This window comes from Kitasatospora sp. NPDC004615, assembly GCF_042873545.1.
Classification (GTDB): domain Bacteria; phylum Actinomycetota; class Actinomycetes; order Streptomycetales; family Streptomycetaceae; genus Kitasatospora.
The window spans coordinates 446,002-559,797 of sequence record NZ_JBIALQ010000004.1; the positions used below are offsets into that span (position 1 = coordinate 446,002).

General features: G+C 72.9%; 101 protein-coding genes (1 of these 101 only partly in view). 56 read left to right on the plus strand and 45 right to left on the minus strand.

Annotation, left to right across the window (positions count from 1 at the left end; genetic code table 11):
- Positions 1–140: 140 nt before the first annotated feature.
- Together ACFYS8_RS16730 and ACFYS8_RS16735 are read right to left on the minus strand one after the other, a co-directional pair.
- The gene (locus ACFYS8_RS16730) at positions 141–803 is read right to left on the minus strand and encodes a class I SAM-dependent methyltransferase (RefSeq protein WP_387641617.1); all 663 of its coding nucleotides are present in this window, start codon (positions 801–803) and stop codon (positions 141–143) included.
- A 131-nt stretch (positions 804–934) separates the two neighbouring features.
- The gene (locus ACFYS8_RS16735) at positions 935–2,767 is read right to left on the minus strand and encodes a BTAD domain-containing putative transcriptional regulator (RefSeq protein ID WP_387642166.1); all 1,833 of its coding nucleotides are present in this window, start codon (positions 2,765–2,767) and stop codon (positions 935–937) included.
- 464 nt (positions 2,768–3,231) lie between these two features.
- On the opposite strand from ACFYS8_RS16735, the gene ACFYS8_RS16740 reads away from it, so the two are divergent.
- From ACFYS8_RS16740 to ACFYS8_RS16750, 3 genes are all read left to right on the plus strand, one after another.
- On the plus strand, positions 3,232–3,993 hold the full coding sequence (locus ACFYS8_RS16740; protein ID WP_387641619.1) for a thioesterase II family protein: 762 nt from the start codon (positions 3,232–3,234) through the stop codon (positions 3,991–3,993).
- A 369-nt stretch (positions 3,994–4,362) separates the two neighbouring features.
- Positions 4,363–5,325: an ACP S-malonyltransferase gene (locus ACFYS8_RS16745; RefSeq protein WP_387641622.1), complete on the plus strand. Its 963-nt coding sequence runs from the start codon at positions 4,363–4,365 to the stop codon at positions 5,323–5,325.
- Entirely contained in the window at positions 5,322–6,401 is a 1,080-nt protein-coding gene (locus ACFYS8_RS16750; protein WP_387641624.1) for an arylcarboxylate reductase, read from the plus strand. The genes ACFYS8_RS16745 and ACFYS8_RS16750 overlap by 4 nt, the downstream gene beginning before the upstream one ends.
- 104 nt (positions 6,402–6,505) lie before the next feature.
- On the opposite strand, the gene uppS is transcribed toward ACFYS8_RS16750, so the two are convergent.
- Complete coding sequence (gene uppS, locus ACFYS8_RS16755) at positions 6,506–7,282, minus strand: polyprenyl diphosphate synthase (protein ID WP_387641626.1); 777 nt, start codon at positions 7,280–7,282, stop codon at positions 6,506–6,508.
- Between the two features lie 108 nt (positions 7,283–7,390).
- Between uppS and ACFYS8_RS16760 the strand changes: the two genes are divergently transcribed.
- Entirely contained in the window at positions 7,391–8,413 is a 1,023-nt protein-coding gene (locus ACFYS8_RS16760) for a methyltransferase domain-containing protein (protein WP_387641628.1), read from the plus strand.
- A 45-nt stretch (positions 8,414–8,458) separates the two neighbouring features.
- Here the strand turns inward: ACFYS8_RS16760 and ACFYS8_RS16765 are convergent, their stop codons facing one another.
- On the minus strand, positions 8,459–9,628 hold the full coding sequence (locus ACFYS8_RS16765) for a serine hydrolase domain-containing protein (RefSeq protein ID WP_387641631.1): 1,170 nt from the start codon (positions 9,626–9,628) through the stop codon (positions 8,459–8,461).
- Between the two features lie 203 nt (positions 9,629–9,831).
- Between ACFYS8_RS16765 and ACFYS8_RS16770 the strand changes: the two genes are divergently transcribed.
- Positions 9,832–10,779 (plus strand): hypothetical protein, encoded by a 948-nt coding sequence (locus ACFYS8_RS16770; RefSeq protein WP_387641633.1) that lies wholly within the window; start codon positions 9,832–9,834, stop codon positions 10,777–10,779.
- An 11-nt stretch (positions 10,780–10,790) separates the two neighbouring features.
- On the opposite strand, the gene ACFYS8_RS16775 is transcribed toward ACFYS8_RS16770, so the two are convergent.
- Positions 10,791–11,555, minus strand: a complete 765-nt coding sequence (locus ACFYS8_RS16775; protein WP_387641636.1) for a methyltransferase domain-containing protein — start codon at positions 11,553–11,555, stop codon at positions 10,791–10,793.
- Positions 11,556–11,741: 186 nt separating this feature from the next.
- Here ACFYS8_RS16775 and ACFYS8_RS16780 point away from each other — a divergent pair, with 186 nt between their 5' ends.
- The gene (locus tag ACFYS8_RS16780) at positions 11,742–11,957 is read left to right on the plus strand and encodes a cold-shock protein (RefSeq protein WP_387641639.1); all 216 of its coding nucleotides are present in this window, start codon (positions 11,742–11,744) and stop codon (positions 11,955–11,957) included.
- On the opposite strand, the gene ACFYS8_RS16785 is transcribed toward ACFYS8_RS16780, so the two are convergent.
- The gene (locus tag ACFYS8_RS16785) at positions 11,954–12,643 is read right to left on the minus strand and encodes a hypothetical protein (protein WP_387641642.1); all 690 of its coding nucleotides are present in this window, start codon (positions 12,641–12,643) and stop codon (positions 11,954–11,956) included. The genes ACFYS8_RS16780 and ACFYS8_RS16785 overlap by 4 nt on opposite strands.
- A 57-nt stretch (positions 12,644–12,700) precedes the next feature.
- On the opposite strand from ACFYS8_RS16785, the gene ACFYS8_RS16790 reads away from it, so the two are divergent.
- A complete protein-coding gene (locus ACFYS8_RS16790; RefSeq protein WP_387641645.1) occupies positions 12,701–13,375 on the plus strand; it encodes a heme oxygenase (biliverdin-producing) in 675 nt (224 codons plus the stop codon).
- Positions 13,376–13,467: 92 nt separating this feature from the next.
- Complete coding sequence (locus ACFYS8_RS16795; protein WP_387641647.1) at positions 13,468–13,788, plus strand: hypothetical protein; 321 nt, start codon at positions 13,468–13,470, stop codon at positions 13,786–13,788.
- A 68-nt stretch (positions 13,789–13,856) separates the two neighbouring features.
- Here ACFYS8_RS16795 and ACFYS8_RS16800 read toward each other — a convergent pair whose 3' ends face one another.
- The 3 genes from ACFYS8_RS16800 to ACFYS8_RS16810 form a co-directional block, all read right to left on the minus strand.
- On the minus strand, positions 13,857–15,845 hold the full coding sequence (locus ACFYS8_RS16800) for an ATP-binding cassette domain-containing protein (protein WP_387641649.1): 1,989 nt from the start codon (positions 15,843–15,845) through the stop codon (positions 13,857–13,859).
- A 208-nt stretch (positions 15,846–16,053) separates the two neighbouring features.
- Positions 16,054–17,601 carry an HtaA domain-containing protein gene (locus tag ACFYS8_RS16805; RefSeq protein ID WP_387641652.1) on the minus strand — a complete coding sequence of 516 codons (1,548 nt, stop codon included), beginning with the start codon at positions 17,599–17,601 and terminating at the stop codon, positions 16,054–16,056.
- Between the two features lie 44 nt (positions 17,602–17,645).
- A complete protein-coding gene (locus ACFYS8_RS16810) occupies positions 17,646–19,067 on the minus strand; it encodes an HtaA domain-containing protein (RefSeq protein WP_387641655.1) in 1,422 nt (473 codons plus the stop codon).
- 130 nt (positions 19,068–19,197) lie between these two features.
- Here ACFYS8_RS16810 and ACFYS8_RS16815 point away from each other — a divergent pair, with 130 nt between their 5' ends.
- From ACFYS8_RS16815 to ACFYS8_RS16825, 3 genes are read left to right on the plus strand one after another with little or no spacing between them, the layout of a single operon-like run.
- Positions 19,198–20,241, plus strand: coding sequence for a hemin ABC transporter substrate-binding protein (locus ACFYS8_RS16815; RefSeq protein ID WP_387641657.1), 1,044 nt, complete (start codon positions 19,198–19,200; stop codon positions 20,239–20,241).
- Between the two features lie 8 nt (positions 20,242–20,249).
- Positions 20,250–21,314: a FecCD family ABC transporter permease gene (locus ACFYS8_RS16820; RefSeq protein ID WP_387642169.1), complete on the plus strand. Its 1,065-nt coding sequence runs from the start codon at positions 20,250–20,252 to the stop codon at positions 21,312–21,314.
- Complete coding sequence (locus tag ACFYS8_RS16825) at positions 21,311–22,096, plus strand: heme ABC transporter ATP-binding protein (protein WP_387641658.1); 786 nt, start codon at positions 21,311–21,313, stop codon at positions 22,094–22,096. The genes ACFYS8_RS16820 and ACFYS8_RS16825 overlap by 4 nt, the downstream gene beginning before the upstream one ends.
- A gap of 374 nt (positions 22,097–22,470) precedes the next feature.
- Here the strand turns inward: ACFYS8_RS16825 and ACFYS8_RS16830 are convergent, their stop codons facing one another.
- Entirely contained in the window at positions 22,471–23,187 is a 717-nt protein-coding gene (locus tag ACFYS8_RS16830; protein ID WP_387641661.1) for a TetR/AcrR family transcriptional regulator, read from the minus strand.
- Between the two features lie 145 nt (positions 23,188–23,332).
- Here ACFYS8_RS16830 and ACFYS8_RS16835 point away from each other — a divergent pair, with 145 nt between their 5' ends.
- Together ACFYS8_RS16835 and ACFYS8_RS16840 are read left to right on the plus strand one after the other, a co-directional pair.
- Entirely contained in the window at positions 23,333–24,493 is a 1,161-nt protein-coding gene (locus ACFYS8_RS16835) for an FAD-dependent monooxygenase (RefSeq protein WP_387641664.1), read from the plus strand.
- Between the two features lie 61 nt (positions 24,494–24,554).
- The gene (locus ACFYS8_RS16840; protein WP_387641666.1) at positions 24,555–25,106 is read left to right on the plus strand and encodes a GNAT family N-acetyltransferase; all 552 of its coding nucleotides are present in this window, start codon (positions 24,555–24,557) and stop codon (positions 25,104–25,106) included.
- Positions 25,107–25,216: 110 nt separating this feature from the next.
- Here the strand turns inward: ACFYS8_RS16840 and ACFYS8_RS16845 are convergent, their stop codons facing one another.
- Complete coding sequence (locus ACFYS8_RS16845; RefSeq protein WP_387641668.1) at positions 25,217–26,176, minus strand: GlxA family transcriptional regulator; 960 nt, start codon at positions 26,174–26,176, stop codon at positions 25,217–25,219.
- A 151-nt stretch (positions 26,177–26,327) separates the two neighbouring features.
- On the opposite strand from ACFYS8_RS16845, the gene ACFYS8_RS16850 reads away from it, so the two are divergent.
- From ACFYS8_RS16850 to ACFYS8_RS16860, 3 genes are all read left to right on the plus strand, one after another.
- Positions 26,328–27,224: an NAD-dependent epimerase/dehydratase family protein gene (locus ACFYS8_RS16850; protein ID WP_387641671.1), complete on the plus strand. Its 897-nt coding sequence runs from the start codon at positions 26,328–26,330 to the stop codon at positions 27,222–27,224.
- Positions 27,225–27,310: 86 nt separating this feature from the next.
- The gene (locus ACFYS8_RS16855; RefSeq protein WP_387641674.1) at positions 27,311–28,033 is read left to right on the plus strand and encodes an ABC transporter ATP-binding protein; all 723 of its coding nucleotides are present in this window, start codon (positions 27,311–27,313) and stop codon (positions 28,031–28,033) included.
- A complete protein-coding gene (locus ACFYS8_RS16860; protein WP_387641676.1) occupies positions 28,030–29,721 on the plus strand; it encodes a hypothetical protein in 1,692 nt (563 codons plus the stop codon). Before ACFYS8_RS16855 ends, ACFYS8_RS16860 begins: the two co-directional genes overlap by 4 nt.
- A gap of 329 nt (positions 29,722–30,050) precedes the next feature.
- On the opposite strand, the gene ACFYS8_RS16865 is transcribed toward ACFYS8_RS16860, so the two are convergent.
- A complete protein-coding gene (locus ACFYS8_RS16865) occupies positions 30,051–31,214 on the minus strand; it encodes a serine hydrolase domain-containing protein (protein ID WP_387641679.1) in 1,164 nt (387 codons plus the stop codon).
- Positions 31,215–31,504: 290 nt separating this feature from the next.
- Positions 31,505–32,683 (minus strand): serine hydrolase domain-containing protein, encoded by a 1,179-nt coding sequence (locus ACFYS8_RS16870; protein WP_387641682.1) that lies wholly within the window; start codon positions 32,681–32,683, stop codon positions 31,505–31,507.
- Positions 32,684–32,950: 267 nt separating this feature from the next.
- On the opposite strand from ACFYS8_RS16870, the gene ACFYS8_RS16875 reads away from it, so the two are divergent.
- The 6 genes from ACFYS8_RS16875 to ACFYS8_RS16900 all read left to right on the plus strand — a co-directional run bounded on the left by ACFYS8_RS16875 (position 32,951) and on the right by ACFYS8_RS16900 (position 44,905).
- Positions 32,951–33,649: an ArsR/SmtB family transcription factor gene (locus tag ACFYS8_RS16875; protein ID WP_387641684.1), complete on the plus strand. Its 699-nt coding sequence runs from the start codon at positions 32,951–32,953 to the stop codon at positions 33,647–33,649.
- 348 nt (positions 33,650–33,997) lie between these two features.
- A complete protein-coding gene (locus ACFYS8_RS16880) occupies positions 33,998–34,381 on the plus strand; it encodes a WXG100 family type VII secretion target (protein ID WP_387641686.1) in 384 nt (127 codons plus the stop codon).
- A gap of 140 nt (positions 34,382–34,521) precedes the next feature.
- Entirely contained in the window at positions 34,522–39,585 is a 5,064-nt protein-coding gene (locus tag ACFYS8_RS16885; RefSeq protein WP_387642172.1) for a toxin glutamine deamidase domain-containing protein, read from the plus strand.
- A 34-nt stretch (positions 39,586–39,619) separates the two neighbouring features.
- A complete protein-coding gene (locus ACFYS8_RS16890) occupies positions 39,620–41,719 on the plus strand; it encodes an SUKH-4 family immunity protein (protein WP_387641689.1) in 2,100 nt (699 codons plus the stop codon).
- Between the two features lie 38 nt (positions 41,720–41,757).
- Positions 41,758–43,566 carry an ATP-binding protein gene (locus ACFYS8_RS16895; protein WP_387641691.1) on the plus strand — a complete coding sequence of 603 codons (1,809 nt, stop codon included), beginning with the start codon at positions 41,758–41,760 and terminating at the stop codon, positions 43,564–43,566.
- Positions 43,567–43,624: 58 nt separating this feature from the next.
- Positions 43,625–44,905, plus strand: a complete 1,281-nt coding sequence (locus tag ACFYS8_RS16900; protein ID WP_387641693.1) for an SUKH-4 family immunity protein — start codon at positions 43,625–43,627, stop codon at positions 44,903–44,905.
- A 7-nt stretch (positions 44,906–44,912) separates the two neighbouring features.
- On the opposite strand, the gene ACFYS8_RS16905 is transcribed toward ACFYS8_RS16900, so the two are convergent.
- Positions 44,913–45,572, minus strand: a complete 660-nt coding sequence (locus tag ACFYS8_RS16905; protein WP_387641696.1) for a DUF6193 family natural product biosynthesis protein — start codon at positions 45,570–45,572, stop codon at positions 44,913–44,915.
- A 127-nt stretch (positions 45,573–45,699) separates the two neighbouring features.
- Between ACFYS8_RS16905 and ACFYS8_RS16910 the strand changes: the two genes are divergently transcribed.
- From ACFYS8_RS16910 to ACFYS8_RS16930, 5 genes are all read left to right on the plus strand, one after another.
- A complete protein-coding gene (locus ACFYS8_RS16910) occupies positions 45,700–46,197 on the plus strand; it encodes a hypothetical protein (RefSeq protein WP_387641698.1) in 498 nt (165 codons plus the stop codon).
- A gap of 43 nt (positions 46,198–46,240) precedes the next feature.
- On the plus strand, positions 46,241–46,549 hold the full coding sequence (locus tag ACFYS8_RS16915) for a hypothetical protein (RefSeq protein ID WP_387641700.1): 309 nt from the start codon (positions 46,241–46,243) through the stop codon (positions 46,547–46,549).
- A 64-nt stretch (positions 46,550–46,613) separates the two neighbouring features.
- Positions 46,614–46,832 (plus strand): hypothetical protein, encoded by a 219-nt coding sequence (locus ACFYS8_RS16920; RefSeq protein ID WP_387641702.1) that lies wholly within the window; start codon positions 46,614–46,616, stop codon positions 46,830–46,832.
- Positions 46,833–46,873: 41 nt separating this feature from the next.
- Positions 46,874–47,263, plus strand: coding sequence for a MarR family winged helix-turn-helix transcriptional regulator (locus tag ACFYS8_RS16925; RefSeq protein ID WP_387641704.1), 390 nt, complete (start codon positions 46,874–46,876; stop codon positions 47,261–47,263).
- Positions 47,260–47,721 carry a hypothetical protein gene (locus ACFYS8_RS16930; protein ID WP_387641707.1) on the plus strand — a complete coding sequence of 154 codons (462 nt, stop codon included), beginning with the start codon at positions 47,260–47,262 and terminating at the stop codon, positions 47,719–47,721. Before ACFYS8_RS16925 ends, ACFYS8_RS16930 begins: the two co-directional genes overlap by 4 nt.
- Before the next feature lie 178 nt (positions 47,722–47,899).
- On the opposite strand, the gene ACFYS8_RS16935 is transcribed toward ACFYS8_RS16930, so the two are convergent.
- On the minus strand, positions 47,900–48,514 hold the full coding sequence (locus ACFYS8_RS16935) for a hypothetical protein (protein WP_387641710.1): 615 nt from the start codon (positions 48,512–48,514) through the stop codon (positions 47,900–47,902).
- 274 nt (positions 48,515–48,788) lie between these two features.
- Between ACFYS8_RS16935 and ACFYS8_RS16940 the strand changes: the two genes are divergently transcribed.
- Complete coding sequence (locus ACFYS8_RS16940; RefSeq protein WP_387641713.1) at positions 48,789–50,189, plus strand: glycoside hydrolase family 6 protein; 1,401 nt, start codon at positions 48,789–48,791, stop codon at positions 50,187–50,189.
- Between the two features lie 60 nt (positions 50,190–50,249).
- Here the strand turns inward: ACFYS8_RS16940 and ACFYS8_RS16945 are convergent, their stop codons facing one another.
- The 5 genes from ACFYS8_RS16945 to ACFYS8_RS16965 form a co-directional block, all read right to left on the minus strand.
- Positions 50,250–50,636: a hypothetical protein gene (locus tag ACFYS8_RS16945; protein ID WP_387641715.1), complete on the minus strand. Its 387-nt coding sequence runs from the start codon at positions 50,634–50,636 to the stop codon at positions 50,250–50,252.
- Positions 50,633–50,800, minus strand: a complete 168-nt coding sequence (locus ACFYS8_RS16950) for a hypothetical protein (RefSeq protein ID WP_387641718.1) — start codon at positions 50,798–50,800, stop codon at positions 50,633–50,635. The genes ACFYS8_RS16945 and ACFYS8_RS16950 overlap by 4 nt, the downstream gene beginning before the upstream one ends.
- Before the next feature lie 438 nt (positions 50,801–51,238).
- A complete protein-coding gene (locus ACFYS8_RS16955) occupies positions 51,239–52,159 on the minus strand; it encodes an aldo/keto reductase (RefSeq protein WP_387641720.1) in 921 nt (306 codons plus the stop codon).
- 208 nt (positions 52,160–52,367) lie between these two features.
- A complete protein-coding gene (locus ACFYS8_RS16960; RefSeq protein WP_387641723.1) occupies positions 52,368–53,114 on the minus strand; it encodes a hypothetical protein in 747 nt (248 codons plus the stop codon).
- 337 nt (positions 53,115–53,451) lie between these two features.
- A complete protein-coding gene (locus tag ACFYS8_RS16965) occupies positions 53,452–53,919 on the minus strand; it encodes a hypothetical protein (RefSeq protein ID WP_387641726.1) in 468 nt (155 codons plus the stop codon).
- Positions 53,920–54,417: 498 nt separating this feature from the next.
- On the opposite strand from ACFYS8_RS16965, the gene ACFYS8_RS16970 reads away from it, so the two are divergent.
- The gene (locus ACFYS8_RS16970) at positions 54,418–54,552 is read left to right on the plus strand and encodes a hypothetical protein (protein ID WP_387642175.1); all 135 of its coding nucleotides are present in this window, start codon (positions 54,418–54,420) and stop codon (positions 54,550–54,552) included.
- 63 nt (positions 54,553–54,615) lie between these two features.
- Here the strand turns inward: ACFYS8_RS16970 and ACFYS8_RS16975 are convergent, their stop codons facing one another.
- The 4 genes from ACFYS8_RS16975 to ACFYS8_RS16990 all read right to left on the minus strand — a co-directional run bounded on the left by ACFYS8_RS16975 (position 54,616) and on the right by ACFYS8_RS16990 (position 58,282).
- Entirely contained in the window at positions 54,616–54,906 is a 291-nt protein-coding gene (locus ACFYS8_RS16975; RefSeq protein WP_387641728.1) for a transposase, read from the minus strand.
- Between the two features lie 336 nt (positions 54,907–55,242).
- Entirely contained in the window at positions 55,243–56,010 is a 768-nt protein-coding gene (locus ACFYS8_RS16980) for a transposase (RefSeq protein ID WP_387641731.1), read from the minus strand.
- A 51-nt stretch (positions 56,011–56,061) separates the two neighbouring features.
- Positions 56,062–56,811, minus strand: coding sequence for a hypothetical protein (locus ACFYS8_RS16985; RefSeq protein ID WP_387641734.1), 750 nt, complete (start codon positions 56,809–56,811; stop codon positions 56,062–56,064).
- Positions 56,812–56,977: 166 nt separating this feature from the next.
- Entirely contained in the window at positions 56,978–58,282 is a 1,305-nt protein-coding gene (locus ACFYS8_RS16990) for an APC family permease (RefSeq protein ID WP_387641737.1), read from the minus strand.
- A gap of 105 nt (positions 58,283–58,387) precedes the next feature.
- On the opposite strand from ACFYS8_RS16990, the gene ACFYS8_RS16995 reads away from it, so the two are divergent.
- From ACFYS8_RS16995 to ACFYS8_RS17010, 4 genes are all read left to right on the plus strand, one after another.
- A complete protein-coding gene (locus ACFYS8_RS16995; RefSeq protein WP_387641740.1) occupies positions 58,388–58,882 on the plus strand; it encodes an Lrp/AsnC family transcriptional regulator in 495 nt (164 codons plus the stop codon).
- A gap of 311 nt (positions 58,883–59,193) precedes the next feature.
- Positions 59,194–59,835, plus strand: a complete 642-nt coding sequence (locus ACFYS8_RS17000; protein ID WP_387641743.1) for an HNH endonuclease family protein — start codon at positions 59,194–59,196, stop codon at positions 59,833–59,835.
- A 31-nt stretch (positions 59,836–59,866) separates the two neighbouring features.
- Positions 59,867–60,745 (plus strand): aminoglycoside phosphotransferase family protein, encoded by an 879-nt coding sequence (locus tag ACFYS8_RS17005; RefSeq protein WP_387641745.1) that lies wholly within the window; start codon positions 59,867–59,869, stop codon positions 60,743–60,745.
- A gap of 80 nt (positions 60,746–60,825) precedes the next feature.
- Entirely contained in the window at positions 60,826–63,381 is a 2,556-nt protein-coding gene (locus tag ACFYS8_RS17010) for a DUF3376 domain-containing protein (protein WP_387641748.1), read from the plus strand.
- A 13-nt stretch (positions 63,382–63,394) separates the two neighbouring features.
- Here the strand turns inward: ACFYS8_RS17010 and ACFYS8_RS17015 are convergent, their stop codons facing one another.
- The gene (locus ACFYS8_RS17015) at positions 63,395–64,114 is read right to left on the minus strand and encodes a GNAT family N-acetyltransferase (protein ID WP_387641750.1); all 720 of its coding nucleotides are present in this window, start codon (positions 64,112–64,114) and stop codon (positions 63,395–63,397) included.
- A gap of 80 nt (positions 64,115–64,194) precedes the next feature.
- On the opposite strand from ACFYS8_RS17015, the gene ACFYS8_RS17020 reads away from it, so the two are divergent.
- Complete coding sequence (locus ACFYS8_RS17020; protein WP_387641753.1) at positions 64,195–65,667, plus strand: PLP-dependent aminotransferase family protein; 1,473 nt, start codon at positions 64,195–64,197, stop codon at positions 65,665–65,667.
- On the opposite strand, the gene ACFYS8_RS17025 is transcribed toward ACFYS8_RS17020, so the two are convergent.
- From ACFYS8_RS17025 to ACFYS8_RS17040, 4 genes are all read right to left on the minus strand, one after another.
- Entirely contained in the window at positions 65,651–66,241 is a 591-nt protein-coding gene (locus ACFYS8_RS17025; protein ID WP_387641754.1) for a GNAT family N-acetyltransferase, read from the minus strand. The genes ACFYS8_RS17020 and ACFYS8_RS17025 overlap by 17 nt on opposite strands.
- Positions 66,235–67,611 carry an ATP-grasp domain-containing protein gene (locus ACFYS8_RS17030; RefSeq protein ID WP_387641757.1) on the minus strand — a complete coding sequence of 459 codons (1,377 nt, stop codon included), beginning with the start codon at positions 67,609–67,611 and terminating at the stop codon, positions 66,235–66,237. Before ACFYS8_RS17030 ends, ACFYS8_RS17025 begins: the two co-directional genes overlap by 7 nt.
- A 132-nt stretch (positions 67,612–67,743) precedes the next feature.
- On the minus strand, positions 67,744–69,687 hold the full coding sequence (locus ACFYS8_RS17035; protein WP_387641759.1) for a S9 family peptidase: 1,944 nt from the start codon (positions 69,685–69,687) through the stop codon (positions 67,744–67,746).
- 203 nt (positions 69,688–69,890) lie between these two features.
- Complete coding sequence (locus ACFYS8_RS17040; protein WP_387641762.1) at positions 69,891–70,343, minus strand: hypothetical protein; 453 nt, start codon at positions 70,341–70,343, stop codon at positions 69,891–69,893.
- Positions 70,344–70,546: 203 nt separating this feature from the next.
- On the opposite strand from ACFYS8_RS17040, the gene ACFYS8_RS17045 reads away from it, so the two are divergent.
- Together ACFYS8_RS17045 and ACFYS8_RS17050 are read left to right on the plus strand one after the other, a co-directional pair.
- On the plus strand, positions 70,547–71,440 hold the full coding sequence (locus ACFYS8_RS17045) for a helix-turn-helix domain-containing protein (protein WP_387641765.1): 894 nt from the start codon (positions 70,547–70,549) through the stop codon (positions 71,438–71,440).
- Between the two features lie 150 nt (positions 71,441–71,590).
- Positions 71,591–73,249 carry an alkaline phosphatase D family protein gene (locus ACFYS8_RS17050; protein ID WP_387641767.1) on the plus strand — a complete coding sequence of 553 codons (1,659 nt, stop codon included), beginning with the start codon at positions 71,591–71,593 and terminating at the stop codon, positions 73,247–73,249.
- An 87-nt stretch (positions 73,250–73,336) separates the two neighbouring features.
- Here ACFYS8_RS17050 and ACFYS8_RS17055 read toward each other — a convergent pair whose 3' ends face one another.
- From ACFYS8_RS17055 to ACFYS8_RS17070, 4 genes are all read right to left on the minus strand, one after another.
- Complete coding sequence (locus ACFYS8_RS17055) at positions 73,337–74,134, minus strand: ABC transporter permease (protein WP_387641770.1); 798 nt, start codon at positions 74,132–74,134, stop codon at positions 73,337–73,339.
- The gene (locus ACFYS8_RS17060) at positions 74,131–75,126 is read right to left on the minus strand and encodes an ATP-binding cassette domain-containing protein (protein ID WP_387641773.1); all 996 of its coding nucleotides are present in this window, start codon (positions 75,124–75,126) and stop codon (positions 74,131–74,133) included. Before ACFYS8_RS17060 ends, ACFYS8_RS17055 begins: the two co-directional genes overlap by 4 nt.
- A 55-nt stretch (positions 75,127–75,181) precedes the next feature.
- A complete protein-coding gene (locus ACFYS8_RS17065) occupies positions 75,182–76,027 on the minus strand; it encodes a DUF4097 domain-containing protein (RefSeq protein ID WP_387641776.1) in 846 nt (281 codons plus the stop codon).
- An 85-nt stretch (positions 76,028–76,112) separates the two neighbouring features.
- Entirely contained in the window at positions 76,113–76,634 is a 522-nt protein-coding gene (locus tag ACFYS8_RS17070; protein ID WP_387641779.1) for a toxin-antitoxin system HicB family antitoxin, read from the minus strand.
- 195 nt (positions 76,635–76,829) lie between these two features.
- Here ACFYS8_RS17070 and ACFYS8_RS17075 point away from each other — a divergent pair, with 195 nt between their 5' ends.
- The 4 genes from ACFYS8_RS17075 to ACFYS8_RS17090 all read left to right on the plus strand — a co-directional run bounded on the left by ACFYS8_RS17075 (position 76,830) and on the right by ACFYS8_RS17090 (position 85,453).
- On the plus strand, positions 76,830–77,057 hold the full coding sequence (locus ACFYS8_RS17075; RefSeq protein WP_387641781.1) for a hypothetical protein: 228 nt from the start codon (positions 76,830–76,832) through the stop codon (positions 77,055–77,057).
- 96 nt (positions 77,058–77,153) lie between these two features.
- Complete coding sequence (locus ACFYS8_RS17080) at positions 77,154–78,206, plus strand: hypothetical protein (RefSeq protein ID WP_387641783.1); 1,053 nt, start codon at positions 77,154–77,156, stop codon at positions 78,204–78,206.
- Positions 78,207–78,596: 390 nt separating this feature from the next.
- A complete protein-coding gene (locus ACFYS8_RS17085) occupies positions 78,597–84,323 on the plus strand; it encodes a PA14 domain-containing protein (RefSeq protein ID WP_387642178.1) in 5,727 nt (1,908 codons plus the stop codon).
- Positions 84,324–84,349: 26 nt separating this feature from the next.
- The gene (locus ACFYS8_RS17090; RefSeq protein ID WP_387641786.1) at positions 84,350–85,453 is read left to right on the plus strand and encodes an RICIN domain-containing protein; all 1,104 of its coding nucleotides are present in this window, start codon (positions 84,350–84,352) and stop codon (positions 85,451–85,453) included.
- A gap of 22 nt (positions 85,454–85,475) precedes the next feature.
- Here ACFYS8_RS17090 and ACFYS8_RS17095 read toward each other — a convergent pair whose 3' ends face one another.
- Positions 85,476–85,712, minus strand: a complete 237-nt coding sequence (locus ACFYS8_RS17095; RefSeq protein ID WP_387641788.1) for a hypothetical protein — start codon at positions 85,710–85,712, stop codon at positions 85,476–85,478.
- Positions 85,713–85,983: 271 nt separating this feature from the next.
- Between ACFYS8_RS17095 and ACFYS8_RS17100 the strand changes: the two genes are divergently transcribed.
- The 5 genes from ACFYS8_RS17100 (at position 85,984) to ACFYS8_RS17120 (ending at position 90,394) form a co-directional block, all read left to right on the plus strand.
- Complete coding sequence (locus ACFYS8_RS17100; RefSeq protein ID WP_387641790.1) at positions 85,984–86,445, plus strand: SUKH-3 domain-containing protein; 462 nt, start codon at positions 85,984–85,986, stop codon at positions 86,443–86,445.
- A 49-nt stretch (positions 86,446–86,494) separates the two neighbouring features.
- Complete coding sequence (locus tag ACFYS8_RS17105; protein ID WP_387641792.1) at positions 86,495–87,145, plus strand: hypothetical protein; 651 nt, start codon at positions 86,495–86,497, stop codon at positions 87,143–87,145.
- A gap of 747 nt (positions 87,146–87,892) precedes the next feature.
- Positions 87,893–88,360: a DUF6325 family protein gene (locus tag ACFYS8_RS17110; protein WP_387641795.1), complete on the plus strand. Its 468-nt coding sequence runs from the start codon at positions 87,893–87,895 to the stop codon at positions 88,358–88,360.
- Positions 88,361–88,452: 92 nt separating this feature from the next.
- The gene (locus tag ACFYS8_RS17115; protein WP_387641797.1) at positions 88,453–88,746 is read left to right on the plus strand and encodes an SHOCT domain-containing protein; all 294 of its coding nucleotides are present in this window, start codon (positions 88,453–88,455) and stop codon (positions 88,744–88,746) included.
- A 55-nt stretch (positions 88,747–88,801) separates the two neighbouring features.
- Positions 88,802–90,394 carry an MFS transporter gene (locus tag ACFYS8_RS17120; RefSeq protein ID WP_387641800.1) on the plus strand — a complete coding sequence of 531 codons (1,593 nt, stop codon included), beginning with the start codon at positions 88,802–88,804 and terminating at the stop codon, positions 90,392–90,394.
- Between the two features lie 6 nt (positions 90,395–90,400).
- Here the strand turns inward: ACFYS8_RS17120 and ACFYS8_RS17125 are convergent, their stop codons facing one another.
- A complete protein-coding gene (locus ACFYS8_RS17125) occupies positions 90,401–91,333 on the minus strand; it encodes a DUF389 domain-containing protein (protein WP_387641803.1) in 933 nt (310 codons plus the stop codon).
- 93 nt (positions 91,334–91,426) lie between these two features.
- On the opposite strand from ACFYS8_RS17125, the gene ACFYS8_RS17130 reads away from it, so the two are divergent.
- Complete coding sequence (locus ACFYS8_RS17130) at positions 91,427–91,567, plus strand: hypothetical protein (RefSeq protein ID WP_387641805.1); 141 nt, start codon at positions 91,427–91,429, stop codon at positions 91,565–91,567.
- A gap of 4 nt (positions 91,568–91,571) precedes the next feature.
- Here the strand turns inward: ACFYS8_RS17130 and ACFYS8_RS17135 are convergent, their stop codons facing one another.
- Positions 91,572–92,207, minus strand: a complete 636-nt coding sequence (locus ACFYS8_RS17135) for a gamma carbonic anhydrase family protein (protein WP_387641807.1) — start codon at positions 92,205–92,207, stop codon at positions 91,572–91,574.
- Between the two features lie 178 nt (positions 92,208–92,385).
- Positions 92,386–93,090, minus strand: coding sequence for a signal peptidase I (gene lepB, locus ACFYS8_RS17140; RefSeq protein ID WP_387641810.1), 705 nt, complete (start codon positions 93,088–93,090; stop codon positions 92,386–92,388).
- Between the two features lie 174 nt (positions 93,091–93,264).
- Between lepB and ACFYS8_RS17145 the strand changes: the two genes are divergently transcribed.
- Positions 93,265–94,110, plus strand: coding sequence for a hypothetical protein (locus ACFYS8_RS17145; protein ID WP_387641812.1), 846 nt, complete (start codon positions 93,265–93,267; stop codon positions 94,108–94,110).
- Between the two features lie 72 nt (positions 94,111–94,182).
- Here ACFYS8_RS17145 and ACFYS8_RS17150 read toward each other — a convergent pair whose 3' ends face one another.
- Complete coding sequence (locus tag ACFYS8_RS17150) at positions 94,183–97,383, minus strand: M28 family peptidase (protein WP_387641814.1); 3,201 nt, start codon at positions 97,381–97,383, stop codon at positions 94,183–94,185.
- Positions 97,384–97,641: 258 nt separating this feature from the next.
- On the opposite strand from ACFYS8_RS17150, the gene ACFYS8_RS17155 reads away from it, so the two are divergent.
- Positions 97,642–99,159, plus strand: a complete 1,518-nt coding sequence (locus tag ACFYS8_RS17155; protein WP_387641817.1) for a helix-turn-helix domain-containing protein — start codon at positions 97,642–97,644, stop codon at positions 99,157–99,159.
- Here ACFYS8_RS17155 and ACFYS8_RS17160 read toward each other — a convergent pair whose 3' ends face one another.
- A complete protein-coding gene (locus ACFYS8_RS17160) occupies positions 99,160–100,788 on the minus strand; it encodes an MFS transporter (protein ID WP_387641820.1) in 1,629 nt (542 codons plus the stop codon).
- A gap of 128 nt (positions 100,789–100,916) precedes the next feature.
- Between ACFYS8_RS17160 and ACFYS8_RS17165 the strand changes: the two genes are divergently transcribed.
- Positions 100,917–101,936, plus strand: a complete 1,020-nt coding sequence (locus tag ACFYS8_RS17165) for a helix-turn-helix transcriptional regulator (protein ID WP_387641823.1) — start codon at positions 100,917–100,919, stop codon at positions 101,934–101,936.
- On the opposite strand, the gene ACFYS8_RS17170 is transcribed toward ACFYS8_RS17165, so the two are convergent.
- Positions 101,933–102,925, minus strand: a complete 993-nt coding sequence (locus tag ACFYS8_RS17170; protein WP_387641825.1) for a hypothetical protein — start codon at positions 102,923–102,925, stop codon at positions 101,933–101,935. The two genes, ACFYS8_RS17165 and ACFYS8_RS17170, sit on opposite strands and share 4 nt — an antisense overlap.
- A gap of 84 nt (positions 102,926–103,009) precedes the next feature.
- Here ACFYS8_RS17170 and ACFYS8_RS17175 point away from each other — a divergent pair, with 84 nt between their 5' ends.
- Both ACFYS8_RS17175 and ACFYS8_RS17180 read left to right on the plus strand, forming a co-directional pair.
- Complete coding sequence (locus ACFYS8_RS17175) at positions 103,010–103,339, plus strand: hypothetical protein (protein WP_387641827.1); 330 nt, start codon at positions 103,010–103,012, stop codon at positions 103,337–103,339.
- A gap of 84 nt (positions 103,340–103,423) precedes the next feature.
- A complete protein-coding gene (locus ACFYS8_RS17180) occupies positions 103,424–103,801 on the plus strand; it encodes a hypothetical protein (RefSeq protein WP_387641829.1) in 378 nt (125 codons plus the stop codon).
- A gap of 26 nt (positions 103,802–103,827) precedes the next feature.
- Here ACFYS8_RS17180 and ACFYS8_RS17185 read toward each other — a convergent pair whose 3' ends face one another.
- From ACFYS8_RS17185 to ACFYS8_RS17195, 3 genes are all read right to left on the minus strand, one after another.
- On the minus strand, positions 103,828–104,445 hold the full coding sequence (locus ACFYS8_RS17185) for a TetR/AcrR family transcriptional regulator (RefSeq protein WP_387641832.1): 618 nt from the start codon (positions 104,443–104,445) through the stop codon (positions 103,828–103,830).
- Between the two features lie 137 nt (positions 104,446–104,582).
- Positions 104,583–106,001 carry an MFS transporter gene (locus ACFYS8_RS17190; RefSeq protein WP_387641834.1) on the minus strand — a complete coding sequence of 473 codons (1,419 nt, stop codon included), beginning with the start codon at positions 105,999–106,001 and terminating at the stop codon, positions 104,583–104,585.
- A gap of 115 nt (positions 106,002–106,116) precedes the next feature.
- A complete protein-coding gene (locus ACFYS8_RS17195) occupies positions 106,117–106,710 on the minus strand; it encodes a TetR/AcrR family transcriptional regulator (protein WP_387641837.1) in 594 nt (197 codons plus the stop codon).
- A gap of 69 nt (positions 106,711–106,779) precedes the next feature.
- Here ACFYS8_RS17195 and ACFYS8_RS17200 point away from each other — a divergent pair, with 69 nt between their 5' ends.
- Complete coding sequence (locus tag ACFYS8_RS17200; RefSeq protein ID WP_387641839.1) at positions 106,780–107,205, plus strand: hypothetical protein; 426 nt, start codon at positions 106,780–106,782, stop codon at positions 107,203–107,205.
- Positions 107,206–107,224: 19 nt separating this feature from the next.
- Here the strand turns inward: ACFYS8_RS17200 and ACFYS8_RS17205 are convergent, their stop codons facing one another.
- Positions 107,225–107,860 carry a TetR/AcrR family transcriptional regulator gene (locus tag ACFYS8_RS17205; RefSeq protein WP_387641841.1) on the minus strand — a complete coding sequence of 212 codons (636 nt, stop codon included), beginning with the start codon at positions 107,858–107,860 and terminating at the stop codon, positions 107,225–107,227.
- Positions 107,861–107,993: 133 nt separating this feature from the next.
- Between ACFYS8_RS17205 and ACFYS8_RS17210 the strand changes: the two genes are divergently transcribed.
- Genes ACFYS8_RS17210 through ACFYS8_RS17225 form a run of 4 tightly spaced genes read left to right on the plus strand, consistent with a single transcriptional unit; the run spans position 107,994 to position 112,385 of the window.
- The gene (locus ACFYS8_RS17210) at positions 107,994–109,340 is read left to right on the plus strand and encodes a flavin-containing monooxygenase (RefSeq protein WP_387641844.1); all 1,347 of its coding nucleotides are present in this window, start codon (positions 107,994–107,996) and stop codon (positions 109,338–109,340) included.
- Entirely contained in the window at positions 109,337–110,182 is an 846-nt protein-coding gene (locus ACFYS8_RS17215; protein ID WP_387641847.1) for an SDR family NAD(P)-dependent oxidoreductase, read from the plus strand. Before ACFYS8_RS17210 ends, ACFYS8_RS17215 begins: the two co-directional genes overlap by 4 nt.
- Positions 110,179–111,687: an MFS transporter gene (locus ACFYS8_RS17220; protein WP_387641849.1), complete on the plus strand. Its 1,509-nt coding sequence runs from the start codon at positions 110,179–110,181 to the stop codon at positions 111,685–111,687. Before ACFYS8_RS17215 ends, ACFYS8_RS17220 begins: the two co-directional genes overlap by 4 nt.
- The gene (locus ACFYS8_RS17225) at positions 111,684–112,385 is read left to right on the plus strand and encodes a sulfite exporter TauE/SafE family protein (RefSeq protein WP_387641852.1); all 702 of its coding nucleotides are present in this window, start codon (positions 111,684–111,686) and stop codon (positions 112,383–112,385) included. Before ACFYS8_RS17220 ends, ACFYS8_RS17225 begins: the two co-directional genes overlap by 4 nt.
- A gap of 32 nt (positions 112,386–112,417) precedes the next feature.
- Here ACFYS8_RS17225 and ligA read toward each other — a convergent pair whose 3' ends face one another.
- On the minus strand, positions 112,418–113,796 hold the 3' portion of the coding sequence (ligA, locus tag ACFYS8_RS17230) for an NAD-dependent DNA ligase LigA (RefSeq protein WP_387641854.1). Its footprint extends 652 nt past the window's final position; only the last 1,379 of its 2,031 coding nucleotides appear in the window; its start codon lies beyond the right edge, outside the window; it ends in the stop codon at positions 112,418–112,420.

Genomic DNA, 113,796 nt, shown 5'->3' on the forward strand with positions numbered 1-113,796 from the left:
GGGGCCCGGCCCCGCGGTTGGGGCCCGCCCCCCCCCGGGGGCCCCCCCCCCCCCCCCCCCCCCGGGCGGGGGGGGGGGCACCCCGGGGCGGGCGGGGGGCCCGGGCGCCCCGGGGCCCCCGGGCCCCCGGCCCGCTGCTTTCAGCGCTTGCGGACGAGGGTGATCCCGTCGGCCATCATCAGCAGCGACAGCTCCACCCGGGGGTCCTCGTGCAGGGCCCGGTTCAGCGCCCGGACCCCGGCGGTGTCCGGGTCCACGGCGGCCGGATCGGCGACCCGGCCGAAGAAGAGGGTGTTGTCGACCACGATCAGACCGCCGGCGCGCAGCAGCGCCAGCGAAGTCTCGTAGTAGCGGACGTAGTTGGTCTTGTCCGCGTCGATGAACACCAGGTCGAAGCTCTCCGGTCCGCGCTCCGCCAGCAGCGCGTCCAGGGTCGCGGCGGCGTCGCCGATCCGCAGGTCGATCCGCGAGTCGACCCCGTCCCGCTTCCAGAACTCGGCGCCGATGGCCGGCCACCGCTCCTCGATGTCGCAGGACACCAGCACCCCGTCGGCCGGGAGGGCGCGGGCCATGCACAGGGTGCTGTAGCCGGTGAAGGTGCCTATCTCCAGCACCGCCCGGGCCCCCGTCAACCCGACCAGCAGGGCCAGCAGTTGGCCCTCCTCCGCCATCACCTGCATGGCGGTGCCGCCCGGCAGGTCCGCGGTGGTCTCCCGCAGCTCCCTGAGCAGATCGTCGTCACGGAGGGAGACCTCCCGGACGTAGGCGAGCAGGTCGCGGGTGGCTGTTGTCTGGTCGGCCATGGCGAAGGGTCCTCTCGGAGGTGATCGGGGTCGGGGGAGATCGGGTCTGGGGAGATCGGGGCGGGGGAGATCGGGTCTGGGGAGATTGGGGCGAAAGGATCGGGGCGAGGGACGAGCGGGCCGCCGGGAGGTCACCCGGCGCGCATGTACGGCTGGTCGTGCTGCCGGACGGCGACCGCCTGCGCCCGCTCGTGGGCGTAGGCCTGCAGCAGGGCGTCCAGCCGGTAGCGGCCCGCCGTCGGCGCGCCCAGCAGGTTCGCCTCGACCAGGGCGTCCAGGGCCTCCTCGGCCTGCTCCTCGGAGCAGCCGAACATCATCGCGACCCGGCTGCCGGAGACCGAACACGCTCCGGCGGCCCCCAGCGCGGTGAACACCTCGGCCGGGTCGACCCCGGCCGGAGCGGTCCGCCGGAGCCCGGCGTGGTCGGCGTCGAGGCAGGGCCGGACACCGAGGTCGCCCGCGTGCAGTTCGTCCAGCAGCTGCGGGGCCTCGGTGAGCCGTCGGGCTAAGTACCCGATGCTCCAGTGCGGGCGCTCCAGCAGCCGGGTCCCCGCGATCCGTATCGCCAGCGGCAGGCCCGCGCAGACCGTCAGCACCGTACGGGCCGCCTGCGGTTCGGCACCGACCCTGGCCGGGCCGACGATGCTGCCCAGCAGCTCCAGCGACCCGGCCTCGTCGAGCGGGCCGAGCTGGAGGGTGCGCGCCCCCTCCAGGTCGGCCAGTCGCCGCCGGCTGGTCACCAGCAGTCTGCTGCCCCCGCTGCCCGGTATCAGCGGCCGCACCTGCGCGGTGCTGGAGGCGTTGTCGAGCACCACCAGCAGGCGACGGCCCGCGGTGAGCGAGCGGTAGAGGCTCTCCCGCTCCGACGACTCCTCGGGTATCTCGTCCCGGGGCACCCCGAGGTCCGCCAGGAACCGCGGCAGGACCGCCCGGGCGGTCAGCGGCCGGGCGGCTCCGCCGAGGTCCGCGTAGAGCTGGCCGTGCACCGAGGCGCCGCGTACGGCGTGCGCCGCGTGCAGGGCCAGCGCGCTCTTGCCGACACCGCCCCGGCCGGTCACCACCGCCGTCGCCACCATGCCCGCGGGCATCGAGCCGGTCGTGAGGAAGTGCTGCAGCCGGGTCAGCGCACCGGAGCGGGCCGACAGCGGCAGCGGCACCGAGGGGAGCTGCGCCGGATTCGGCCGGAAGGGTCTGTCCCAGACGGCGGCCGGCGCCGACGCGGGGGCCGCCGCCCGGGCCGTCGCGGGCTGCTCCGGAGAGTTGGGCGTACGGGGCCGGTCGGGGACCGAGAGGATGCGCCGGTGGACCTCGCGCAGATCGGCGCTCGGTTCGGTGCCGAGCTGCTCGACGAGCAGCACCCGGGTGCGCCGGTAGAGGTCCAGGGCCTCCGACTGCCGTCCCGAGCGGAACAGCGCCAGCATCAGCTTGCCCACCAGGGCCTCCCGCAAGGGGTGCTTCCGCACCAGCCGCACCAGCTCCGGCACGACCTCGGCGTGCCGCAGCAGCGCCAGCTCCGCGTCGAACCGCAGCTCCATCGTCTGCAGGCGGAGCTCCTGGAGGTAGCGGCCCTCCACGTCGCGCAGCGTCTGCGACGGGATGTCCGCCAGCGGCTCCTCGCGCCACAGGGCGAGCGCCTCGGCCAGCGCGGCGGAGGAGCCCTCCAGGTCTCCGCGCTCGGCCAGTTCAGCCGCGCGCCGGCGGTGGGCCGTGAACTGCCCGAGGTCGCTCTCGTGCTCGCCGAGTTCGAGGAGGTAGCCGGGCGCCCGGGTGAGGATCCGGGCGGAGGCGATCTCGCCCAGCGACTGCCGCAGGCGCATCACGTAGGTGCGGATGGTCGCGGCGGCACTCGGCGGCGGGGCGCCGTCCCAGACGTACTCGGCGATCCGGTCGACCGAGATCACCCGGTTGGCGTTGAAGAGGAGCGCTGCCATGACCACGCGTTGCCTCGGCGCCGACACGTGCACCTCGCACGCGTTCAACCGGATGGAAAGCGGGCCCAGCAACAGGAAGTTCAAGGGGAGAGTCCTCTTCGTCGCACGGCCGGTGAACAACGCTGCCTCCAGCCTCTTTGGGGGACCGTGTACGCGTCAACGCGGTCCTGTCGGACCGGTGCCGCCGAGTCGGAGCCAAGTAAAGCCCACCGGATTGCTCCGTTTCGCAACGTCCTCGCCAATCACCGGAGAAGATGGCCGGAATTGACCCCGGACATGAGCGGATCGATGCGCTCCGGTGAGTACTTGCTGACATTCCGAGCGGTATGGCAGGCTGCTGTCATATGCGGTGCCCGTGAGTCGCCGATCGCCGTCGATCGAAGCTCTCCGTATAAGCGCGCACCCGACGGCCCGTCGGTGCGGAGGATGTCCTGACCGAGCACCACACCCCGCCCGCCGGCACCGCGCGGATTTCGAGAAGAGAATGAAAGGCCGACATGACCTCCCTCTCTTTGGACAGCGACCTGTGGTGCCGTCGCTTCCACCCCTCGCCGGCGGCCACCCGCCGCCTGGTCTGCTTTCCGCACGCCGGCGGCTCGGCGAGCTTCTACTTCCCGGTGTCCGCCGCACTGCAGGGCCCGGTCGACGTCCTGGCCGTGCAGTACCCCGGCAGGCAGGACCGCCGGGAGGAAGCCGGCGTCCACGACCTGCACCGCGTCGCCGACGAGGTGGCCCGAGCGCTGCGCCGCTGGGACGACCTCCCCCTGACCCTCTTCGGGCACAGCATGGGCGCGCTCGTCGCCTTCGAGGTGGCCCGGCGGATCGAGCGCGCGGGCGGCCGGATCGACCACCTCTTCCTCTCCGGCCGCAAGGGGCCGTCCGCGGACCGGCCCGACTCCTCCCACCCGGTCGACGACGAGGGCATCGTGGCCGAGCTCAGGGCCATGAGCGGCACCGACGCCCGAGTCCTGGAGGACGAGGAACTGCTGGCGATGGTGCTGCCCGCGCTGCGCGGCGACTACCGCGCGGTCGGGGCCTACCGCGCCGACCGCGACGCCGCGGTCGGCTGCCCGGTCACCGCCCTGGTGGGGGACCAGGACCGCTGGGCGCCGGTCCCCGAGGTCGGGCGCTGGCGCGAGCGCACGACGGCCGCGTTCGACCTCAAGGTCTTCCCCGGCGGGCACTTCTACCTCAGCAGCCGGGCGGACGAGGTGACCGCCGTGCTCCGCGACCACCTCACCGGCGCGCTGCGCGCCTGAACGCCCGGACGGCGGGGAAACGGACGTGCCCGGCTTTGGGGTACGGCCACCCCGTGTTCTCCCGGAATTCCCCGAGTCCCAGGAGAGGACGGGGTGCGCCGTTCCTCCGTCTCCCGCCGTGCGAGTCCGCCCGGAGTTGCTGCGGGCCGAGAAAATCCCTTTCGAAGGCGGGAAATGCAACTCCGCCACTGTGCTGCCGGAGATTTTCCCAGATCCGGATATCGTCTCGATATCGCGTCGCGAGACCGGTTACCGAGCGTCCGGTCGGACGCCGGATTCTGCGGCATTGTGCGGTCGGGTTCACTTCTGCCGCACCACGCCCGATCCGCACCACCGTTCCCTCCTTTCACACCATTCACAGGAGCTGTCATGAGTCTGGGGTACCTGTTCGGCGGCGGCGTCGGGACCGAGCCGCACGGCCTGGAGCTCTACCGGACCTACGAGGTCGTGCAGGACTGGTACGAGCAAGTCTCCACGTGGACCGGACTGACGGTCGGACAGATCCTGGAGGAGGACCTCCCGACCGCCCAGGAGGAGCGCCAGAGCGTCGGCACGGTCCGCGAAGCCGCCCTCGCGATCGGCGTGCACGACGTGCTCGCCTCGTTCAACCTGCGCCCCGCGGCCATCGGCGGCCTCAGCCTCGGCGCGATGACCGCCAGCTGCCTCGCCGGATCGCTGGGGCGACGGGAACTGTTCGAGATGCTGGCCGGATCCCGCGACACCCCCGAACCGCCCGCCGAGGACCCGCGGCAGGGCATAGCCATCGCCTTCGGCTCCCTCGACGACGGTGCCCCCTCCCACCCCGGCGAGAACGTCCCCGGCGTCTACCTGGCGGGCGACTTCGGCCCCACGGCCGACGGCACCAAGCGCATCATGATGCTCGCCGGCCACGCCGAAGCACTCGGCGCGCTCGCCGCCGAGGTCCCGCCGGGAACGGTCGTCCCGCTCCCCGGCCGCACCATCGCCGTCCACACCCCGCTGCGCCGGCCCTACCGCGACTTCATGGCCCCGCGGATCGACGCGATCCCCTTCGGCGACCCCGAGATTCCCCTGCTGTCCTGCCTGGAGCCCAAGGTCCTGCGCACCGGCGCCGAGGTCAGGGACCTCTTCCAGCGCAACTCCACCGACCCGATCAGCCTGGTCGACGTCTACACCGGGATGAAGGAGCAGGGCGTACAGCTCGGGCTGGTGATGGGACCCTCGATTCCCGAGGGCATCCTCGCGTTCCCCTTCCCGGTGGTGCACATCGAGCGGCCCGAGCACGTCGAGCAGGCCCTGACCACCGCCTACGAGCTCGGCATCGACCTCTCCGGCGCCCCGGCCCTGTCGTGACCGCCCTCACCGGCGCCGACCCGGACACCCAGATCGCGCGATGGCTGGACACCGACCTCGACGAGTGGACCCGCACCGTGGTCCGGCGGCACTTCGACCCGGTGACCGGAAGCCCCTACTGGCTCGGGCAGGCCCCCGAGCTGGACTTCGACCCACGCGACATCACCCGCTACGACCAGCTCGTGGCCTTCGGCCCGTTCCCGCTCGACCGGCTGCGCACGCAGGACCCCGCGGACCTCGTCCCGCTGTCGGTGCCCAGGCCGCTCGTCGGCCGGGTCTGGGACACCGGCGGCACCACCGGCACCCCCTGCCGGGCGTTCTACACCCCCGACATGCTGCGGCACCGGGCGCTCTGGCGCCGCTGGTCCTTCGTCCGGGAGGGCTTCGCACCGGGCCGCACCTGGCTGCAGGCCACCCCCACCGGACCGCACCTGATCGGCAACGGCGTCCACGAGGTCTCCGAACTCCACGCCGGCCAGGTGTACGCCGTGGACATGGACCCCCGATGGGTGAAGCGCCTGATCCGGGCGGGACGCATGGCCGAGGTCGGCGACTACACCACCCACCTGCTGGAGCAGATCGCCGACGTCCTCGCACCGGGCCGGGTCCACTACGTCAACACCACCCCGGCCCTCTTCCAGGCCCTCCGCCAGCACCGGCCCGAACTGGTCGCCGCCCTCGACGGCGTCCGCCTGAGCGGCACCCAGATCAGCGCCGACATGTACCGGACCTTCACCGCCGCCCTGCAGGGCGGGATCTGCGGGCTGACCTACGGCAACACCTTCGGCAACGCGGCCTTGCTGGACATCGAGCGGGACGGCGAACTGATCAGCTACGTCCCGAACTACCCGCAGGTCACCATGGCGGTGGTCGACAAGGCCGACCCCATGACCACGGTCGCCCCCGGCACGGTCGGCCAGGTACGGCTCACCGTCCTCCACGAGGACCTCTTCCTCCCCAACATCCTGGAACGCGACCAGGCCCTCCGTCACCCGACCGACCACTGGCCCACCGACGGCGTCGCCAACGTCCGCCCCCTCCAGATCGCCAGTTCGTCCCCCGAGGGCCTCTACTGAACCGTCGCCCCGCAACGACGGCAGGTTGCAGGGGGCGCCCGACCGCGGCTGTCGGCGGGTGCCCCTGGGAACCGGAGCCCCGGAGTGCTGGATGCCGTACGGCGTCAGGCGCCGTAGCGGCGTCGGCGGGCCGCGTAGGCGCGGAGGGCGCGGAGGAAGTCGAGTTCGCGGAAGGCCGGCCAGTAGGCCTCGCAGAAGTAGAGCTCGGCGTAGGCGGTCTGCCAGAGCAGGAAGTTGGACATGCGCTGTTCGCCGCTGGTGCGGATCACCAGGTCCGGGTCCGGGCGGCCCGCTGTGTAGAGGTGGCGGGCGATGTCCTCGGCGGTCAGGGTGTCGGCGATGTCCCGGGTGGGGCGTCCGGCGTCGGCCTGTTCGTGCAGCAGGTCGCGGACGGCGTCGACCAGTTCCTGGCGGCCGCCGTAGCCGACAGCCAGGGTCAGTTGGGCGCCGGTGGTGCAGTCGGCGGTCGCCTCGACCGCGTGCTTCAGGGCGCGGGCGGTGGTATCCGGGAGGGTGTCCAGGTCGCCGGCCAGGTGGACCTGCCAGCGGGGGCGGGGGACGGTCAGGTGGGCGGTCAGGACGTCCTCGATCACCCGCATCAGGTAGGTGATCTCGTCGTCGCCGCGGCGCTGGAGGTTCTCCGCCGAGCACACGAACACCGTCACGTGCCGAATCCCCAGTGTCTCGCACCACTTCAGGACCGAGCCGACGTGCTGCGCGCCGAAACGGTGGCCGAGCCGGGTGTCCGCGAGGCCGCGTTCGCGGGCCCAGCGGCGGTTGCCGTCCATGATCAGGCCGATGTGGCGGGGGAGTTCGGCGCCGGCCAGGCGGCGGCGCAGGCGGCGGGTGTACAGCGCGTACAGCGAGGCGGTGAGGCGCATATGACGGTCCTTCAGGGATCGGTCGGTTGCCAGGCGGCGGTTCACCCGGTGCATACTGGGACATGAATAGCACGCGTCGCGTGCTATCGGGAATCGGGAGGGAACCGGGTGCGCACCAACGACGCCCAGATGCTCGTGCTGTCCGCGCTCGCCGACGGCCCCCTGCACGGATACGCCGTCAACACCGCCATCGAGCGGATGACCGGCGCCCGGCTCGGCCGCGGAAGCCTCTCCGGCGCGCTCGCCCGGCTGCACGGAAAGGGCCTGATCGCCTACCTGGACGGCGACGGGCGGCGTCGCCCGATCCGGCTCACCGAGGACGGGCGGGCCACGCTGGGGCGGGAGTTGGGCGCGCTCGCCGACGTCACCGGGCGGCTGTTCGAGACCGTCGTGCCCGACCGGATCGCCTACCAGGAACGGCTCGCCGCCACCGACCAGGTCCGCGCCTACAAGCAGGTCCTGCTGGACGCCCTCGACGCCCGCCCCGGGCAGCTCGTGCTCGACTGGGGCTGCGGCCCCGGCACCGACCTGGAGGCGCTGGCCCGCGCCGTCACCGCCCGCGGCCGGGTCGTCGGCATCGACCACGATCCAGTGATGGTTCGGCAGGCGGCCATGCTTCCGGAGGCCCGCGTCCTGCATGCCGACGTGCACGCCCTCCCGCTGGCCGCCGACTGTGCGGACCGGGTGCGCACCGACCGGCTGATGCAGCATCTCACCGACGTGCCAAGGGCTTTGGCCGAGGCCCACCGAGTGCTGCGCCCCGGCGGGCGGCTGGTCGCCGCCGAGCCCGACTGGGACACACTGGCCGTCGACCACCCCGACCTGGACATCGCCCGTGCCTGGACCAGGCACCTCGCCGACCGGATCGTTCGCAACCCCGTGATCGGACGTCAACTGCCCCGGCTCGCCGCACAGTCCGGCTTCGAGGTGCGGGCCGTCGTCCCCATCACCTCGGTGTACCGCGAGGTCCGCGCCGCCGACCAGGTGCTCGGCCTGCACCGCAACACCGAACGCGCCGTCGCCGCAGGCTACTTGACCCGTGAGCAGGGGGAGGAGTTTCTCGACCACCTTGCGCACGGGCCGTTCCTGGCGTCCGTCACGCTGTACGTGGTCACGGCCGAGAAGGTCTGAAGGAGGACCGCCCCGCTCGGGTGGGGAGTGGGGCGGTCGGGCGGGTCAGGACTTCGGGCCGCAGAAGGTGAGGTCGATCAGGCTCAGGACGGCCGGGGTCAGTTCGGCGCCCTTCTGCGGGTCGTAGGGGTTCGCCGAGATGGCGATCTGGCGGGTGCCGGAGCGGTCGCCGAACAGGTAGGTGACGTAGCCGTGGATGCCGCCCGGGTGGCCCCAGACCTCGCCGCAGGAGGTCCGCAGCTGCATCAGGCCCAGGCCGTAACGGGTCGGCGGCTGCTCGTCCGCCGCCACCGTGGTGGTCATCTCGGCGAGCTGCGCGGGGGCCAGCAGCCGGCCGCCGAGCAGCGCCGCGTTGAAGCGGGCCAGGTCGTCCGTGGTGGAGATGATCTCACCGGCCGCGCCCGCCATCGACGGGTTCAGCTCGGTGATGTCGGCCGGCCCGTCGGGCAGCGCCAGGTAGCCGTGGCTGTGCGGCCCCGGGACGGTGGTCGAGGTGCCCGGCAGGAAGGTGTGGCGCAGGCCCAGCGGCTGGAGCACCCGGTGGTTGACCTCCGTCCGCCAGTCGTTGCCGGTGACCTGCCGCACCAGTTCGCCCAGCACCAGGTAGTCGGTGTTGGAGTAGTGCCAGCCCTGGCCGGGCGGGAAGTACGGCGGGTGCGAGACGCCGATCGCGATCAGGTCGCGGGGGGCGAGGGTCTTCCACCGGTCCACGGCGAGGAGTTGACGCAGCGCGTCGTCCGACTCGTACGCGAACTTCGGGTCCTCCAGGAAGTCGAACAGGCCCGCGGTGTGGTTCAGCACCTGGCGGACGGTGATGTTCGCGCCGTTCGGGATCATGCCCGGCAGGTAGCGCTCGATCGGGTCGTCCAGGCCCACCCGGCGCTCCGCCGAGAGCTGGAGCACGACGGTGGCGACGAACGTCTTGGTGACGCTGCCCGCCCGGAACTCCCCGTCCACCGGCGCGGGTTGCTGCGTGGTCAGGTCGGCGACGCCCGACGTGCCGCGCCACACCGCCCGCCCGTGGTCGCGCACCTCGGCGACCGCGCCGGTCGCACCCGCCCGCACGGTCAGCGCGTCCAGCCCCTGCTGGAGCGCGGCCCGCGGCGGGACCGGGCTGCCCACGGTGGCTGCCCCGGCCGTGGGCGCCAGGGCGAACACCGACGCACCCGCCAGCAAGGACGCGGCCAGCCGCAGCGCGGATCGGTAATTCTTCACACGAGTCTCCTTCGACAGACGCTCAGATCAGAAGGGGGTTCGTCGCCCGACAGCCTCACGGCTCCGGCGACCCCACGGCATCACTCGCCGGGAGGAGAGACCGGAATGGAAGATCATTCTCCGGACGGAAGGGCGTGCGCCGTGACCCCGTCGAACGACGGGGAGCGCGGGGTGTGTCACGGGCGCCCGCTAACGTCCCCGGCATGAACGACTCCCCGCACCACCACCCCGTCGTCACGCGCCTGGTGGACGGCCGGATATGCGCCTACCGGCCCTCCAGCAGCGCGGTGGGCGAACTGGCGCCCGTCGCCGTCTTCCGGCCGGTGGCCGGGGACGAGGTGGTGAGCCCGGCGGTGCCGGCCGACCTCGCCCGGGCGTACTACGCCACGCGGGACGGCGTGGTGTGCGTGGCGGCGGACGGACAGCAGGTGTGGCGCTTCGGGTTCGCGCCGGAGCAGGGAAGGTCGTGGAGTCACGCGCCGAACTGCGCGCTGGCGCCGGACGGGCGGAGCGTCTGGGTCTACCAGCCGGACGTGATGGCCGGGCGTGGCGAGGCCGACCTCTGGACGGTGCTGGACGCCGCGACCGGCGCGCTGCTCGGGCGGGCCGAGCTGAAGACGGTCGGTCAGGGCGGCGAGCAGTGGGTGGACCGGGCGAGCGGGGCGATGCTGCTCGACGTCGGCGAGGGTCAGGATGGCACCACCGTGTACCGGGGCACACTGACCGAGGACGGCCTCCGGGTCGAGCACCTGCCGTGGGACGACCGTTGCCCGATCGGCATGTCGCCCGACGGCCGCCACCTGCTGACGGTCGATCACGGGCAGGAGGACGCCACCGTGCTCGCGCTCCCCGGCGGCGAGGTGCAACTCACCCTCGCCCTGGGCGACTTCGGCGACGACGCCGAGCCGGAGGCCGTCGTCGAGTGGAGCGGCGGGTACCTCGACGCGGACACCCTGCTGCTCGTCCTGGCCGGCGAGACCGAGGACGAGCAGGAGTGGTTCCGGACCTACCGCGTCGATGCCCACGACGGCCGGGTCCTCGGCGAGTTGACCACCCACGGTGAGCATGCCTACGACCTGCAGCCGCTCGGCGACGGCAGCTGGCTGACCAGGGGACCGGCCGGGCACCCCGTGCGGTGGCTCGCACGCTGAGGCGGTGGGCGTCAGGTGGCGGGTTTGCGGGCCTCGATCAGGGTGCGGGAGGTGGTGGAGACGAACGCGCCCTCACGCGCGATGTGGTCGTGCAGCTCGCGCAGGCGCTCGCGGTAGCGCTCGACGGTGAAGTCCGGCACCGCCCAGACCACCTTGCGCAGGAACCAGACCACGGCGCCGACGTCGAAGAACTCCAGCCGCAGCCGCTCGTTGCGGCACTGCACGATCTCCAGCCCCGCCGCCCGGGCCTGCGCCGACTCCACCTCCGGCTCGCGCGAGTCGCCCACCTCGAACGGGCCGAGGAAGTACGCGGTCAGCTCCACGTTGGAGCGGCCGCCGACGTGCTGCGCGAAGTAGCTGCCGCCGGGGGTGAGGACGCGGGCGATCTCCGGCCACTGCACCGCGATCGGGTGGCGACTCGTCACCAGGTCGAACGCGCCGTCGCAGAACGGCAGTTGGGTGCCCTGCTGGTGCGTCACCAGGGCGGCGCCGAGCGGGTGCAGCAGGCGGGTGGCCCGGGCCGCGTTCGGCGGCCAGCCCTCGGTGGCGGCCAGGGTGGGCGGGAAGTTCTTCGGCCCGGCACCCGCCAGCACCTCGCCGCCGCCGGTCTGCAGGTCGAGCGCGGCGGTGGCGGCGGAGAGCCGCTCGCCCAGCAGCCGCTGGTAGCCCCAGGAGGGGCGCTGCTCGGTCGCCCGGCCGTCCAGCCAGGAGAAGTCCCAGCCGTCGACCGGGGCGCCAGCCGCCTCGTCGAGGAGGGCATCGAATGAAGCGTCCATGGCATGCATTCAACCCTGCCCCTCCCGGCTGCCGGTAGAGGTTTTCGCGCGGTGTCCACCAGGTCCGCCGGAAGGTCCGGCGGCTCGGGTGAACCGGCCTCCGTCGATCAACTCTCGTTCGGCAGCGCCCTGTGGAATGATCACGCCATAGCTGCAGACAGTAGCCGCACCATTACAGGAGGAGACATGGCCGAGCGCCAGAACGGCACCGTCAAGTGGTTCAACGACGAGAAGGGCTACGGGTTCATCTCGCCCGAGGACGGATCGGCGGACCTGTTCGTGCACTTCAGGGCAATCGAGAGTCAGGGCTTCAAGTCTCTGGCGGAGGGGCAGAAGGTCACCTTCGAGGCGGTCCAGGGGCAGAAGGGGCTCCAGGCCGACAGGGTCCAGGTCGTCGGTTAGTAGCCGGTCGGGGGCGCTGCACCCGGGGACGCCCGTGGCCGAACGTCCGTCGTCCGGGTGCGCGGCCGCTCCTGCCGCCGGATCTCGATCGCCGCCCCTGCTGCCGGATCTCGATCGCCGCCCCGGCCGCCGGCGTCGGGAGTTCGGCCCGAGGGGCTGTTCAGTCCAGGCGGCCGGTGAAGTGGAGGCATGACCGGCTCGGACCTGCCCAGGGCCGCAGTCAGGGCGTAGGCGGCGTGCTGCCGGACCTCCGGGTCGGGATCGCCGAGCAGCGGCACCAGCAGTTCGGCGTCTGCCGCCAGGGCTTCGCGAGCAGCCTGGACCGACCAGTTCGCCAGGTAGCCGGACGGTTCGAAGATCGGTTGGTCGTCGGCGCGGGCAGCACGCAGCAGGCCGGTGCGGCTGCCGTCGCCGAGGTGCTGGCGGCGGGCCAGGCCCGCGACGAGTGCCAGAAACGCGGCACGGTGGAAAGGGTGCCCGACGGCGATGCGGATCAGGAAGGGAACGGCCAGGGCGCCGGCCGCGCAACCGGTGTCGTGGTGCAGCGGGCTGTGCCAGGGCGCGACGAGCGCCAGGTGCGAGTTCCGTTCGTCGCGGCCGGGGAGCGGGTCGTGCTGAAACGCCTCGGGGGCGAGCGGTTTGATGCTTCGGGAAGGTTTGCCGACAGGGTGTCGGCAACGGCGCAACTTAGGTTAGGCTCACCTATGTCGTCGGGGGAATTCGATCTCTGGAGGCCCTGCCCCATGCCCAGCCCCACCCTGCTGCCCGTCCCGTTCTCCACCGAGCTCCGCACCGCCAGCGCGGAGGAGCATGAGGCGGCCGAACAGTCCTCCTTCATGAGCGACCTGCTCGGCGGACGGCTCGGCATCGAGGCCTACACCGACCTCACCGGCCAACTCCTTTACGTTTACCGGGCGTTGGAGGCGCACCTGGCCGATCTCGCCGACCACCCCGTGGCCGGGCCGCTCCTCGACCGGGCCCTGCTGCGCACCGCCGCCATCGAACGCGACCTCGACCACCTGGCCGGCCCCGACTGGCGCGAGACCCTCGCCCCGCTGCCCGCCACCACCGCCTGCGCCGAGCGGATCCACGCCCTCGCGGCCGACTGGCTGGCCGGCTACCTCGCCCACCACTACACCCGCTACCTCGGCGACCTGTCGGGCGGTCAGATCATCCGCGGCGTCGCCGAACGCACCTGGGGCTTCGCGCGCAAGGGCGACGGCGTCCGGTTCTACGTCTTCGAGGAGATCGACAACCCCGCCGCGTTCAAGCGCGACTACCGCGCCAAGCTGGACGCCGCGGGCGAGCTGATGGACGAGGCGGAGCGCGGGCGGGTCGCCGAGGAGTGCAAGCGCGCGTTCACGCTCAACGGCGAGATATTCGCGGAGCTCGGCCGGCGGCACGCGCCGGTGGTCTGACGGATCGTCAAAAGCTCGCTGTTCGATGGGCGTTCTTCCGCAGGCCGGGACGGGGTGACACCGGCGCCGTTCGTTCGGGCATCATCGACGCCATGAGCGACACGCACCCCGACCGGCTGAACCAGTTGTGGCAGGACTTCCTCGCCCTGCCGTTCCCGCGCAGCTGCTACCGGCAGGCCCCCGACGGCGAAGACCTGGTCCTGCTCGACAGTCACCTGGCCGGCTGCGTGTCCTCCGCCCTGACCGGCCCGCTCGACCACCGTCGCCGCGAGGCCCTCCGGAACGGCATCGCCGCCGTCCACCGCATCCTCCCCGCGCTCGGCGAGGACGCCGAGGCCCGCGAGTACTTCGTCCACCTGCGCGAACTCGCCGTCCTCGCCGCGGAACGCCAGGCCCCGGACGGGGCCTCGTAGGACCAAAGCACCCGCCGAGGGGCATCCGCACCAGGCCTGACGACCGGGCAGGCGAGTCGGGCCCGGTCTCACCGCCCGGAGCTTGCGGCTGCGGGGGGCGCAGGGGCGCGGTAGGCGGCGGCCTGGATGTCGAACATTTTCGCGTAGGCGCCGCCGAGTTCCATCAGCTCCCGGTGGCTGCCGCCTTCGACGATCCGGCCCTCGTCGAACACGAACACGCGGTCGCAGGCGGTGGCGGGGCCGAGGCGGTGGGAGACCAGGACGGTGATGGTGTCGGGGCCGGCGTACTCGTCGAGGACGGCGCGGAACAGCCGGTCCTCGGCGAGCGGGTCCATGCTGGCGGTGGGCTCGTCCATCAGCAGTACCGGGGCCTGCTGGTACAGGCCGCGTGCGCAGGCGACCTTCGACCAGTTGCCGTCGGAGAGTTCCGCGCCGCCCTCGAACTGCGGGCTCAGGACGGTCTGCCACCGCTGGTCGAGAGCGGCGATCACCCGGTCGGCGCCGGTTGCCGTCACGGCGCGCAGCGCGCGTTCGGGGTCGGCGGCGGTGACGCTGCCGGAGCCGATGGTGACGTTGGCGAGGGCGGACAGCGGCCAGTGCCCCGGGTCCTGGAGGACGAGGGCGACCCGGCCGGTGAGCGTGGCCGCGTCGAAGGTGCGCACGTCCACCCCGTCCCAGGCCACCGTGCCGGCCGTCGGCTCGTACAGCCCGGCGAGGATCCGCGACAGGGTGGACTTGCCGGAGCCGTTGGCGCCGACGAACGCGTACTTCTTCCCGGCCTCCAGGGTCAGACTCACGCCGTGCAGGGCCTGCTTGCCCTGCGGGTAGGCGAAGTGCACGTCGCTGACCGTGATCGTCTTCACCGTCTCGGGCGCGGGTGCCCCGGTGCGTGGCAGCCGGGCCCGGCAGCTCTCCTCGAAGCGGTTCAGGTCCTCCACCCACAGGGCGTTCTCGAACACCCGGTGTCCGGCGATCACCACCCGCAACAGGGCGCTCTGACTGGCCTGGATGGCGAGGTAGGCGGCGCCGCCGGTGGCCAGCGGCATCCACCCCGCGCCCAGCATCCAGGCGAGCGCCGCGTAGGTGGCGAACATGCCGATCCCGCCGAGCGTGCGGCCGGTGGCGGCCGCCCGGGCCTGGTGCTTGCCGAGGGCGACCTCCTCGCCGGTGATCCGCGCGGACAGCGAGTGGTACTCGGCCAGCAGCGCGTCCTGGGCGGTGGAGACGCGCAGTTCGGCAGCGGTGTCCCGCTCGTACAGCACCCACGCGAAGTGCATCATCCGGCGGCGCAGCGAACTCTGCCGCACGGCGGAGAGATAGCCGGTGCGGATGGAGTGGACGGACGCGGCACCCTTGGGGACGACGGCGGCGAGCAGCAGCACCAGCAGGACGGGGTGCAGGAGGCCGAGGACACCGGCCGCGCCCAGCAACGCCAGGACGGCGCTGGCGAGTTCGATCGTCTTGTCGATGGAGTCCTTGGCGTAGTACAGGCCGCGGTCGTGGGCGCGCCGGACCTCGTCGGCCCAGGTGGGATCGTCGACGGCGGCGAGTTCGACGCGGCCGGTCAGGGCCAGGAACTCGCCCTCCAACTGCTGGCGCACCCGCGGCCCGAGCCCCGCCTGCCAGTACGAGATACCGGTGTCGACTACCGCCCGGAGCATCAGCAGCACGGCGACCAGCGCCAGCGCGGGCAGCGCCGCACGGATGCGCTCCTGGGTCGCGCCGCCCGCGAACACCTTCTGCATCACGCCGAGGCCCGCGAGCAGTCCGGCCGAAGCCATGGCGGCGGAGGCGAGTTGCAGCACCGCGACGAGGACGGCGGCACGCCGGTCGGCCCGCCACGCGGTGCCCCACACCTGCCGGACGATCGCGGGCAGACGGCGGGCGATGGTCAGCAGCCCGGTCCGGGCGGCCTCACCCTCGAACGTCTCCCAGAAGCCCCGGGTGACGTGCCTGCCGAGGTCGCCGCCGGTCGGCGCGGCCTCCATCCGCTCCGGGGGCGGCTCGAGGGCGGCGGCGCGGGGCCCGGGCAGGTGGGCTGCGGTGTGGTCGGTCAAGTGGCACTCCTGTGGGCCGAGTTGGCTGCTTGTGGAGGTGGGCCACGTCCGATGATGGTGCTGTTCGAATTCGGGGTTCAAGTGGCTCCGGCCTCTGGGCGAGTCCGGGTCGAACGGTGACGTTTCGAGCGTGCGCCGGTGTCACCGCAACGGGTCGGGCCCGGGCGGGAGCCTCTCGACTCCCGTCCGGGCCCGGTGCCTGGATCGGTCAGCCGGTGGTGCGGCGGCGGACCAGGACGGTGGTGGCGCCGCCCAGCAGGACCAGGCCGGCGGCGGTGGCGAGCAGCGGCATGGAGCCGGTGCCGCCGCCGGTGAAGGCGAGTTCGCCGCTGGGGCTGTCGGTGCTGGTGAGGGTCGCGCCGGTGCCGCCGGTGCCGGTGGTGCCGGTGGTTGGGGCGGTGCCCGGGGTCGGGAGGGTGGCGTTGCGGTCGAAGGAGAGGGTGACGGTCAGCGCGTCAAGGGCCTCGCCCGCGCGGTAGGTGCCGAACGCCGGGACGCCGTCGGCGGTGAGCTTGGCCGGGACCTGACGGAGCGTCACCACGCCGTTGACGGGCTTGAAGTCGGCCTTGGAGAGGTCGAGTTGGGCGAGGCGCACCGCGCGGAGGGAGACCGGCGAGCCGCCCCCGCGAGTGGCGGCGGAGACGTCGGCGACCAGGTACGCGCCGCCGGCGTCCACCCGGAGGCCCAGCTTGGAGAGCCGGGTGTCCAACTCGTAGTGGCCGTCGGCCGCCTGGTGGCCGAGGAAGCGGACCGAGCCCGCGAAGTCGGCCGTCAGCGCGTGGTTGTCGGTGCGGTAACTGCCGGTGGCCGACCCGAAGCGGTAGTCGTTCGCGCCGTCGTCGAACTGCACCTTGCCGCCGGCGATCGGCCCCGTCACGTAGCTGCGGAAGCCTTCCTTGACGCCCCACTCCAAACGGCCGTCGACGACTGCCAGTTCGTTGCTCGCCGGGGTGGAGGCGGAGGCCGAGGGGGAGGGGGAGGTCGAGGGGGAGGGGCTGGCGGAGGTGGAGGGAGTGGGGGAGGTGCTGGGCTGGGCCGACGGCTCGGTGGTCGGTTCGGTCGAGGGCTGGGTGGTGGGCTGAGTGGACGGCTCGGTGGACGGCTCGGTGGTCGGGGTCGGGGACGGCGAAGTGGTGGACTGCTTCAGGACGATGGACAGCGGGTCCAGTTCGGTACCGGCCTGGTAGAAGCCGGCGAAGGCCTTGGCGCCCTCCGCCGTGAGCTTGGCGGGGGTGGCGGTGCCGTTGGTGGTGTCGCGGGCGACGGTGAAGGTGGCCAGCGGGACGTCCTGGCGGAGCGTCGGGGTGGGGGCGCCGACGGTCTCCTTGGAGGCGGTGTCGGCGGTGAGGGTGCCGGTGCTGCCGCTGGTGGTGATTCGCAGGTCGCTGATGGCGACGTCGAGCGCGCCGCCGTGGGCGAGGAAGCGGACCCCGCCGTCGAAGGCCGCGTTCAGCGAGTGGGTCGTCGTGTCGTAGCCGGCGGAGGCGAGGTTGAAGTGGTACGAGCCGTCCGTGTTGACGGTTGCGCCGCCGGTCAGTTCGACGCTGCCGCCGCCCGCCGGGCCGGTGACGTAGTTGCGGAAGCTGGCCTTGACGCCCCAGTCGAGCGAGCCGGTGTCGTAGGTGACGGCGGTGGGGGCGCCGGCGCCGAACGCGAGGCCGGGCAGGCCGAAGGCGGTCAGGCCGAGGCCGGTGGTGACGGCGGCGAGGGCGGCCAGGCGGGTGCGGTTGCGGTGGGACGTGGCGGTCCGGGACATGGGTGAAGGACTCCAGGAGGAAGGGGCAGAAGGGGGAGAGGTGGTCAGGGGCGGCGTCGGCGGACGACGAGCGCGGTGGCCGCGGCGGCGGCGAGCAGGGCGCCGAGGAGGGCGAGCGTGCTGGCGGACAAGCCGTTGTCGGTGTGGGCAGCAACCAAGTTGGGGCTGGCGCTGGGGCTCGGGGCGGGGCTGCCGAGGTCGGGGAGCGGGGGAAGGGCGGCCGCCGGGTCGAGGACGACGGCGAAGGTCAGCGGGTCGAGTTCGGTGCCCGCCGGGTAGAGCGAGCCGAAGGCCTGGGCGCCGGGGGTGGTCAGGGTGAGGGGGAGGTCGGTGGCGGTGAGCAGGCCGTTCTCGGCCTTGAGCCCGGCCGCGGGGAAGGTGGCGAGTTCGGTGGCGGGGGAGGTGCGGGTGGAGCCGTCGGGGGTGCGGCCGTTGACGTCGGCGAGCAGCCGGCCCTGACCGTCCGTCACGGTCAGGCGGGGGTTGGCGAAGGTCAGGTCGAGGCCGAGGGTGTCGCCCTGGCGCAGGCCGGTGAAGTGGACGGCGCCGGTGAAGGACGCGTCCAGGGTGTTGGTGGCGGCGTCCCAGGTGCCGTGGCCGGGCGTCCAGCGGAAGAACGCTCCGCCGTCCGCCGCGCCGTCGGTGAGCTGCCAACTCCCTTGGGCGATCGAGCCGGTGACGTAGTCGCGGAAGGTCCGGCGGACACCCCAGTCGAGTGCGCCGTTGCTGAAGGAGGTGGCGGCGGGCGGGGCGGAGCCGGAAGGAGCGGAGCCGGAAGGATCGGAGGAGGACGGCGCGGCGGGGGGTGTGGACGGCGCGGCGGACTTGAGGGTGACGGAGAGGGTGAGCGGGTCGAGTGCCGTGCCTGCCGGGTAGAAGCCGCCGAAGGCGTTGGCGCCGGCCGAGGTGAGGGTGGCGGGCACCTGGCTGAGCGTGACGGTGCCGGACGCGCCCTTGAGCGAGACCCCGGACAGTGAGAGGTCGGCGAGCCGGGCCTGTTCGGTGGACGAAGTCCGGCCGGTCTGGCGGGACTTGGAGCTGACGTCGGCGTACAGTGCGGCGCTGCCGTCCTCGGTGGATCTGACGGTGAGCCGGGAGATGCTCAGGTCGAGCGCGTTGCCGCCGTTCTCCTGGTGGCCGGTGAAGCGGACGCCGCCCTGGAAGGCGGCGGCCAGCCGGCCCGTCCCCGGGTCGTAGCTGCCGGTCGCGGAGTGGAAGCGGAACGCCGAGCCGCCGACGGTGGACGCGCCGCCGGTCAGGGCCCATTTGCCGTTCGCCACCGGGCCGGTGACGTAGGTGAGGAAGCTCGCCTTGATTCCCCAGTCCAGTCGTCCGCCGGAGACGGTCGCGTCGGCCGCGGCGGCCCGTCCGGGGAGGCAGAGGAGCGTCAGCAGCAGGGCCAGCGGCAGGGTGAGGGCGGCGTGCGGGCAGCTGCGGGGAGCGGGGGGCCGTCCGGAGACGGGCATGGCGGATCACTCCTAGGGGAGGGGGGTGTTGAAGTGAGGTAAGGCTAACCTAATATATGGGTCAAGTGTTCCGCCCTCGACCCCTCGGTCGGCTCCGTCGGGACGTCAACGCACCTGGAAAGGCCCGAGGTTGAGCACCACCCGAAGTCCACGAAGCCTGCGCGCCCGTGCGGGAGCCGCCCTCGGCGTCCTCGCCCTGCTGCTCGGCGCGAGCGCCTGCGCCACCGGCGAACCCGCCGCCGCGCCGAAGGCGGCCGGTACCGCACCGAAGACGGCCGGCGCGGCGAACCCTGACCGGATCGAGGCGCTGCCCGGCACGCCGACGCCCCGACTGCCCGTCACCGTGCCGTCCGCCGACGGCCGCCAGGTGACGGTCGGCAGCGCCGAGCGGATCATCCCGCTGAACGGGAGCCTCGCCGAACTGGTCTTCAGCCTCGGACTCGGCCCGAACACGGTGGCCCGGGACGTGTCCACCACCTTCGAACAGGCCGCCCGGCTGCCGGTGATCACCCAGGCGCACGAGGTCTCCGCCGAAGGCGTGCTCTCGCTGCGCCCCACCGTGGTGCTCGCCGACCGAAGCACCGGCCCCGCCGAGGCCGTCGAACAGATCCGCGCCGCCGGCGTCCCGGTGATCGTGCTGGACGACGCGAAGAAGCTCGACGACATCGGCCCCCGGATCGACCGGGTCGCCGCCGCGCTCGGCGTCCCCGAGGCCGGAGCGGAGCTCAAGTCCCGTACCGAACAGCAGATTTCCGAGGTGCAGGCACAGATCCCGGCGACCGGCGGGGCCCGGCCCAAGGTGGCGTTCCTGTACCTGCGCGGCAGCGCCTCGGTGTTCCTGCTGGGCGGCCCCGACTCTGGCGCGCCCTCCCTGATCGAGGCCGCCGGCGGCGAGGACGCCGGCACCGCCGCCCACCTCACCGGCGACTTCACCCCGCTCACCAGCGAAGCCCTGGTCAAGGCCGCACCCGACGCGATCCTGGTGATGAGCAAAGGGCTTGAATCGGTGGGAGGCGCAGAGGGGCTGCTGAAACTCCCCGGCGTCGCCCAGACCCCCGCCGGACTCGACCACCGGATCGTCGCCGTGGACGACGGGCGCCTGCTGTCCTACGGGCCGCGCACCCCGCAGGTGCTGCGGGAGATCGCCGCCCAGCTGCACCGGGAGGGCAAGTGACCGCGACGCTGGAAAGTCCTTCAACTGCGCTGACAGGAAAGGCAGCTCGCGACAGGAAGCCGCTGCTGCTGGCCGCCCTCGGCGTCGCCCTGCTGGCCTGCGCGCTGCTCGCCGCCGGCACCGGCGCGTACCGGATCCCGCTCGGCGACATCCTCGCCTCGCTCGCCCACCGCGCCCACCTCGGCGGCCACCCGCTGGAGCGGGTCCCCGAATCGGTGCTGTGGAACGTCCGGCTGCCCCGGGTGGTGCTCGCCCTGCTGGTCGGCGCCGCGCTCGGCTGCGCGGGCGCGCTGATGCAGGGCGTGTTCGGCAACCCGCTCGCCGAACCAGCCGTGATCGGCGTCTCCTCCGGCGGCGCGGTCGGCGCCGTCGCCTGCATCGTGCTCGGCCTGGACGCCCTCGGCAGCTGGACCGTCACCGCCGCCGCGTTCGCCGCCGGACTGCTCACCGTCGGCGCCGTCTACGCGATGTCCCGCAGCGGCGGCCGCACCGAGGTGGTCACCCTGCTGCTCACCGGCGTCGCCGTCAACGCGTTCTGCGGCGCGCTGATCGGCCTGCTGCTGTTCACCGCCGACACCGCCGCGATCAGCCAGGTGACGTTCTGGCAGCTCGGCTCGCTCTCCCAGGCGAGCTGGAGCAAGGTGCTCGCCGTTCTGCCGTTCGCCGCCCTCGGACTCGCCGTCGCCCCGCGCTACGCCCGCCGCCTCGACCTGCTCGCCCTCGGCGAACGGCCCGCCCGCCACCTCGGCGTGGACGTCGAGCGGATGCGGATCGTGCTGATCACCGTGGTCGCGCTGCTCACCGCTGCCGCCGTCGCCGTCAGCGGCATCATCGGGTTCGTCGGCCTGGTCGTCCCGCACCTGCTGCGGATGCTCGCCGGGCCGGGCCACCGCTTCCTGCTGCCGGCCTCCGCCGTGGGCGGCGCCCTCGTGCTGGTCGTTGGTGACCTGGCCGCCCGCACCCTGGCCGCGCCCGCCGAACTCCCGCTCGGCGTCCTCACCGCACTCATCGGGAGCCCGTTCTTCTTCTGGCTGCTGCGCCGCACCCGACGCCGCCAGGGAGGCTGGGCATGACGGAGCTTCTGCACGCAGAGGGAATCGGCTGCGAGGTCGGCGGCCGTCCGCTGCTGACGGACGTGCGGCTGACGGTGCGCCGGGGCGAGATCCTCGCGCTGCTCGGCCCGAACGGCGCCGGGAAGTCCACCCTGCTGTCGGTGCTGGCCGGGGACCGCGGGCCGAGCAGCGGCGAGGTGCGGCTGGACGGCCGTCCGCTCGCCGGGTACCGGCCGGCCGAACTCGCCCGCCGCCGTGCTCTGTTGCCGCAGCACCACGAGGTGTCGTTCCCGTTCGCGGCCGGGGAGGTGGTCCGGATGGGCCGCGCGCCCTGGGTGGGCACGCCCGCCGCGGGCGAGGACGAGCAGGTGGTGGCCGAGGCGATGGCCGCCACCGACTGCGCCCACCTGGCCGCCCGCCCCTTCACCGCGCTCTCCGGCGGCGAGCGGGCCAGGGTCGCGCTGGCCCGGATCCTCGCCCAGGACACCCCGCTGCTGCTGCTCGACGAACCCACCGCCGCGCTCGACCTCCGCCATCAGGAACTGGTCCTGCGGATCGCCCGGGAGCGCGCGGAAGCGGGCCGGGGCGTGATCGTGGTGCTGCACGACCTCACGCTGGCCGCCGCGCACGCCGACCGGATCGCCCTGCTGGACGCCGGACGCGCCGTCGCCGTCGGCCCGACCGGCGAGATCCTGGACGCCGCACTGCTCAGCCGGGTCTACCGGCACCCCGTCGAGGTGCTGGCGCACCCGCGCGGGGGCGCGCCCATCGTGCTGCCCGAGCGCCCCCGCGAAGCAGATTGACGGATCGTCGGCCCGGGAAGATCCACTCCTGGGCGACGACCGACCGGGGGAGATCCGGATCGCGACGCGGTCCGGGCGGGTGATCCCGCGCCGGCGGCCCAAATGTCCGGGCCCGGCACGGGAACGGCAACCAGCAGTAACCGGACCACCCGGAGGCACTGTATGCACCTGACCATGGTTCTGCTGCTCACCCCCCTCGTCCTGGCCGGCGCCGTCAGCGCCACCAGGGCCCCCGCCCGGCGCGGTCGGCACCGCGCCGGGCCGCGCCGTCCGCATCCCTGACCCCGCATCACCAGCGCTGGTGTGATCGTCGGATCTGATGCTCCGGTTGGCCGCCCTCGAGGTGACAAGGCCCGTCAGGGGTGCTGGGCCCGTCAGGGGTGCTGGGCCCGGCGGTCGATGAGGGCGGCCAGGCCGTCCAGGATCCGCTCGATGCCGAAGTCGAAGGCGTTGTCGCGGCCCTCGCCCGGCTCGGCCATGGCGGACGCGAGGGCCGGGTAGCGGTCCGCGTGGGCCGCGACCAGCCCGCCGAGCGCGCGCAGCAGCTCCGCCTCCGGCGAACCCTCCCGGGACTGCCGATGCTGGGCGGCGATCGCCCGTACGTGGCCGACCAGCAGCACGGCCGCGTCCATCCGCTCCGCGCCGCTCAGCCCGTGGCCGTCCAGCGCCGCCACCACCCGTTCCAGCCAGGCCAGTTCGCGTGGGCCGGTGAGCCGGGGGCCGGCGGACAGCGCGTCCAGCACCCACGGGTGGGCGGCGAACAGGGCCGCCATCCGGTGCGCCCAGTCGGTGAGCTGGTCCCGCCAGGGGGCCGCGCTCGGCGGCGGGGGCTCGCCGACCGTGTACTCGACCATCAGGGCGATCAGTTCGGCCTTGCCCGGCACGTACCGGTACAGCGACATCTTGGTGTACGCCAGCAGCCCCGCCACCCGCTGCATGGACACCGCCGCCAGGCCCTCGGCGTCCGCGATCTCGATCCCGGCCCGGGCGATCGACTCCAGGCTGAGGGCCGGCTTGGGCCCCCGGGTCGGCCGGGCCGGCGGGCCCCACAGCAGCCGTACCGCCGCGTCCTGCTCCGCCTGGTCGTTCACGGGCCCTCCCCGGTGCCGGGCCGGCCTTGCGTCCGGCCAGAAATTGCGTCTACCGTACACAGCAGCAAACAGTGTCCGCGAGACACACTTTTTGCTCCGGGCCCGGGGAGGGCCCGTCGGACCTGCCTTCCGAGGGGGAAACACCATGCAGATCCTGATCTCCGGCGCCGGCATCGGCGGGCCGGCGCTCGCCCACTGGCTCGGCCGGTACGGCCACCGGCCCACGGTGGTCGAACTCGCCCCCGCGTTGCGGCCCGGTGGCCAGGCCGTCGACTTCCGCGGACCCACCCACCTGGCGGTGCTGCGGCGGATGGGCGTGCTGGACGAGCTCCGCAAGCTCGACACCGGCGGCAGCCCGATGACCTTCACCGACCGGCACGGCCGCGTCCGGCTCCGGCTGCCCGCCGACTTCGCCGGCGGCGAGATCGAGATCCCGCGCGGCGAACTCGCCCAACTCCTGTACCGGCACAGCGAATCCACCACCGAGTACCTGTTCGGCGACACCGTCACCGCGCTCCAGCAGGACGGCGGCGGCGTCCGGGTCGCCTTCCGGTACGGCCCCGAACGCCGCTTCGACCTGGTGATCGGCGCCGACGGGCTGCACTCCCGGATCCGTGCCCTCGCCTTCGGACCCGAACAGGACTACGTCCGCCACCTCGGCTACTACGCCGCCACCTGGGGATTTCCCAATACCCTCGGCCTGCCCGCCGGCAGCACCGGCATCAACACCCCCGGCCGGCTCGCCGCCGCCGGAGCCGACCCCCGCGACCCGGCGCGGGCCGGTGCCTTCCTGCTGTTCGCCTCGCCGCCGCTCGACCACGACCGGCACGACACCGGTGCCCTGAAGTCCCTTCTGCAGCAACGTTTCGCCGACCTCGGCCGCCCCGTCCCGCACCTGCTCGACACCCTGCGCGAGGCCGAGGACCTGTACTTCGACTCGATCAGCCGCGCCGACGTGCCCCGTTGGTCCAACGGCCGGATCGCGCTGCTCGGCGACGCCGCCTGCGGCGCCACCATCGGCGGCATGGGCACCGGCACGGCGCTGGTCGCCGCGTACGTCCTCGCCACCGAACTCGCCCGCGCCGACGGCGACTTCCTCACCGCGTTCACCCGCTACGAGCGGGCTGTGCGCCCCTACGCCGAGCGCTGCCAGCGTGGCGGCGACCGCACCGGCCCCTTCCTCGCCCCGCGCACCGCCGCCGGACTGCGGGTGCGCAACGCCGCGCTGGGCCGCGGCTGGATCCTCGACCGGATGCTCCGACTCGGCCAGGACGTCGCCACGATGGACCTGCCGGAGCCCGGGTGAGCCCCCGTCGGGGCGGTAATGCGGTTGCCCGCGTTCCCACGGCTCGCCGAAGATCTCGTGCATGAACCACGTGATACGAGCCACCACCGCCGAGGACTGGCAGAGCGTCAAACACCTCCGGCTGGACGCGCTGCGCGACCCGGTCGCGAACATCGCCTTCCTGGATACGTACGAAGCCGCCGCCGCCAGGCCGGACGAGTTCTGGCAGGACCGCGCGGCGGGCGGCGGCGAGCTGCTCGCCCGCCAGTTCGTCGCCGAGCGGGCGGACGGCGGGCTGGACGGGGCGGTCACGGTACTGGTCGAACGCGCCGGCCGGCAGGATGTCCTCGGCGGGCAGATCGAGGCCGACCAGGCCCACCTGGTCGGCGTGTTCGTCCGCCCGGAACAGCGCGGCAGCGGCCTGGCCCGCGCCCTGTTCGACGCGGCGATCGCCTACGCCGACGGGCTCGACGATCCCAAGGTCTCCCGCGTCCGGCTGTACGTGCACCAGGACAATGAGCGTGCCGAGGCCTTCTACCGGAAGACCGGCTTCATTCGCAGCGGGCAGTCCGTTCCCGTCCCCGGTGACGAGTCGTCGGTCGAGCACGAGCTGGTCCTCGACCGGGCCGTCTGAGTCCCAACTCGCGCTCGCTGCCGGCTCAACTCGCGCTCGCTGCCGGCTCAACTCGCGCTCGCTGCGGCTCAACCCGCGCTCGCTGCGGCTCAACCCGCGCTCGCTGCGGCTCAACTCGCGCTCGCTGCCGGGCGGTGGGCGAAGGCGCTGCGATAGGCGGCCGGGGTCATGCCGAGCTGCCGGTTCAGGTGCTGGCGGAGGGACTCGCCGGAGCCGAGGCCGCTGCGGCCGGCCACCTGGTCGACGGTGAGCTCGGTGGTCTCCAGCAGCTCGCGCGCCCGCAACAGCCGCTGCTGGAGCAGCCATTGGAACGGCGTGACACCCGTCTCGGCGGTGAAGCGGCGGGTCAGCGTCCGTACGCTGACCCGGGCCCGGTCGGCGAGCTCGGGCAGCGAGATCGGCCGGTCCAGGTGTTGCAGCGCCCAGCTGCGGGCCGCGTCCAGCGGCGAGCCGGTCGCGGCCGGCAGCGGGGTCTGCACGAACTGCGCCTGCCCGCCGTGGCGCACCGGCGTGACGACGGCGGCCCGGGCCGCCGCGTTGGCCGCGCCGGCGCCGTAGTCGGAGCCGATCAGGTGCAGGCACAGGTCCAGCCCGGCGGCCGAGCCCGCGCCCGTGACGATCCGCCCGTCCTCGGCGAACAGCCGGTTCGCGTCCACCCGCACCGCGGGGAAGGCACGTTGCAGTTCCTCGGCCAGTGCCCAGTGGGTGGTGGCGCTGCGGCCGTCCAGCAGCCCCGCCTGGGCGAGGACGAAGGCGCCGCTGCAGATCGAGGCGATGCGCTTGCCCGCGGCCGCCGCCTCACGCAGGGCGTCCAGCGCGGCCGGCTCCGCGTCGTACCGACTCGCGGTCGACGGCACGATCACCGTGTCCGCCGCCGCCACCACCTCCAGCCCGCGCCCGACCACCACGTCGATGCCACCCGAGGCGGGGAGGATCCCGGGCGTGGCCGTGCACACCGTCACCTCGTAGCCGGGCCGTCCGCCGGACTCGGCGGCCCCGAGCAGCACCGACGGCATCGACAGGTCGAAGGGCTTGACCGGCGGGACGGCCAGGACGGCGACACGGTGCATGGCTGAATCCTTGGAGGTCGTGGCTATCAGGCCACTGACCCTACGCCCCCGACCCGCGGCAGAGTAGAGCCCGCGGCCGGGCCCCCGCGCACCACGCCCCCCTCAAAGGGCGTTCCACCGTTGGTTCTTGAAGAAGATCGGAGCCGGAATCATGACCGAATCTGTCGTCATCGGAGCAGGCGCGACCGGGATCGCGACCGCCCGGCAGCTCGCCGACAGCGGGCAGCACGTCCGCCTGATCACCCGCAGCGGCGGCGGCCCCGACCACCCCGGCATCGAGCGGATCGCCCTCGACGCGGGCCGCACCGGCGAACTCGCCGAGGCCCTGACCGGCGCGGGCACCGTCTTCAACGCCGCCATGACCGCCTACCACACCTGGCCGGAGACCATGCCGCCACTGTTCACGTCGATCCTCGCCGCGACCGAACGGGCCGGCGCCGACTACGTGATGCTCGGCAACCTCTACGGCTACCAGCAGACCACCGGCCCGATCACCGAACGCACCCCGCTGGCCCCGCACACCCGCAAGGGCCGGGTACGGGCCGAACTGTGGCGGCAGGCCGAACAGGCCCACCGGGAAGGGCGGCTGCGCGCCACCGAAGTCCGGGCCGGCCAGTACCTCGGCCCCGGCGCCGTCTCGGCGTTCACGCTGCTCGTCGCCCCCCGCGTCCGGGCGGGCGAGCTGGCCCTTGTCCACGGCAACCCCGACGCGGTGCACTCGTTCTCCTACACCGAGGACGTCGCCACGGCACTGGTCGCGGTCGCCCGCGACGAGCGGGCCTGGGGCCGGGCCTGGAACGCGCCGGTCATCACCACCACCCTGCGCCGGGCCGCCGGTGTCCTCGCCGAGCTGTACGGAGCACCCGAACCGCGCCTGGAGTCGCTCACCGAACGGGAGATGACCCTGATGTCGCTCGGCGAGCCGCTGTGGCGGGAGTTCATCGAGATGAGCTACATGTCCGACCGCCCGTTCCAGGTGGACGACAGTGACATCCGCGACACCTTCGGCCTCAAGGCCTCGACCCTGCGCGAAGCACTGACCGCCTGACGGGCCCCGCACGGGGCGACCGGAACGCGGTGCGGCGGAAGCGGGCCATACTGTGGGCGATCCACTTGTCGAGAGGCGTCGTCCACATGGCCAAGAAGTCCGCCGCACCGCGCGCCACCGCGCGAAAGGCGCTGCTGCAGCTGACCGGGGTGAGCCGGTCGTACGGCGACCGGGAAGTGCTCCACCCCGTCGACCTCGACCTCGCGGCCGGAGAGTGCGTCGCACTGGTCGGCCACAACGGGTCCGGAAAGTCGACGCTGCTGCGGGTGGCCGCCGGCCGTGACCTGCCCACCGCGGGAACCGTCCGGTTCGACGGCCTGGCGATGAACGAGAACGACCCCCGGATACGCGCCCGGGTCGCCGTCGTCGGCGACACCGTCGCCTGCTACCCCGACCTCACGGTGCGCGAACACCTCCTGCTGGTCGCTGTCGCCCACGGCGTTGCCGACGCCGCCGACTGGGTCGCGCAGGTCCTCGAGAACCGGTCGCTCACCGAACGGGCCGACGCGCTGCCCTCCGCCCTCTCCTCCGGCCAGATGCAGGCCCTGCTGCTGGCCTGCGCACTCGTCCGCCCCCGCGACCTGCTGCTGCTCGACGAACCCGAACAGCGCCTCGACCCCGAGGCACGACGGCGGCTCGCCGAACTCCTGAAGGCCGAACTCGCCGACGGCGTCGCGGTGTTGCTGGTCACCCACCACACCGACCTCGCACTCGAGGTCGCCGACCGGGTGGTGATGCTGGAGGACGGGCGGATCGTCCGACAGGGCGCACCCGAGACCGTCCTCGCCGCATCGGCGGACGCCCGGTGAGCGGCGCCGAGGCCGACTCCGTCACTGAGTGGACGGCGGACGACGACTGGACCGAGGAAGCACTCGCACTGCTGCGCGCCCTGCGCGCACCGCACCGGCGCAACCGGGCCAAGCAAGCCGCCTTCGCGCTCTACTGCACCGTACTCATCCTGGTGATCTGGGGCGGCATCCCCAGCTTCGGCCTCTTCCTCCACGCCTCGCTGGGCGCCGACTACACCGCGCACGGCCCCGACCTGCTCGCCGCCATGCCCAGCGGAATCGCCGCCGCCGGACTCGCGACCCTGCTGATCGCCGTCCGCGACGGACTCTGGCGCGGGCCGGTCGTACCCCCGCGCGCCACCACCGACTGGCTGCTCGCCCACCCCGTCCGACCCCGGCCGGTGCTGCGGCCCTGGTTCTGGCTCTCCTGCGGACTCGCCCTCTTCCCCGGGCTGGTGATCGCCGTCGGCGGCATGGTGGCACTCGGCCTGACCGTGCGCGTCGGACTGCCCGCCGCCCTCGGCTGGTGCCTGGCCGGCGGGGCCTGCCTGCCGCTGCTCGGTGTCTGCGCCGGCCTGCTGGTGCAGAGCAGCCCCCGGGCCGCCACCTGGGTGCGCCGGCTGACCCCCGTGGTGACCGTGCTGATCCTGGCGCTCGCGGCACAGAGCGCGCTGGCCGTCGCCGGCCACCCCGTCCACTGGCTCGAACGCGTGGAACTGTGGTCCGGCCCGTGGGGCTGGGCCGCGCTTGCCGCGCTGGCCCCGACACCCGCCGCCGTCCCCGGAGGCGCGATCGCCGCCGCCCTGCTGGTCCTGCCGACCGTCGCCTGCCTGGTGCTCGCCGACCGGGCCGCCGCCACCCTCCCGCTGCCCCTGCTGCGCGAACGCGCCCGCACCGCGGCCGGGGTGCTGGCCGCGCTGCAGACGGTCGAACTCCGCGCCGCGCGGCTCGCCGTCACCAGCGCGTCCGGCAGCGGACGACAGCTCCGGGTCCGACTGCCCGCACCCCGGCAACCCTGGCTGATCCTGTACTGGCGCGACACCCTCTCCCTGCTCCGCGCACCCGCCCGACTCGGACGCGCCGTCCTGCTCACCGTCCCCGCCGTGTTCTGCGCCGTCCTCGCCCACGACACCCGGGGCGTCCTGTCCTGGGCCGTGACCGCCGTCGCCCTCGCCTTCGACTACCTGGCCGTCGCCCAACTCCTCGAGCCCGCCCGGATCGAGACCGACGACGTCCGCCGCGCCTCCTGGTCCCCGTACCCCTTCGCCGGCCTCATGCTGCGCCACGCCGTGGTGCCCACCGCCCTCGGCCTCGCCCTCGCCGCAGCCGGCTGCGCGACCGTGCTCGCCCTCGGCGGCGGCCCGACCGCCTGGCTGACCCTCGTCGCCGTCCCGCCCCTGGTCGCCGCCGGCCTGGTCAACGCCTGCCGCGGCGCCGCCCGCCAGGACCTGCTCTACCGCTCCGCGGCCTCGGGCGGCGGAAGCAGCGGCCTCGCCTTCTTCGCCGCCTGGCACGCCGCCGGCCCGGCCGTCGCGGTCCCCGTGCTGGCCGTCCCGTTCTCGGCGGCCCTGCGCAGTGGCTCGGCGGGCTCCCTGCCCCAGTCCGTGGCGATCGCCCTGACGGTGACGATCGCCCTGTTCCACTGGGCAAAGGGCAGAGCGGCCAAACTCCCGACCCAGACCCGGCTCGGCACGGTGGGCCAGCTGTAGCGGGCGGACGGCAGGGCCGGGAGGCTGCGAGGACAGCCTTCCGGCCCTGCGGTGTGTGGGAGGACCGCCGGATCAACCGACGGACGTCTTCGGCACGTTCGCGACGTGGGCGGGCGGGCGGTGCAGTCAACTCGCCTCGGCGGGGCGGGACATGATCGGAGCAGGTCCGGCCTGGCCCACGCGGCCCTCACCCGGCACCTGCGTGATGCCTTGGCCGGGGTCGACGTCACGCAGCCGCCGTACTGGGTCCTCAAGCGGGTGAACGGCGGTGCCGCGGCGCCGAGTCGTGAGGAAGCCGTCGCATCGAGGGCGAACAGGGCCTGCGGGAGTCAGCGGCAGAGGGCCGCGTCGACCGCGTCCGTCATGTGCTTGGCGGTGGGTGCGTCCGGGACGGTGGTGACGGTGATGCTGACGGCGCGGCCGTCCTCCGTGACGCCGCCACGGTTCTTGTGGGCGGCGGAGGTGCCGCCGTGGCCCCAGGCGAGGCCGCCGCAGGTCAGTGGCCTGCTCTGGATCCCGAGGCCGTAGCGGACGCCGGGGCCCAAGAGCTCGGCGGGGACCGTGGTGCGCATCTGGGCGAGCTGGTCGGCGGGCAGCAGGCGGCCCGTCAGGAGTGCGCTGTAGAAGGTGTTGAGGTCGGTGTCGGTGGACACGACCGCCCCCGCGGACCAGGCCATCGACGAGTCCATCTCGGTGTAGTCGAACCGCGGCACGCCCGGTTCGGCGGCCAGGTAGGCGTGCGGGTGGGGCTCGCGGAGGGCGGTCTCCCCGGTGGCCGGGACGTAGGTGTGGCGCAGGCCGATCCGGTCGATGACGCGTTTGGTGACCTCCTCGCCGTAGGGGCGGCCGGTGACCTTCTGGATCAGCAGGCCGGCCACCAGGTAGTTGGTGTTGCTGTACATCCAGTCGGTCCCGGGGGCGAACAGCGCCTTCTGGGCCAGTGCCCCGTCGAGGAGTTCGCGCGGCTCGAAGTAGCGGTACTGGATGGGGACGAAGTCGGCCAGCGCGGGGGCGTCCAGGTAGTCGGGCAGGCCGCTGGTGTGCTGGAGAAGCTGGCGGACCGTGATGTTCCGGCCGTCGATGCCGTCGCCGCGCAGCAGACCCGGCAGGTAGGTGTCGACGTCCGTGTCGAGGCCGATCTTGCCCTCGGCGACCAGTTGCAGGACGACGACGGCGGTGAACGCCTTGGTGTTGCTGCCGGCCCGGATCTGCCCGTCGACCGGGACCTTGGACCCGGTGACCAGGTCGCCGACACCGGCGGTGTAGGTGCGGCTGCGGCCGTCGCGCCCCTTGACGGTGGCGAGGGCGGCGGGCATCCCGTGGTCCTTCACCAGCGCGTCGAGGCGCTGCTGCACGACGTCCGGGCGCGGTGCGGCGGTGGCCGCGGTCGGGGCGAGAGCGGTCAGCGCGAGCCCGGCGGCGGCCGTGGCCGTCGTGGCGTACCGCACCATGCGGGTGCGGCGCGCGGTGCGCTGCGGGGTGTGTTCGTTCATCGGGACTCCACGGGTGGGAAGAGGAAGGGCGGAGGGGCGGGGGGGGGCCCCCCCCCCCGCCCCGCCCCCCCCCGCGCGCGGCCCGCCCCCCCCCCCCCCCCCCCCCCCCCCCCCCCCCCGCCCCCCCCCCCCCCCCCCCCCCCGCGGGGCGGGGGGGCCCCCCCCCCCGGGGGGGGGGGGGGGGGGGGGGGGGGGGGGGTTTGGGGGTCCGGGGGGCCCGCGGGGGGGGGCTGGGGGGGGGGGGGGGGGCCGCCCCGCCCCGCCCCCGGGGGCGCCCCGCCCGGGGAAGGTCAGCGGCAGAGCGCCTCGTCCACCGCCTGCTCGGCGTGCGCACCGGCGTCGCCGTTGCCCGGGAACGCGGTCACGGTGATGCTCGCGGCGCGGCCGTCGTCGGTGATGCCGCCGAAGGTCTCGTAGCCCGGGATCGCCCCGCCGTGCCCCCAGGAGACCCCGCCGCAGGAGAGCGGGCGGCTGATCAGGCCGAGGCCGTAGCGGACTCCGGCGCCGAGCAGCTCGGCGGGGACAGTGGTGCGCATCTGGGCGAGCTGGGCCGCGGGCAGCAGACGGCCGCCGAGCAGTGCCTCGTAGAACCGGGTGAGATCGGTGTTGGTCGAGACCATCGCGCCGGCCGCCCAGCCCCAGGACGGGTCCAGCTCCGTGTAGTCGGTCAGCGACCCGTCCTCGCCGCGCAGGTAGCCCTTGGGGTGCGCCTCGTGGATCGTCATGTCCCCGGCGAGTGGGAAGTAGGTGTGACGCAGGCCGATCCGCTCGACGACGCGCTTGGTGATCTCCTCGCCGATCGGGCGTCCGGTGACCTTCTGGACGATCAGGCCCGCCAGCAGGTAGTTGGTGTTGCTGTACTCCCACTGGGTGCCGGGCGCGAAGTGGGCCTTCTGGGCCAGCGCGGCGTCGAGGAGTTCGCGCGGTTCGACGTACCGCTTGGGGTCGCTGATTATGCCCCCGGTGTTCATGTACTCGGGCAGGCCGCTGGTGTGCTGGAGCAGCTGGCGGACGGTGATGTTCCGGCCGTCGAAGCCGTCGCCGCGCACCAGGCCCGGCAGGTAGGTGTCCACGCTCGCGTCCAGGCCGATCTTGCCCTCGGCGACGAGCTGCAGGACGACGACGGCGGTGAACATCTTGGTGTTGCTGGCGATCCGGACCTGCCCGTCCACCGGGACCTTGGCCTTGGTGGCCAGGTCGCCGACACCGGCGGTGTAGGTGCGGGTGCGGCCGTCGCGGCCCTTGACGGTGGCGAGGGCGGCGGGCATCCCGTCGTCCTTCACCAGCGCGTCGAGGCGCTGCTGCACGGAGTCCGGGCGCGGCGCGGCGGTGGCCGCGGACGGTGCCAGGACGCCGGCCACCACGGCGGCGGCCACGGCGGTCACGGTCGCCGCCACCCCGTGCCGGCGGCCGCGGAGGCGGTTCGGACGGCGGTTCGGACGGTGGTGCTGCGGTGCGTGTGTGTTCATGGGAAAGCCCCTCGGTAGGCGCCGGAGCTCTTCGCGGCGCCCTTCAAGAGGACCATCTGACGAACCGTCAATCCGTCCGCGCAGAGGACGAAACCGCACCCGGGAGCGTGGTCCGGGTCGGGGCCTGGTGCAGGACCGTACTCCCGGGGCCGTGCGGCGCCCTGCCCGTGTCCACTGCGCGTCGGCCCGGGCTCGGCGGATCGAGCGGGGTGGGGAGTGTGGGGAGTACCCTTATTCCATAGAATTACCGAGAAAGGGGCCGCAGCCATGGCGGACCGGGCCGCGAAAACCGAGCTCTACGAGGCGTTCGCCGCCACCGGGAAAGCCCTCTCCAGCGGCAAACGGCTCGAACTGCTCGACCTGCTGGCCCAGGGCGAACGCACCGTCGACGCACTGGCCAAAGCCGCCGGCCTCAACCTCACCACCGCCTCCGCGCACCTCCAGACGCTCAAGCAGACCGGCCTGGTCGCCACCCGCCGCGACGGCGTCCGCATCCACTACCGCCTGGCCGGCGGGGACGTCGCCCAACTCCTCGACCTGCTGCGCCGGGTGGCCGAACGCCACCAGGCCGCCGTCGCCCCCGCCCGCACCGCGTACCTCGGCCCCGAAGACCCGGGCGAGCCGGACGCCGTCTCCCGCGAGGACCTGCTGACCCGGATCGCCGACGGCCGGGCCGTCGCCCTCGACGTCCGCCCCGTCGAGGAGTACACCGCCGGGCACATCCCCGGCGCGCTCTCCATCCCCGTCGAGGAACTCGTCGCGCGGATCGGCGAACTCCCCGAGGACGCCGAGGTCGTCGTCTACTGCCGCGGCGCGTACTGCGCCCTCGCCTACGACGCCGTCCGGCTGCTCACCGCGCGCGGGCGGCGGGCGATCCGGCTGGACGACGGGATGCTGGAGTGGCGGCTCGCCGACCTCCCCATCGACGCGGGCCGCGACGGGAGTGCGGGCGGGGCCGCGGCCTGAGTCGGCGTCATGTGACGAAGTTGTGGGGGAATTGTTGGTTGGTGGCGGGGCCTTTGTGGGCCTCTGTCATGAGGGGCGGTCGGAAATTCCGTCGGCGGAACTCCCGGGCCGGTCAAGGCCGGTGGGCCCCCGCGGGGTGATCGGGGGAGCGCGGGCCACCGGTCGGGCGGTGGAGGAGTGGTGACAAGCTTTTGCACAGTCGGCAGGCGGCATGGCTTGGCAAATGATTTGGGTCCTATGATTGCAGGCACCAAAGCGGACCCCCGGCCGCCGGAAGCCGGCCCGAGGGTCCCGAACTCACGGGGCCAGCATGACGAGCGACCCCGGCGGTGCAAGTCGGGGGCGGGCATGTCTCAGCAGATCGTGGTCGATTCGGCAAGTCTCCGGATCGAGGGCAGGAACATGTCCGCCGTCGGTCAGGACTTCCTCGCCGCCCTCCAGACCCTCTCCGGTCGGCTCGAATCGCTCGAACAGGGCGACACGCCCCCCTGGGGCGACGACGACCTCGGCGAAAAGTTCGGCATCGTCTACGAGGGCCTGCGCGACGGAATGAAGGAGTCGATGGACTCCCTCGGCACCCGGATCGGCGAGATCGGCGGCAAGCTGCAGAGCATGGCCGACAGCCACGAGGCCACCGAGAGCCAGAACGAGAGCAACATCCACACCCTGGAAGCCCGCGAGGGCGAAGTCGGCGGCCAGATCCGGGCGCTGTACCGGCCGAGGGTCTACTGACCTGGCCGCTCTCGACGCGGCGGGCCTGATGCCCGACGCCGCGTCCGTTCCGGCGCCGTCGCGCCGGTTGACGGCCCGTCCGTCTGTTGGTCCGTCCGTTCGTTCGTGTGAGGTCCAGGGGGTTTGGCGAAGTGTCGCTGATGTTGCCGAGCAGTGTCGAGTGGGTCCTGGAGATGCTCGGCTTCGACTGGCCGACCGCGGACGAGGACAAGCTCCGGGAGTCGGCGCAGGTCTGGCGGGACTTCGCGGACCAGGTGGAGGAGCTCCACTACCGGGGTGCGAGCGCGGCGAACGGTGTGCTGTCGAGCAACTCGGGTGACAGCATCGACGCGTTCGGCAAGACCTGGGAGAAGTTCTCCGGCGGCGGTTCGGACGGGTATCTGGCGGACGCGGCGTCGGCGGCGCGGCTGATCGCTGTGGCGTTCGACGCGGCGGCGGTGATCGTGGTCACGTGCAAGGTGGCCGTGATTGCGCAGTTGGTGGCGCTGGCCGTGGAGTTGATCGCCGCTCAGGCGGCTGCGCCGTTCACGCTGGGTCTGTCGGAGCTGGGCGCGGTCGGGGCGACGACGGCGACGAAGATGATCGTGCGGCGGTTGCTGAAGGAGCTTCGGCAGGCGCTGATGGAAGCGATCATGGAGACGCTGAAGGAGCCGGCGGTCTCGGCGATCCAGGGCATGATCAGCGACCTGATCGCGCAGACCGTGAACCAGAACTTCGGTGCGCAGAACGGGTACGACCTGGGGCGGACGGCCAAGCGCGGCGCCGAGGACTTCGTCGACTCCGTCAAGAACTCCGGCCAGACCTTCACCGAGGCCCTCCGCGACGGCGTCGGTTCGCGGGCCGGCGGCCACGTCCGCAGCGGCATCGACCATGCGGCCGGGCACGGGGATTCGTCTTCGGGCGGGCACGGCTCGGGGGACTCCTCTTCGGGTGGGGGCGACCGCTCCGGGAGTGACCGTTCGGGAGGGGATTCGGGTTCGGGCACCGGGGCGTCGTCTCCCGGGCACGGGGCCGGGCCGGTGCCGTCGGGTGGTCCGCACGTGAACTCGTCCTCCGGGGGCGGGAGTTCGTCCAGCGGCGGGCCTTCGCAGCACGGTGGGAACGGCAACGGTCCGACGCCTAGTTCGTCCGGCTCCGCCGATTCGGCGGGCAGCGGGTCGGACCACCACGCGCCGAACAGCGGGAACCAGCCCGCGCCGCCCCGTCCGCCACGCGCCGACCACGGCCCGGCGCTCGACCCCTTCGGCACCCGCCTCGGCACCGACCACCAGCCCCCCAGCCACGAGGCCGCCGCCGGCGCGTCCGGCGCGTCCGGCCCGTCGTCGCACGACGGCTCCACGCGGACCGGTGCGGACGGCGGGGGGCCGAGGACCGGGGCTGACGGTGGGCGTCCGGCAGGGCATGACGGTGTGCCGCATCGGTCGGAGTCGGATGCTGGGCGTCCGGTGGGGCATGACGGTTCGTCGCGTGGGGCTGGGCCGGATGTGGGTCGTCCGGCGGGGCATGATGGTTCGGGGCATCGGCCGGATGTTGATGCGGGTCGGCCGGCTGGGCATGACGGTGCGGGGCGTGGGCCTGAGCATCACGGGCCGTCGCACGCTGGTGCGTCGCCGACGGGTACGGATGGTGTGCCGCATCGGTCGGAGTCGGATGCTGGGCGTCCGGTGGGGCACGACGGTTCGTCGCGTGGGGCTGGGCCGGATGCGGGTCGGCCGGCGGGCCATGATGGTTCGGGGCATCGGCCGGATGTTGATGCGGGTCGGCCGGCTGGGCACGATGGCGCGGGGCGTGGGCCTGAGCATCACGGGCCGTCGCACGCTGGTGCGTCGCAGACCGGTACCGATGGTGGGCGTCCGGGCGGGCATGACGGTCCGACTCCCGGGCCCGACCACAAGTACAAGCTGGACTTCGACGAGCATTCGTTGAACGGCGACGTCGTCAAGGACTCCAACGGGGTCAAGATCGTCCAGGACCAGATGAGCGTCCAGTACCACGGCGGCGCCGCCACTGACTTCGGCGACGCCAGTCACAAGCCGGGCTTCACGGTGCACCCGCAGCCGGGGGTGGGCGACAGCTTCGGGCACGAGCCGGCGCGTGGGGGTGACTCGTCGTCGGGTCCGTCGCACGGAGCCGACTCGCGCCCGCCAGTCGGGGGCCCCGTTTCGGCCGCGGGTGCGCCGCCGTTCCGGGGCGGCGACCAGCGGAACGGTGACTCCGACTCCGGCGCGCACACCGGTCAGGTGCCGCCGCGTCTGGACGTGGCCGGCCTTGGTGCCACCGCCACGGCGACGCCGCCCCACGCCGGTCCCGACCAGCGGCCGGGTGTTGGCGGTATTCCGGCGACCGGCCCGGACGGCACGAGTGTCGGCCCTGCGGGTGGGGCCGGTGTGCCGGGTGGCGGCATGCCGATGGGCGGTGGCGCGATGCCGGGTGGCGGCGCTCCGTCCGGTGCGGGTGCGGGCCGAGCGACGTCCGGACCCGGTTCCGGGCCGACGGTGCCAAGTCAGGGCTCGGCCCACCAGGGGCAACAGCACAACGGCAACTCCACGTTCACGCCGCGCCCAGCCGCCGAGACGGCTCGCTCCGGCGGCGGACGCCCGGACGTGGGCCGGCTGGGCCCGGTGAGCCCCGAGGGTGGGCGCCCGGACGCGGGCCGGTTCGGCCCGGTGCGCCCCGAAGGCGGGCGCCCCGATGCCGGTCGCCCGGACACCATGCGGCCGGATGCGGCGCGTCCCGACGCGACGCGTCCCGATAGCGGGCGTCCGAACACCGGCCGTCCGGACTCAACTCGCCCTGACGCGAGCCGTCCTGACACCGGCCGTCCGGACGCTTCGCGCTCCGCCGGTGCGCGGCCGGATGCCGGGCGCCCGGATTCGGCGCGTCCCGAAGGTGGGCGTCCTGACACCGGCCGTCCGGATGCTTCGCGCCCCGACGGTGCGCGGCCGGACGCGGGTCGCCCGGATTCGGCGCGTCCTGACGCGGGCCGTCCCGACTCAACTCGCCCGGATGCCGGTCGTCCTGACGCCGGTCGTCCGGACGGTTCGCGCCCTGACACGGCGCGTCCCGACGCGGGCCACCCCGACACGGCGCGTCCAGACGGTGCTCGCCCCGATTCCGCGCGCCCGGACTCGACGCACCCCGACGCCGATCACCAGGATGCGGCCCGCCCCGACACCGACCGTCCGAGCGCCGACCGCCCCGAGGCGGGGAGTTCGCACTCGGACGCGTCCACCGCCGACCCCTCGCACTCCGCCGACCCCTCGCACTCCGCCGACGTCTCGCACCACGACGGTCCGGTCGCGGACGGCCATGCGCACCGGCCGGAGGCGCTCGCGGACAGTCGGCCGTACGACACGCCGGGTGGGCTGGACCGGCCGGATCCGCAGCATCAGGTGGATCTGGAGAGCCGGGTGCCGCGGAATCCGGACGGGACGCCGCAGCGGCATCCGGATCCGAACGGGGACTGGCCGGGGGCGGTCAACGGGGACGGGCACCGGGCGCCGGGGCGGGACAACAACTGCCTCGATGTGGCGCTGTCGACGGCCGACACGTACAGCGGGAATCCGACGGCGGCCGCGCCGCGGCGCGACGGTGGGCCGGAGGGGGAGCGGGGCGGCCGGGACCGGGCTGAGGGTCAACTCGGGGCGCCGTTCCGGGACATGGGCAACGGGGACGCGGCGTTCCGTCGGGTCGAGGACCAGTTGCGCGGGGACGGGCACGGCTCGCAGGCGGTGATCATCACGCAGGACGCCAACGGGCGGGCCCACGCGTGGAACGTCGTCAACCACGACGGGAAGATCACCTACCTGGACAACCAGACCGGCCAGCGCAGTGACAAGCCGCTTTACAACGGTGACCACGGCGTGTTCGCGATCACCCTCGACCCCGACCGCCACCCGACCGGAGACCACAGCACCCAGGACCACAACGCCAAGGACCACAGCGCCAAGGACCAAGGCACCCCCGACCGGCGTCCGGAAGACCCGGCGGGCAAGAAGAACAAGGCGGAGGACGACCCCGAGGGCGGCGCGCCCACCAAGAAGCCGAAGCACAGCGGGGACGGGAACGCCGAGGCCGGACCGTCGCACCACAACGACACGCCCAAGACCGACAAGCAGGTCATCGACGAGCGGCGGGCGAACGACCCCGACCACCCGATCCACGAAGCGGCCCGCTCCGACGAGAATCTCGGCCCGAAGCAGGACAAGAACCAGACGCACAGCAACCTCCCGCCGGACGACGCCCAGGTTCGGCTGCGGGAGACCAACGACGTCCGCCAGATCGACCGGAACGGCGTCTACAACAAGCTGAACGAGTGGGCGGCCAGCGGCGATCTCGCCAAGGTGCTGGACGAGAGCAAGGGCGACGCGCAGGCCGGCCCGAAGACGTTCACCCGGGCCGATCTGGAGGCCAAGCTGCCCGGGTTCAAGGACATGAACCCGGGCGAGCAGGGCGCGGCGGTCGCCGCCATGGGCCGTATGAGCGACGCGTTCCACCAGAACCACGGTGTGGGCGCCAGCCCCGAGTCGATGGCCCACCCGTACAACGCCGACCCGCGGGTGGCCGGCTCCCGCCCGGGCGAGGCGGACACCGCGAGCCGCGGCGGCGTCGACCACAGCACGTCCAAGGGCGAGGCGGGGCTGAAGCAGTCGCCGGACTACCAGCAGCTCCGTGCGGACATCAAGCAGGCGTTCGGGACGCGCAGCATCCAGGCCGCGGTCAACCAGGCCGTGCACCGGCCGGACCTCACCGGGCGCAACTACGCGGTGATCGAGGTGTACGACCCCAAGACGCGGCAGGTCAGTTTCGTGGTGGACAGCTCGGTTCCGCCCAGCAAGCCGCGGGCCGGGATCACGCCGCTGCACTCCGAGACGCACCTCGGCGGCTGGATGGACCACCTGAAGGCCACCCGTGACCAGAAGGACCAACCGGAGGTGCTCAGCCTCTACACCGAGCGCGAGCCGTGCGGCATCGGCCCAGGTCACGCGGACTGCTCGGGCTATCTGTCGCGTGATCAGACGGGCGTGCCGGTCTACTATGCGACCGGGTACCGGCATCAGAAGGACGCGGGTGCCGACGTGGCCGGCCCGGCCAAGCAGCAGATGGACCGGGACTTCGGCGACCACGTGGCAAAGGTGGGCCGGGCCTGGATGGGGATGGAGCAGCACCGTCAGCCCCCAGCTCCGGCCGGGCCGCAGCACTGAACGAACATGAGCGAGTGAGCAAGGGAGTGGCCGGATGACCGGGCGCGACGAGACGGCGGTGACGGCGGCGATCACCGCCGCCACCGAGCGACTGCAGGACGGCAGCCGGGGCCGGCTCCACGTGACCGGCCCGGCCGGCAGCGGGAAGAGCGCGGTGCTCGCCGGGATCGCCGAGGCGTTCCCGGCGGCGCTCCTGATCGACTTCGCCGGGCGCAGCGCCGACTCCGTGGTGCAGGAACTGATCGACCGCACCGGCGTGTTGGAGCGCACCTTCGGCAGCCTGGACGAACTGAAGCGGGCGCTGCGCCGCGACTGGACGCCCCGCACCGTGCTGCTCGCCAACACCCAGCTGGCGGGCTCGGCGGCCGGCGGCGCGGCCGACCAGGCCCGGGCGGTGGTCGCCGAGCTCGCCATCCCCGCGCAGGAGGGTCGGCTGCAACTGGTCGTCGAACAGTCGCAGCCCCCCGAACCGCCCGCCACCGAGCCCACCGGGTACTGGCTGGACGTGCTCCGACTTCCCGGCGGCACGGGCCCGGAGGAACTGGCGGCGCTGACCGCCGCCGTCCCGCCGCAGACCCTGTCCGCGTTGCGGGCGCTGGCCAACGCCCAGCTGCGCCGCGTGCCGGTGGCCGGCTGGGCCGAGCTGTGCCGGGCCGCCGACGTCCTGGTGACCGAGGCCGACCTGCTGACGCTCGCCGCCGAGCCGCTGGTGCGGGAGGCGGACGGCACGGTCGGGTTCGACCGTCCCGCCCTGGTCGAGGAACTGCGTTACGCCCCGGTCGAGGCCGCCGCGTTCCACTCCCGGATGACGGAGCAGCTGTCGGCCGCCGACCTGACCGAGCCGTGGGCGGCGCGTTCGCTGCCCGGCCACGCCGCCGCCGCCGGACGCTTCGACGAACTGCTCGACGACGCCCGCGCCCTCGCGCACGTCCCGCAGGACGCGCTGACCGAGGCCCTGCGCACCGCGTACGCCGACGGCGCGTTCCGCTACGGCACCCCCGCCGCCGCCCTGCGCTACCTCGTCGGTTACGGCCTGGCCGGCGCGCCGCACGGCGAGTGGATCGCCCGGCTCGCCCACGACGCCCACACCCGCGGGCAGTTCGACCGGGCCGAGGCGCTCGCCGCGGCCTGCCCCGAACCGCTGACCTTCCGCACCGTGTGGTCCCGGTGGAGCCCGATCGGCGCGTTCACCCCCCGCACCGAGCCCTGGCACACCGAGGAGATCGACCTGGTGCAGGCCGCCGAACTGGGCGGCAGGCCCATCGCCGTCATCGAGGACGAGGAGGAGAACCGCTTCCTCCGGGACGCGTCCACGGGGGAGTCGGTCCCGGACGACGGCGACGAACTCGAGCCGGGCGAGGCCCAGTTGACGGTACGTCAGAAGGTCGGCTACGCCGAGATCCTGGACGGTCCGGACGGTGCGCCGCTCGGACTGTTCCACCACCCCGACGCGGATGCCGTCGGCTCCGTCGGCGACCTGCTGGTGCTGGCCGGGGTGCGCGGCGCCTACGCCGTCCGGCCGGACGTCACGCTGCTGCGCGACGCGCCCGAGCACCGACTGGTGGCGCCGGTCGGCTCGTTCGGCCGCCAGCTGCCCCGCCCCTACGACCCCGCCGACACGCCCGACCTGCGGCAGCTGCTGGAACAGGCCTTCGGCGCCGGGCAGTTGCACCGGATCGACCCCGTCCCGGACGGCATCACCCACCGGCCGACCCGCGAACTGCTTGCCACCGTCGGCCTGCCCGCCGTCGACAGCCCCACCGGCTACTGGCTCACCCCCGGCGACGGGCTGCCCGCCCGCAACCGCCCGGACGGCGGCGGACCGTGCTACCTGCTCGGCGGCTGGATCGCTGCCGACCTGGTGCTCGACGGCAGCAACGGCCGGGTGCTCCGCACGATGCCCGCGCACTGGCCCGACACGACCAGCCCCAGCGAGCCGCTGATCGGCACCACCCTGGAGCACTTCCTCACCATGGTCGCCGTCCAGACCCAGTACCTGACGGCCTACTGGCCCACCGAGGCCGACAGCTACGACCTGCTCTCCGAACTCCGCACCCGCCTCGCCGGAATCGACCCCGACGCCGCCGCCACCGACAGCTGGCAGTACGTCCTCGAACCCGACACCTGGGCCTGACTCCCCGCCGCCCACTCCCCCCGACCGGAGAGACCGACGTGACCGACACCACCGTCGCCCACCAGCCCCACCCGCACCTCGGCGGCCGGGCGGCAGCGCTGCGCACCCTGGCGGCCTGGCGGTCCGGCACGGCCGACGCGCCGCGCACGGTGCTGATCACCGGCGACAGCGGCAGCGGCCGCACCCGGCTGCTCACCGCCTTCCTGATGCTCTGCGACCCCGCACACCGCGCCCTCATCGACACCGACGCCCTCGACCCGTCCACCGTCCCGCCCGCCGACCAGCCCGCACCCCCCGTCCTCGACGCCACCGGCCTGAAGGCCGTCCAACTGCGCTGGCTGCTCGCCGACCGGTTCGCCCCCGGCACCGACCGAGCGGACCAGCTGCCCGCCGTGCTCGCCGGAATCGGCACCCCCCAGCAGCCGCAGACCGTGGTCCTCGCCGACATCGACCGGGCCGGCACGCTGACCGGCACCGACGAGCCCGCCAAGGTCACCAGCGAGGTGCTGCTGCCGCTCGCCCTCAACCCCGGCGTCCGCCTGCTCGCCGACCTGCCCCGCACCGAGGCCGCCCGGCTCGCCGAGGACGTCCCCGACGGCCAGGTGCGGATCCTCGACCTCGACCAGGACCCGTGGCGCGACCCCGACGCCCTGCTCCGGCAGGCCGAACTCGCCGTCCCCGACCCCGTCGTGGCCCGCCAGCTGGCCGCCGTCGCCGACAGCCCGCTGGTGGTCCGGCTGGCCGGCTGGTCCGTCCAGGCCCACCCCACCGGCCCGCTGCCCCTGCCCCGCAGCGCCGGCGACGCCCTCGACCTGCACGCCGAACGCTGCGGCGCCGACGAACTGACCCTGCGCCGCCTGCTCGCCCCGCTCGCCCTCGCCGGACCCGGCGAACCCCTGCCGTTCGAGCTGTGGGCGCCCGTCGCGTCCGCCGTCGCCGGCAAGGACCTCGGCCCCGCCCTCGCCGCCGGCCGAGACCTGCTGCTCCCGTTCTTCGACCTCGCCACCACCGACAACGGCAGACCCGGCGCCCGCATCGTCCACCCCGCCGTCGCCGACGAAATCCGCGAACGCCTCGGCCGCACCGCCCGCGAAGTCCACCGCCGGATCGCCACCGCCCTGCTCGCCACCCTCGACGGCGACCGGCCGCAGCGCTGGGCCGACGCCCCCCGCTACGTCCGCGAACAACTCGCCGGACACGCCCTGCACGGCGGCCTGCTCGACCAACTCCTCACCGACCCCGGCTTCCTGCTGCACGCCGAACAGCACCGGCTGCGCGCCGCCGTCGACCGCCTCGACGCTGCCGCGCTGCCACCGCTCGGCCGCACCTGGCTGCGCCTCGCCCCGCTGTTCACCCGCCAGGAACTCGACGTCGAACTGCGCGCCGCACTGCTCGACCACGCCGCCCGCCAGGACGGCCTCCCCGGCGTCGACACCACCGGCCTGGACGTGCCCTGGCACACCCTGTGGGCCCGGCCGCTCACCGGCGTCGGCGCCGTCACCGCCGCCGTCCGCCCCGACGGCAACCACCTGCTGGTCGCCCACCGACCCGGCCATCAGCCCGAGTTGACGGCCTACGACGCCCGTACCGGCGAGATCGACCACACCGACCCCGGGCAACTCGCCCGCCCCGACGACGACCAGCGCGCCGCCGGCACCCTCGCGCTCAGCATCGGGGGCGACTACGTCCGGCTCTGGCAGCGCGACCCCGCCGACGGCAGCGCCATCGGGCCGATCGCCGCGTTCCTGTCCGCCGCACCACTGGCCGGCGCCGACCTCACCCCCGACGGCCTGCTGCTGATCGCCGACGCGCACGGCATCGCCGCCCTGCGACCGGCCGGTCGGTGACCGGCACTCGTCCACTACTGTGAACACCGACCAACCGGCTCCGAAGGAGAACGACCGCGTGACGACCCGTGAGCAGGCCATCGAGGCGGCCCACCAGTGGATCAACGGTGCCCGGCCCGAGGACCAGTGGCACCGGATCGGCGTGCACGAGTTCGACCTCGGCTGGGTGCTCTGGCCGATCCCCGACGCCGAACCCGACCGGCCCGTCGGCGAACGCCGCGCCCCCGCCGAGATCGGCACCGCCTGCGCCGTCGTCGACCGGGAGACCGGCGAACTCACCCACTGGCCGTCGGTGCCCGTCGACGAGGTTGTCCAGCTCTACCGCGACAAGCTCGGCGCGGGCAGCTACGACCCGTCCCGCCCGCCGGTGGTCGGCCCCGGCACCTCCGTCGTCCTCACCTACCGGGACGCCGCCGGCGAGGAGCAGAGCCTGTTCCAGCTCTCCACCCCCGGCGCCGGCCACCCCGAGGTCCGCGCCTGGCGCACCCTCCAGCAGCAGGGCGTCCGCCCCGAGGACGTGCTGTCCGTCTACACCGACCTGCGGCCCTGCGAACTGCCCGGCGGCTACTGCGCCCCCGTGCTGCTCGCCGAACTCCCCAACGCCACCTTCGACTTCGGCCACGCCTACGGTCCGCGCTACGACCGCCGGGCCGCCGGCGTCCGCGAGCTCACCGACGCCACCGAGGACACCTTCCGCCGGGCCGGGCGCCCCGCGCCGCCGCGTCCCAACCGGATCCCCTTCCCCCGCGCCGTGCCCGCGGCGGCTGTTGAGAGCGACCGCGAACTCGGCGCCCGGCTGGACGCGCAGTTCGGCGCCGAGCGGATCCACCGCGTCGCCGGCCCCGCCCCCGCTGCCACCGCGGCCACGTTGGCCGAGGCCGGACTGCCCACCGAGGTCCCGTCGTTCTTCCGCCACCTGCCCGGGCTGCCCTCCGTCGCCGACCACCTTGCCGCGACCGGCCGGGGCGCCCGCGTCCCCGAGCGGACCCGTTCCCTGCTCGCCGACTACCTGGTCCTCGGCGACGACGGCCACGCACTGATCGCCGTCCAGTGCGGCGACGGCGGCACCGGCACCGGAGCGGGCATCGGCCGGATCTGGGCCGTTGACCCCGACACCGGCACCGGCCGCTACCTCAACACCGACCTCGCCGCGTACCTGCGCTGCCTGTCCCTGCTCGCCACCCGCCACCCCGCCCTGCGCGGCCTCGACCCGCAGGCCGCCGGCCTCGCCGTGGACGCCTTCCAGCGTGAACTGGCCGCGCTCGACGGCACGGTGTTCGGCGACCCCGAGAACTGGTGGGCCGTCATCGTCGAGCAGCTGTGGGACGGCCTGCTCTGATCTTTCGTCAGTACCCCGGCGGCAGGGTCGCCACCGCGAGCGCGACGGCCTCCTCGGCGGTGGCGGCCGGGCCCGCGTCGCGGACCAGGAAGGTACCGTCGCGCAGGGGCTCGATGGCCGTCTGCCCGACCCGCTGATGCGGGTACTCCGTGACGGAGAACCACAGCGTGAAATGACTGGTCACCGGTGTCAGCCGGCGCAGTCGCGGCTCGGCGAACGCCGCCTCGAACATCGCCCGGTAGCCCGGCGGTTGGTAGTGGGGAGGCTGGGTGTCGAACCGGCCCATCCGCTGCTGCCAGGCCAGCTCCGTCGCGTCCAGCGGCTCGCGCTCGTGCGCGAACGCCCAGTCGTGGACGACCAGGAACGGTGCGATCTCCCGCACCGCCGCCAGCTCGGCGCCCGCCAGCCAGGCCACGACCGCAGGCACCGCCGCCGCGAGGTCCGGGGCGTGTCCGTTGGCGAGCATGATGTTCGCGCGGGCCAGCGAGACGGTCGGCCCCGCGCCCGGCGTCCAGTCGCGGATCGACGCCCGGTCGCCGGTCTCCGCGTCGTGGAAGTTGGCGTAGAGGTGGCTGAACCTCTCCGGCTCGGGCAGCGACAGCCCCAGGCCGGCGGCGATCCGGTCGAGAATGGGGCCGAGGCCCGCGGTGGTGGATGCGTCGGTCATGGCGTGCAGTGTAGGGACGCGGGTGTGAACGTCCCTGGCCGGCCGGGCAGTTGTTGCCCGTGCCGGCCGGGCGCTATCCTCTGGCGCGGTTTCACACATGATCATCAGAACGAGGGGGGGCTGGCTGATGACCGGGACCATCGTGGTGCGCGCGGAGCAGCCGGGGATCGGCCGGGCGGGAAACTTCATCGTCGTCGTCGACGGGGCCAAGGTCGGCCAGGTCCGGCAGGGGGAGAGCGCGCGGTTCCCGGCGACGGTCGGCACCCACCAGGTGCGGGTCACGGCGAAGGACCGCACCAGCTCCAACACGGTGACCGTGGAGGTGGCGGAAGACCGGGACTTCCTGGTCACCGCCCGAGGGACCGGACTCCGCGTCGCACTCCTCCTGCCCGTCCTGGCCGGAACCGCCGTTCCCCCGGTCTTCGCGGCGGCGTCCCTCCTCGTGCTCGGCGCGGTGTTCTTCCTGGTCCCCGGCCTGATGTTCCGGGTGCGCGCCGAGGGCGAGCCCGAACTCCGCCCCCTGCGCGAGGCCGCGGCCGGTGCGGAGGCGAGTGACGGGAACGGCCTGTGGTGGGAGTCGGACCCGGTGCTCGCGAAGCGGTTCCGGAAAGGCGCCGACTCCTGACCGCCGGGGTGCTGAATGGAGCGATCGTCCGGGGAGGGCGGCGATGTCCGCGATCGTGACGTCGGAAGACGGCGAGGACTGGTTCACCAATTCGTACGGCTGGCACACCATTTGTGAGCTGGCCATGGAGCGCCTCGCACCTGCGGTTCGCGACGAATACCAGCGGTATGCGAGCTCGATCGGCGTCGATTTCTCCACCCTCGACCAGCCGAAGCGCGCGGAGGTCGCCGGGTGGCTCCTGGCCGTCGTGGACGAGCTGCGGGGCGCAAGAGCGGCGGAATTCGGCTGGGACACGGAGCGGGATCGCGCGCATCTGTCCAAGCTCTCCGACATGCTCCGCCCGATGAGCTGAGGCGGTCCGCGCCGCGGCCAGAGGGCGGCAGGCGCGGGTGGAGCGGGAGGGTGCGAAGGCGAGGTTGAAGACCCCGCCGAAGGTGGAGCGGGCCGGCCCGAAGCGCGCGGCTGCGCCGCAGGTGGTGCTGGAGGAGGCCGCCGGGCAGGTCGACACCTCCACCGGGGAGATCACCGCGCCGGAGGCCGCCACCCTGGCGGCGGATGCCGCGACGAAGGCGTGCAGATCGCATCGGAGCGTCTTGCCGTCAAGTATTCCGATATCGTACTATCCGAAACCGTGAAGTCCGAATCCGTATCACCGGGTCGGTCCGCGCTGCTGGCCTTGCAGCGTGCGACCCATGCCACCTTGCACCTGATCGCCACCGAACTCGTCGACCTCGACCTGACCGCCTCCGAGATCAACGCACTGGCCAACCTCGCCGACGGCCAGGGCCGTACCGTCTCCCAGTTGGGGGCCGCGGTCGGCACCCGCCCCACGACGCTCACCGGCGTGCTGGATCGGCTGGAACGCCGCGGCCACATCACCCGAGGCACGCGCGCCGGCGACCGCCGCTCGGTGCTCATCGAGCTGACCGACTCCGGGCGCGCGGCGGCCGTCGTCATCACCCGGACCCTGACCGGCATCGAGAATCGCGCGCTGGACGGCCTGCCCGCCGAAGCAGTCGCCGGCTTCCACGCCGTCCTGGACGCGCTGGCCAAGGAGGGCTCATGACCACGCACCACCACGGTCCGCACTCCGGCCCCGGCGCGAACGGCACAGAGAAGGAGTCCTCGCTGTTCGCCGAGCTGATGGGGGAGGTGATGGCGACCGCCGAGCGGTTCGGGCACCGCCAGCACGTCCAACTGACCTGGCTGGCCGTCCGACGCCACGGCACCAGTGCGGCGGTCGACCTGGTCAGCGACGGCATCCGGCGCACCGCCCGTTACGCGGGGGCCCCGCAGAAGTACAACGCCACCGTCAGTCGGGCCTGGGTGGAACTGGTGGGCCACCACGCCGGGCAGGCGGACACGGCCGACTTCGACGCCTTCGCCGGCCAGTACCCCGCGCTGCTCGACAAGAAGCTGCTCACCCGCTTCTACCGGTCCTCGACGCTGGCAAGCGACCCGGCCAGGACCGGCTGGGTCGAGCCGGACCTCGCTCCGTTCCCCTGGCGGCAAGCCGGTGGGTGAGTGGGCACTCCTCAGCGAGCCCGAGGTGCCATAGCCCACGGCGTACACGTATTCGCCCACCCGGGGCACCGGCTCGCTGTCGAACGCCAACGGCACATGGGCCGCCTGGCTGCCGAGGATCCCCGGGGCCAGGGCCGATCAAGGCCCCACCGCAAGTGGCATCGGGCTGCCGGGAGTGTCAACCGCGGGCGGGGGAGCGGCGTTTGCGGGTGCGTTCCACTGCCCAGGCGGTGAGGGGGGCGACCATCAGGACGGCCGTCGCGGTGTCGATCCGGGCCGTCCAGCGTTCGTCGCCGGTGCTGGGGGTGGCGCCGAGTTGCGGGCCGACGTGGCCGGTCGGGTCGGTGGTGACGGTGACGGTGTCGCCGACGTCGTAGTAGTCGCCGTAGCCGCCGTCGATCGTGGCGGTGATCGGCGGGCCGTCCAGCGCCTCCAGGGTGTAGCGCTGGTGGGAGTTGTTGTTGGCGTCCCACTCCGTGGTGAGGCGGGTGACCCGGGCGTGCTGTTCGATGCCGTGGTCACGCAGTGCCCGGACGTCGAGCAGGTGCATGTGGCCGATCAGCATGATGGTGCCGAGGACGGCGACGATGACCAGCCAGCCGGTGGGGTCGTCGCGGGACCCCACCCAGGCGATGAAGGCGATCCACATGGCGATGATCACCAGTGTCGGAACGATTGCCTGAAGGTGTTGTTGGTAGGAGTATTCCGCCAGTCCGCGGAGTCCGAAGAACACCGCTGCCCATATCAGCGCCGCCAGTGCCGAGTTCCAGGCCGCCCGCCCCACCATGCGCATCGTCGCCCTCCCCAGGTCTTCGTGCGTCGCGGACCAACGGTACGCGACGTCCGGGCCGGGAAACTTACACGCGGACGGGGCTCTCCACGGCGGCCCCGAACGGTCGGCGCGGGTGCAGGTGGGTGCAGGTGGGAGCAGGTGCGGAGGCGTCAACAGGCGCTTCTGGAAAAGGAGTTCGGTAGGTGCCTGGCCTGCTTGGAGGGGCTACCATCGGCCGGACGCGTTGCGGGAGCGCTCCCACGCTCCTGCCCCGGCAAGCACCCCGGAGGACATCGTGCACATCCCCGACCGCACCGTCCCTCGCCCCACCCGCCGCACCGTCCGTCGCCCCACCCGCCGTGCCGCCGCGCTCGCGCTGGCCGCCACGGCCACCGCGTTCGGGCTGGTGGCCGGCGTGCAGAGCGGCGCCGACGCTGCCGCGCAGGGCAGTCTGCCCGCCGGTACCCAGTTCTATCGGGATCCGGCGTCCCAAGCCGTCAAGTGGGTGGCCGCCAACCCCGGCGACTCCCGTACGCCGGTGATCTCCAAGCGGGTCGCCAGCCAGCCGCAGGGCATCTGGTTCAGCAACTACCGCCCCACGACTGTCACTTCCGATGTCCGCGCCGTCACCGCCGCCGCCGAACAGGCCGGCCAGACCCCCGTACTGGTCGCCTACGCCATCCCCAACCGGGACTGCGGCGGCGCGTCCGCCGGCGGCGCGCCCGACCTCGCCTCGTACGACGCCTGGGTCGGCAAGTTCGCGGCGGGCCTGGGCAGTTCGCGCTCCGTGGTGATCCTCGAACCGGACTCGATCGCGCTCACCACCTGCCTCACCGCCCAGCAGCAGAACGACCGCTTCGCCTCGCTGGCACGCGCTGTCTCCACCATCCACGCCGCCAGCCCCGCCGCCAAGGTGTACCTGGACGGCGGGCACTCCACCTGGAACTCCGCCGCCGAACAGGCCAACCGGCTGCGCGGCGCGGGCGTGCTCAACGCCGGCGGGTTCTTCACCAACGTCTCGAACTTCAACACCACGGCCGGGGAGAGCGCCTTCGCCCACAACGTGCTCGCCGCGCTCGGCAACCCCGGCAACCTGCACGCCGTCATCGACACCAGCCGCAACGGCAACGGCCCGGCCGGCAGCACCTGGTGCGATCCGTCCGGGCGCGCCATCGGCAACTACCCGACGGCCAGCACGGGAGACGGCGCGGTCGACGCCTTCCTGTGGGTCAAGCCCCCGGGCGAGGCGGACGGCTGCGCAGCCGCCGCCGGTACCTTCGTGCCCGGCATCGCCTACCAGTTGGCGGTGAACGCGGCAGACCCGAGCGGTCCGTCGCCCAGCTCCCAGCCGCCGACGTCGCAGCCGCCGAGTGGTGGGGCGTCGTGCTCGGTCGCGTACCGGGCCAACTCGTGGAGCGGGGGCTTCACCGCCGACATCACCGTGAAGAACACCGGCACCGCCACCATCTCCGGCTGGAAGCTCGGTTGGACGTTCCCGGGCGACCAGAAGGTCACCAGCGCCTGGAACGCCACCGTCACCCAGAGCGGAGCCGCCGTGACCGCCACCGACCTGGGCTACAACGGCACCCTGGCGGCCGGCGCGTCCACCGCCTTCGGGCTCCAGGCCACCTACGGCAGCGGCAACACCGCTCCGAGCGCCTTCACCCTGAACGGCGCCGCCTGCACCACCGCGTGAGCCCGTTCCGCCCCGCCGGCCCTCCCGCCCCCTGGGCCCGGCGGGGCGGGATTCCCCGGCTCAGGGCCGGAGTTGGACGGCCGTCACCATCACGTAGCCGACCAGCAGGCCGAACAGGCACACCGCCGTCACGTACCGGGGCGTGAACGGCAGACCCGCCAGCGACGGGTACAGCAGCACCGCGCCGCCCGCCGCCAGGTCCGCCAGGTACAGACCGTCCGGCGGGACGATGCCGGTGCTGTGAGCAGCCCACCCGGTGGCGATCAGGAACCCCGTCAGCAGGGTGAACCCGGAGAGCAGTCCGGAGCCGATCGCGCCCAGCGCCGGGTGCGGGTCCGGAGGCGTCTCGCCCTCCGGCGTCCGCGGGCGGAGCCGGTGCGCGATCACGAGGGAGCCGACGGCCAGCGTCATCGCGGCCAGCGCGCCGAGCAGCGGAGAGGGATTCATCGGTTCCTCCTGGAGAACGCGAGATGCTGCCCGGCCAACGCGGCGAGCGCCGCCGGCAGCAGGACGGTGAGCATCAGCACCGTCGCCCACACCGACGGCTCGATCGCCGCCGGGGCGGCCGGCGCGGCCGCCGGGGGTGGCGCGGCGACCGTGGTCGACGGCATGAGGGTCGGACGCGGCTGGACGGCGGCCGGCGGGGGAGCGTCGACAGCGGCCGGGGCCGGGGTCGGTGCGTGCGAGGCCGGCTTCGGTTTGGCGTGCGGGGACTGACGGGGCGTCGGCGCGTGCGGTGCCGGGGCGGCCGTCGTCTCCGTGGGGGTGGGAGGTGGTGTTGGCGTTGGTGTCGGTGAGGGTGTGGGGCTGGGCGTGGGGCTTGGGCTCGGGGTCGGGCAGTGCCAGGGGGGCGGGTGCGGATATGGGTGTGGTGGTGGCCACGGCAGGTAGGGGAGCGGCGGGGCGGGCGGCGGGAACGTGCCCGGGGCAGGGTCCATGGCCAGATCCTCCGGCTGTCGAGACCCTGGCACTGCCCGACCCCGCCCAAACCCCACGGGGCGGTGAACCACTCCCCGTTCCGGGCGGAATGCCCGAGCGATGACGGTCCGTCAGTTCGACTCTGGATTAATGGAGTTGAGGAGTTCGAGTTGGTCGGCCGAGAGTTGCAGGGCGCCGGACGCCATGTTCTCCGTGAGGTGGTCCGGGTCGCCGGTTCCGGGGATCGCCAGCACGTGCGGCCCCTGCTGCAAGGTCCAGGCGAGCCGGACCTGGGCGACGGACACGCCGTGCGCGCGGGCGACGGCGCGTACCTCCTCGTGCTCCTCGGCGGCTGGGCCCGACTCGTGCCTCGCACCGGCGATCGTGAAGAACGGCACGAAGGCGATGCCGAGTTGGCCGCAGCGCCGCAGCAGTGCCCGGTCCTCGTCGGGCGCGCCGATCCCGAACGGGTTCTGCACGCAGACCACCGGCGCGATGGCCCGCGCCTCGGCCAGTTGCTCAGCGGTGACGTGGGAGACGCCGAGGTGACGAACCAGCCCGGCGTCGCGCAGCTCGGCCAGGGCACCGAAATGCTCGCCGATCGAACCGGTCCGGCGGCTCGGCGGCACCCGCAGGTTCACCACATCCAGGTGGTCGCGGCCGAGTTGACGCAGGTTCTCCTCGACCTGGCCGCGCAGCTGCTCCGGGGAGGCCCACCACCACGCGCCGGACGGGTCGCGGCCCGGCCACACCTTTGTGCTGATGACCAACTCGTCCGGGTAGGGCGCCAGCGCCCGGTTGATCAACTCGTTGGCGGAGCGCGTCGCCGAGAAGTAGAACGCGGCGGTGTCGATGTGATTCACCCCCAGCTCGACCGCCCGCCGGAGCACACCGATCGACCGCTCACGGTCGCGCGGCACGCCGTGGTGGAACGGCGCGGTGCCGGTCAGACGCATCGCGCCGAAACCGAGGCGGTTGACGGTTCGGTCGCCGAGTCGCCAGGTGCTGGAGGTGGTGGAGATGGCGGGTGCGGTGGTCGGTCGTGGGTTCATGGCAGGGGTCTCCCTTGGCAGTTGGGAAGGGGTGAACGCGGCAGCCGGGGCGGCGTGGGCCGGCTCCGGGCATGAAAAAAGCCTCCCCGGCGGATCGGAATCCGCGCCGAGAAGGCTCAGTTGACGTTCGGAATTATAGCAGCCGGAGAGGCGCGGGGGTTGGGCGGCGGCCGCACATCTTTGGGCCGGTGGACCATTCGCCTGTCCGTCAGAAGGGAGGTTCGAGATCGCCGCATCCGTCGCTGTGTGGCCCGCAGTCCCAGGGCTCCTCCCGAAGAGGTTCAATGTCGGTGACGTCGTGGCCCCATGCTTCGAGCGCCTTCCAGGCAACGCGCCGGTCAGGGGCGCTGCTGCCGGTGTCCAGGATGCGGCGCGCGTGCACGGCGAGGTGATCGCGGTGCTGGGCGAGCGCGGGGTGTTCGGCGAGTACGAGCGCGGCGAGGCCGGCGGCTTCGCGCACGTCCTCGTGACTGTCCTGCAGGAAGGGCGCGACGGCTCGATAGAGCATCGGGCGCAGGTCCCGGAAGGCCGCCAGCGTGGGGCCGGGGGTGAGGAAGCCAGGGGAGTACTGCTCGATGCGGTCGACAATCTCGTCGGAGGCGTCGTAGGCCGTGGAGGCCAACCAGTTCAACAAGGTCGCGCGGACGGGGACCTTGCGATACGGCCGGAGGGTCATGGCCGCCGGGTGGGCGAGGATGCCGGCGACATACATGGCGACGGGGGCGGTGGCCTCGTAGATGGTGTTCTGATGGCCGACCAGCTCACTCAGTTCCGACAGCGCGGTGACCTGCACCTTGGGATCAGGCTCCAGCAGCCGCGCCAGGACTTCGGGAAGGCACTCGCCGTTCCCGAAAGCCGTCTCGAGCGAACCCCAATCAGTCTCCGCCAGGACTGCTTGGTAGGGCGGCAAGCCAGGCTCGCGGGGCGCCCCGGCCTTGGAGGTGCTGTGATTCACGGGCCAAACCTAGACCGGACTTCTGACACGAATCCCGTCCGGGCCGGTGGGAAGCCGCGGTGCTCAAGGTTTCGACGGCATCGCGGGAGCGGGGTCCATTGTGCGGCCGCTTCTTCGCTGACCTGGGCCGACGGGCCCTGGTCCGCAATGAAGCCGAGGTGCTCGTTCGCCGTCTTTGCGAGGCAAACCGCATGGCGCTGGAGGGGCGTCTCGGCCCCGGGGTGTTGTGAGCAACGCGCACGGGGCTGCCACCGAGTCTGTGGCGGCCCCGCGCCGTTCCCGGGGGTCCTGGGCCCCTCGCCGATCCCGGAAGGAGGGGCCGCACGCCGCGGCGGGGTTATGCGGACATGCTGCTGGAGGCGCATCGGGCTCCGGCACTACCGGGGAATGCGGTGCCGAGGCAGACATACAGCCTCAGCGAAGAGCCCGAACCGGTCGAATCCCAGGCGTCCAGCTGTGTGCCCCCTGAGGTGGAGGTGCTGTCCGTGCCGAGCGGGCCATTGGTGAACCCGCCATGTGAAACGTAGGCGCGTGCGGCCACCCCGTCCGCCTGGTAGTCCTCCACGTAGTTGTAGTAGCCGGAGTGCAGATACGCGCTGTACGTGCTGGTGTTGATGCAGAAGGTCCCCTGGACGTGTCCGCCGGCCTGCCCGGCCGAGTTGTTGACCGTCGCGCTCAGCGTCCGACAGGTCTCGGCTGATGCTGCCTGAGCGGGCTGGGTCATGGCCAGCCCACCGAGCACCGCGCCGGTACACAGCACAGTCAGTGCTTTGCCGCGACCGCGGAGAGTGAACGAATTCCGCATAAGAGCCCCATTTGTCGTAGGTGATATCACTGATGACACTGGGTCTGCCCGGCAAGCTCCCGAGGGCCTCCGGACACCTGCCACTGTCGGCAGTTTGGGGCAACCTGTCACCCCCGCAGCAACCTGAATGGCCGGAACGAAGGCCGAAGCGGCCGACGGCGCGGGCTTGAAGCTGCATGTGCGATCAGATAAGCCCCTTTGGTCTGCTGGAACGGCGTGCTCGCCCTCGGCAGCCCCGGCCTGGACCGGCCCGGCAGTTCGCGCGGGCCGCCGCCTCGTACAGGCGCCGCTCGGCCGCCGTACGCGCTTCGGACACCTGCCGTACCGAGACGCCCGGCAGCAGTACCCGGTTCTTCCGCAGCCACGTCACCGCGCGCTTGGACGGTGCCATCGCGCCGCAGACCTCTGGGACATTTCAGGGCGTGAATCCGAGAAGCCGTACTTCCCATCTATGCGCCCAGCACCGTCAACCTGAAGACCAACCTCCACACCAAGCCCATCGGTCAGCGTCCCCTCATCGAGCTCGAACCGACTGACCATCCCCTCACCGTCGAACAGAGGGCCGGCATCACCCGGGATCGCGTGCGCGAGATCGCTGAGGCCGTTCTCCACTCCACCAACGACGGTTCCTGACCGCGACCGGCCAGGGAAGGGACATGTCGGAGATGATGCCGCGCGGCGGTCCGGGTGATCCTTTCACCGACTGCGCGTCGATGATCCCGGCGACCGGCTCCGGATCACGGCCCGCCGGTCGTGGAACTCGGCGACCAGGCCCTTGTCCCGCCAGCGCCGGAAGAACGCGTAGACGCGGTCCCATACGGGGAAGTCCGCGGGCACCGCCCTCCAGGCGATGCCGCCCGCGACCAGGTAGCGCACCGCGCCGACCAGTTGCCGGTGGCAGTCGCCCTCCGGCTGCCCGCCCCGGCCCTCCAGCCAGGCGGGCACGGGCATCGCGTCGCGCACGACGGCCCACTCCGCGTCGGTCATGTCCTAGGGGTACCTCGGACGCCTGTGCCGCCGGTCCCCGGCGTTCCCGAACCGGTGAGCGAGGCAATCGCACGACAGAGGTGCGGAGTTGGACGGCAACGGCGCGGACACGGAAGACTGCGACACCAGGGGCCTCCTGTTGCTCGGCTGGATTCGACACCCACGAGCTGTGCGGGAGGCCCCACTTTCACGCCCTGCCGACCAGAGGATCACCCGACCGAGTCGGCAGACTCGAACGCACGATCACCAAGCTCGATAGAGCAACGGCTAAGGGCCGTCCCGTAATTGATCTCGGACGGGTCCGGATGGTGTGATCCGCCCGTCGGCGGGATCTGTCTACGTGGCCTGGATGAGGTTGTGAAGGCGGGCGATGCCGAGCATGGCGTAGTGGACGCCATCGCCCTTGAGACGGCAGTCGCGAAGGATCTTCCATGCCTTCATCCGGGCGAAGACGTGCTCGACGCGGGCCCGGACCCGCTTGTGGTCGTGGTTGTGCTCGATCTGCCATTCGGTGAGCTCGCCGTCCTTGGGCCGGCGGTGCGGGATCACGAGACCGGTCCCGGGATAGCCGCCGTCGGCGATGGTGATGGTCCGGCCGACAGCAGCCTTGGCGCCGGATTCGACCCAGGCCTTGCAGTCGTTGCGGTTGCCCGGGACGGGGGTGCCCACCGCGACGACCAGGCGGGTGTGGGCGTCGACGACGACCTGATGGTTGGTGGAGTAGCTGTAGTTCTTCGACTTCTCCGCGATGGTGTGGTCGCGGGTGGGGACGAGGGTGCCATCGACGATCAGCACGGTGTCCTTGTGGAACCGCCGCCGGGGCCTGAGCGCGAGGAAGGGGCCGACGTGGTCGATGATGTGGTCGGCCGCCGACTTGGACACGCCGAACAGTGGCGCGAGCTGCCGCAGCGTCAGGTTGGTCCGCCAGTAGGCCGCGACCAGAAGGACCCGGTCCTCCAGCGGAAGACTCCAAGGCCGGCCCGGCCGCACGGTGTCAGCGCCCTCTCGGCGGAGCACTGCCATGAGCTTGCGGAAGTCGCGCGGGCTCAGCCCCGTGAAGGGGGCTATCCATGACGGTTCCGACGCCGTGATCACACCAGCCATGGCGAGATCATCCCAGCCGTGATCACTGCTCCTGGAGCCAGCTCGCGGCACTCAAGACGCTGGCCCCGGCCGAGACCTACTTCCCAGGGCGTCGGCGAGAGCATCGCTCTGGGATCGAGTCAGGTTGAGTGTCCACAACACGGCCGACTCATCCGAGTCCGGCTCAGTGTGCCGGTGGCTGCCGCCGCTCAGAGGGGAGCCGGCACCACCACGGCGACTGGCTGCAGGCCGCCTGTTCCGAAGGAGATGGTCAGCCGTGTCCTGGGCAGAGTCCTCGGGTGCTCCGACGGCTGTGAGAGCGGCGTTCACCCGAGCGGGCGCTGCCGGCGGCAGATAGTCGTCGGCGAGCAGCGGCAGCAGAAGCAGGAGCCTGGCCGCGGTGTCATGGACGCCGGGTGCAGTCAGGTCCGGCGTCTCGGCGATGTTCACGATGTCGCGCCAGGACAGGCCCGGGCCGTACCAGTCGCCGTCAAAGCTGGACAGATCCTCCGTCCGAGGCCAATCCGCTTGGGTCAGTACGTAGTCGATCCCGGAGTCACCAATGAGGTTCCGATAGACGACGACAGCGCTGTGACCGCCTTGGAACGGGATGCGAAACGCCGGCCAGGCTTGGTCGTCCAGGAGGACCTCGGCCAGGGCGTCCGTGTCCGCGCCGTCGTCCCCGAACCACTCGGGTTCCGGCCGGGTCCCACCCGAGGTGAATCGGCACATGGCCAGCAGGTGATTGGACCAGAACCCGGCGCGCTCAAGCAGCCGCTCACCCGCAACCAGCGGCCCGTAGTCGTATCCCTTGATCAGCACGGACCAGAGTGTCTCAGGCTCCACCGACACCTCTCGGCTGCCGGTCCGTGGGAGTAGCGGGACAGCCCTTAGTAAGTGGGTGAGCAGGCAGGCGAAGTGTGGATGTGGGTGCGGCGCGGAGAGGGTGGGACGGCCGCGCGGTGTGTGCGTGGCCGTCCCCGCTGGTTCAGTGGCTGTTGTGCGACGCCAGGACCACGTTCCCTTCCGTGAGTTCGGGCTTGCCCCGGTGGCCGTCCTGCGCAGCGGAGGCGGAACCGCGCCCCGGGAGGGTTGCTGCCAGGAGGGCGACCGCGGCGACGGCGAGGACCGGCCAGCCGGTGCCGAGGACCAGGGCGAGGACGGCGGGGCAGCAGACCATGGCGGCAAGTCGGGGGAGTCCGTTGAGGATTCGGATCGCGGAGGCCGTGCAGGTCAGGTAGACGGAGAGGAAGAGCGCGGTCGGTACGGCCACCAGTTGGTCGGTCGACAGGACGCCCGAGCCGACCAGGGCGATCAGCGGGCCGCCGGTCAGGGCGGTGGTCGCGACCACGGCGTAGGGGCCGCGGCGGCTGGGGGTGGGGGTGGGCGGGAGGAGGGCGTCGGTGAGTTCGGCGGCGCCGGTCAGGTAGGTGTTGGTGGCGGCGAGGGTGAGGACAAGTGCCGCGCCGACGGCGAGGATTCGGCCGCTGTCGCCGATCGCGGCGCGCATCAGGTCGGCAAGCGGGACGGCGCCGCCCGCGTCCGGGCCGAGTACCCCGACGGTGGCCGCGCCCAGGCCGAGGCAGAGCAGGGACGTCACCACGAAGGCGATCAGTACCACCAGGCGGAGCTGTCGGCGCGGGTCGCGCAGGCGGGTGGTGAGCGAGGCGGCGGCCTCCCAGCCGACGAAGGCGAACATCAGCGGCGGTGCGGCGCGGGCCACGCCCGCCCAGCCGTGCGGCAGGAACGGCGTCCAGTTGGCGGCCCGGGCGTGCGGTGCGGAGCCGAGCATGGCGAAGAGCACCAGGGCCACCAGGGCGGCCACCAGCACCAGTTGGAGCTTCGCGCCGGTGCGCACCCCGACCAGTCGGACCGTCAGCACCAGTCCGAGCAGTACGAGCGCCGCCGGTACCGCCGCCGACTCGCCCATGCCGAGCGCCGCCGCCGCGTAGCTGCCGCCGATCAGGGAGACCACCGGCGCGCCCGCCACCACGCCGGCGAGGAAGCACCAGGCGGCCGCCCGGCCCGCTCGTTCGCCGAGGCCGGCGGCGGTGTACCCGGCGACGCCGCCGGTCGAACCGACCTGCGTGCCGAGGGCGCAGAACACGACGGCTATCAACCCGGACAGCACCAGCAGGGACAGCCAGACGAGGAGTGAGGCGGGGCCGGCGGCGCGGGCGGCCAGCCCCGGGAGGAGCAGCAGGCTAGGGCCCAGCAGGGCCCCGATGTACAGCGCGGACGCGGCGGCGGTGGACAGGTGGGAGTGACGGCTTTCGGTGGTCTTCTCGGACATGCGGCGATTGTGGCCCCGATCGCGCGGCACGCGCTGGCGAATTTCGCCGTGCGGAGTGCTCGAAACGGCAGGATCTGCCGCGTGAAGACGATTAGGGTGCACGGCATGCCGAGCCAGCAGTACGACCGCATCGACCGTGCCATCCTGGAGCACCTCCAGCGCCACGGCCGCACCGCCAACGTCGATCTCGCCGAGGCCGTCCGGCTCTCCCCGTCCTCCGCGCTGCGCCGCACGAAGGCGCTGGAGGCGGACGGGGTGATCGCCGGGTACCGGGCCGAACTCGACCGGGAGCGCGTCGGGTTGGGGCTGACGGTGTTCGTCTCGCTGCGGGTCGATCAGCACTCGCGGGAGACCTCGCGGCAGATCGAGCAGGCGCTGACCGAGATTCCGGCCGTGGTGGCGTGCCATGTGGTCTCCGGGGAGGCGGACTTCCTGGTGGAGATCGCCGTGCCGGACCTGGCCACCTACGAACTGGTGCTGCTGGACGAGATCCTGGCGATCGGTCCGATCCGGGACGCCCGTTCCACCTTCGCGATCCGCACCATCCGCTCCCGGGGCCCGCTCCCGCTCGACCGCTGGCCGGCCGCGCGCGGGCGGTGAGCGGGCGGTGAGCGGTCGGGCCGTGCGCGGACGGTGAGTTGGCCCGGCCGTGCGCGGGCGGTGAGCGGTCGGGCCGTGCGCGGGCGGTGAACCGGTCCGGCCGTGCGCGGGCGGTGAGTTGGCCCGGCAGGGGTGCGGCGGGTTGGCCCGGCAGGGGTGCGTCCGGCCGTTGATGATGAACCTTCACATCAGCCGCCGATATGGCCATCAGACGGTAATGCAATCTTCACGACGGAGCATCTACCCGCATAGACCGCGGGCTGCCACGCTGACTCGGCACCACACCCCGCCGAATTCAGGAGCTCCCCGCCGTGACGAATCGTTTCCTCAGCCGCTTCGCCACCCTCGCCGCCACCGCGGCCCTCGCCACCGGTGTCCTCACGGTCAACGCCGGCACCGCCCAAGCCGCGCTGCCCACCCCGGTCTCCGCCGCCACCGCTCGCGGCTACCTGGCCCAACTCACCGTCAAGGCCGAGGACCGCACCGGCTACAGCCGCGACCTCTTCCCCACCTGGATCACCATCTCCGGCACCTGCAACACCCGCGAGACGGTCCTCAAGCGCGACGGCTCCAACGTGGTCACCGACGCGAGCTGCGCCGCCACCTCCGGCACCTGGGTCTCCCCGTACGACGGCGTCACCATAACCTCGGCCTCCGGCCTGGACATCGACCACGTCGTCCCGCTCGCCGAGGCCTGGGACTCCGGCGCCTCCGCCTGGACCACCGCCCAGCGCCAGGCCTTCGCCAACGACGTCACCCGCCCCCAGCTCGTCGCCGTCAGCGCCAGCACCAACCGCTCCAAGGGCGACAAGGACCCGGCCGAGTGGCTGCCGCCCGTCACCTCCTACCGCTGCACCTATGTCCGCGCCTGGGTGCAGGTGAAGTACTACTACGGCCTGTCCGTCGACACCGCCGAGAAGACGGCCCTGACCGACGTCCTGGCGGGCTGCTGACAGCTCGAGCCGCCGCCGTAGGGTTTCCGGTGTGACAGCTCACCGCATGCCCGCCGCCGAGGTCTCCGTCTCCGTCGGGCTGGTGCGCCGGCTGCTCGACGCGCAGTACCCCGAGCTGGCGGGGCTGCCGGTCGAGGTGCTGGCCAACGGGTGGGACAACCTGGTGTGCCGGCTCGGCGAGGACCTCCTCGTTCGGCTGCCGCGGCGCGCGGCGGCGGCCGGGCTGGTCGCGCACGAGCAGCGCTGGCTGCCGGAGTTGGCCGGACGGCTGCCGCTGCCCGTGCCCGCGCCGGTGCGGGTCGGGCGGCCGACGGACGAGTACCCGTGGTCCTGGAGCGTGGTGCCGTTCCTGCCCGGGCGGATCGCGGCGCCGGCGGAGTTCGATGCCCCTTGGGAGGCCGCGACCGCGCTCGGCGGTTTTCTCGCCGCGCTGCACACCCCGGCGCCGCCGGAGGCGCCAGTCAACGCGTTCCGCGGGATCCCGCTGGCCGGGCGCGCCGAGGGCGTCCGGGCCGCGCTGGCGCACCTCGAACCGGCCGACCGCGCCGCCGCGTTGGCGATCTGGGAGGCCGCCGCGGCCGTGCCCGTGTGGGACGGGCCGCCGCTGTGGCTGCACGGGGACCTGCACCCGGCCAACATCCTGGTCCACCAGGGCCGGATCAGCGCCGTGATCGACTTCGGCGACCTCACCGGCGGCGATCCCGCGACCGACCTGTCGGTGGCGTGGATGCTGTTCACCGAGGAACAGCGAGACGGTTTCCGACCGGCGTATGGCCGGGCCGACGACGCCACCTGGGAGCGGGCCCGCGGGTGGGCGCTCGCGCTGGCGCTGGTGTTCCTCTCCCACTCGGCGGACAACCCGCTGATGCGCGGCGTCGGCGAGCGCACCCTCCGCGAGGTGCTGGCGTAGGGCTCGCGCAGTGGACCGGGTGGATCAACCGGCCGGTACTGCGGGAGCGGTCCGGAGGCCGGCGATCTACGGTGCGAGACATGGTGGTGAAGCAAGAGGTCAGGCTGGCCCTGGTGATGAACGGCGGCGTCAGCCTCGCGGTTTGGATGGGCGGCGTCACGCACGAGCTCGACCTGCTGCGCCGCGCCTCCGCCGACGCACCCGATGAATCGGTCTCCCCGGCCGATCAAGAGGTGGCGGAGATCTGGCGGCAGATCACCGGCGCGGCGGGGGCGAATGCCCGGGTGGTGATCGACATCGTCTCGGGCACCTCGGCCGGCGGCCTCAACGGGCTCCTGCTGGCCACCGCGATCGGCCGTGGTTCGGACCTGGGCTCGCTGCGCAAGGTGTGGAAGGAGGCCGCCTCGCTGCCGGAGCTGGTGAAATCGCCCTCCCAGCAGAGCCTGCTCAACGGCACCTTCTTCGAGAAGGAGATCAAAGCGCAGCTGGAGGACATGCCCGAGGGCGAGACGCCCGAGCAGCCGATCACCCTCTTCATGACGGCCACCTCGCTGGACGGCCGGGCGCGTGAGTTCAAGGACGGCTTCGGCAGCCGGTTCGACGTCCGTGACCACCGGCGCGTGTACCGGTTCCGGAACGACAAGCAGGCGGTGGTCTTCCGGACGGCGGACGACGGCACGATGGGCTTCGAGCTCGACAGCCGTGACGACTTCTGTTCGGCGAACAACGACGCGCTGGTTCAGGCGGCGCGGGCGAGCGCCGGCTATCCGGTGGCCTTCCCGCCGGTCGACGAGCGGCCGATGTCCCACTTCCGCGAGCTTCCCGCTCCCATCTCCGAGGCTCCGGCGAGCTGCGTGATCGACGGCGGTGTGCTCAACAACGCCCCGTTCGGCCCGGTTCTCGAGGCGATCACCGAGCGTCAAGTGGACGAGCGGGTGGTGCGCCGGGTGGTGGTCTACGTGACCCCTTCGGTCGGTCTGGAGACGGTGAACACGGCGGGACAGTCGCCCTGCGGTGACGTCTCGTTCGTCACCTCGGCCTTCAACGCGCTGCAGTACCCGCGGGAGGCGGATTTCCGGTCCGGGACGCAGGAGCTGTCGACCCGGCTCGGGACGAGCGTTCGCGGCACGCAGCTGAACCTGTTCCACCGGATGAGCAAGAACAGGGACCTCCGCGACTACGTGCGGGAAGCGGCCGAGACGATGCTCGGCGAGTACCGGCTGTGCCGGGCCAGCGCGGCGCTCTGGGAGACCCGTCACCGGCTTGCCGAGCTGGGCACGGTGACCTCGCTCGTCACCGTACCGGAGGCGGACTCCGAGGAGCTCGGCCGGATCCTCGGGGAGAACCCCAACTGGAGCCCGCGGTGGCCGAGCCAGGACATCAACAATCCCGACATGTCCAATTGGCCCTGGGGAATCATCACCGCCGAACGACTCTTCGAGACCCTCGGCGGTTACCTCCAGCAGTACCTCGGCTCCATGGACCTGCGCGCGGATCCCGACGAACAGCGCGTACTGCTTGCCGGCGCGACCGACATCAGCCGGCAGCAGCGCTGCGCGCTCGCCGTCACCAAGGCCGTCAGAAACCGGATCCGGGACCACTACCGGCCGGGGGTGGAGCTGTCGAACCAGGAACTGGGCGAGCTCCTCGGCCGTGTCTTCGACGATCTGGACGTCCCGGCCACGATCGGCGGACTCGTCTCGCAGGCGTGCGGCCGTTTCGCCGAGGTGACCCGGCAGGCCGGCCTCGGCCACTGGGAAGGTCCCGAGGACGTCGTGCACGACTGCCTGGCGGTCGAAGTGGTCACCAGGATGTACGCACCCCCGTCGAAGGCCGCCGGGCCGCTCACGCCGGCGTTCGAATTCCTGCGGCTCGGGCCGGACAGCATGAGTCCGGTGTTCAACGTCGACCGGTTCGCCGATCTCGGCGACCGGAAGCTCTACGGCATCCGCTTCCAGCACTTCGGCGCCTTCATCCACCGCGAATGGCGCCGCTCCGACTTCATCTGGGGCCGGCTCGACGCCGCCCACCACCTGCTCTTCCTGCTCGTCCCGTCCCGCGAGGAACGCCTGGCCTGGGAGGAGAGGCTCCACCTGGCCATCCTCGAAGCGGAGACCGAAGCGGAGACCCAGGAGCGAAAGCAAGAAGCGGCGCCCCAGGGCCAAGAGGCGGAGGCTCAGGACCACGCGGCCCGGCTCTCCGCCAAGGACCAGCTGGAGCAGAACCTCGAGGAGCTCCGGACCACAAGGGACAGGCAACTGCTGGGGCGGATCCTCAAGACCCAGCAGGGCCAGGCCGGTCTGCGGGCCGTCATCTGTTCGGCGATCACGCTGCTGGGCAACACCGACAAGGACGAAGCAGACGCGGTATCGAAGTCCGCCAGCCCGCTCTGGAACAGGGTGCTCGCCTTCACCCGCCCCCTTGTCGCCACCGATGCGAAGGCCCTGCAGAAAGCCGACAAGCGGTGGCTCCGCTGGGTGACCTGGTACGTCCGGTTCAGGGCCCGGAACGCGCTCAAGAAGAAGGACCCGCGCACCATTCCGGGTGTGGTGAAGTGGGCGCTGAGGGTGACCCTCGGCGCGGGCATGCTGATCCTGGTCGGCATCGGCATTGCGATCGGGCTTGCGGTCGGCTGACCCGAAGACAGGCCTAACCGGCCGCGGACGCGCGGACCTCGGACAGCGACCGCCGCTGGCGGCCCGCCGGGTCGAAGTTGTCGGGCGAGAGCCACTCCCGCAGCGCCTTGCCGACCTGCGGCCACTCGGCGTCGAGGATCGAGAACCAGGCGGTGTCGCGGTTGCGGCCCTTGTAGACCACGGCCTGGCGGAAGACCCCCTCGAAGGTGAAGCCCAGCCGTTGGGCCGCCCTCCGCGAGGGCTCGTTGAGGCTGTCGCACTTCCACTCGTAGCGCCGGTAGCCGAGTTCGTCGAAGGCGTAGGACATCAGCAGGAACTGAGCCTCCGTGGACACCGGAGTCTGCTTCAGCCGCGGAGAGAACGAAACGCTGCCGACCTCGACGACGCCGTTGGACGGGTCCTGCCGCATCAGCGCGAGCGTGCCCACCGCCTTTCCGCTGCGCCCGTCGACGACCGCGTAGTGCAACGGGTCGTCCGCCCGGGCCGCCGTCGTCGCCCAGGCCCGGTAGGCGGCAAGGTCGTTGAAGGGGCCGACCGTCATGTACGTCCAGTCCCGGCCGTCCGCCGCGAGGGCGAAGGCGGCGTGCAGGTCGTCGGCGTGGCGGTCCGCGTCCAGGGGCTCCAGGCGGCAGAAGCGGCCGTCGAGGGTGACCCGGGCGGGCCCGGGGCGCGGCGTCCAGTCGGGCAGCGGGCTGCCGATGGGCTGGCCGTGGGCGTTGAGGCGTGCGGGCATGCGGTTCTCCTGGGGTGTGCCGGTCCTGCCAGGCTAGGCAGCGCGTGGATCCTCGAAAAGGTCCACGCTAGGGTCGCTCCATGGAGCCACGCGAGGAGGGCCGAGGGCCGCAGTTCGATTTTCTGCTCCAGGAACCGCTGTCCCGGGAGAGGGCTGGGGACTCCCTGCAGAAGCAACTGCTGCACCGCCTCCGGGCCGCCGTCCTCGACGGCCGGCTTCCGGCGGGCAGCCGGCTGCCGGGGTCGCGGGCGCTGGCCGAGAGCCTCGGGGTGTCGCGCAACACCGTCACGCTGGTGTACGAGGTGCTGAGCACGGAGGGCTACATCGAGCCCAGCCGGCAGGGCACCCGGGTCGCCGCGCTGGCCCGCCCGGAGCCGGCCGGCCACCCGCGCCCCGCCCCGGCCGGGCTGGCCCGGCGGGCCGGGCGGATCCGCAGGTCGGGCCCGGGCGGCGAGGCCGCGCCCGCCTTCGCGCCGGGGGTGCCCGCGCTGGCCCAGTTCCCGCTGGCCGCCTGGCGGCGTTCGCTCGACCGGGTGCTCCGGCACGGGGGGACGGAGCTGCTGAGTTACGGCCCGCCGCGCGGTGAACTCGCGCTGCGGACGGCCGTCCTGCACCACCTCGCGCTCGCCCGCGGCATGCGCTGCACCCCCGAACAGATCGTCATCACCGAAGGCGCGCAGGAGGCACTCGCCCTGTGCGTCCGGCTGGTCACCGACCCCGGGGACACCGCCTGGGTCGAGGACCCGGGCTACCGGGGCGCGCAGACCGCGCTGACCTGTGGAGACCTGACAGTCGTGCCCGTCCCCGTCGACGACGAGGGCCTGCGGACCACCGCCTCCGACTGGGCGGACCGACCGCCCCGCCTGGTGTGCACCAGCCCCGCGCACCAGTACCCGACAGGCGCCGTCCTCACCGCGTCCAGGCGCCTCGACCTGATCGAGAAGTGCCTGCTGCACGGCGCCTGGATCGTCGAGGACGACTACGACGGCGAGTTCCAGCACAGCGGCGAACCCCTCGCCTGCATGCAGGGGCTGACGCCCGGCGCGCCCGTGTTCTACGTCGGCACCTTCAGCAAGACCATGTTCCCGTCCTTGCGGCTGGGTTTTCTGGTGCTGCCCGAACCGCTGGCCGGGCCGGCCGCGCCGGTGGCGGACGAGCTGCTGCGCGGCGGACACCGCCACGAACAGCTCGCGCTCGCCCACTTCATGGAGAGCGGCCAGTACAGCCGGCACCTCGCCCGGATGCGCCGCCTCTACCGCCGTCGCCGCGACGCACTGCGACCGGCACTGGCCGAACACTTCGACGTGCCGCACACGGTGACCGGCGGCGACAGCGGCATGCACCTGACGGTGCGACTGCCGCCGACCGCTCCCGACCAGCCCCTGGCCCGGGCCGCCCGCCGGCACGGGATGGCACCCCGGCCGCTGTCCCAGCACTCCCTGCTCCCCGACGCCGGCCACAACGGGCTCGTCCTCGGGTACGGAAATACGCCCGAGTCGGCGTTCGCGCCCAAGCTTCGCCAACTCGCCAAGCTGGTCAGGGAGTTGTCGTGATCTCCGCCAGTAGTGGCAGCTCGCCCAGCTCGTGGACCTGCGGCGGCGGTGGTGGCGGCGGCCGCAGCGGCAGCTCGAACAGGCTCCCGCTGCGGCTGCCGGCGACGGTGCGCACCAACTGCCAGCCGCGGGCGCGGTAGTAGGCGTGCAGGGACGTGTTGTCGCTCCACACGTTCGCCCGCAGCACCAGCGCGCCCGCGCGGGCCGCCCGCCACCTCGTCCAGTCGATCAGCCGGGTTCCGACGCTGCGCCCGGCGTACCGGCGATCGATCACGAATCCGCTCAAGTAGCCTGCGGGGCAGGCCCGTTCCTCCTCCGCCCAGAGTCCGGAGCCGGCGGACGGCCGGATGGTGAGCGCGGCGAGCACCTCGCCGTCGGGCTCCGGCATCGCCACCACCGTCGCGCCCCGGCCGATCCGGGCCAGGCCGCGCCGGGCGTCGTACGGGTCCGACCACTGGCGGGAGCCGTGCACGCGGGCGATCCAGTCGGCGGCGGCGCCGCGCAGGGCGGCCAGCCGCTCCAGGTCGGATGCGAGTGCCGCGCGGACGTACAGCGGGAAGGGTGCGGTCAGCACGGTGCGCCGGCCCGGGCCGGTTCGAGGACGAAACCCGCGTGCAGGGCCTCGACCAGTTGCCGCCCCTGCGCGGTGAGACCGGACCCGTCGGGGCCGGTCAGCGGGTAGCGGGTGACCAGCCGGGCGATCGGCACATCGGTGTGCAACACCGTACCGGCGGCCGGGAGTTGGAGCAGCACGCAGTCGTCGGGGCCGCACTCCAGCAGACCGAACCCGTCGCCGCAGCGCTGCAGTTGCCCGTCCTTGAGCCGGTGCAGCCCGCCGGTCGGCGCGGCCGCCACCCGCACCGGGCCGCCGGTGTGCCGGACCACCAGCTGGCAGCCGTCCGCCGGGTCCAGCGAGGGTTCGCCGCCGGTGGCGTGGCCGTAGCGCTCCAGGGCGTGGCGCAGCGCGGCGGGCAGCGTGTGCTGGGCGAGTTCGATCTCGCTCAGCAGCCAGGTCGAGCCCTGCATACGGGAGTTGACCTCCAGCAGCAGTGCGTCGTCCGGTCCGTCCAGCACGAAGTCGGCGCCGAACAGTCCCCGGTAGCCGAGACCCGCGAGCGCCGTGCCGACCCGCCGGGTCTGCTCGACGGCCCGGTCGAGGGCGCGGGACGGCAGCAGGGCGGGCGCCGCGAAGTCGCAGCCCGAGTAGGCGCCGAAGGCCGCGCCGACCCCCTCGACCCGGGTCAACTGGACGGACGGGCGCAGGATTTGAACCGTGCCGTCCACCGAGACCAGGCCGTGGACGTTGACCGGGGCGCCCTCGACGTATCCGCTCACCAGCCAGGGCCCGGCGCCGCTGTTGATGCCGAGCAGGTCCGCCTCGTCGGTGACCAGGTACGTTCCCTTTCCGCCGGAGCCGCGCGGTGCCTGAACGACGTAGGTGCTGCCGAAGCGGCGGCGCAGCTCCCGGTGGTCGAGGGTGCCGACCACCGCGTCCGGCGGCGTGTTCGCCCCCACCGAGCGGAGCCACGCCCGCTGCGCGGTCTTGTCCTGCAGGCCCGCCAGCGAGACCGACTGCGTCGGCTCCACCAGCCGGGTGCCGAGCTCCGCGAGTGCGCTGCGCCAGTGCGGCTGGAACGCCTGGTACGGCAGCAGCGCCAACTCCCGGCCCAGCCGCGGCCGTTCACCGCTCCGTGCGAGCGCACGCAGTAACTCGTGGATCCCGACGCCCATCGCGGTGTGGTCCCGCCGCCCGGTGGTCGCCTCCAGCGCGTGGAACTCGGCGTCGAACTCGCCCTCCCAGCCCGCGTCCGGGGACTCGACACTGAGCACGGCGGACAGGCAACCGGTGCGCAGCAGCGGAAGCGCGAGCAGGGGGCGGGGGCAGACCGAGAGCCCGGGGATTTCCCGTAGCCGGTCGATCGCTTCGTCACAGGATGTGATCACCAGGTGAATTATGGGAGCCCCCGCGAGCCCCCAGCGCCGCCCCACCGCAGACCCGCTGGTGCGGGGCGCGTGCCGCCCCCGACCTCACCCGTACGAGGGGGAGTGCGGAGTTGACGGCCCGCTGGGGCGGGTCTACAGCCAGCGGGCGAACCAGGCGCGGATGCGGCGGAGGGCGTCGAGCTGGTGGGCGCGTTCGGTGAGGCCGTGGCCCTCGCGGGGGTAGACGACGAACTCGTGCTCGACGCCGAAGTGGCGGAGGGCGCGGTGGAAGTGGATGGCCTGGCTCAGCGGGACGTTGGTGTCCTCCTCGCCGTGCAGGATCAGGATCGGGGTGCGGATCCGGGAGGCGTAGGAGATGGGGCTGTTGCGGTCGTGGACGTGTGGCCCCGGGCCGTCCCAGCCGGTGCTGCCGCCGAGCGCCGCGTCGACGCTCGCCCAGTCGCCCGTCCCGGCCTGCATGCCCCAGTCGCTGATGCCCGCACCCATGACGGCGGCCTTGAACCTGTCCGAACGGCCCGCCGCCCAGGCCGCGATGAAGCCCCCGTGGCTCCAGCCGGAGATTCCCAGCCGCCCGGGGTCGGCGACGCCCTCGGTCACCAGCAGGTCGATTCCGCCGAGAATGTCGGTCCATTCGTCGCCGCCGACCGCGCCCGCGACCGTCGCGGCGAACTCGTGGCCGCGCCCCGAACCACCGCGGGGGTTGGGCAGGAAGACCGCGTACCCGGCGGTCGCCAGCCACTGGCCGCAGTCGACCGCGTTGAGGGTGAACTCGTCCGCGTGACGGAAGTACGGGCCGCCGTGGACCAGGGTGACGAGCGGGAACGGTCCGTCGTCCCGGGTCCGGCCGGCCGGCAGGATCAGCAGGCCGTCCAACTGGAGTCCGTCGGAAGCCCGGTAGCCGAGGCGCTCCTGAACTCCCCAGCGGATCCCGCGCAGTTCCGGCGCGGTGTCGCCGAGTCGCAGCAGTGGTCCGCCAGTTGGCCCGGCGTGGACGTTCTTGGGCTCGTGCGCCGTGCTCGCCAGCAGGGCCACGGTCTCCCCCGAGCGGCTCGCGGTGAGCCCGGCGAGCAGGCCGGGGGCATCCGACAAGCGGTGGAACCGCAGGGACTCCGGATGGAGCCGGTACAGCGCGGTGTCCAGCCCGTCGGCGAACAGCGCGAGCGGCGGCCCGTCCGCGACCTGCACCAGTTCGGTCGGGCAGACGGTCATACCGGCGGTGAGGTTGCGGTGCTCGACGGCCGGGCCGGCCGCCGGCGGGACGGTGTCGAGCACGGCGAGCCCGCCGACCAGGTGCGGAGGGGTGGTGGCCAGGTGGGCCAGATGCCAGACGCCGTCGTGCTGCCACCAGGCCGGGGACTGCGCCTCGCTCCCGACCGGGCCCAGCTCGTGGACGTCGGCCGATTCCGGGTCCACCACGTGCAGTTGAGCCGTCATGACGCCGGGATCGAGTTCGGCGGTGGACCAGCTCAGCACCGCCAGCGGGCCGCCGTCCGGACGCTGCGCCAGCTCGACCACATGCCGGTCGCCGAGGCCGTCCACGGTGCGAAGCCCGCCGGTCTCCAGGTCGAGCAGGCGCAGCCGGGTGGGGGGAAGGTGCCGGCCCCAGACCTTGGCGTCGTCGCGCTCGGCCTTCCGGCGTTGGTCCTCGGCGGTGGGCTCGTCCGCGGCGAGCACGGCGACGGTGCGGCCGTCGAGGAGCGGGTGGTGGCCGGTGACGCCGCCGCGCCAGGCGGTCAGGGCCTCGGCCGTGTCCTGGTTGCCGTCCAGGCGGATTCGGTGGAGTTGGGCGGTGCCCTGCTCCTCGCGGTCGGAGGTGAAGAACAGCGTGGCCGAGTCCGGCGCCCACTTCGGGGCGCGGTCACGGGCCGTGCCGTCGGTCAGCCGGCGCGGGGGAGTGCTGCCGTCGGCGGCGGCGACCCGGATGGACCCGCTTCCGTCGCTCGCGACCACCGCGTGGGCGACCAGACGGCCGTCCGGCGAGACGGCCGGTGCCACGGCGGCGGCGATGTCCACCACCAGTTCGGCGGTGAGGAGTTCGGACGGTTCGGGTGTCGGCCGGGGTGCGGGGTGCGGCATGCGGGCTGCCTTTCGCTCGTCAGGACGGCAGTCGGACATCCTGCCGCACCGCCGGGCCCGCGTCAGCCGAAATTCGCCCGGATGCCCCGCCGCCGGTCCGTGGCCCGGAGCGGACTCGGACCGACGGCAGGGAAGTGACCTGCATGCGGGATCAACTATCCGTCCAGAAGCGACAGTTGAACTCGCGCGAGGCCGGACAGAACCTAGTTGCAGGTGGTCCCGACGGGCTGGCTGGTCCCGGTGTAGATCCAGGCGTCGGTGGTGACCGAGTGGTCGTACGACGCGAACCACTCCACCGGCCCGCCCGGCCGCTGGTAGTAACCCACCGCGTCCCAGACCGTGGTGGGGCCGTAGTTGCCGGTCACCGCCGGGCCCGGCAGCGTGCAGTAGATCCAGACCTTGGTGCGGTAGGGCAGGGCGATCGTCAGCGGGTCGTTCCAGCTGACCGTGCCGCCGGCGGTGTGCCAGCGGAAGTACAGGCCGTCGGTCGCGTAGACGCAGCCGTTCCAGGTGAGTCCGGGCCGGCCGTCGATCGGCTCCCCGATCCCGCCGCACGGCGCGGTCGCCGCCTGCGCCTGTCCCGTCCCGCCGATGATGCCGCCGGCCACCAGGGCGACCGTCGCCGCCAGCGCGGCCGCCGCTTTCCTCACTCGCATGTCAACTCCTCGGGTCCGTCGCGACGTTCGCCGCGTCCGATGTGAGGAGTGCAGCAGCAGCCGACCGCGCAGGCCAGAGGGTTGAAGCGCGGGTTCACCAGGACCGACCAGGCCCTCCACCGCGCCCGTGTGGGGCTTGACGCCGCCGAACAACGCTGAACAATCAAACAGCGTTGGCAGGCCAAGACCCCCAGGGGGAACGGATGGCACGCAGACAGGCTCCACTGGAGGGGAACGGCGCTGCCGCGAGGTTCGCCGAACGGTTGCGCGAGGTGCGGCGGGAGTCCGGACTGACGCTCCGTCAACTCGCCGCGATCTCCGGGTACTCGCACAGCACGCTCTCGCTGGCGGAGAACGGAAGACGCCTGCCGTCCTGGGACGTCGTCGCGGCGTTCGTCCAGGCGTGCGGGCGCAAGGACATCGACCGCTGGCGGGGGTGGTGGGACGCGGCCGAGGAGCAGTCCTTCCCCGCAGGGGAAGGGCCGGAGCCCGAGGCGCCGACGATCGACCCGCAGCCCATGCGCGTGCCGGAGCCCGAGCCGGTCGTGGTGGTGCGCACGCGATGGTGGGCGCTGCTGCTCGCCGTGCTGCTCTCCTCCGCGCTCACCGCGACCGTGACTCTGCTGCTCGTGCCGGCCCGGTCCGACGGCTCCAAGGGGCACGCGGCGCTCGCGGGCAACTTCCCGCCGGGCAGCGACCCGATCCCGTCCGAGGACTGCGGCGGGGGAGCGCCGGGCTACGGATGCCAGCACAAGGACCCCAACGCGACGCCGTGCTGGGGCGAGGGCGTGCAGCAGGGGCACGTCACGGACATCGAGTACGAGGGCCAGGTGATCGGCAAGGTGGTGAACTGGTACTCCCCGAGGTGCGGCACCAACTGGGCGGCCCTGCACCTTCCGGCCGGCTGGCGGGGCCGGACCGAGATCGTCAGCCAGACCGACAAGATGTGCTTCCCGGCCGACTGTCAGTCGCTGGAGGGCAAGACGCCGCCGTTCTGGACGCCGATGGTGTTCGGCATGAATCAGCCGGTGGTCGCGCGCGGGTATGTCGAATATCCGGACGGCCAGATCAGGATGGTGACGGCCGGGACCACCTGACCGCCGCCGGCAGGGCGTCAGCCCCTTGCGTGCGGCCCCCGGAGGGTTCGTGGGCGACCTGATCGTCTTGGCGATATCGTGGTGAAGCCTTGAGGAATAGTCAACTCGGGCTCTGGACAAGGCATTACCCGTCGGTAAATCTCAGGTGGTGTGACCGAACCCACCGCCACCGCGCCCACCGCCCGCCCCGCGCGCCGCCAGGTCATCCAGGCGGCCGCCCTCACCGCCGGGGCTCTCGCCCTGCCCCTCGCCGCCTCCGCCGGCAGCGCAGTCGCCGCCGGCGGGGCACAGTTCCTGCACGGCATCGCCTCCGGCGACCCGCTGCCCGACGGCATCCTGCTGTGGACCCGGGTCACCCCCGGCGCCACCGCCGTGCCCGGCTCCGGACTCGGGCCCGACACCGCCGTCCAGTGGCAGCTCGCCACCGACCGCGCCTTCACCGCCGTCGTCGCCCAAGGCACCGTCACCACCACCGCCGCCACCGACCACACCGTCAAGGCCGACGTCCGCGGCCTGCGCCCCGACACCGCCTACTGGTACCGCTTCCTGGCCGGCGACGCCGTCTCGCCCACCGGCCGCACCCGCACCGCACCCGCCGCCGACGCCGCCGTGGACCGGCTCCGCCTGGGCGTCGCGTCCTGCGCCAACTGGGAGGCCGGCTACTTCTCCGCCTACCGCCACCTGGCCGCCCGCGGCGACCTCGACGTGTTCCTGTTCCTCGGCGACTACATCTACGAGTACGCGTCCGGCGCCTACGGCACCCGTGGCACCGTGGTGCGTCCGCACGCCCCCGCGAACGAGATCATCACGCTCGCCGACTACCGCACCCGGCACGGCCGTTACAAGACCGATCCGGACCTCCAGGCGCTGCACGCCGCCGTCCCCACCGTCGCGATCTGGGACGACCACGAGTTCGCCAACGACGCCTGGTCCGGCGGCGCCGAGAACCACACCCCCGGCACCGAGGGCGACTGGAGCGCCCGGGTGACTGCCGCGAAGCAGGCGTACTTCGAGTGGATGCCGGTCCGCCCGTCCATCGCCGGCACCACCTACCGGCGGCTGCGCTACGGCAAACTCGCCGACCTGCACCTGCTCGACCTGCGCTCGTTCCGCTCGCAGCAGGCCGGCGTCGGCAACGGCGACGTCGACTCCGCCGACCGGACCATCACCGGCCGGGCCCAACTCGACTGGCTGAAGGCCGGATTGGCCGCCTCCGACACCACCTGGCGGCTGGTCGGCAACGAGGTGATGATCTCGCCCGTCGCGTTCCTGGCGCTGCCGGACTACCTGCTGCGCCCGCTCGCCCAGTTGCTCGGCCTGCCCGGCGAGGGGCTGGCCGTCAACACCGACCAGTGGGACGGCTACACCCACGACCGGCGCGAGCTGCTCGGCCACCTGAAGGACCGGCACATCACCAACACGGTGTTCCTCACCGGCGACATCCACTCCGCCTGGGCCTGCGACGTGCCCTTCGAGGCCGCCACCTACCCGGCCTCCGGCAGCGCCGCCACCGAGTTCGTGGTCACCTCGGTCAGCTCCGACAACATCGACGACATCCTCAAGGTCGCCCCGCACACGCTGTCCCTGGTGGCCTCCGCCGCGATCCAGTCCGCCAACGGCCACATCAAGTGGACCGACCTGGACTCGCACGGCTACGGCGTCCTCGACATCACCGCCGAGCGGGCGCAGATGGACTACTACGTGCTCTCCGATCGCACCAAGCCCGACGCCACCACCAAGTGGAGCCGCTCCTACCGCACCCGGAGCGGCACTCAGCAGATCGAGCGGGTGTACGCGCCGGTCAACTGACGCATGCAGCAAGCGGCCTGACGATGCATCAGGCCGCTCGCCGCTCAGCGGGTGGCCTGACGGTGCGCCAGGCCGCCCGCTCGCTGCTCAGCGGGTGGTGCTGCGGTTGAACAGCGCACGCGACCAGGCGTAGCCGACCGCGCCGATGCCCGCGCACCACGCCAGCGACACCCAGCCGCTGGAGCCGACCGCCGTCCCGGACAGCAGCCCGCGCAGCGCCTCCGTCATCGGGGTGAACGGCTGGTACTCGGCGAACAGGCGCAGCCCGGGCGCCATCGAGCCGGCCGGCACGAACGCCGAGCCCAGGAACGGCAGGAACTGGATCACCATCGGCTTGTTGCTGGCCGACTCCACGGTCTTCGAGATCAGCCCGAGTGCCACCGACAGCCACGTCACGGCCACCGCGATCGCCACGATCAGCCCGAGTGCCGCCAGCCACGCCAGCATGCCCGCGTGCGACCGGTAGCCGAGCCCCAGCGCCACCGCGACCACCAGCAGCACGCTGAGCATGGTCTGGATCACGCTGCCGATCACATGGCCGGTCATGAACGAGGACCGGGTGATGTTCATGGTGCGGAAGCGGTTGATGATGCCGCCCGTCATGTCGGAGCAGATCGCGACCGAGGTGGTCATCGAGCCCGCCGCCAGACCCATCACCACGATGCCGGGCGTCAGGTAGGCGAGGTAGGCGTCGCGCCCGCCGGCCAGTCCGCTGCCGAGACCGGCGCCCATCGAGTCGCCGAAGGCGTAGACGAACAGCAGCAGCATCAGGATCGGCGTCATCGCCGAGCTGAACGAGAGCGCCGGGTAGCGGGCCGCGTGCTTGAGGTTGCGGCGCAGCATGGTCATCGAGTCGTGCGCGGCCAGGGCGAGGGTGCTGCTCATCGGGGGCTCTCCTGGGCGGTGAACGTGCTTGTGGTGGCCGTGCCGGTCAGGGCGAGGAAGACGTCGTCCAGGTCCGGGGTGTGCACGGAGAAGTCGGCGGCGGGCACACCGGCCGCGTCCAGCCGGTCGATCACGCCGCGCAGGGCGTCCAGTCCGGCGTCGCCGGGGATGCGCAGCGCGAGGTTCTCCTCGTCACGGCTCGCGCCAGGGAAAGCGGCGCAGGCGCGGGCGTAGCCGGCCGGGTCGGCGAGGCGCAGGCGGACGTGGCTGCCGGGGATGCGGGACTTCAGCTCGTCGGGGCTGCCCTCGGCGACGATCCGGCCGCCGTCCAGGACGGCGATCCGGTCGGCGAGTTGGTCGGCCTCCTCCAGGTACTGGGTGGTCAGGAAGACGGTGGTGCCTCGGGCGACGAGGCCGCGTACGGTCTCCCACATGGTGCGGCGGCTGCGCGGGTCGAGGCCGGTGCTGGGCTCGTCCAGGAAGATCACCTGCGGGTCGCCGACCAGCGTCATGGCCAGGTCGAGCCGGCGGCGCATCCCGCCGGAGAAGGTCGCGGCGCGCCGGCCGGCCGCCTCCGCGATGTCGAAGAGCCGGAGCAACTCCCTTGCGCGGGCTCGCCCTTGAGCCCGGGGGAGACGCAGCAGGTCGGCCATCAGGAGCAGGTTCTCCTCGGCGGTGAGCAGGTCGTCCAGCGCGGCGAACTGCCCCGTGACGCCGATCGCCGAGCGCACCCCGTCCGGGTCGGTGGCCAGGTCGTGGCCGGCGATCTGCGCCTGGCCGCCGCCGGCACCGACCAGGGTGGAGAGGATCTCCACCGTGGTGGTCTTGCCGGCGCCGTTCGGCCCGAGCAGGGCGAACACCGTGCCGGCGGGGATGGTGAGGTCGATGCCGTCGAGGACGGTCTTGTCCCCGTACGACTTGCGCAGGCCGATCACGGTGACGGCGGGGCCGTGCGGCGCCTTCCTGGACGCGGGCATGGCTAACGTGGGCATGTGTCCTCCCGGTGGGAAACGGGTGTGCGTGGAAAGGAAGTTGAGGAGGTGTCCGTCAGGCGCGGGCGCGGCGGATGTCGATGTTGCCGAAGCGGGTGCGGGCGCGGACCTCGACGGTCTCCTCGCCCTGCTCCGGTCCGTCCGCGCCGGTGAGCGCGTTGCGGATCTGCCCGCGCTGCGCGCCGACGTCCAGCCAGGCGGCCGTGCCGGTCCGGACGCCGATCTCGATCGTGCCGAAGCCGGTCTCCAACTGCACGCTGCCGCGCACCACTTCGCCCACCAGCAGGGTGCCCCGGGCGGTGCTGGCGCGCAGCGAGGCCTCGGCCCGTTCGACGGTGATGTCGCCGTTGGCGCCGCTCACCTGGAGGTCGGCGGTGGCGAGCGCGACGGTGGTGCTGCCGTGCGAGTTCTTCACCACCGCCGGGCCGTCCAGCAGTTCTACCCGGACGCTGCCCGAACTGGTGCTGATCTCGGCCCGGCCCCGGACCTCCTCGACGGTCACCGACCCGTGTGCGGCCGACAGTTGGAGCGGCCCGGTGCTGTCCAGCCGGACGTCGCCGGAGGCGGTCTTCACCCGCACCTCGCCGAGCGGGCCCTCGCCGAGCACCTGCGTCCACGCGCCGCCGGCCTCCAGGTGCGAGCCGGCCGGCAGCTCGACGGACACGTCCACCATGCCGGTCCGGCCCAGCGGGTAGCGCTGCTTGGGGGTGCGGACGGTCAGCACGCCGCCCGCGAAGCCGACCTCGGTCTGCTCGGCGGCGCGCACGTCCACCTCCCGGTCCGGGTCGCGCGGCCGGGCCTCGACCACGGTGTCGGCGCGGTCGGTCGCGATGACGTGCACCGAGCCCGCGTACACCTGGACGTTCAGCGAGATCGGCTCGGGAGTGTCGAAAGAAGGCATGGCAGTACCGTCCTCATGGGTCGTCAGAGGCGTCGGGGCTCGGTCGTCGGGTGTCGGGGCGATGCGGGGTGGTGCGGGCGCTCGGTCAGCGGACCCAGCCGGTGTAGCCCTGGCCGAACGTCTGCGAACGCTCCGCCTGCGCGCGCGGACGGGCCCCGCCCTCGACGGCGGACGCCACCGCCCGCACCAGCCAGGCGTTGACCGACAGCCCCTCGCGGGCGGCGGCCTCCTCGGCGCGCGCCTTCAACTGGGCCGGCAGGCGCAGGTTGATCCTGGCCTGGCCGCCGTCGTCCTCGGCGGCGGGCAGTTCGGCGGGGGCGGGTGCTTCGGGTGCGAGCGCGGGCGCGACGGGGGCGGGCTCGGCGGGCGGTGCGGTGACCACGAAGTCCGGGTCCAGGCCGCGCAGTCGGACGTCGACCGAGTCCGGGGCGATCTCGCGGGTGACCTCGGCCATCGCGGCCGAGAGCACGTGGAGCATGGTCAGCCGGGTCGCCGACTCCAGCGGGGCCGTCAGTCGGTCGGCCAGTTCGCGGGCCTCGGGCCCGCCGGCCTCGGCGGCCACCGCCAACTCGCGCCGGAGGTTGTCGACATACGGGGTGAGGTCCATGGCTTCATAGTGGCACCACTCTGATGCCACGACAAGTTCCTTGCGGCGCCGGGTGGTTGGTATTTCGTGCCTGGCTGCTCTGACCAGCGGAGATGGATGGGTGCCAGGTGGTGCCACTGATGGCGCGCCATGGTGCCGACCGGTCCGGCGGGTAGCATCCCCGGGAGATGTCGCCGACGGGGGAGGACCGCCACCATGACCGAGGAGCACCGCACGCGCTGGTGGCAGCGCCGAACCGCCCCCACCGAAGTCCCGGATCCCGCCGCCCCGTTCGACGTGGTGCGGCGCGGCTACGACCGGCAGCAGGTGGAGGCCCACCTCGCCCTGCCGCCCGAACAGCGGCCGCGCCCTGCCGCGTTCGACATCGTCCGGTTCGGCTACGAACGCGGCCAGGTCGACCGGGCGCTGCGCGAACAGGGCTGAACGCGCGGCTGCCGGGCTTGACGCACTGTCGAAATCCTTTTGCGCCCAAACCTGTTGGTGTGCGATCTTGAGTCGATCGTCGAAGGAGGGTGCCCGTTGGAGTTCTTCGCGTGCGCGCACTGTGCGAGCGCACTCACCCGGCCGCTCGGCCGGGTCCGGCTTCCGCCCTACGCCCATCACCCAGTGGGCAATGGCGTGCGCCTGCCCGCCCTGATGGACGCCGGAAGTTACGCGATCGACCCGGAACCGTCCGGCCCGCCCTGGCGGCGCTGGGAGGAACTCGCCGACGGCGAGGCGGAGGCCCGCGGCTACCACGACCCCGTGTACAGCCTGTCGGACGGCGCGCCCGGACGGATCCTGCTGGCACCCGGCGACGACACCGGCACCACGCTGATCGTCGACGGCGCCGACGGATACTGCTGCGGCATCACCGGCGGGTACGGCCCCAACCTGGCCTGCGCCCACTGCGGGCACCCCGTCGGCGTACGTGAGGACGACTGCTCGGTCTGGCAGACCGTCTGGCTGGAACCCGACGCGGTCCACGTGGTCCCCGCCGGCCCCGACCTGCCCGTCGCCGACTGGGACGAGCTGATTCACGTGCCCTGCGCAGTCCCCCCGGTCGACGCGGGCGGCCGCTGGAACCACCGCTGCGAGCAGGAGATGAGCGTGACCCTCGTCGACCTGGCCGTCGCCGCCGACGGCGCGCCCGTCCTGTTCGACGACCTCGGGGTCGCCGGCCTGTTCGGCCGCGCCATGCTCCACTTCCCGACCGGCGACGACCGGCCCACGAAGCGCTGCGCCCTGTACGGCCCCGGCCGCCCCCCGGCGGACCACCACCCCGAGCTGGCGCTCGTCCCGCGCCACCCGCAGACCGGCCGGCCCTGGCCGACCCCGCCCGGCGTCACCGGCGTCCCGCTCGACCTCGCGGTCTGGCGGCACCTCGCCTTCCCGCGCATGCGCGCCGCCGTCCGCGTCCACAGCGTGCTGCGCGCCGAACTCGACCGCGACGACCCGCCGTTGCCGACGTGGCGCAGCGGCGTCTACTTCGACGGCTGGCTGATCCACGACCTGCTGGCCCGTGTGCCCGCCGACCGACGCCCGGCGGTGCGCGCCGTCCACCCGGGCTGGATGCCGTTCGGGTGGTGCTGACGGGGCGCCCATGCGGGTCTGAGCAGGCCGCGGTGTTGCGGCGCGGGTTCCGGCCAAGTTGGGGGTGTGGGTGTCGGCGGTCCTGCGGCTCCGCTTCGGGGGTGCCCGGGGGCGCGTCTTTGGCCATGTTCCTGACAGGAGTGGGCGGAGGTGGCGGACGGCCCGTGGGGCGGGTGTTCCGTTTGGCGTTCGGTGGGTCGGTGATTCCGGCCAAGGTGGACGGAGCCTGTTCCCCGGGGCCCGGTGGGCGCGGAGGATGTCCTCCGTTGTTGCCCAGGCCCGCGGGTTCCGGCGGACACCGACGACGTTGGAGGGGCCTTGTCCAGAGGGGGCGGCAGGGCGCGGTTGTCCGTGCGGTCGTGGTCGCGGTTGATCGTGTTCGCGGTGGCGATGGTGCTGATGGTCTCGCTGGCGCAGGCGCAGGTGGTGCCGGCGGCGTCCGCGTCGGCGGCGTCGAAGCCGGTGCCGAGGGATCTGCCGATCCTGTCGGTGCCGTCGGCGGGCAAGCAGCAGCCGCAGGCCGAACCCGGGCAGCCGAAGGCCGACTTCAAGCCGCTGGCGACCGGCGAGCACACCCGGTTCGACGCGCGGCGGTCGGTGTCCGGCGCCGACCCGGCACCGCAGACCAGTCCGGTCGCTCCGGTCGACGGCGCGGTGGTGGGCACGGAGACGCCGGTGTTGCAGGTGGCCGCGGTCGGCGACGGCGTCCTGTACTGCTTCAAGGTCTCCACCGGCTTCGACGGCCGCTCGGGCAGCGTGGTGGACTCCGGGTGCCTCGACCAGCCGCAGTGGACGGTCCCCAAGCACGTGCTGCACGACGGCGGCCGCTACACCTGGACGGCGGCCACCTCGACGCCCGGCGCGACGACGGCGACGGCGCCGCAGTGGGTCGGACACTTCACGGTCAACCAGCGGGTGGGGGATCCGGGGCCGGCACCGACCGACCACCTGGGGCCGGTGACGGTGAACCTGTTCAACGGCAACGCGCACGTCGAGGCCGCCGGGCCCGCGTTCCAGACCGTCGGCGGATCGGCCGGGGTGAACCTCGCCTACAACTCCCGGCAGGGCGCACCGCACGGTGTGCGCGCCTCGTACTTCAACGACTCGCGGCACGCGGGCGCCCCGGACGCGACCCCGGTGATGGTGCGCGGCGAGTCCCAGGTCAACCTGGACTGGGGCGTCACGTGGACCGGCAACCCGGACAACCTGCCGTGGCGGGACAACCCGATGCCGCCCGCGCTGGACAAGAACTGGTTCGTGGTGCGCTGGGAGGGCCAGTTCAAGGCCCCGGTGACCGGGGAGTTCCGGTTCGCGGGCGCGCACACCGACGGCGCGCGGGTCTGGCTGGGCGACACGCTGGTCTACGACAGCCCCGGGGCCGCCGATCCCGGCGACGACTTCCTGCTGCCCGGCCCGCACCAGGCCCAGGACATCGCGCTGACCGCCGGTCAGCTGGTGCCGATCCGCGTCGAGCTGTACCACCACTCCGACCAGCGTCCCCGCATGGTGCTGTGGGCCAAGAGCAGCACCGGCCCCGACGACCAGCGCGTTCACAACCTGGAACCGCGGATCGTGCCGACGGAGTGGCTGTTCTCCTCGGACTCGGAGTCGCTGCCGCCGGGATGGACGCTGTCGGCCCAGTCCAGCGGCTACAGCCACGCCGAGATGCTGGACGGCTCGGTCGTGCTCACCGATGCCGCCGGCGGCAAGCACACCTGGGCCAAGGCCTCCGCGGGCGGCTACGCACCCCCGGTCGGGGAGGACGGCGTGCTCGCGTTCGACAGCGCGGGGCGGATCACGGTCACCGAGGGCGACGCGGTGTCGGTGTTCAACCCCGACGGCACGCTCGCCGCGGTGGAGTCGGTGCTGGACGGCAAGAAGCCCGCGGCCCTGCAGTACCTCTACAGCGGGACGCCGCCCCGGCTGACCGAGATCAAGGACCCGGTCTCCGGCCGGTCGCACCGGCTGTTCTACAACACCGATGGCAGCGACGGCTGTTACGGCGGGGTGTCCCGCCCGCCGGGCTCCGACCAGGCCCCGGCGCGGATGCTGTGCCGGATCCGCTACTGGGACGGCAGTGAGACCCGGCTGTGGTACCAGCTGGGCACCCTGGCCAGGATCGAGAATCCCGGCGCGGCCATGCAGGACTTCGACTACGTCGGCCGGGCCTCGGCCAAGCAGCGCTACGACCAGGCCGGCGACAACGAGGAGGAGAAGCAGAGGGCCCTGGACAGCATCGGGCCGCTGGCCACCCTCCGCGGCAGCCTGGCCTACGACTGGGTGGCCCACCAGGCCCCGTCCGCGGAGAACGGGTGCACCAACACCGGTGACATCGCCGCCGCCTGCACGGTGATCGGCTACGACTCCGTGGTCGAGCACCCGCAGGAACCGCCCGCCCTGCGCGCGGTCCAGGTCCTGGCGGCGGCGCCGGACGGCCGCTCCGGCGACAAGCGCGCCGAGCACTTCTACCAGTACTACCTCGAACGCAACCAGGCGACCGTGGCCCTGGCCGGGGTGTACGACTCGACCCGCTCGCGCACCGTGACCTACGACGACGCCGGACGCACCCTGGTCACCACCGACTTCACCGGCGCGAGCATCTCCGCCGAGTGGAACGCCAAGGACCAGGCCACCGCCGCGGTCGACAGCGCGGGCCGGCGCTCCACCACGGTGTACGACCACGCCGACCGCCCGGTCGACAAGTACGGGCCCGCACCGGCGTCCTGCTTCACGGGGCTGATCCCGACACCCGCCTGCGCGGCCACGATGCCGCACAGTCACACCAGCTACGACGAGGGCCTGGTGGGGCTGTCGGCCGCCTTCTACGACAACCCGGAACTGGCGGGGGTGCCGCGGGAGTTCGCCACCGGGGTCGGCGCCGGTGACGGGGCGCTGGCACGGTCGTGGGGGTCGGGCCCGCCGGTGGCGAACACCGCCGGCTGGTCGGGGCGGTTCACCGGCGAGATCGAGTTCCCCGCCGCCGGGGACTACGGCCTCGGGTTCACCGCGGTCGACGGCGTCCGGCTGTGGGTGGACGACGTGCTGACCGTCGACAGCTGGACCGACAAGCCCAGCACGGCAGTTGCGGGCACGTACAGCAACACCGCGGCCGTCAGCCGGCACCGCGTCCGCGTCGACTACTACAACCGCTCCGGTACGACCGGGGCACTGGCCTTCACCTGGACCCCGCCCGGCACCGGCACGCCGGTGCCGGTGCCGGGGACGAAGCTCGCGCCCCGGTACGGCTGGGCGACCGGCTCCACCACTGAGGACACCTCCGGCGGCGACACGGAACGGGCACCGTCCAGGCACATCGCCAGCAGCTACGCGGATCCGGCGGCGGGCATCGACCCGGTGTACGGGCTCACCGTGTCCACCACGGCCGATCCCGGCGGACTGGGCCTGACCACCCGCACCGGCTACGAGCGGCCGGGCGACAAGTACCTGCGCCAACTGGCCACCGCGAAGCCCGGCGGCGACCTCGCCGACCCCGACAAGCACGCCACCACGGTCTACTACGGCGACTCCGAGACCCGGACCAACCCGTGCGATCCGAAAGCTCCGGCCGCCAACCAGGGCGGCATGGCCAAGACCGCCACGGAAGCCAGACCGGCCGACGGGACGCCGCTCACCGGTGAGACCGTGTACGACGAGACCGGCCGTGCCGTCGCCGAGCGCGCGGGCGAGGAGGGCTGGACCTGCACCACGTACGACGCGCGCGGACGGGTGGTCAAGAAGACCTTTCCCGCGTACGGGGCCAAGCCGGCCCGCACCGTCGTCACCGACCACGCCGTCGGCGGTGACCCGCTGACCTCGCAGGTGAGCGACGAGAACGGGTCGATCACCACCGTGATCGACCTGCTCGGCCAGGAGGTCCGCTACACCGATGCCAACGGCGTCACCTCGCTCTCCACGTACGACCAGGTCGGGCGCCTGACCACGGACACGACCACGGTCAAGGGCGTGTCCAGCACCGTGATCTACACCTGGAGCGATGCCAATCAATTGACGAACGTCAAGCTGGACGGAACCATCGTCGCCACCCCCGGCTACGACGCGGCCACCGAACTGGCCCGCGTCGCCTACGGCAACGGATCCCGCCTCGACGCGCTGGCCCGCAACGCCTCGGGCAAACCGACGGCGCTGACGTGGAAGACCTCCGCGTCCACGGTCGTCGACACGGTCACCCGCTCCCGCAACAACCGGGTCACCGACGACGTGGTGACCGCGGACGGCAAGACCGCCGCGACCTCCTCCTACACCTACGACACGGTGGGCCGGCTCGTCGCGGCGACCGTCCCGCACCACCAACTCACCTACCGGTTCGACCCGGCCGGCGGCTGCGGGCCGGCGGCAGCGGCCGGGTCGAACACCAACCGCACCGCGTCCACCGACAGTCTCAACGGCGCCCCGGCGGTCACCACCGGCTACTGCTACGACGGCGCCGACCGGCTGACCTCGACCAGCGGCGGCACCGCACTCTCCTTCGGCTACGACAGCCACGGCGACACGGTCAGGATCGGCGGCGACACCCTGGGCTACGACTCCGCCAGGCGGCACATCGCCACCACCACCGCCGACGGGAAGACGATCTCCTACCTGCGCGACCCGGCCGACCGGCTGACGGCCCGCACCGTCACCGGCGCCGCCGACGGCTCGAAGAACGGGACCACCCGCTACTCGTACAGCTCCAAGCACGACGACGCGGACCTCGTCCTGGACAAGGACGGCGGCCTGCTCCAGCGGATCGTGGCGCTGCCCGGCGGCGTGCTGCTGACCAAGAACTACGACCGGGCCGCCAGCACCAACTGGTCCTACCCGAACATTCACGGCGACGTGCTGTTCACCGCGGACGGGACCGCCGCCCGCACCGGCGACCTCCACCTCTACGACCCCTTCGGCCAGAACATCGACCCCGCCACCGGTGCCTTCGCCGACATTCCCATCCCCGCCACCGCCGCCGGCGGGATGGACTTCGGTTGGCTGGGCCAGCACGAGCGGCCGGTCGAGCACCTGGCCGGCCAGCAGGCCATCGAGATGGGCGCCCGGGTCTACCTGCCCGCACTCGGCCGCTTCCTGCAGATCGACCCGGTACCCGGCGGGTCGGCCAACGACTACGACTACGTCGACGCGGACCCGGTCAACGGCCTGGACCTGGCAGGGACGTTCTCCTGGAAGTCGGTGGTCAGCGTCGGGACCACCGCGGCGGAAGTGGTGGCCTACGTGCCGGGCCCGGTGGGGACGGTCGCCTCCGGGGTGGCGGTGGCCGGCCAGCTCGCCCAGGGCAACAAGAAGGCCGCCGCCATGGACGCACTCGGCATGATCCCCGGCGGCAAGCTCGCCAGTACCGTCGCCAAGACCGCGGCCAGAGAAGCCTCGACCGTCGGCAAGGCCGCCGAGGCGGTCGAGAAGACGTGCAACTCCTTCGCCCCCGACACCCCGGTGGTGATGGCCGACGGCACCGTCAAACCGATCGGTGAGGTGCGCGAAGGCGACCAGGTCCAGGCCACCGATCCCGCCACCGGCCGGACCGTCGCGGAACCCGTCACGGACGTCATCACCGGCCACGGCACCAAGCACCTGATCGACATCGGCCTCGAAGGGCCGCGGCCGGCGACGATCACCGCGACCGCCGGACACCCCATCTGGGTCGAGGACCGCGGCTGGGTCGATGCCGGCGACGTCCGGGCCGGTGACACCGTCCGTGGTGCGCCCGGTTCCGCGGCGCTGACGGTCGCCTCCGTCCACGACCGCGGCGAGGTGGCCGACGCGACCGTCCACAACCTCAGCGTCAGCACCATCCACACCTACTACGTCCAGGCCGGGGCGAGCCGGTTCCTGGTGCACAACGCGGCGTGCCGGGCGTACATGGACTTCACCCGGGCCGGCAAGCGGGACGTCGTCGCGATCAACGCGGACAAGTACAACGGCTACAACCTCTGCGAATGGTGCGGCCGGGAAGTCGTCCAGCCGCAGAAGTCGCAGCGAGGGGTGACGCCGTCCAACGACGAGTGGCAGGTCGACCACATGGAGCCCAAGACCCACGGTGGTGCCGGATCCCCGGAGAACGGCCAGCTGCTCTGTCGCTGGTGCAACCGCTGGAAGTCGGACAAGTGACTGCGCATCACGAAAGGATCGTGCCGGTGACAACCGAACCATCAAGGCAGCGAAGGACGTTCTGGAGGAAGGCCACCGTCGTCGCGGCGGCGCTGTGCGCGGCCGTGGGGATCACGGCGTCCCCCGCCGCCGCGCACGAGGAGAGCGCCGCGTCGCCCACGGCGCTGATCCAGCTGACGATCACCAACGTCAGCAACGGAAAACTGCTGGACGTCCAGGGCGGCAGCTACGACGACAACGCGGCCATCTCGGTCAACCCGGCGCCCGGATCCGCCACGGCGTGGCGCATCAACACGGGCACCAGCCTCGGTTCGGGCTTCGCGATCGTCAACACCACCACCGGCAAGTGCATGGACCTCACCACCGCCCGCTACCAACTGCGGCAACAGCCCTGTGACGGGCGCGCGTCCGAACAGTGGTACTTCCAACCGGTCGCCGGATCGGCACAGAAGGCGTTCAGGATCCGCCAGGTCGGCGACAACTCCTGCCTGACCGTCCAGATACCGCCCGCCACCGACAACTGGGTGTACACCTACCGCTGCGACAACACGCCCTACCAGCAGTGGGTGCTGCCCGCCGAGGTCTACCAGACGGCGTGGAACACCGCCGTGGACTACGCGGCCGCCCGGTGCAACAAGGACACCTCGACCTGCTCGTGGTCCACGGCCAGCCAGACACCGCCGTTCACGCTGCCGGAGTCGTGCGTCTCCCCGATCTGGTTCAACGACACCTCGACCACGATCCCGTGGGAGTTCACGCTCAACACCACCACAGGGTGGACCAACACCATCGGCTTCAAACTTGGCGGAAGCCTGTCCGTCGGAGGCGACGTCGGCCTGGCCAAGCTCCAACTCGAGGTCACCGCCGAGGTCAACGGCGCCACCACGGTGGACCTCAAGCAGGAGATGGGCAACAAGCTGACCGTGAGCGTGCCCCCGCGCCAGTACGGGTGGGTCGCGCTGTCCGAACTCGCCACCAAGGCCACCGGAACCTGGACCTTCGACACCCAGGGCTTCCCGTGGACCGCCGACGACACCATCACCGTGCCGCTCAAGTACGACGCCAACGGCGGCGCGAGCATCTACAGCGCACGGACCCGGGCCACGTTCACCAACTGCGCCGGAACCTGACGGCGGCGCCCGGCGCGCCGGGTCAGCTGCTGGCCCAGCCGGTGAGGTCGGCGGGGCCGCGGCCGAGCGCACGGGCCGCGGCGGCCTGGATCCGGGCCGGGCGGGGGGAGTTGGCGTCGAAGTCCTGCGCGATGCGGAGCTGAGCCTGCTCGCAGGAGTCGGCCGCGTGGGCCGGGGAGACGCCGGTGAAGGTACCGACGGCGAGGACCACCGCGGCGGCGATCGACTGGGCCCGGCGGGCGAGGTGGTGGAACTTCATCGTGCGCATTCCCTTTCGAATGGCCGTGCGGGAGGAGTGGCACCACGCAGGCGTCGTGCTGCGGCCGGCCGGGAGCCGGTCGCAGCCACGGTGGTTCGGGTACCGGCACGATGATGGCGGCCCGACGCGAGCCCGATCGATGCCGGAGCGTTCCTGCTCGGCCGATCGGGTGGTACGTAGTACCGCGTCCAGGCGTGCGCCAGCCCGAAGTGCGCCCCGTGCGCGCCGGTGTGGGAAGGTGAACCACCGTGACGGGCAAGGGGGATGACGAATGAACCGATGGTCGGACGAGGTGACCAGGGTGCTGACGGCGTCCGGGTGGACGCCCGGGCGGGCGGTGGAGACCGGGCGGTGGCGGGAGCTGTTCGAGCCCGGAGGTGTGGAGCTGCACGCGGCGGCGGAAGCGTTCCTGCGCGAGTTCGGCGGGCTGACCGTCGACATCGACGGGCCCGGAATCACCTGCGCGCGCACGCCGTTCGAACTCGACCCCGAGCTGGCCGTGGGGGAGGAGGACCGGTACCTGGAGCTCGGGGAGGACGTCGGGCGGCGGATCTTCCCGCTCGGCGAACTCGACCACGGCCGGTTCTTCCTGGGCATCGACGAGACCGGCGAGGTCTACCTGGTCGAGGGCGCACTGGCCAGCTTCGGGCCGATGCCGCAGGCGATGGAGCACCTGATCCTCGGGGTCATGCCCCGCTGGATCCGTAACGAACCGCCAGTGGACGGGGGCTGATCGGCGTAGGTTCGGGAGCGGTGATCCACAACTGACGGGTGGTAGAAGGATGGTCGAGTCGCATCCGCTGCTGGGGTACTTCCTGGACGCGGCCAAAGGCGTGTTCCCGCCGGTGGACGGCGAGGTGACGGTGCTCGGGCCGCTGGCGGCCGGGCTGGAGTGCTCGGTGGCGTTCACCGGACACGCGGTGGTCGCCACGGCGCGGCCCGCCGACGAGGTGCGGGCACACGGGGCGGACGGGTTCGGCGAGTCGATGGCGCCCGACTTCCTGCGCCACCTGGCCGGCCCCGGCGGCTGGATCGGCTGCCTCGACGCGACACTGGTCGCCCCCGGCAGCGGCGGCCCCGCCCAACTCGGCCCGCTGGACGGCGCGGACGCACACCCCCGGGTCCAGCACGCCCGCGAGATACGGGCCGGCGTCGAGGTGTACGGCGACGCGCGCGGGCTGGTCACACTCGCCCAAGGACTCGCCGGACGGCGGGAGTTGAGCATCGAACTGCACGACCCCGACGAACCCCTCCCCGGCCGCGGACGCACGCTGATCGCCGACGCACTCACCCTCGTCCCGGAAGGCGAACCGGTCTTCGCCGCCGTCTCGCCCGGCAACGCCCGCTCGCTGCGCGCCTTCCTCGCCTGCGGATTCACCCCCGTCGGCAGCGAGGTGCTGCTGCGCCCACGACGCCCCGTTCACCCGGAGTAGCGGCACGGCCCGCGCCGGAGCGCGGGCCGGTAGCGGTCGTCGAAGAGCCGGCCGGGCGGGGGGAGTTGAGCATCGAGCTGTGCGAGCCGGAGCAACCCTTGTCCCGGAGGCCGAAGCGCGCTTGCCGCAGGCCATTCTGGCGTGCGGGTTCACCCCCGTCGGCAGCGAGGTGCCGCGTTCCGTACCCGGTCGCCCGGAGTAGCGGCACGGCCGCACCGGAGCGCGGGCCGGTAGCGGTCGTCGAAGAGTCGGCCGGGCGGCGGGAGTTGGGCATCGAGCTGTGCGAGCCGGACCAGCCCTTGTCCCGGAGGCCGGCGGGCGCTTGCCGCAGGCCATTCTCGCGTGCGGGTTCACCCCCGTCGGCAGCGAGGTGCCGCGTTCCGCACCCGGTCGCCCGGAGTAGCGGCACGGCCGCACCGGAGCGCGGGCCGGTAGCGGTCGGTGAAGAGCCGGCCGGGTGGCGGGAGTTGAGCATCGAGCTGTGCGAGCCTGACCAACCCTTGTCCCGGAGGCCGACGTGCGCTTGCCGCAGGCCATTCTCGCGTGCGGGTTCACCCCCGTGGGCAGCGAGGTGCCGCGTTCCGTACCCGGTCGCCCGGTGTAGCGGCGCGGCCGCACCGGAGCGCGGGGAACCGGGGTGCGGGCTAGCGTGGGACCGGGCCGGTACGCGGCGAACGCCGCCGGCCCGGTCCCGGTCGGCATGCCCGGCCGGCCTTCCATCCCGGGAGCCGCTGTGAGGGAGCCGCCGTGAGCAAGCAACTCCAAGACCCGGACGAACTGGGCCCGATCGACTACCTGGTGATCTCCTTCCCGGGCAGCCGGCTGACCGGCGAGGGCATGCCACTGCTGGTCGACCTGGTCGACCGCGGCATCATCCGGATCCTCGACCTGATCTTCCTCCGCAAGGGCACCGACGGCACGGTCGCGGCCGTCGAAGTGGCCGACCTCGACGGAGACGGAAAGCTCGACCTCGCCGTGTTCGAGGGCGCCTCCTCCGGCCTGCTCGGCGACGCCGACCTGGCCGAGGCCGGCGGCCTGCTCGACCCCGGCGACTCCGCCGTCGTCCTGCTCTACGAGAACCGGTGGGCCGCCCCGCTCGCCGCCGCGCTGCGCCGGGCCGACGCCCGGATGGTCGCCGGCGGGCGCGTTCCGCTGCAGGACCTGGTCGAGGTGCTCGACGCGATCGAGGAGCTCGGAACCGGGCCCGCGGCCTGACCGCAGAGACACCCCCAGAGACACCCCCAGAGAAACCGCCAGAGAAACCGCCAGAGAAACCGCCAGAGAACCGCCAGAGAAAAGAGAACGCCATGCCCGGACTGCTCCGTGGCGTCGCCCGTACCGCGGTCATCTCCGGTACCGCCACCGCCGTCTCCAACCGGGTCTCCCGCCGCCAGGCCGGACGCTGGGCGCAGCAGGACCCCCAGCAGGTCGGCTACGCCGAACCCGCCGCCCCGCCCCCGCCCCCGCAGCAGGCTCCGGCGGGCGCGCCGGACATGGAGCAGAAGCTCGACCAGCTCCAGCAGCTCGCCGCGCTCAAGGAGCAGGGCGTGCTCACCGAGCAGGAGTTCGCCGCGCAGAAGGCGCGGATCCTCGGCGGCTGAACCAGGGGAACCGGGGGAACCGGGGGAACCGGCATCGGGACGCCCGGGAGGCGCAGTGAACAGGTGGAAGCCGCTGATCGTCCTCGGGACGGCCCAGTTCCTGATGGTGCTGGACGCCTCGGTGATGAACGTGTCGATCAGCCAGCTGGTCGCCGACTTCCACACCGACGTGACCACCATCCAGGCCGTCATCACCCTCTACACCCTGGTGATGGCGGCCTTCATGCTGACCGGCGGCAAGGTCGGCGACATGCTCGGCCGCCGGCAGGTCTTCGTGATCGGCCTGGTGGTGTACGGGTGCGGCTCCGGGCTGACCGCGCTGGCGCCGACCGTCGGCGTGCTCGCGCTCGGCTGGTCGGTGATCGAGGGGCTGGGCGCGGCGCTGGTGCTGCCCGCGCTGGCCGCGCTGGTGGCCGGGTCCTACCAGGGGCGCGAGCGGGCGATCGCCTACGGGGTGGTCGGCGGGCTGGCCGGTGCGGGCATCGCCGTCGGGCCGCTGCTCGGAGGCTGGGTCACCACCTACCTGACCTGGCGGCTGGTGTTCGCGGGCGAGGTGGTCCTGGTGGTGGCGATCCTGGCGGTGATGCGCTGGGTGCCGGCGCAGCCCGCGCCGGAGGACCGGCCCGCGCTGGACGTGCTCGGCGCCGTGCTGTCCGCTGCCGGTCTCGCCCTGGTGGTGCTGGCCGTCCTGCAGAGCGGTACCTGGGGCTGGGTGCAGCCCCGTAACCCCCCGTTCACCGTCCTCGGCTTCGCCCCGACGCTGTTCACCATCGGGCTGGGCGCCGTGCTGCTGTACGCCTTCTGCGTGCACGAACGGCACTACGAGCGGCGGGGCGGGACACCACTGGTCGACTTGGAGCTGTTCGGCAACCGGCCGCTGCGCGCGGGACTGGTGACGCTGTTCAACCAGAACACCGTGCTGCTGGGCCTGTTCTTCGTCATCCCGCTCTACCTCCAGGTCGTGCAGGGGCTGGACGCCTTCCAGACCGGGCTGCGGCTGCTGCCGGTGTCCGTGACGATGCTCGCCACCTCGATGTGCGGCTCGCTGCTGCTGCGGTTCGCCTCGTCCCGGGCGATCGTCCGGATCGGCCTGCTGGTGCTGCTCGCCGCCACCCTGTGGCTGATCACGGCCATCGGGCCGCAGCTGAAGGGCGCCTCGTTCGCCGGTGCGATGGCGCTGCTCGGCATCGGCCTGGGCATGCTCGCCTCGCAGCTGGGCAACACGGTGCAGTCCAGCGTGCGGGCGTCGGAGCGCAGCGAGGCCGGCGGCCTGCAGTACACCGCGCAGAACCTCGGCTCCTCGCTGGGCACGGCGCTGATCGGCGCGCTCCTCATCGGCGCCCTCGCCGCCTCCGTCACCACCCGGATCGAGAGCGACCCCCGGGTGAGCCAGGCCGTCGCCCAGGAGGCCGGGACGCACGTGGAGGCGGGGGTGTCCTTCGTCCCCGCCGACCAGGTCGCCGCCGCGCTGGCCACCCGGTCCGATGTGACGCCGCAGGAGGCCGAGGTGATCGTCGGCCACTACCAGGACGCGCAGATCCAGGGCCTCAAGTCCGCGGTCCTCGCCTGCGCGCTGATCACCGGCGGCGCACTGCTGTTCACCCGCCACCTCCCGACCACCCGCGCGGCGCCCCGGCCGCCCGGCTGAGGGTGCTCAGCGCGGTCCGCGGCGCGCGAAGCGCCAGGCGCCCTGCTGGGCGAGCAGGGTGAGCACGCCGGCGAGGACGATTCCCGACAGGTTGAGCGCCAGCTGCACGGCGGAGCCCCAGCCCTGCGCGTACTCGCCGTACGCCACGGCCACCGCGGCGTTGGCCGCCGCCGGCACGGTGGTGACCGAGATCGCCACCCCGACCAGCGCGGACGCCTTGGCGGAGGTCAGCGACAGCAGGCCCGCGACACCGGCCAGGAAGGCGACCACGAAGGACATCGCGTCCGGCTGCCAGATGAACGAGGTGTTGGGGCGGGCCGCCGCGAACTTGGCATCGCTGAACAGGCCGAGAGCGTCCATCGCCAGCGCGAACCCCACCGTGAGGGCCATCGCGACGGTGAATCCGACCAGCAGGGCCAGCAGGGAGCGGGCCGCCGGGCGGGCCCGGCGCTGCACCACGGCGACGCACAACCCGGCGAGCGGGCCGAACTCCGGGCCCACGGCCATCGCGCCGACCACCAGGATCGCGCTGTCCAGGACGGCGCCGCAGGCGGCCAGCATGGTGGCGACGGTCAGCAGCGCGAGGAAGACCCAGCTGAGGGTGGATTCCTCGTGGACGATCCCGGACACCTCCTCCCACACCAGCGCGTCCACACCCTCACCAGGGGCCCGCTCCTCCGCCTCCTCGGCGGCCCGCGAGATCGTCAGCCCCGACTCGTCCACGGTGATGGCCCCGCGCTCGGCCAGGCCCAGCGCGCGCAGTTCGCCGAGCAGTTCGTCGACCGCCTCGCGGGCCACGTCGCACAGCACCAGGTCCCCGGGCGGCCGAACCGCCCCACCGGGCAGCACGGCGACGTGGGCGACACCGACGCAGGCGTCGATCCGGTCGAGCACCTGTGCGCGCAGGTCGGCGGGAACGATGAGTCGCAGCTGAAGCAAAGGGTCCTCCGGGCGGTCGCGCTGTCGGCCAAACCTTAGGCCCTGCCCCCGGGACCGGTTCACCCGGCGTAACGGGCCGCCAGAGCCTGGGCGGTGGCGGCGAGGCACGCCGTCAACGACTTCCCGCGACTCCCCGTCCGTACCGGCCTCGACGTCCGCGTCTGGTTCGGCCCGGCCGACCCGCCCCCGTCGCCGCCGCTCCAGCGCCTGCGGCTGGAACCCGTGACGGCCTGACGGTTCACCGCTCCCGGAGGTCGTCCAGGTGCGCGCCGAACTCCCGCACGCGCACCTCGGCGATGCGCTCGTAGCGGGCCAGGCGGTCGGTCAGCGCGGCGTCGATGCCGAACGCCACGCCCGCGAAGCCGAGTTCGGCGATGGCCTGCGGCACGGCCGGGTCACCGGGCGCGAAGATCCGCACCGGGTCGCCGACGGCGAGGCAGTGCGGAGGAACGAAGAACTCGTCCGGAAGCACCGTGCGGGCATGGACGAGCGCGGAGACGGCGACCACCGTCCCCGCGCCGACCCGGGCCTCCTGCAGCACACTCGCCGAGGTGGCCAGATACGCGCAGCGCCGCACGGTGCACCCCAGCAGCGTGGCGTGCGGGCCGACGCACACGTGGTCGGCGAGAGTGACGGGCTGCTCGGCGGCGACGGCGGAGGCCCGCAGGACGGCGTTCTCGCACACCACCGTCGCCTCCCCGACCTCGACGAACGCGCCCTCGGCATCCAGCACCGCGCCGTACATCACCCGCGCGCGGGGCCCGATCCGCACATCGCCGACCAGCGTGGCCGTCGGCGCGACATAGGCGCTGGGGTGCACCTGCGGAAGAGCGCCGCGGTGCCTGATCCGGATTCCCTGCGGGTGTGTGGTCACCGGCGGGATTCTCGAGCAGCGCGGACCGCCGCACCGGCGGAAACCGGACACGGCGCTATGGTCGAACGGTGACGGACCCTCAACTTCCGGGCGGCGTACGGCCCGACGACACCGAGATCGCCGCCGGCTGGGCGCAGCCGTGGCGGCCCGGCTGCCGAACCTGCGGATGGGCCGGCCGTCAGCCGAGGTGGTGGAAGGTGTCGGGGACGGGCAGCGAGGCCCAGCGGGGGAGGGGCCAGAGCAGAACGCGGGCGCGGCCGATGACGTGGTCGACCGGGACGAAGCCGCCGCCGGGGTTGTAGAGCTGCTGGTAGCGGGAGTCGGCGGAGTCGTTGCGGTGGTCGCCCATCACCCACAGGTGGCCCGGCGGGACGGTGACGGTGCCCACGGGGTAGTCGTCGCAGGGCGTGGCGCCGGGGTAGAGGTACGGCTCGTCGAGGGCGGTGCCGTTCACCGTCAGGGGGTGGCCGGCGCGGCAGTCGACGGTGTCGCCCGCGACCGCGACGACCCGCTTGATCAGGTCCTTCTCGTCCGCGGACGGCGCCAGCCCGACCCAGCTCAGCACGTTGCGGACACCGCCGGCGACGCCCCCGGTGTCCGACTTGCCGGGGAGCCAGCCGCCCGGATCGCGGAACACCACCACCTCGCCGCGCTGCGGAGTGTCCCCGAGCCACGGGCTGAACTTGTCGACCGCGACCCGGTCGCCCTTCTGCAGGGTGCCCATCATCGACCCGGACGGGATCACGAACACCTGGAACACGAAGGTCTTCAGCACGAACGCCAGCACCAGCGCCACCACCGCCGGCACCACCAGCCCGCGCAGCGCCGAACGCCGGCCGGCGGGCCGCTTCGAAGAGCTGATCGCCCGCAATCGGGTGAGCACAGCGGCACGGTGCGACAACGGACGACCCTTCCCCGGCGGCCGGACAGCCCTTTCCGGGTCCGCCCGGGCGCCATCGTACGGACACGGCCCGTCTGGGGAACGTAAAACGCCTGTCGCCGGCAGTCGGTACCGTTCCTCAACTCCCGTGACACGACAGGTAGGAGAGGTTCACCCGTGACGACCGATACGGAACCCGGCGGATGGGACGCCGCGCTGGCCGACGCCTTCGCGATATTCCTCGGCAACGGCGTGGCGGCGGAACCCGCCGGCGCCCGGTACGGGGCGTACTACGCCTCGGACACCCTCGACGAGTTCCTGTTCCCCAACACCTGGGCCACCCCCGACGCCCTGTCGGCGGCCGAGCCGGGCTACCTGCCGGACCCGGACGGCCCGCACCCCTTCTCCCCGTGGAACTGGCAGTTCGACCTGGGCGCCTCGCTGTTCCGCTTCGACCCCGACCTGCTCGCCGGAACGGGCGCGTGGGGCGCGGACGGGCACAAGGGCCCGAGGCCGTTCGACGAGGCCTTCGTCGCCGACCTGCGCGCCGTCGCCGCCGTGGACGACACGGACGGCGCGGTGGTGCGGGGCGTGGAGCTGGCACCGCTGCTGCGCCGCCACGGGGTCGACCTGACCGACGAGGCGTGCGTGCGGCTGAACCACTGGCTGACCGTCGTTCTGCGCGTCGCCACCGGCGGCACCCTGGACGAGGCGATGCGGGCCGCGACCTTCACCGAGCGCGGCCCCGAACACCTGGTGACCGGGCACGACGTGAGCATCGACCGTCCCGGGGACGAGACCTGGGAGGCGCCGCTGCGCGCGGTCGCCCACCCCGGGCTCCGCGACCACCTGCGCGCGCTCTGCCGCACCGAGGCCGATGCGCGCAGCGAGGGCGGCTTCTGCAGCGGCTCCGAGCACTGGCCATGGAGCGACGTGCTGGACGCGGCCGGCTGCTCGCTCGTCATGGGCTGGGGGTTCGGCGAGCACCAGGCCGGAGTGGCCGCCGTGCGCCTGCCCGGCTGACCGCACGCCGGAAAGCGAGCGATGCCGCGACCGGTCCCCCAACCGGCCGCGGCACCGCCCACGTCGCGACTGCTAGACGCGCTGCCAGAGGGCGGGAACCACGTCCGGCGTCCAGGTGCTCTGCGAGGTGTGGGCCTGCAGGCAGCGGTAGCTGACGCCGTTGTAGGTGACCACGTCACCCGCGTTGTAGTTGACGCCCGCCGCCCAGGTGGTGCCGCCGCTGCCGCCGCCGTTCACCACCAGGGTGAAGGTGGTGGCGTGGGTGGCCGAGGCGCCGGTGCCGGTCAGCGTGATGGTGTACGTGCCGGCCGGGGTGGACGCCGAGGTGGCGACCGTCAGGGACGAGCTGCCACCGCTGGAGACGGTGGACGGGCTGAACGAGACGGTGGCACCGGACGGCGCGCCGCTCGCGGTCAGCGACACGCTCTGCGCCGAACCGGAGGTGGTCGCCGTGGAGAGCGTCGCGGTGGCGGACGAACCGGCCTGGACGGTACCGGTGGCCGGGTTCACCGACACGCTGAAGTCGTTGACCGGCGTGGTGGTGCCGCCCACCGAGGTCTTCCAGATCGCGTACGCCACACCGTCGGCGTTGCGGTTCAGCACCGTCGCGTCGACGTTCGAGGTGGTGTCGCAGGACTGGTGGTAGCAGGAGTCGTACGAACGGCCAGCCGTACCACCCCACTTGGCGGCCTGCCCGGACGTCTTCACGGCGTCCGCACCCGCCGCGTAGCCCGAGGTCGGGATGCCGGCCTGCTGGAACGAGTAGTCGTCGGAACGGCCCTGGCCCTCGACGTTCTCCTCCGGCTGGAGGTTCAACGAGTCCCAGTACGCCTTCAGCGGCGCCGCGGTGGCCGAGTTGACGTTGTTGACGAAGTAGCCGGCGTTCGGCGAGCCGACCATGTCGAAGTTGTAGTAGCCCTTGATCGCCGAGCGCTGGGCCGAGGACAGCTGGCCGACGTAGTACGCCGAGCCCTGCAGGCCCTGCTCCTCACCGGCCCACCAGGCGAACCGGACGTGCTTGCTCATCGTCGGGTTCTGCTGCGCCAGCACGAGCGCGTTTTCCAGCAGCACCGCCGAACCCGAGCCGTTGTCGTTGATTCCCGGGCCGGCCGAGACCGAGTCCAGGTGCGCGCCGAACATGGTGACCTGGTCCGACGGGCCGCCCGGCCAGTCCGCGATCAGGTTGTTCGAGATGTAGCTGCACGAGGTGCAGGTCTGCTCGGTGACGGTGTAGCCCGCCGCCTGAAGCTTGCCCTTCACGTACGCCAGCGATTGCGCGTAACCCGCGCTGCCCGCCCGGCGGTTGCCGCCGTTCTGCTGCGCCACGGTGTACAGCTGGCTCAGGTGCGCCTGCACCTTGGCCACGTCGACGTCCGGGGCCGAGCCGCCGGGGTTGCCGCCACCGCCGCTCACCGTCAGCTGGTACTGCGCGGTGTGGGTGGCCGGACCGGAGCCGGTCACGGTCAGCGGGTAGGTGCCCGCCGGGGTGTTCGCCCCGACGCTGATATTCAGCGTCGCCGAACCGCCGGTCTGCACGCTCGACGGGGAGACCGCCGCGGTGGTGCCGGTCGGCGCGCCGCTCACGGACAGCGAGACGTTCGCCGCCGAACCCGAGGTCACGGCCGTGGAGACCGTCGCGGTGGTCGAGGCGCCCTGCTGCACGGTGCCCGCGGACGGGCTCAGCGCCAGTGAGTAGTCACTGGTCGGGGTGCCGGTGCAGCTCGGGTCGCCGGGCTGGGCCGGCACGCTGACGGCGTCCCAGGCGGCCTTGGTGCGGGCGTGCAGGTTGCAGGTGGGGTCCAGGTTCTTCGCGGCCGTCAGGGTCGCGGTGCGGTACTTCTTGTACGTCATGCCGCTGGTCTTCAGCAGCATGCCACCGTAGAAGATCTTGCCCGCGTTCTGGATGCCGACGCCGGTCAGGTTGGAGGAGGAGTTGCAGGTCGGGCTGGACGGCTTGCCGCCGCCCGGGTTCGAACCCTCCGCCAGCAGGTAGAACCAGTGGTTCAGCGGGCCGGCCGCCGCGTGCTCCTCGGTGTTCGGGATGGACGCCGAGTAGCAGTTCGGGTTCCCGGATATCTGCGAGGGGTTGTACATCACCCGGATCGGGCCCTGCCCGACCAGGTTGATCATCTCGCCGACCGTGTAGTCCGGGGAGTCGTACGGCGCCGGCTCGTTGGCGTACGCCTCGGTCAGCGCACCCATGATGTCGCCGGTCGCCTCGCCCAGGCCCGCCTCGTTGCTGGACGCGCCACCCGGCGTGTACTGGTCGAGGCCGTGGCCGAACTCGTGGCCCACCACGTCCATCGCGGCGATCCACTCGTTGGCCTGGCTGTGGCCGATCGAAATGGTCGAGCCGTCCCAGTACGCGTTGATGTCGTTCAGACCGACCTTCACCGGCCAGCTGCCGCCGTTGCCGTTGTGGCCGTTGCGGCCCAGCCAGTCGCGGAGCATGTCCCACTCCTTCTGCGCCGCGAACATCGCGTCGGCGCAGCCGGTCTCCTTCGAGGTCGGGTTGCCCGTGCCCCAGGAGTCGGAGGACTTGCTGAACACCGAACCCGTCGAGTAGTCCGAACACTGCAGGCCCGGACGGTTCGGGTCGCGCAGCGAGAACGAACTGCCGGAGCCGGTGGTGGAGATGGTCAGCGGCGACGGGCCGTTCCACTTGCTGTTGATGGTGCCGGCCTTCACGTCGTCGTAGCTGTCGGCGACCTCGCCGGTGATCGCGTCGACGAACACGTGCAGGTGGCTCGGCCGGTTCCCGTCCGAACCCGACAGCACCGACTCCCAGGCCAGGCGCGAGGTGCCGTCCTTGACCCGGACCACCAGCCGCGGGGCCTCGGCGGAGTCGACCTTCGCCAGCTTCGCCCGGGCCGCCTTCTCCGCGGCCGCGGCGTCGATCTTCGCCTTCGTCGGGACCCCGACCGGGCCGGACTTCGCGTTCTGCACCGCCCGGACCTTGCCCTGGCCGTCGGCGAGCACCACCGCGTCGCCGCCGACCACCGGCAGGCCCTTGTAGGTGCGCTCGTAGGACACCGAGTACAGGCCGCCCAGGAACGGGGTGACGGACTGTCGCTCGTACGACTCGTCAGGACCCTTGGCCAGCGCGTCCAGGCCGGCCGACGCGGCCAGGTCCGCCGCCGAGACCGCTGCGGCCAGTGGGGTGGGCGCGAGCGGAGCGGGCGCGGGCGAGGCAGCTGCCTGCCCGGCGAAACCGCCGAGCATGCCGCCCAGCACGGCCAGGGTGGTGCCGGCGGTCAGCAATCTGCGTTTCATTCAGAGCTCCTATGATGTGGGGGTGCCACAGGTGTGGGGGTGCCCGGAACCCTCACACCGTCGCCATGCCACGGTCAACGGAGCTGACAGGGCCTGCCAAGAGCTGGCAAGTTCCGTCAAATTCCCCGACCCTGGCGGCAGTTGGAAAACAACAGGTACAGACCACGCCATGTACGCGGCCGGGGTCGGTTCGGTACCGTCTCGATACCGCCCCCCGCACGGGCGGGGGCGGCGAAGCCTTCGGGGAGGTGGCGGCGAATGCTGGGCGCAACCGACCCGGACACCATGCCGGACGGCAGCGGTGCCATCGGCAGCGGCATCGACAGCGGCATCGACCTGGGCAGCGGCAGCGGCAGCGACCTGGGCAGTGGCGGTGGCGGCGGCAGCGGCAGCGGCAGCGACCTGGGCAGTGGCAGTGGCGGCTGGCAGGAATTCGGCGCGCTGCTGCGCCACTGGCGCCGCCACGCCGGCTGGACCCAGGCCCAACTCGGCGCCGCCGTCGGCTACGACCACACCGCCGTCAGCCGCCTCGAACACGGCGCCCGCCGCGCCACCCCCCGACTCGTCCGCCGCCTCGACGAACTCCTCTCCACCAGCGGCGAACTGACCCGCTGCTACGGACGCGCCGAAACCGCCGAGGCCGACCGCCCCGCGCTGCCCGCCCACCTGCTGCGGCCACCGCTGCCCCCCGGCTCCAGTGCGACCGCTTGTTCCGCAGCACACGAGCACCTCCCCGAGCGGCTGCCCCACCACGACCTGCAGTGCCCGCTGCACGGCGCCACCGGCTGCCAACTCCCGCCCCCCGACGCCGTGTTGGCGCTGCACTCGGCGTTCTGCGACAACCCCGCCGCGCCGCTCGACACCGACACCGTGCACGCCCTCGCCGCCGTCCTCGGCGCCCAACTCCACAGCGCTGAGCGAGCGATGGGCGAACGCGGACCCGGCGCCGTGATCGAGGCCACGCTGCGCGCCGTGGTCGCCCGGCTCGCCGACGCGCCCGCCCGGCACCGCCGCGTCCTCGCCCGACTCGCCGCCGAACACGCCCACGCCGCGGGCAGCCTGCGCCTGCACGGCGGACGCCCCGCCACCGCGATGGCCTGCTTCGACCGCGCCGTCGGCTGGGCCCAACTCGCCGGCGACCCCGCCACCCAGGTCGCCGCCCTCAGCGACATGGCCGTGCTCGGGCTGCTCGACGACGACCCGTTCTCCTCCCGCGGCTACGCCCGCGAGATCCGCCGCGCCGCACCCGGCCACCACTGGTCCGGCGCGCTCTCCCAGATCGGCGAGGCCCGCGCCACCGCGCTGGACGGCGACGTCCCCGCCACCGTCCACCACCTCGGCCGGGCCCGGCTCCACCTCGACCAGCCCGAGCCCATCGAGACCCACATCGCCTGGCTCGCCCCGCCGGCCCTGCGGATGCGGATCGAATCCGGCTCCGCCGCCGCCCTGCGCGACCTCGCCGCCGCGAGCGGCGACCCCCGCCTCGCCCGCCTCGCCCTCGACGCCGCCCACACCGCGCTCGGCCTGCTCGGCACCGGCGAACTCCCCGCCGCCCGCGCCATGCTGACAGCCCGCATCGCCGACTGCCACCTCTGCCAGGACGACCCGCACACCGCCGTCGCCACCCTCACCCCCCTCCTCGACACCCCGCCCGCCACCCTCCCCGCCCTGGTCCGCCACGAACTGCGCGGCCTGCGCACCCGCCTCACCGCCGGAGCACCCCGCTGGGGCCGCACCGCGACCGAGACCGCCGCCAGGCTGGCCGCCGCGATCTAGCTAGGCGTGGGTCAGGTCGGCAGCGTTGCTCTCTCCCCGCTGCTGGGCGCCCCGCTCGGGCCGGGGGATGAGGAACGTTGCCAGCATGCCGAGGACGAGCAGCGCGGCGCAGGTCCAGCCGTTGACCCGGACCGCGTGGGACATGGCGTCGCGTGCGGCGTCGGCGGCGGGCGCCGTCTGCGGGTTGTCGGCGAGCCGGGCGATCATCGCGCCGGCGCTGTCGGAGACCGCCGAGGACAGCCGGGCGGCGTCGGCCCCGGGTGTTCCCTGCCGGAGGAGGCGGTGCGACAGGTCGGAGGCCAGTGCGGTGAAGAACGTCGAGGTCAGGACGGCGATGCCGAGTGCGGAGCCGAGTTGGCGCGCGGCGCTCTGGATTCCGGAGCCCTGGCCGGCGTGTTGCGGTGGCACGTCCGCGAGGACCACGTTGGTGACCTGGGCGGTGGCGAAGCCGACCCCGGTGCCGTACAGGAACAGGGCGGTGGCGATGACCCACCACGGGGAGTCGCTGCCGGCCAGCAGGCCGAACGTCAGCAGGCCGGCGGCCTCCAGGAGCAGGCCGATCCGGACCAGGCCGACCGGGCCGGTCCGCTCGGCCAGGCCGAAGCTCGCGCCGCTCGCGAAGAAGCTGCCGACCGCGACGACGAAGACCAGCAGCCCGGTCCGGACCGGTGAGTAGTCCAGGGCGTACTGGAGCCAGAGCGGCAGCACGGCGAGCATGCCGAACTCGGCCAGGGCGATGACGAATGTCGCGATGTTGCCCGTGCTGAAGGACTTGATGCCGAACAGGGAGGTGTCCATCAGCGGCGCCGTTCCGCTGCCCCGGGTACACCGAGCCTGGCGGAGCAGGAAGAGGACGAGACACGCCACCGCGGCGACCAGGGCGACCGGGACGACCGAGAGGCCCGTGCCCTGCCCGAACGGACCGAAGTCCTTGCGCGGTTCCCACCACCCGTAGTTGCGTCCCTCGATCAGCGCGAACGCGAGAAGTCCGAGGCTCAGCACCGACAGCGCCGCGCCGACGGCGTCGAGTCGTCCCGGCCGGCGGGGGGAGAGCGGGAGAAACCTCATGACGCCGGAGAGGATCAGGGCGACGACCGCGAGGTTGATGCCGAACGCCCACCGCCAGGAGTAGTCGGCGAGCCAACCGCCCAGCAGCGGTCCGACCGCGGCCGCCGCCCCGATCGTCGATCCCCAGACGGCGAACGCCTTGCCGCGGTCCGGCCCCCGGAAGTTCAGGTTGAGCAGCGCCAGCGACGTCGGCATGATGATCGCGCCACCGACACCCTGCACGAACCGGCCGGCGATCAGCAGCCCGCCGGTGGGCGACACCGCCGCTGCGATGCTGGCCAGCCCGAAGAGCACCGTCCCGGCGACGAACAGCCTGCGCGCTCCCAGGACGTCCGAGAGGCGGCCCGCCACCAGCAGCAGGGCGGCCAGCACGATCGCGTAGGACTCCTGGATCCACTGGGCGCCGAAGGCCGAGATCCCCAGGTCGTCGATGATCGGTGGCATCACCACATTGACGATGGTGAAGTCCACGACCACCAGCGCGACACCGAGGGAGACGGCGATCAGGCCCCACCAGGCGCGCCGGTCGGCGGGTGAGGGCCGAGCCGGATTCTCGGACATGACGTTCTTCCGTTCTGTCGGAGGTTCGATGGGGGGCGGGGGAGGCGTCCGGCCTCCGAGCCAGTGGCACCCTGCCAGCAGAAGAGGACGTAACCTGACCGCTACTCACACCAATCCGGGGGCAATCCGTGATCGCCAACCGAACGCTGGAGCTGCTCAGCCTGCTGCAGGCCCAGAAGGAGTGGACCGGCGACGGCCTGGCCGAGCGGCTGGGGGTGTCCCCGCGGACGGTCCGGCGCGACATCAACCGACTGCGCGAACTGGGCTATCCCGTCACGGCGCGCAAAGGCCCCTCCGGCTTCTACCGGCTGTCCCGCGGGGCTCGGCTGCCCCCGCTGGTCGTCGACGACGAGCAGGCCATCGCCATCGCGCTGGCCCTGCAGACCGCCCCGGCCTCGGTCACCGGCGTGGGGGACGCCACGAAGCGCGCGCTGAACTCCATCAAGGAGCTGCTGCCTCCCCACCTGGCCCGCAGGCTGGCCACCTTCTCGGTCGAACAGCTCGAGAACGCCTGGGAGTTGGCCCCGCCCCAGGTCGATCCCGCACTGCTGGCGCAGCTGAGTGCCGCCGCGCAGCAGCGCGAGCTGGTGCGGTTTGCCTACCGGTCCGTCGACCGCGAGCCGGTGGAGGGCGAGGAGGTGCTGGCCGAGCCCCACCGGCTCGTCGTCTGGTCCGGGCGCTGGTACCTGGTGGCGTACGACCAGCGGCGGAACTCGTGGCACACCTACCGGCTCGACCGGATCGGTCAACTGGCCTCCACCGCATGGCGGTTCGGCCCCCGCGAGGTGCCGGAGACGGACCTCGCCAGTTTCGTCCAGAGCCAGCCCGACCGGGGGGACACCGCGGACACCTGGCCGTGCTGGGGCACTGTCCTGATGGAGTGCCCCGCGACGCTGGTGGCGAAGTGGGCTCCGGGCGCGGCGAGTTTCGAAGCGGTCGACGAGCGGACCACCCGGATCCGGATGGGGGCGTGGTCCTGGTCGGGGATCCTCGGCTTCCTCGTCACCTTCGACTGTCCGTTCACCGTCGAAGGCCCGCCCGAACTCGCCGAAGCGGCCCGCCGGTTGATCGGCCGACTCGCCGCCGGCGCGCCCCTGCCCGATGAACACGCCTCCGTGCCGCCGAGGGCCAGGACGGGCAGTTCCTAGCCGGTCCGGCCCGGAGGCGACGGTTCGGGGGCGGTGGGTGGCGTCAGCATCGCGGCGAGCCGGTCGACGCCGAATCCGCCGATCAGGAGGCGTTCCTTGCGGCTTCCGACGAGGCGCTGGGTCCAGTCGACGAACCCGCCGTCCGCGACCTCCAGTTGCCGGCCGTGGACGGTGGCGTGGATCTTGTAACAGAGGTCGGTGTAGTAGCCGCGTCCGGTCGCCCGGTCGGGATCGTCGACGATGTCGACGCCCGGTGTCCCGGCCAGCTGCGTCCGGGTGCGGGCCAGGACCGGCGCGGCGCGCTCGTCGAGGCAGGTAAGGCGGATCTCGGTGCGGCGCGCGCCCGCGCGTGTCATCGCCCGGACGGCGAACCGCAGGTGCTCGACCAGGTGTTGGTGCTCGAACGCCCGGCTGCCGGTGTCCCGGCCGGCGGTCACCAGGGCGAACAGCTGGAAGTGGGCGAGCATGCCGGGCGCGTCGAAGTGCTGGGCACGCACGACTCGTTGGCCGGCGGCCAGCCGGACGGGCACGGTGGAGCGGGGGTCGGCGGCCAGGGCCCGGGATCTCCGCTCGGCCGCCTCCAGGGCCAGGGCATTGGTCGGGTCGGCGGCGACCTCGCTGCCACGGATGGTGGCGACGACCTTGCGCGGATCCACGGTCGCCACCGCCGTGTGCGCGGCCAGCGGTACCAGCGGAGCCAGGGTGACCAGCTGGAAGTCGCCCGGCAGAGCGGACAGCAGGAGGTCCTCGGCCTGCCGCAGTTGCGCGAACCCGGTCGGCGCCGGGGTCACGAACCGGTCGGTGCGATAGCGCCGCATCACCTCGGCCGGAGTGAGCCGGTCGGCGCGGCGCCGGAAGACCTCCAGGAGCAGCGTGGTCAGCTCCGAACCCGTCAACTCCTCGGAGAGCACGTCCAACAGTTCCGGCCCACCCGCCTTGGCCAGCACGCGGCGCAGCGCCGGGTCGGCAGAGTGTTCATCGCTCGTCATGGCGGGTCAGTATCGCCGGACCGGAAGCGGGGAGACCATCGAATTACCCCGCTCCGTCCGTCCGGGCTCTGCAAGACTCGCGGCATGAAGTCGTTCCCCGCGAACCCCGACAGCCTGGCCGACCCCGTCACGCTCGTTGACGGGCAAGGCACTTGCTGGGTTCTCCACCGCAAGCGCCTGGACCTCCGCCTCGTCCGTCGGCTGGTGAAGGACGCGGCGACGCCCGTGGTGTGGGGGGACATGGGCGGCATCAGCCCGCGACCCGTGGCCGAGGCGGAGCGTTCCACGCTCTGGGCCCTGATCAAGGACGAGTACAAGGGCCCTGGCGGGACGTGGTCCGGGCGGTACCTGGCCCACGAGTTCCGGGCCGGGCCGGGCGGCGGATGCTCTACGTCGAGGACCACTGCTGAGTGAACCCGCCTCGAGGCCGGGGCACATGACGCCTCCTCTGGGCGGGGGACTATGATCTCTTGATTCACCGATCCCGAGGAGGCAGCCATGGGCGCAGCAGACGATCGCGAGCCGGAGATCTCGGACGCGGACCTGCTCGACGTCGCCGACAACCCGTCGCAGGCCGCGGAGTTGCACCGGGCGCTGCGGACGATCGCGAAGGCGGACGGCGTCGGGCCGGAGCTCCAGCAGATGGCCCGGGAGGTGCTGAGCGGGCGGATCGGCATGAAGGACGTGGTCGAGTCCGACCGGTACCTGTCGGCGATCGGGGCGCGGCTCGGCGAGATGCGGGAGGCGGCGGCGAACATGTCGCCGGAGGAGCGCGCCGCGTCCGAGAAGCGGGCGGTGAAGCTGCGCGAGCAGTCCGAGGCCGAGTACGGGCCGGACGAGCCCGACGAGTGGGACCGCCCGCGCGACGACCGCTGACGTCCGGTCAGGTGGCTGATGTCCGGTCAGGTGCTCCGCAGAGCGGAGCCGACGGTCGCCTCCAGGGCGGCCAGCGCCTCGGCGGAGCCGAAGCGGCCGGACTCGACCTGGTCGCCCGCGGCGAGGATCAGCGTGTAGACGCTGGTGACCAGCCAGTGGGCGGGCAGGTCGGTGCGGAAGACGCCCTCGTCCTGCCCGCGGGTGATCAACTGCTCGACGGTGGCGAGGACATCGGCGTGCCGGTCCTCGACGGTCTCCGCGGGCAGGGCGCGACGGGCGGCGTGCAGCATCCGCAGGTTGCGGTCGAGCAGGTGCCAGGACGAACGCAGCAGGGTGCGCAGGGCCTGGTCGGCCGGTGCGCGCTCCAGGTGGTGGGCCGCGACGGTGGCCGTGACTTCGCGCAGCGCGCGGTCCATCAACTCGCCGAGCAGCGCCTCGCGGGACGGAAAGTGCGCGTACAGGGTGACCCGGCCGACGCCCGCCGCGGCGGCGATCTCGGTCATGCTGGCCTGCGGGTCGCGGGCGAAGCAGTCGGCGGCGGCGGCCAGGATCGCGGCGATGTTGCGTTCGGCATCGGCCCGCCGGGGCTGCCCGGAGCCGCCGCGCCGGGTGGACGCGGCGGCGCCGCGCTGGTCGGATTCCATGGTCGGAGTCTAGGCCCGTCTCTTTCGGGTCCTGCGGGGTGCCGGCAGGCCACCCGCCCGCGCATGCGCGGGAGGTGTGCGATTTCTACGCAGGCTCCCTGCAGGCCACCCGCCCGCCCGTGCATGCGCGCGTCGCCTCAGTGCGCGTGCATGCCCGCAGGCCGTTCGGCGCGGCCCGGCGGGATCAGCACCGGGGCGAGGGCGGCCATCAGCAGGGCGGCCGCGGCAAGGACCAGGTGGGCGGTGGGGAAGCCGGCCGAGATGTGGGCGACGATGCCGGGGGCGGCGGCGGTGGAGACGACCGCGATGCCGATCGCGCCGCCGACCTCGTGGAAGGTGTTGACCACGCCGGACGCCACGCCCGCCTCCTCGTGCGGGACGAAACCGAGCGCGGTGGTGGTCGCGCAGACCAGCACCGGCACCACCCCGAACCCGGCGATCGTCAGCCCGGCGACCGTCCACCAAGGCCCGTCCGTGACGGCGAGCAGCACGCTCCCGGCCGCGGCCAGCAGCAGGCCCCCGGCGGCGACGGTGCGGACGCCCGCGTGGGCGAGCAGGTGGCCCGTCAAGTGGGCGGCGACGGCGGTGCCCGCCGCCATCGGCAGGACCAGTGCTCCGGTGGCGAGCGCGGACAGGTGGCGGACGTCCTGCAGGTAGAGCGAGGCGAGGAAGACCAGGCCGAGCAGCAGCGCGGTGGCGGCCAGCATCAGCAGTGAGCCGGCGGCGACCGGGCGGCGGGCCAGGATGCGGACGTCCATCAGCGGGGCGGCCGTCCGGCGTTCCAGCAGGACGAACAGGCCGTAGAGCACCACCGAGCCGAGGAGGGGCAGCAGGACGGAGGCCGAACTCCAGTCGTGGTCACCGGCGTTGACCAGCCCGAGGATCAGCGCGCCGGTCGCAGCGGTGACCAGCAGTGCGCCCGGCAGGTCGATCCGCCGGTCGCCGACAGCCGGGGCGGACGGGAGCAGCGCGGGCAGCGCGACGAGGACGCCGAGGCCGACGGGCAGGTTGACGAAGAACACCCAGTGCCAGCCCGGTCCGGCGGTGAGCAGCCCGCCGAGCATCGCGCCGGCGGCGAAGCCGATGCCGCCGAGCATCGCCCACACACCGAGCGCCTTGGTGCGCTCCGGCCCGTCGAACGCCCGGGTCAGCGCGGCCAGCGCGGCGGGGGAGACCAGGGCCGCGCCCACGCCCTGGGCGGCGCGTCCGGCGAGCAGGACGGCGGGCCCGTCGGCCAGGCCGCCGGCCAGCGAGGCGGCGGTGAACAGGAGCAGACCGGCCGTCAGGACCCGGCGCGCCCCGAACGCGTCGGCCAGCCGTCCGCCGAGCAGCATCAGCCCGCCGAAGCAGAGCGTGTACGCGGTGACGGCCCAGGTCAGCGCGGAGCGGCCGAGGTGCAGGTCGGCGCCGATCGCGGGCAGCGCGACGTTGATGACCGTGACGTCCACGATCAGCACGAACTGGGCCAGGCAGAGCACCCCGAGCAGCAGCCGGCGGCGCGGATGCCCGGCGGCCGGGGCGTGGGTGGACGGTGGGTGGTGCGCGGTGCCGTGCATGGGTGGACCCCCCGTAACTCGAACAGTGGTGTACGGGTTAATGGATACCGGAAAACCTCCAACTTGAACAGTGCTGTTCGAGTTGGAGGCTGGAGGGCGGGAAAGCCGAGGCCGGTCAGGCGAGTTGGGTCAGCGCCCGCGCGGCATCCGCGAAGAACTGCTCGTCGGCCGTCTCGTGCAGACCCAGCAGCACACCCTGGGTGAGCCCGACGAACAGCGCCCGCAGCGCGGTGACCAGGCGCTGCGCCCGATCCGCCGTCACCGTGCCACCGGCGAGCGCGCGTCCGGCGAACAGCTCCACCAGCTGCGCCTCCTGGGCCCGCACCGACTCGGCCAGCCGGGTGCGCAGGTCGGTGTCGTGCACCGCCATGTCCAGCAGCGTCACCTGCAGGGACAGCGCGGCCATCGCGTCGGGGCGGTCGCAGCTGCGGCGGTAGTGGCGGGCGAAGGCGTCGACCGCCGCCGGCAGGTCGAGTTCGCGCGGCAGGGCCTGTTCGAGTTCGGCGTAGTGCGGGCCCAGGTGGTCCGCGACCACGGCCACCACCAGGCCGTTCTTGCTGCCGAACAGCGAGTACACCGCCCCGGTGGTCACCCCGGCCAGCGCGGCGATCTCGTCCAGCTTCGCGCGGTAGCCGTCCCGGGATACCAGCTGGAGAGCGGCGTCCAGCAGTGCCCGGCGGTTGCGTTCCTTGGCCTCGGCCCTCGTCATTCGCATAGTCTGATTATTACCGTAATCTCGTTATGAGAAACGGGAAACGCTCAGGGGAGGGGAACTCGCATGGCGAGGAACAGGACGGTGGGGATCGTGGCCGACGGCGCCTTCAAGGTGCTGCTGGCGGCGGTGTTCGGCCTCGGGGCCGTGCAGGTCGGCGGCCAACTCGGCGTCGCGCCATGGCTGATGATCGTCTGCGCGGTGGCCCTGCTGATCTGCGGCGCGGCCGAGATCCGCTTCGTGCGGCGGCGGCCGGCCCGCACCTGCACCCGGCTGATGATCGGCTACGACGCCGGCTGGGTGCTGACCGCCGCCGCCGGGCTGCTGCTGGCGCACGGCGGCAGCAGCGCGGGTGGCGAGGTGTGGATCGGCTACCAGGCCCTCGCGCCACTGGTGTTCGCGGCGGTGCTGGCCCGCGCCGAGGAGGGTCGTGCCGAGGAGGGCCGAGTCGAGGAGGGCCGAGCCGAAGAGAGCCGAGGCGAAGAGAGCTGAGGCATCCTCAAAGCGGCCGTCAGGACTGGTCGAGAACGCCCGTGACCACCGTGTGCAGGTGGTGCCGGAAGCGGTCGAGGACCGGCAGGTCGAGCGGGCCGAGGCGGCGGCCGGCCGGGTCGATGACGCCGGCCTGGCCGAAGGAGTGGGACGTCCAGACGATGGTGAAGACCAGCATCTCGACGTCCACCCCGGCGCCGAGGCCGGCCCGGGCGAGCACCTCGCGGACGGCGGCGGCGACCTCGGCGACCAGCGGGCCGGCGAACTCGGTCTCGATGTCGGCCAGGTCGGAGCCCTCGGCCAGCCAGCGGCGCATCCACAGCGCCGGCACCTCGGGGTGGTTCAGGCAGAACGACAGGTAGGCGTCGACGAAGGCGAGCAGCGCCGCCCTGGTCTCCTCGGCGGACGGGCCGCAGGTGTGCAGCTGGCGGACGGCGGCGGTCACCACCTCGCGCTGGGCGAGATGGGCCCGGCGCATCACCTCGCGGTACAACTCCGGCTTCGCGCCCACGTGGTAGGCGACGGTGGCGATGTTCAGCCCGACGGCGTCGCCGATCGCCCGGGTACTGGTGGCGTCGTAGCCGCGCTCGGCGAACAGTCGGGTGGCGGTCGCCAGGATGCGTTCGCGGGGACCGTCGTCGGACCGGGTGCTCATGGGCCGAGGCTACCCGAGGCGGAGTGCCGGTTTCAATCACATGACGGAGCGAAAAATCGCAGGTCATGGAGCATTGCCCATTCCTCCATCATTCGATTGAATGAGCGCCTTCCACGGAGAGGAGGGCCCGGCCATGGGCTCCACGAAGGTGGCGGTGATCGGTGCCGGCGCGGCCGGGCTCGCTACGGCCAAGGCGCTGCTCGACCACGACCTGGACGTCACCGTGCTGGAACGCGGCGACCGGGTCGGCGGCCTGTGGGCGGGCGACGGCAGCGCCGGGACGTCACCGTCGTACGACAGCCTGCACCTGAACACCAGCAAGGGCCGTACCCAGTTCGTCGACCACCCGATGCCCGAGCACTGGCCCGACTACCCGTCGGCCGCCCGGGTGGCCGGCTACCTCGCCGAGTATGCCCACCGGTTCGGCGTCACCGAGCGGGTCCGGTTCCACACCGACGTCACCGCCGTCCGCCGCGCCGACACCCACTGGGAGGTCGAGACGGCGGTCGGCACCGAACAGGCAGCCGGGATTGAGGAGTTCGGCGCCGTGGTGGTCGCCAACGGCCACAACCGCGAACCGAAATGGCCCAGCCCCGGCTACCCCGGCCACTTCGACGGCACCCAGATGCACGCCCACGACCACCACAGCGCCGACACGTACAAGGGCCGCCGGGTGCTGGTCGTCGGCATGGGCAACAGCGCGATGGACATCGCCGTCGACGCCTCGCACGTCTCGCACGGGCCGGTGCTGCTCTCCGCCCGGCACGGCAGCCACATCGTGCCCAAGTACCTGTTCGGCCGCCCGTCCGACGCCACCGGCGGCGCGCTGTCCGTGCTGCCCTGGCGGATCCGGCAGGCCGTCGCGCAGACCGTGCTGCGGCTCGCCGTCGGCACGCCCGAGCGGTACGGCCTGCCCAAGCCGGCAGGCGGGCTGTTCCAGAACCACCCCACGATCAGCGACACCATCCTGCACCGGCTCACCCACGGCGAGGTCGAGGCACGTCCCGGCATCGAACGGCTCGACGGCAACCGGGTGCTGTTCACCGACGGCACCGCCGACCGGGTCGACGTGATCGTCTGGGCCACCGGCTACCACGTCACCATCCCGTTCCTGGACGAGCGCTGGACCGGCGACGACCCCGAGGAACTGCCGCTCTACCAGCGGGTCTTCCACCTCGACGACCCCACGCTGAGCTTCGTCGGCCTGATGCAGTCCACCGGTGCCGCGCTCCCCGTCGTCGAGGCCCAGGGCAAGCTGGTCGCTGCCCACCTGGCCGGCCGCTACGCGCTGCCCACGCCCGAGCAGCAGCGCGCGCACGTCCAGCGCATGCACGCCGCCGCCGTCCGCCGCTGGGGCGCCAAGCGGCCGATGATGCGGATCGACTTCGACCAGTACACCGCCGCCGTGCCCCGCGAACTGCGGGCCGGTGCCCGCCGAGCCGTCGCCCGCCGCAACCCCATCACGAAGGCAGCGATATGACGATCCGACTGTTCGATCGCCGTCAGGACCCGCGCGGCCGCCGCGTACTGATCACCGGCGCCTCCGGCACCATCGGCCGCTCCCTCGGCGAACGCCTCACCCGGGCCGGCGCCCACGTCATCGGCCTCGACCTGCGCCCCACCGGCGACGAACCGTTCACCGTGCTGCGCTGCGACATCACCGACGGCGCCAATGTCACCACCGCCGTCGCCGAAGCCCTCGACACCCTCGGCGGCCTCGACATCCTGGTCAACAACGCCGGCATCGGCGGCCCCGCCCCCGCCGAACTCGCCCCCGGCGACGAAGTCCGCCGCCAGTTGGAGATCAACCTGCTCGGCACCTGGCGCACCACCGCCGCCTGCGTGGACGCCCTCGTCGCCGCCCGCGGCCGGGTCGTCATGGTCACCTCCCGGATGGCCGTCATGCAGCTCCCGCTCGCCGCCGCCTACGGCGCCTCCAAGCGCGCCATGGTCGCCTACGCCGACGCGCTGCGCCTCGAACTCGGCACCCACGTCACCGTCACCTGCGTCTACCCGTCCGCCGTGCGCAGCCCCATCCACGACTCCACCAAGGCCGCCGGACTCTCCCTCGACGGCATGAGCGTCTACGAGCCGCTGGACGGCGTCCTCGACACTATCGAACGCGCCGCGCTCGCCGTCCGGGCCCGCCGCGACCTGCCCACCACCCGCAAGGGCGCCGTCGAGTTCTTCCTCGCCCGGCACCTGCCCGCGCTCACCGACCGGATCGTCACCGGCACCCTTGCCAAGCGCGCCGCCGCCGGCGCCTTCGACGACGCCCCGCTCGCCGCCGGCGTCGCCGCCCGCCACCGGAGCACCCCGTGACGGACCCCCACGCCCGACCGGAGCAGGCCCCGCCGTCGCCGGCCCGACCGGAGCAGGCCCCGCCGTCGCCGGCCCGACCGGAGCAGGCCCTGCCGTCGCCGGCCCGACCGGAGCAGGCCCTGCCGTCGCCCAGAGCCGGCCGCCGCACCCTCACCCTGTACGCCACCGGCTCCGTCGGCATGGGCGTCTGGGTCACCGTGCCCGGCCTGCTGCTGCTCTACTTCCTCACCGACGTGCTCGGCGTCCCCGCCGCCGTGGCCGGCCTCGCCCTGCTGCTGCCCAAGATCGTCGACATCGTCGTCCACCCGCTGCTCGGCTCCCGCTCCGACCGGCAGGCCCGCGCCCACGGCCACCGCCGCCGGATGATGCGCACCGGACTGCTGCTCGGCCTCGCGATGGCCGCCATGTTCACCGTCCCGGGCCAACTCACCGGCGCACCAGCCGCGTTGTGGGTCGGTGGCTGGCTGATCACCGGCAACCTGCTGTTCGCCGCCTTCCAGGTGCCCTACCTCACCACCCCCTCCGACCTGCTCGTCGGCTACCACGAGCGCACCCGGGTCTTCATGTTCCGGATGGCCCTGCTGACGATCGGCCTGCTCGGCGCAGGCGTCGCCGCCCCCGCCCTCGCGGCCGGCGGCGGCCGCGGCGACTACACCCGGATGGCCCTGCTGCTGGCCGTCGCGATGACCGCCTCCGCCGCCGTCGCACTGCGCGGCGTCCGCGGCCTCACCGACGCCTGCGGCTTCCGCCCGCCCGACCCACGGGCCGGCCACTCCACCCTCGCCGACCTGCGGATCGCCCGCCAGGACCGCAACTTCCGCGCCCTGGTGGCCTCCTACCTGTTCACCGGCACAACAACCCATCTGTTCCTGGCCGCGCTGCCCTACGTCACCCAGTACCTGTTCCACAACGCCAAGTTGACGGCGCTGTTCATGGGCCTGTTCCTCGGCCCCGCGATGTTCGCCGGACCCGCCTGGACCGCCTGGTCGCGACGGATCGGCAAACAGCGCGGACTGCTGCTCTCCCAGGCCGTGTTCGCCACCGGCTCGCTCGCCCTGCTGCCCGGCGCCCTGCTGGCCGGCGGGGTCGGCACCGCGCTCACCGCCGTCGTCGTGATGGCCATGGGCATCGCCTTCTCCGGCCTGCAACTCTTCGCGTTCTCCATGCTGTCCGACGCCGTCAATGCCGCCGGCTCGTCCGACGCCGTCAATGCCGTCAATGCCGCCGGCTCGTCCGACGCCGTGAACGCCGCCGGCTCGTCCAAGGCCGGCGCCTACACCGGCGTGTGGACCGCCACCGAGGCCACCGGCACCGCCGTCGGCCCCTACCTGTACTCCGCCGCGCTCGCCCTCGGCGGCTTCGTCTCCAGCACCGGCGGCCACACCACCGCACAGAGCGGCACCGCCCTGAACGCGCTGCTGCTCGGCTTCACCGTCCTGCCCGCCGCGCTGATGGCCGTCGCCCTGTGGTTCCAGCGCAGCTGCACCCTGGACCGCACCCCGTGACCGGACCCGACACTCTCGCCGTGGCGGCCGTCGCGCTCGGCGCGTTCGCCCAGGCCGCCACCGGCATGGGGTTCTCGCTGATCTCCGCGCCCGCCCTGATCGCCGCGCTCGGCCCGCACCGCGGCGTCGCCACCGTGCTGGCGCTCGCCCTGCTCGCCTCGCTGCTGCCGCTGTCCCGGGACTGGCGGCACATCCGCCCCCGGGACACCGGCCGCCTGCTGGTGCCCACCCTGCTCGGCACCCCCGTCGCCGCCTGGCTGCTCGGCGCCGTCGACACCCGGCTGCTCGCCATCGCCGCCGGCGCCGGCGTGCTGGCCGGCGTCACACTGCTCGCCTGCGGGCTGCGTTCGGCGTTCCTGCAACGCCCGGCCGGCGCCTGGATCAGCGGCCTCGCCAGCGCCGGACTGAACGTCATCGGCGGCGTCGGCGGCCCCCCGATCGGCCTGTACGCCGCCAACGCGGGCTGGCCCCCGAGGCAGGCCAGAGCAACCCTGCACGCCTTCTTCCTGGTGCAGAACGTGGCCACCGTCGCCGTCGTCGGCTTCGTCCTGCCGTCCTGGCCCGCCGTGGCCGCCCTCGCCGTCGGCGCGGCCACCGGCATGGCACTCTCCCCGCGCCTGTCCCTCACCGCCACCCGCAACGGGGTGCTCGCCGTGTCCTGCGTCGGCGCGATCGCCCTGATCGCCACCGCGCTGTGAGGGCCGCCCCGTGACGCGGTGACGGCCCGATCTCAGCCCTGCTGCGGCAGGTGCTCCGCGACCAGGGCGGCGAACTCGTCCGGGGAGACGATCCGGATGCCCAGCTCCTCCGCCTTCGCCCGCTTCGATCCCGCCTTCTCGCCCGCCACCAGCAGCGTGGTGCGCTTGGAGACCGAGGACGAGGACTTGCCGCCGGCCCGCTCGATCAGCTCGTTCATCTCGTTGCGCGACAGCTCCGCCAGCGGGCCCGTCATGCTGCCGGTGACCACCACCGCCTGGCCCGCCAGCGCACCCCCATCGGCGGATTCGGTGGCCGCCGGGGCCTGCGGCTCGGTGACGGCCGTGCCCACGCCCTCGGCGGCCAGCCGGTCCAACAGGCCGGACAGCTCGGCGAGTTCGGTCACCAGCAGGCGGGCCTTCTCCGGGCCGATGCCGTCCACCGCCGCCAGCGTGTCCGCGTCCGCCGCGCGGATCGCCGCCATCGAACCGAAGTGCGCGGCGATCCGGCGCGACATGCTGCGGCCGGTGCCGCGAATGCCGAGCGCGCAGAACACCCGGTGCAGCGGCTGGCTGCGGGCGGTCCCGATCGCCGCCAGCAGATTGTCCGTGGACGTCTCGCCCATCCGCTCCAGCGCCAGCAGCTGCTCCCGCGTCAGCGTGAACACGTCCGCCAGATCCGCCACCAGGCCCGCCTCCACCAGCTGCACCGCGCGGGTCGAACCCAGGCCCTCGATGTCCAACTGGTCCCGGCCCGCCGCGTAGATGATCGACGCCACCGCCTGACAGTTGCGGCCCCGGACGCACCGCCAGCGCTGCTCGCCGGTGTCGATCGCCTCGCCGCAGCGCGGGCACGCCTCCGGGAAGACGATCGGCTGCTCCGCGCCGGTGCGCTGGTCCACCAGCGGCGCCTCCACCCGCGGAATGACATCCCCCGCGCGGTGCACGAAGACCCGGTCGCCCAGCATCAGCCCGCGCCGCTCGATGTCGGCCGGGTTGTGCAGCGTCGCGTACGTCACCGTCACGCCGTCGATCACCACCGGCTCCAGCACCGCCCGCGGCGCGATGATGCCGGTACGGCCCACGTTCCACTCCACGCCGAGCAGCGTGGTCACCTTGTGCTCGGCCGCCAGCTTGCGGGCCACGGCCCAGCGCGGCGCCCGCGAACCGCTGCCCGCCTCGCGCTGGTCCGCCGCCTCGTCCGCCTTGATCACCACGCCGTCGATGCCGAACGGCAGCGCCGCCCGCAGCGCCGCGATCTGCGCCACCCGCTCCTGCACCTGATCGACCGTCACGCAGCGCACCGGCGCCGCGTCCGTGCTCGCCGCCGTGTTCGCCCCCAGCTCGGCCAGTCGGGCCAGCAGCGCGCTGTGCGCCAGGCCGTCGTCGAAGCCGACCGCGCCGTACGCGAAGA

Bases quoted from the DNA above. Each gene is read 5' to 3' on its own strand.
- ACFYS8_RS16730 (WP_387641617.1), bottom strand. From the start codon at position 803: ATGGCCGACCAGACAACAGCCACCCGCGACCTGCTCGCCTACGTCCGG.
- ACFYS8_RS16740 (WP_387641619.1), top strand. From the start codon at position 3,232: ATGACCTCCCTCTCTTTGGACAGCGACCTGTGGTGCCGTCGCTTCCAC.
- ACFYS8_RS16745 (WP_387641622.1), top strand. From the start codon at position 4,363: ATGAGTCTGGGGTACCTGTTCGGCGGCGGCGTCGGGACCGAGCCGCAC.
- uppS (WP_387641626.1), bottom strand. From the start codon at position 7,282: ATGCGCCTCACCGCCTCGCTGTACGCGCTGTACACCCGCCGCCTGCGC.
- ACFYS8_RS16770 (WP_387641633.1), top strand. From the start codon at position 9,832: ATGAACGACTCCCCGCACCACCACCCCGTCGTCACGCGCCTGGTGGAC.
- ACFYS8_RS16775 (WP_387641636.1), bottom strand. From the start codon at position 11,555: ATGGACGCTTCATTCGATGCCCTCCTCGACGAGGCGGCTGGCGCCCCG.
- ACFYS8_RS16780 (WP_387641639.1), top strand. From the start codon at position 11,742: ATGGCCGAGCGCCAGAACGGCACCGTCAAGTGGTTCAACGACGAGAAG.
- ACFYS8_RS16790 (WP_387641645.1), top strand. From the start codon at position 12,701: ATGCCCAGCCCCACCCTGCTGCCCGTCCCGTTCTCCACCGAGCTCCGC.
- ACFYS8_RS16795 (WP_387641647.1), top strand. From the start codon at position 13,468: ATGAGCGACACGCACCCCGACCGGCTGAACCAGTTGTGGCAGGACTTC.
- ACFYS8_RS16805 (WP_387641652.1), bottom strand. From the start codon at position 17,601: ATGTCCCGGACCGCCACGTCCCACCGCAACCGCACCCGCCTGGCCGCC.
- ACFYS8_RS16810 (WP_387641655.1), bottom strand. From the start codon at position 19,067: ATGCCCGTCTCCGGACGGCCCCCCGCTCCCCGCAGCTGCCCGCACGCC.
- ACFYS8_RS16825 (WP_387641658.1), top strand. From the start codon at position 21,311: ATGACGGAGCTTCTGCACGCAGAGGGAATCGGCTGCGAGGTCGGCGGC.
- ACFYS8_RS16835 (WP_387641664.1), top strand. From the start codon at position 23,333: ATGCAGATCCTGATCTCCGGCGCCGGCATCGGCGGGCCGGCGCTCGCC.
- ACFYS8_RS16840 (WP_387641666.1), top strand. From the start codon at position 24,555: ATGAACCACGTGATACGAGCCACCACCGCCGAGGACTGGCAGAGCGTC.
- ACFYS8_RS16845 (WP_387641668.1), bottom strand. From the start codon at position 26,176: ATGCACCGTGTCGCCGTCCTGGCCGTCCCGCCGGTCAAGCCCTTCGAC.
- ACFYS8_RS16850 (WP_387641671.1), top strand. From the start codon at position 26,328: ATGACCGAATCTGTCGTCATCGGAGCAGGCGCGACCGGGATCGCGACC.
- ACFYS8_RS16855 (WP_387641674.1), top strand. From the start codon at position 27,311: ATGGCCAAGAAGTCCGCCGCACCGCGCGCCACCGCGCGAAAGGCGCTG.
- ACFYS8_RS16865 (WP_387641679.1), bottom strand. From the start codon at position 31,214: ATGAACGAACACACCCCGCAGCGCACCGCGCGCCGCACCCGCATGGTG.
- ACFYS8_RS16870 (WP_387641682.1), bottom strand. From the start codon at position 32,683: ATGAACACACACGCACCGCAGCACCACCGTCCGAACCGCCGTCCGAAC.
- ACFYS8_RS16875 (WP_387641684.1), top strand. From the start codon at position 32,951: ATGGCGGACCGGGCCGCGAAAACCGAGCTCTACGAGGCGTTCGCCGCC.
- ACFYS8_RS16880 (WP_387641686.1), top strand. From the start codon at position 33,998: ATGTCTCAGCAGATCGTGGTCGATTCGGCAAGTCTCCGGATCGAGGGC.
- ACFYS8_RS16885 (WP_387642172.1), top strand. From the start codon at position 34,522: ATGTTGCCGAGCAGTGTCGAGTGGGTCCTGGAGATGCTCGGCTTCGAC.
- ACFYS8_RS16890 (WP_387641689.1), top strand. From the start codon at position 39,620: ATGACCGGGCGCGACGAGACGGCGGTGACGGCGGCGATCACCGCCGCC.
- ACFYS8_RS16905 (WP_387641696.1), bottom strand. From the start codon at position 45,572: ATGACCGACGCATCCACCACCGCGGGCCTCGGCCCCATTCTCGACCGG.
- ACFYS8_RS16910 (WP_387641698.1), top strand. From the start codon at position 45,700: ATGACCGGGACCATCGTGGTGCGCGCGGAGCAGCCGGGGATCGGCCGG.
- ACFYS8_RS16915 (WP_387641700.1), top strand. From the start codon at position 46,241: ATGTCCGCGATCGTGACGTCGGAAGACGGCGAGGACTGGTTCACCAAT.
- ACFYS8_RS16930 (WP_387641707.1), top strand. From the start codon at position 47,260: ATGACCACGCACCACCACGGTCCGCACTCCGGCCCCGGCGCGAACGGC.
- ACFYS8_RS16935 (WP_387641710.1), bottom strand. From the start codon at position 48,514: ATGCGCATGGTGGGGCGGGCGGCCTGGAACTCGGCACTGGCGGCGCTG.
- ACFYS8_RS16945 (WP_387641715.1), bottom strand. From the start codon at position 50,636: ATGAATCCCTCTCCGCTGCTCGGCGCGCTGGCCGCGATGACGCTGGCC.
- ACFYS8_RS16950 (WP_387641718.1), bottom strand. From the start codon at position 50,800: ATGCCGTCGACCACGGTCGCCGCGCCACCCCCGGCGGCCGCGCCGGCC.
- ACFYS8_RS16955 (WP_387641720.1), bottom strand. From the start codon at position 52,159: ATGAACCCACGACCGACCACCGCACCCGCCATCTCCACCACCTCCAGC.
- ACFYS8_RS16965 (WP_387641726.1), bottom strand. From the start codon at position 53,919: ATGCGGAATTCGTTCACTCTCCGCGGTCGCGGCAAAGCACTGACTGTG.
- ACFYS8_RS16975 (WP_387641728.1), bottom strand. From the start codon at position 54,906: ATGACCGACGCGGAGTGGGCCGTCGTGCGCGACGCGATGCCCGTGCCC.
- ACFYS8_RS16980 (WP_387641731.1), bottom strand. From the start codon at position 56,010: ATGGCTGGTGTGATCACGGCGTCGGAACCGTCATGGATAGCCCCCTTC.
- ACFYS8_RS16990 (WP_387641737.1), bottom strand. From the start codon at position 58,282: ATGTCCGAGAAGACCACCGAAAGCCGTCACTCCCACCTGTCCACCGCC.
- ACFYS8_RS16995 (WP_387641740.1), top strand. From the start codon at position 58,388: ATGCCGAGCCAGCAGTACGACCGCATCGACCGTGCCATCCTGGAGCAC.
- ACFYS8_RS17010 (WP_387641748.1), top strand. From the start codon at position 60,826: ATGGTGGTGAAGCAAGAGGTCAGGCTGGCCCTGGTGATGAACGGCGGC.
- ACFYS8_RS17015 (WP_387641750.1), bottom strand. From the start codon at position 64,114: ATGCCCGCACGCCTCAACGCCCACGGCCAGCCCATCGGCAGCCCGCTG.
- ACFYS8_RS17020 (WP_387641753.1), top strand. From the start codon at position 64,195: ATGGAGCCACGCGAGGAGGGCCGAGGGCCGCAGTTCGATTTTCTGCTC.
- ACFYS8_RS17035 (WP_387641759.1), bottom strand. From the start codon at position 69,687: ATGCCGCACCCCGCACCCCGGCCGACACCCGAACCGTCCGAACTCCTC.
- ACFYS8_RS17040 (WP_387641762.1), bottom strand. From the start codon at position 70,343: ATGCGAGTGAGGAAAGCGGCGGCCGCGCTGGCGGCGACGGTCGCCCTG.
- ACFYS8_RS17045 (WP_387641765.1), top strand. From the start codon at position 70,547: ATGGCACGCAGACAGGCTCCACTGGAGGGGAACGGCGCTGCCGCGAGG.
- ACFYS8_RS17055 (WP_387641770.1), bottom strand. From the start codon at position 74,134: ATGAGCAGCACCCTCGCCCTGGCCGCGCACGACTCGATGACCATGCTG.
- ACFYS8_RS17060 (WP_387641773.1), bottom strand. From the start codon at position 75,126: ATGCCCACGTTAGCCATGCCCGCGTCCAGGAAGGCGCCGCACGGCCCC.
- ACFYS8_RS17065 (WP_387641776.1), bottom strand. From the start codon at position 76,027: ATGCCTTCTTTCGACACTCCCGAGCCGATCTCGCTGAACGTCCAGGTG.
- ACFYS8_RS17070 (WP_387641779.1), bottom strand. From the start codon at position 76,634: ATGGACCTCACCCCGTATGTCGACAACCTCCGGCGCGAGTTGGCGGTG.
- ACFYS8_RS17075 (WP_387641781.1), top strand. From the start codon at position 76,830: ATGACCGAGGAGCACCGCACGCGCTGGTGGCAGCGCCGAACCGCCCCC.
- ACFYS8_RS17085 (WP_387642178.1), top strand. From the start codon at position 78,597: ATGGTGCTGATGGTCTCGCTGGCGCAGGCGCAGGTGGTGCCGGCGGCG.
- ACFYS8_RS17095 (WP_387641788.1), bottom strand. From the start codon at position 85,712: ATGAAGTTCCACCACCTCGCCCGCCGGGCCCAGTCGATCGCCGCCGCG.
- ACFYS8_RS17100 (WP_387641790.1), top strand. From the start codon at position 85,984: ATGAACCGATGGTCGGACGAGGTGACCAGGGTGCTGACGGCGTCCGGG.
- ACFYS8_RS17105 (WP_387641792.1), top strand. From the start codon at position 86,495: ATGGTCGAGTCGCATCCGCTGCTGGGGTACTTCCTGGACGCGGCCAAA.
- ACFYS8_RS17115 (WP_387641797.1), top strand. From the start codon at position 88,453: ATGCCCGGACTGCTCCGTGGCGTCGCCCGTACCGCGGTCATCTCCGGT.
- ACFYS8_RS17150 (WP_387641814.1), bottom strand. From the start codon at position 97,383: ATGAAACGCAGATTGCTGACCGCCGGCACCACCCTGGCCGTGCTGGGC.
- ACFYS8_RS17155 (WP_387641817.1), top strand. From the start codon at position 97,642: ATGCTGGGCGCAACCGACCCGGACACCATGCCGGACGGCAGCGGTGCC.
- ACFYS8_RS17160 (WP_387641820.1), bottom strand. From the start codon at position 100,788: ATGTCCGAGAATCCGGCTCGGCCCTCACCCGCCGACCGGCGCGCCTGG.
- ACFYS8_RS17170 (WP_387641825.1), bottom strand. From the start codon at position 102,925: ATGACGAGCGATGAACACTCTGCCGACCCGGCGCTGCGCCGCGTGCTG.
- ACFYS8_RS17175 (WP_387641827.1), top strand. From the start codon at position 103,010: ATGAAGTCGTTCCCCGCGAACCCCGACAGCCTGGCCGACCCCGTCACG.
- ACFYS8_RS17180 (WP_387641829.1), top strand. From the start codon at position 103,424: ATGGGCGCAGCAGACGATCGCGAGCCGGAGATCTCGGACGCGGACCTG.
- ACFYS8_RS17185 (WP_387641832.1), bottom strand. From the start codon at position 104,445: ATGGAATCCGACCAGCGCGGCGCCGCCGCGTCCACCCGGCGCGGCGGC.
- ACFYS8_RS17190 (WP_387641834.1), bottom strand. From the start codon at position 106,001: ATGCACGGCACCGCGCACCACCCACCGTCCACCCACGCCCCGGCCGCC.
- ACFYS8_RS17195 (WP_387641837.1), bottom strand. From the start codon at position 106,710: ATGACGAGGGCCGAGGCCAAGGAACGCAACCGCCGGGCACTGCTGGAC.
- ACFYS8_RS17200 (WP_387641839.1), top strand. From the start codon at position 106,780: ATGGCGAGGAACAGGACGGTGGGGATCGTGGCCGACGGCGCCTTCAAG.
- ACFYS8_RS17205 (WP_387641841.1), bottom strand. From the start codon at position 107,860: ATGAGCACCCGGTCCGACGACGGTCCCCGCGAACGCATCCTGGCGACC.
- ACFYS8_RS17210 (WP_387641844.1), top strand. From the start codon at position 107,994: ATGGGCTCCACGAAGGTGGCGGTGATCGGTGCCGGCGCGGCCGGGCTC.
- ACFYS8_RS17215 (WP_387641847.1), top strand. From the start codon at position 109,337: ATGACGATCCGACTGTTCGATCGCCGTCAGGACCCGCGCGGCCGCCGC.